The following is a 115343-nucleotide window of genomic DNA, read 5'->3' as shown; positions in this document are numbered from 1 at the left end:
TTGTGGCAAACTTCAGCGGGAATGGCTGCAGAGGGCGTGCGAATCCGTCTCGATTTAACGATGGCACTTGATGCGAAGCAAGCGGATCGTATTGTTATCGTCACGGCGGATGATCAAGAACAGGTGGAGATGGTCGTGCCGAACGGAATATTCGGTGATACCGCAACGGCAGCTATGGCCATTAACACTGCAAAACTGCTTTCATCATCTGTGTCGTCGGGGCTGCTCACGATGGTGGACGTCGGATTATTACGAAATGTCTCTAAAAAAAGAATTTACAAATTACATATATAAAATTGATTTCCAAAATTAAAATATGCTATCATTTTGATATATTATTTTCCAATAATATTAGATTAATGGAGGTAAATGAATGGCAAAACGAAGATCTCTTTTATTCACGTTTGTATTGATTTTGGGGGCAGCCGTCATTGCTTCCGGCTGCAGTGGGGCCGGCAACGGTAAATCTCTAAGCGTTGTAACAGGGGGGACCGGAGGAACATATTATCCGCTTGGTGGCGGCATGGCTAAGCTCATCAGTGATAAGACAGAATACACGGCGACGGCGCAAATTTCCAATGCATCTGCGGAAAATATGAATCTCATCAACACGAAGAAAGCTGATATCGCTTTCACACAGACGGATATTGCAAGCTATGCGGTGGAAGGCCAGCAAATGTTCAAAGAACCTCTCACAAGCATTAAAGGCATTGCAACATTGTATCCGGAAACGGTGCAGATTGTAACTTTAAAAGAAAAAGGTATCAACACGGTTGAAGATCTAAAAGGCAAGGTTGTATCGATTGGTGCACCTGGAAGTGGAACGGAAGCGAGCGCATCTCAGATTTTAGAAATTCACGGCATGACTACAGAAGATATTAAAGCGCAGCATCTGTCATTTGACGAATCGACAGAGGGTATCCAGGATGGCACGATTGATGCCGCATTCGTAACGGCGGGGACACCGACCGGAGCTGTTGACAGCTTGCAGGCGGTTAAAGACGTCAGTATCGTCGGCATGAGCGAAGATAAAATCAAGGAAATGACCGAAAAATACCCGTTCTATGTCGAAGATACGATCAAGGCCGGAACGTATGGTTTGCAGGAGGATGTCAAGACGGTTGCCGTATTGGCGATGCTCGTTGCCCGGGCTGACCTGGATGAGGAGACCGTTTACGAAGCGACAAAAGCGATATTTGACAACGTGGGTGAAATCGGTCATGCCAAAGCTGAATTTATCAATGTTGAAAGCGCTTTAGACGGCATGGACATCGATATTCACCCGGGTGCGGATAAATATTTCAAGGAGAAAGGTTTGAAATAAAGCAATGACTGAAGCGTTGATCGCTTCAGTCTCGCTTATTTATCATGGCTAGAGCTTGCATACAAAGCCGGAAACGTCCAGGCGTTAGGCGAGCTGTCTACGTGGCTGCCGTTATCATATTGCTGTCGGTATGGTTTGTTCCGCTGGTCGATGTACTGGCGATCGAGCGGGAGGATTCGGGAAAGATTATCGCCTATGGCCGCTTGGAAGACGGGGAAACGTTTGAAATTCGCTTTATTCATTCCATTCACAAAACGCCCGTCATTGAGTCTTATCATCTACAAGATGGACAAATCGTACAGGACCGGATTGAATATTCCGAATTTGCCATCGGTATGCCGTCGAATGCAGAGCATGGGGAGACATTTTCGGTAGAAGACGGGTATTATTCGGTATCCGGCATGAACCGTGCTTTAGACCAATTAGACATCCGTATAGCCCAGCTATTTCCTGAGCATGGCTTGACCATTCGAAACCAGTATATTGCATTTTCCTCGGTAGCCAAGCCAAGCTCATGGATACGTCTTAATGCGAGAAAGATCAGTTTATGGCAGATGATGAAAGGGGCGAATCTCCTTGGCAGAAACTAATGTCGCAGATGAACAACTATCTGAAGAACAGACGGAGAAGCTGTTGGAACAGTACGATCCGGAAGCCGGTTATAGAAAATATAAGGGCAGGATGGCGTGGATTGTATCGATCGGTCTGCTGAGCTTTTCGATCTTTCAATTATATTCGTCATTTGTCATATTGCCCGCGCAAATTCAGCGATCGGTGCATTTGGCATTCGCGCTAGGTCTTATCTTTTTGTTGTTTCCAATTTCCAGAAAGAGAAAACTTAAGCGCCGGAGGTTTCAAATACCTTGGTATGACGCTTTGCTCGCGGCGGCAGGCATCTCGGTAGGGCTTTATTGGCCGATTAACTTTGAGGAGCTTGCTTCAAAAGCGGGGATATTGTCAACGCTTGATATTACGGTGGCAGCAGCAGCCGTCCTTCTCGTCTTGGAGGCGGCACGGAGAGTGGTCGGATTCCCGATTTCGCTCGTTGCATTGCTGTTTCTGGTGTATGCCTATTTCGGCCCATATATGCCGAGCTTCCTGAACCATCCAGGCATTGACTTGGAGCGGCTCCTTGGAACGATGTATTTCGGAACGGACGGTATTTTGGGAACACCGCTTAAAGTATCGTCAACGTTTATTTTTCTATTCTTGCTGTTCGGTGCATTTTTGGTAAAGACCGGTGTAGGCCAATATTTCAATGACTTTGCATTGACGATTGCCGGACGACGCATCGGAGGACCAGCGAAGGTCGCCATATTCTCAAGTGCCCTACAAGGCACGATAAGCGGCAGTGCCGTCTCCAATGTTGTGACATCCGGATCGTTTACGATTCCGATGATGAAACGGCTTGGATACAGTAAGGAATTCGCCGGAGCCGTCGAAGCTTCGTCATCGACGGGCGGCCAGTTGATGCCGCCGATCATGGGGGCGGCAGCGTTCCTGATGGTGGAATTCATCGGTGGCGGCACGACTTACTGGGATATTGTGAAGGCGGCTATCATCCCGGCGCTGCTTTATTTTTCGGGAATTTGGATCATGACCCACTTTGAAGCGAAGCGCATCGGTTTGCGGGGACTAACGAAAGAAGAAATGCCGGACCGCAAACGTATTTTAAAAAATCTGTATTTGTTGTTGCCGATTGTTGCGGTCGTTGCTTTGCTGACAACCGGTATGAGCGTAACGAGAGCAGCTCTGTGGTCCATTGCCGTTACGATTGTTGTCGGGATTATCCATAAGCTGTCCCAGAAAGAGAAGCTGCGTTTCATGGACCTGATTGACGCCCTGATTGATGGAGCACGGACAGCGCTTGGCGTGGCGGCGGCCACGGCAGCGGCGGGTATCATTGTCGGAGTAGTCACATTGACGGGCCTTGGCTTAAAGCTGGCGAATGGCCTGGTTGATATGGCTGGCGGCGTCCTGCTGTTGACACTGTTCTTTACAATGGTGGCCTCTCTTGTATTAGGTATGGGGTCGCCTACGACGGCTAACTACATTATTACATCAACGATAGCTGCTCCGGCCGTTATTATGCTCGGCGTACCGGATATCGCTGCGCATCTGTTTGTGTTTTATTTCGGCATTGTAGCAGATATAACACCTCCGGTGGCATTGGCGGCGTTTGCCGCCTCAGGGGTATCGGGCGGAGAGCCGATTAAGACCGGAATCCTCTCCGCAAAGCTGGCGATCGCGGCGTTCATCATTCCTTACATGTTTGTATTATCGCCGGCACTTATTCTGGTCGATACGACGTGGTATGAGGCTTCCTGGTACGTCATGACAGCTCTTGTCGGCATGATAGCAATCAGTACCGGTATTATCGGTCATTGGGTGCGCAAGAGCCATTGGGTTGAGCGGCTGCTAGCGATTGCCGCCGGTTTGATGCTTATTATTCCGGAAGGCTTTACAGACGTTATCGGTCTAGCACTGTTTGTCGTACTGCTGATCGCTCAGTATATGGGCGGCAAAGGTAAACGTCCGAACATTCAACAAAGCGTGTAATAGCCTAGCGTGATTCATTTGGAGGCAGTTGGTAAAAGTACTTGAATTCGAAAAAGGTCGAGTTAGGAGAAGTGAACTGCACCCCAATAGTAGTTAGTTGTGTCTAACTTTATGGGGTCACTTCATTCTCCCGTACTCGACCTTTTGGTTGTTTTATCATTGATATATCATGTCTAACACTATCTTAGCTGCGCAGTATAATGGCAAAAACGAAGGAAATAGCTAGCGAAATCAATGAAACGAAGTGACTGTTGGTTTCTCTGATAAATTTCCCTTCCATGAAAGCGCGGAATCCGAAAGCCAAGCAAGCTAATATAGCGATGTAGCTCAGCAGGTAGCTCATAGCAGTACCTGAATACAGCACAACAGTAAAGAGAACGACAATGATTAATGCAAAAAAGCCCATCACCAAAAGAAAAGTCGTAGTATATATTTTTTCTCGATCGCCTTTTATGATGAATCTCTTTAAAATGAACTCCACCAAAATGATAGCCAGAACATAGAGCAAAAATAATTCAATCCCTTGCATTCGAACCTCCTGATGTGTCTAAACTTCTGTCTTAACTGTACAACAGAATAAAAAAGAGTGTAAATGGATGAAAGAACAAAAGCAAGGGCTTTTCGAAGTTAAAGCCTTCAAAAAGCCCTTTTTTTCAGAGTGAATAAAGCTATTCATCCTCGCGGCAATGCTCTTCGGCAGCAGAGGTGAACTCCTCTTCGTTATCGGAACCAATCTTATCCCCGTATTGATCCAGGCGGTCCGGACTGCTGGAAGGTCCGTCATTTTTTGGCTTGTTATTTCTTCCTGTCATCATCAAGTCCTCCTTCGATGTTTTGTTAGCTTATAGGAAAGCTTCATATTTACGGTGAAATGCCGCATAGCTTATAGTTTATTACTGGCAGAGGCTGACTATACGTTTATCGATGTTTTTATGAAGATGCGAACAAGATTGTCACCGTAAGGCACCCATGTTAAGATAATAGAATTTGAAAGACTTAGAGAAACATTGATTGGAGGATAGGATCGTGAAGTTGGTATCCTGGAATGTCAACGGCCTTAGAGCCTGTGTGAAAAAAGGGTTTCTTGACTATTTTAAACAGGCGGATGCCGATATATTTTGTATTCAAGAAACGAAGCTGCAGGAAGGGCAGATCGAGCTTGATCTGGGTCCTGAATACGAACAATACTGGAATTATGCTATAAAGAAAGGTTATTCCGGCACCGCGGTGTTTACGAAAATACCGCCCTTATCCGTTCGATATGGCATCGAAGAAGATAGCGAGCCGGAAGGAAGAATTATCACTCTGGAATTTGATAGCTTTTATCTCGTGAACGTATATACACCGAATGCTAAGCGTGACCTTAGTCGGTTAGACTACAGGCTTGAATGGGAGGAGAGGTTCCGCCGTTATTTGCTGGAGCTGGATAAGATTAAGCCAGTTATCGTATGCGGCGACTTAAATGTAGCGCATCAGGAGATCGACCTGAAAAATGCGAAATCCAATATGGGCAACTCCGGCTTTACACTGGAGGAGCGAGGAAAGATGACGGAGCTTTTGGCGTCTGGATTTATCGACACTTTTCGCTTTTTGTACCCGGATCGCACCGATGTCTACAGCTGGTGGTCCTATATGCCAAAGGTGAGAGAGCGCAATATCGGCTGGCGTATCGATTATTTCCTCGTATCCGCCCGGGTGGCGGAGAAGGTAATGGAGGCGGAAATCGACTGTCATGTGATGGGCAGTGATCATTGTCCGGTTGCGCTGCATTTAAGTTAAACACATTAAACTCGTCATCCCAGCCGATAAAACCGCCGGGCATTGTCGTACAAGATACGGCGTGCTGCGGGCTGGTCAAGGCCTTGAATCTCGGCCCAGGCTGCTGCGACGTCGGCAGTCATGTGCGGGTGTGTCATCTGACCTTGAAACGGTCCCTCGAACGGCCACGGCCCGTCCGTTTCGGTCATCACCTGTTTGGCCGGATACACTCGTGCCAGCTCCCGGATTTCCTCTTCGTAGATGAGGTCGGGGGTGAATGAGATGTAGTAGCCTGATTCAGCCATTCGCTGAATCGTTTCCGGCGCTCCCTTGAACCAATGGAAGTGAGCGGATGTTACGCCATGCTTCTCTAACAGGTCACAGGCAATATTAGCGTCTTCATAAACTGCATGAAGGATGATGGGCTTGTCATGTTTTTTGGCGATTATGATGAATTGCTCCAGCAGGTCCTCGTAAGGTCGATTGTCCCATTTCTTGCCGCCGGACAGCGCTTCAAGCCGGGAGTAATATGGCAGCCCAACCTCTCCTACGGCAACCATCTCATCAACATGGCTTTCCATGAAGTCGAATAAAGCGTTGATTGCGGCAGGAGACGGTATTTCTTGCTCGGGGTGAAAGCCAAAGGCAGCTTGCACGCGTCCAATGTATTGGCGAGCCAGCTCCAAATTACGCTGACAGGATCCCAAATGCATGGATACGGAAATGATCGTGTCTACTTCGCATCCCGGCAAGCTTTCAAGAATGGAAAGCTGCTGGTCTACAGGATACGAGTCTATATGGATGTGGGTATCGATCAAGGGATTGTTCAAGGAGTCTGTATCTAGTTGGGTATGAACGTAAGCCATTTGGTCATCTCCTTTCATAGATAGAGTGGGCCTGATCGTATAACGCTAGACCTAGCGCGCAAAAAGATGTATACGGTGAAAGCTCACTGCCAAAGCTCCAAAGCTCCAAAGCTCCAAAGCTCCAAAGTTCAACGCTTCTTCAGCTCTTCGCGCAGCATTTCCGAGATGTCATGCTTTAAGGTCAGAAAAGACGGATCTGCCGTAATATGCTCCAGGCGCGGGCGAGGGAAGGGCACTTCGATCTTTTGCAGGATAGAAGCGGGACGGCTCGACATGACGTACACAACATCGGATAGAAGTAGAGCTTCTTCAATATGATGTGTAATCATCAGTACAGAGCGTCGATGCTCTTCCCATATATCGAGCAGCCACCGCTGCATGTCACTGCGTGTCAGTGCGTCAAGCGCACTGAACGGCTCGTCCAGGCACATTACTTCATGCGGACTCATCATCGCACGCAGAAATGCGGCCCGCTGCTGCATGCCGCCGGATAACGTATGGGGATAAGCCTTCTCAAACCCGGTTAGTCCCGCCCGATCAATCCATAGCTGCGTTTCCTCCCGGGCCTGTTCGCCAGACATGCCAGCTAGTTCGCGCGGAAGAAGTACGTTATCTTCAACCGTGCGCCACGGGAAGAGGGCCGGCTGTTGCGGCATATAGGCGATCAAGCCCTTTTGACCGGTTACTTCCCGGCCATCCATCCATATGCTCCCGGCATCGGGCGCAGTCAGTCCGCCGATGATGTGAAACAGCGTGCTTTTTCCGCTTCCGGAAGGGCCGATAATGGAAACAAATTGTCCAGGCTGTACCTTTATAGAAAGATCGTCCAGTACATGAACCTCCTGCTTGCGTTCACGAAATGATTTGCGAATGCCGCGTGCTTCCAGCACAGGCGAAGTGGAGTTGTGTGTTTGGCTATCAGGTTGATTGATTTTGTACTGCTCGTGAGTCAGATCCAATTGATTTTCCATATGAAAGCACCTCCTTGATTGTTAATGAAGCAAGCAATTTACTTATCTTGCTGCGGGTTCCATCGGACCAGCCGTCTCTCCAGCAAGGTAATGAGTGCGACCATTAACAAACTTAATAGGACAACGACAAAAATAGCAACAAACATGCGGTCGGTACGGTATGCCGATTTTTGCAGCATCATGAAATACCCGATCCCTTTGTCCGACCCGATCCACTCCCCGATGACCGCGCCCATGACCGAATAGGTGGCTGCAATCCTGACGCCGGAGAAGATAGAGGGAAGGGCATAGGGCAGCTCCAGTTTGCGGAACGTTTGCCATTTGCTTGCGCCAGCCATTTTCATATAATTCATCATCGTGCGATCCGTACGAGACAAGCCATCCATGGCGGATACCGCTACCGGGAAAAAACATACGAGCGTAATGACAATGATTTTAGGCAAAATTCCAAAACCGAACCAGATCATAAGCAGTGGGGCCAGCGCAATAGTCGGGACATTTTGGCTCATGACAAGAAGCGGATACAGTGCTGTTTTCAGCCAAGGTACCAGATGGAGCAGCAGCGCGATGATCAGCCCGACCGTTGTTCCGATGGCGAAACCAAACAGTGTCAGTTGAAGAGTAGCCAGCGTATGACCAAGCAGATCTTCCGCCCCTGCAGCGGCTTCACGAACGATGTTCGAAGGTGGAGGCAAAATCCAGTCTTCGACATGGAACACGGATACGCCCAGCTGCCACACGAACAAAAACAAGAGGACCGCCACAGCGGGCGGCCACAAACGGTTCCACCAAATCCTCATGGACGATATTTCTCGGTCAGCTGCTCCATGCTGATTCCTTCAGGATATTGGGCGATTTTCACTTGGGATATGATGCTTGGACACCCTGCCTCCAAAAGCGCCTCGTGCATATCATTCACAACCTTCAGCAGCTCCGGCAATTCTCCCTCCAGTGTCGTTTCCAGTGCATTCACTTGATATTTGACGCCGGATTCTTGAATAACCTTGATCGCAGCGTCTACATAAGGGATGCTGTCCCGGCCATCGGGTGTTTTAGGAATAACTTGAATGCTAAGCAGTGTACTTGCCATGATCTTATCTCATCCTTTCCGTTTAATTGTATGTGTGATTTGCAGCTAAAAACTTACGGACTTTCCGGTAAAAAATCATTCGTAAACGCGCTCTTTGCCTCAAGCGGCTCGTCCAGCAGTTTACTTTCATACATCCAATCGGCATAGCCCTTCCATACGCTTTCCTTCTGCTCTCCCCAACGCGGTGCATCATCCTGATAGCGTGGGCTGATCCATTTTTGACTGGCCAGCACCAGCTCTTTATCCAGTTCAGGTACGGCTTTGGAGAGAAGGGCAGCAGCTTCCTCCGGGTTTTCGATCGCATAGTCATAGCCTTTCGCTGTAGCGCGCATGAAGGCTTTGACCAATTCTGGATCATCATCGATCAATTTCTCACTGGTGACAAGGACAGGTGTGTAGTAATCCAGTTCTTCCGCGTAGTCTTTTACATAGATCATATCCAGTTCCTGACCGCGAAGCTCCGCTTCAATACCGGTCCAGGCGTAAAAGATCCAGGCAAAATCAATATCACGCTTCACGGCAGTGAAAAAATCCGCATCGCCCATATTTACTATATTAACCTTGCTTACATCCGCGTTATCCTTCTCCATGATGGATTTCATCACTGCTTCTTCTACAGGTGAGCCCCAGCCGCCGTAGGCTTTACCTTCGAAATCGGCTGCTGTTTTAATATTTCGGTCAACCGGAGCGGCAAATCCGGACGTGTTATGCTGAATGACGGCTGCGATTGAAACGAGCGGAACGCCTTGAGTTCTGGCCAGCGTGACGCTTTCCTGATAGCTGACACCAAAGTCAGCCTTGCCTGATGCGACCAGAGCATCACTGCCGCCAGCGCCCGGTTGTACGATCTTGACGTTCAGGCCTTCCTCTTCGTAATATCCAAGATCTTTTGCCGCATAAAGTCCGGTATGATTCGTGTTGGCTGACCAGTCCAGCATCACCTGAACGTCCCTTAGTTCAGCAGGTTTGTTTGGTTCACCGGCTTCCTCGCTACCCGGTTTTCCATTGTTTCCGCAGCCAGCAGCAACAAGCATCAATACACAAATGATTAACAGTGAGGTCCATTTTTTAACCCTTACCAATGGTTTCTCTCCTTTCGAACATATACTTCATACAATAGAAAGGCTGGGAGAATGGTTTGTCGATTTTAGAAGCAAAGGGCCTTTTTTACCGTATTTCGCAACTACGAAGTCATCCTGTTAACAAGATAACGAGGCCTTTACTGCTCCTAATCACAAAAAAACGCCCCGATAATCGGGGCGCACTAGCGCAAAGTTTGGCGGCGATCAAGAGACCGCTCTCATACACTTTCCTACGCTGGCATTACCCAGATCAGGTTTAAAGGGTCAGTATGTTTAGGCATACACTCTCAGCCGGCCAATCCCAGCACCCCGGTTACTATGAAGTTTGTTCATATACTTTATCATTAATTACATGTATTATAGTCCGGCGTTTCATATCTGTCCAGTAAAGAGATATCGGATGACGACGACTGGCAGATCTATACTTCAGCTTAAAACACGGTTTTATCATAAAAAAATGTGGATAACGACAAAAGTTTTTCCACCTTTTAACCGATAAGAAGTATAGTGAGTCAGCTTGCTGAGGAGGACGAACATGTTTTGCAATAACTGCAGCACCATCGAACCGATTGAGGACCAGGGAATGATCCATTTAAGCCCGGTATTGCCCGAGCTGGTTTTGCTGTTCCGCGAAAAAGGCTGTACAGTAGAGGAGACATCGGAAGGCTGTGCTGTTTATTACAGTAACTGTGACAACTTACTCTCCTTAATGCAGCTTATGCAAGAACTTCCTTTGAGCATCAGGCAACAATTGAAATTCAATGTAATGGGAACAAGCGCAGGAGATTGTCAGCATCCATGGATATCTCTGCAACAATTTGATAAACATATGCAGCAGTATGATGTTGTCAGCATTATTTTGGAGAAGCAGTTTACGAGTTTTATGCAGCCGATTGTAGATTGTTCCAAGCGTGTTGTCGCTTATGAGTTTTTGCTGCGTCCAAGCGAAAAGGGGATACCCTTTCAGCCCTCTGAGCTGTTTGAAGCGGCTCGCAAGACAGGGCTTCATTCTTTCCTGGATCGAGCGGCCAGAATATCTGCTATAGAGACGAGCGCTCATTGGCTGCCAAAGGGCGTGAAGCGTTTTGTAAACTTTTTGCCTTCTTCCATATATAATCCTGAATTTTGTTTAAGTCATACCTTTGAAACGATTGAACGGCTATCGCTTGAACCGACCGATTTTGTGTTTGAGGTAGTGGAGACAGAGCCTATAGATGATGTAAAGCATCTTCAGTCTATTTTTGAAGTGTATCGGCGAAACGGAATCTCCGTAGCGATGGATGATGTCGGAGCCGGATATTCCACGCTTGAACAGATGGTTCGGTTGCAGCCGGATTATGTAAAAATCGACCGCAGTCTTATTGACCACTGTGATGTGAATACAGCATCGCAGAAACAATTGCTGAAAATTGTGAACACCGCTCGTGAATTTGGAGCTAAAGTGCTGGCTGAAGGCATTGAGCGGCTAGAAGAATTCGAGCATTGCTGTGAAATCGGCATTGAATTGGCCCAGGGATATTTATTCGGAAAGCCTGCCAGCCGTCCGGCGAGCGATTGTAAGGAGAGCTTATTACGCTGCTCGTTAGGATCTGCTTAAGTAATCTATTTAATCTATTTTGCAAAAGAATATCAATGAGGAAAGACTCTTTATTTGTCATGCTGTCGAGCTGCTTCATAAGTTCGACAGCTATTTTTATTGGGAAATGAACTGAGTTACGTATAACAACGGGGTATGGGGATTTAGGGTGAAGGACTTTGGAACCTTTTTCATTAATTTGTAAAGTATTAGAATCGGTATAGTACATTATGGAGAGGTTAGTAGTTTATGTCCAGGATTCTTGTTCTTCCCCAGCTGTTGTTCAAAGTGGCAGATCAATTTGAACAAGCATCCATCCAATTAGAGTGGATGGTTGGCTCGTTGAATTCGCAAATTAACACCATGCTGGTATGGGAGGGAACGACCCGGCAGCGGTTCTTTGAGGATTTTCAGAGAGCGAATAAAGAGATGACGTTGACGATTGAACTGATGAATTCCATTAGCGGGGAATTAAAGAACATTGCCGGCAGGTTTTTACTGTTTGACGGAGAGATGCATCCCATCATCCCTGTTAGTTCTAGTGATGAGGAGCCGAAAACATGGCAAGATCACCTTGAAGATTTTGGGGAAGGGATAAAAGCTGGAGCGATAAACTTAGGGGAGTCCATCGTGGATACTGGAAAAGCGCTGTATGAGGATCCGTTAGGAACGTTGGGACAAATGGCCTACAATGCTACAATCGGAACGGTGGAGGAAGTCATCGACACAGGCGTTTGGGGAGCCAAAATGATGGTTGATGACAAAACCCGAGAAGAATTTAATGAGAAAATCAATGAATCCGGCGGTACGGCAAACTATTTGGGAGAGCAGGGGGCCATGCTCGCAGGAGGGTACATTCTCGGTAGGGTTGGAGTCAAGAAGAACGGTGACGGAGATGGGCCTCCTAAGAAGGATGAGGGGGAGGGTGATGGTGTACCAGTAATTAAGAATAATTTCGAGTATGTTGATAACTTTGCCGATCATATGATAAATGCACAAGGGATAGTTAGAAAAGGGAATAAAGGTGTTGTCGGAGGCCATAGTTTAGAAAACTTTGAAAAAATTCTGACGGATCAAGGCTGGAAGCTGGATGATGTCATTGTCTTAAGAACTCCACATCCTACAGTTACTGGGGTTTATGAAATAGAGTATAGACTTCCCGCGCTAGACAGGGAATTGAAGGTAGTGCCTGACCAATATAAAAATATCCCTCAACCAAAAACAGTCTATGATCCTAATGTAATTTCAAATGAACAAATGATCGTATGGGGGAAAGAAGCTATGGAGAATGGTGTGATTAATGGGAGATTAGTGATTGGATATTCATCTAATGGACTTAGATTTACGGGATATCTTGATGATAGTGGGAACATCACAAATTTTCATCCTTCATTTGAGGGAAAGTAGGGAGGCAACCGTATGTCAAATAAAAATATTTCTGAAAATAAGCTAATGGATCTTTATTATTTTGCTATTGGAGATGGGAACTTTATTAAAGCGTTGGAAAAGTATTGTAACGGGCAGGGGTTTGGTAATGAGCATATCTGGTGTTTGTTTGCAGGTGAACTAGAAGAGTGGGAAGAAGGGTACTTCGGAGAAGATGGAGTTTGCTATTTTTTTGACCGTCCAGCAGTTGATGAAGATGTGACCATCGTATTGGACTACCCTGCTTTTTATGTTTATCTCAAAAAAGCAAGTGAAGCATATTTGTTACGGCATTCTGATGATAAGGATATAGTTGAATCTCGATTAGATGAAATTAAACGAAAGTTTAAAATTGTATAAGTAGTAGGGCTGTCCAGTGCCGAATAAACCTTTACTTTATCATTACCAACATAACTTTTGTTCTACTTGTAGGAAGTATTCACTAATTTTGATGTGCGTATAGAACGTCTGGAAAATTAATTTATCGCAAGTAGCATTACGTCGAGCAGGGCGATTATGGTCAGATACCTCCATGATTGACCTGTTTTTTGTTATCTTCGTTTTCTTACGTCTTTTTTAAAATTGAACCGCTACAAAAGGGATGATATTACAATGTTTATATTGTCAGGAGATAGCAGAATACTCTTCATCATTACGGGAAGGTCATGTGTTAAAGGCTAGCCACCGACTCCCTCATCTTTATAATACAACAAGCGGCATCTCTCAACAGAAAAAGGGATGTCTTCACAGGTCAATCGACCTTTGGAGACATCCCTTGGATTATATGCCAGAGTCGTGCAGGAATCAGACTATCTGGCGACTTTTACTTCACCCATACCGTTAATCGTATGATCTTTACCGTTCAGGTTGATCGCAGCCGGGGTATCGGTCTCGTTCAAGACGATAATTTCCTTATCGGTTACGTTAACTTTCAAGCGGGAACCGCGGAACATAACCTTGAAGGAGAAGGCTGTCCAGTGGCCCGGTACGAACGGTTTCAGGTGCAATACGCCATCTTTGACACGCAGACCGCCGAAGCCAAGGACTACAGACATCCAAGTGCCGGCCATGCTTGTTGTATGGCAGCCGTCCTCGGTATCATTGTTGTAGTTATCCAGGTCAAGGCGCGCGGTCCGAAGGTACATTTCATACGCTTTTTCCTGGTATCCCAGTTCGCAAGCGAGGATGGAATGTACACAAGGAGAAAGAGAGGACTCATGCACTGTGAACGGCTCATAGAAATCAAAGTTGCGTTTTTTGGTTTCTAGATCAAAGTGGTCGCTTAGGAAGAACAATCCTTGCAGTACGTCAGCTTGTTTAATATAAACAGAGCGCAAGATCCGATCCCATGACCAGTTTTGGTTGAGTGGAAGGTGCTTTGGATCTAAATCCTTAACCGGGACAAGCTCTTTATCAAGGAAGCCGTCCTGTTGCAGGAAAATGCCGCGTTCTTCATCCATCGGATAGTACATTTTGTTAATAATGTCTTGCCATTTGGCTGGTTCTTCTTCTTGCAGATTCAGCTTGCTCACAAGCTCGGTATACCGTTTAGGCTCGTTCTGCTCCAGATAATTCAGCACATCCATCGTGTATTCCATTGTCCAGCAAGCGATGCGGTTCGTGTACCAGTTGTTGTTTACGTTGTTCTCATATTCATTTGGTCCGGTTACGCCAAGCATCACGTACTGATCTTTAGCAGGGACATAGTTGACGCGCTCTTCCCAGAAACGGGAAATTTCAACGAGCACTTCAAGACCGTATTGGCCAAGATAAGTATAGTCACCGGTGTAATTCACATAGTTGTAGATCGCATATGCAATAGCTCCGTTCCGGTGGATTTCTTCAAACGTAATTTCCCACTCGTTATGGCATTCCTCGCCGTTCATCGTTACCATTGGATACAATGCGCCTTTGGTAAAGCCGAGCTTTTTCGCATTTTCCTTTGCCTTCTCCAAATGCTTGTAACGGTAAATCAGCAGGTTGCGGGCGATGCTGGAGTCGGCCGTGCTCAAGTAGAACGGCAAGCAGTAGGCTTCGGTATCCCAGTAAGTGCTGCCGCCGTATTTTTCGCCTGTGAATCCTTTAGGTCCGATGTTCAGTCGATCATCTTCCCCGCTGTAAGTTTGATTCAGTTGGAAAATATTAAAACGGATCGCTTGCTGTGCCGAGATGTCACCTTCGATAACGATGTCACTCTCTTTCCATTTTTCGCCCCAAGCAGCTGCCTGCTCGCTAAGCAGCTTATCGAATCCCAACTGTACGGCTGTATTCAAAATATCACGGGCCGTTTCAACGAGTCGTTCAGGAGCGTGGTCGCGAGAAGTGACATTTGCAACGTATTTATACAGTGTAACTTCCTCTCCGGTATTGGCTTGAACGGTTACGCGATTTCCTGCGAATTTTTCCCGTTCAATGACTTCAACGTCCAGCTTCACTTTCTCGCCATTTTTTTCGATCTCGTAGAACATGGCAGAGGTAACATGAAAGTCCAGTTTTTTGGTTTTGATCGTCAGTGCTGCTGTCCCTTGGCCCGCTTCCTTGAACACTTCGAGCCAAAACTTCTCATCGTAGTTAGAGTCTTTATTCTTCACATCGCCGTCAAGGTACGGTGTAAAGGTGAGCTGCCCTGAGAAATTAAGCGGGGTTACAGCGTATCGAATGCTTCCAATTTCATGGCGTGCAATGCTGACAAAACGAACGGCTTCGATTTTCAGCTCTTTTCCATCTTCCATAACCGCTGTAAAGCTGCGCGACAGATAGCCTTCTTTCATATTGAGGACACGCTTGAAATTGTTCACTGTACACTTCGCCAAATCCAGTGCAGTACCGTCAACATCAACATCAATACCGATCCAATTGGTGCTGTTCAGTACTTTTGCAAAATAGTCAGGGTATCCGTTCTTCCACCAGCCGACACGTGTTTTGTCAGGATAGTAAACACCGGCCATGTAACTTCCTTGCAGAGAAGGGCCGCTGTACTGTTCCTCAAAGTTAGCGCGCTGCCCCATAAAACCATTGCCTATACTAAAAATACTTTCTGAAATCTCATGGTTGTCCGGATCGAATCCTTCTTCAATAATCGACCATTCATCAAGTTTTAAATATTCTTTCACATCTACCGGCTCCTTTATAAACATAATTCTGGAAAAAATATATAAATTATTCCCTCCGGAACATGAATATATGCATTGACATGCTACAGCTATATTCACATTCTTTCAGGCGGGAAAACAAAAGGGAACAGACGGACATACTGTGCAAACGTTTGAATAGCAATCAAAAAATAAAGGAAGCACATGATATGCTTCTTTTATTTTCAATTTTAGAAAGTACAAGCTTTAGCTACTTTACTTATACTTAGCCTCCCACTTCTGCTCCGTACATCACTTGGATCTGGAATACATAGAAGACTCACGAATCATTAACCGGTGCGGAATGATATAACGATTCGGCAGCACGGTTTCGCCATCATGACGGATGCTCTGAATGAGTGCCTGTGAGGCGGTATACCCCAGATTGTAAATGCCGATATCTACACTGCTAAGCGGCGGTGTTGATAATTCAGTAATTGAAATATTGTTAAAGCTGATGATCGATACATCTTCAGGTACTTTGTAACCTAATTCGTGCAAGCCGCGAAGCACTCCAAACGATACAATATCATCAACAATAACAAGGGCAGTGGGACGTTCCGGCAAATTCATAAAGAAGGACATGGCACGATAACCGCTGTCCTGCAAAAACTCACCTTCCACAATCCATTCCTTGCGCATTTCAAGTCCGGAATCTTTCAGTGCTTTGGCGTATCCTTTCATACGATCTTGCGATACGATCAGATTCGGCGGACCGCTGACAAAACCGATTCGTTCATGCCCTAAGGAAATGAGATGCTTGGTCGCATCGTATGCCGCCTGAACGTTGTCGGTATCTACGGACAACAGGTCGGGATACTTATCGCTTCTACCGACAAGGACGAAAGGGTAATTGTTCGTTTTTAGAAACTCCACCACAGGATCTTCCTGCCGCGAATACAACAAAATTGCTCCGTCAACGCGGCGTCCGTGGAGCAGGCGCGATACCGCTTCTACTTCTTCTTGCTCGTTACCGCCTGAACTGATAAGCACGTCATACCCTGAACGGTTTGCCTGGGTAACAATCCCCCGGATTAACTCCATAAAGAACAGGTTAAGGAATAACTCTTCAGCTGGCTTTGGAAGAATGACACAGATGCTTTCGGTTGTTTTAGAAACAAGACTCTTAGCCATGATATTAGGGTGATATCCTAGTTCTTCCATGATCCGCTTGACTTTGCGTGAAGTTTCACTGCTGATCCTGGGATGATTGGAGATCACCCTGGATACGGTGGAGGGGGATACGCCGGCTTTTTTTGCTACATCTTTTATCGTTACAGACATAAAAACCTCCAGTGGAACCGTTTGCTTTAATTTAGTGATTATAACGAATGTTGTCGAATCAACTATAAGTATCACTGATTAGAAACGTGTTCGTCTTTGTGAAGATGGCCAAGCCGTTTCTTCTTTTTAAAAAATATTAAATCATTGATATTTTCTTAGTAAAAATGTTAAAAACCAGCACCTTTTAAACGGTTTCACACTGATATCTTATCTCTAAAATCAGACCTTGTAAACATATATCGATCACAGCAGAAGCATATATTGCTAAAGCTTTCAAAAAATGCAGACAGCATTAGAAAAACAGAGAAATTCACGGAATATCATTGTATAAAAGCAAAAAATCGCGTTAAATGAACTTGTGCAAACGATTTAACAAAGCGTCGATTCAGATGATAGAAAAACGGATAAGAAAGCGGATACATAAAATTACATTTTCTTGTTTATTACTGGAAATCCAAATTATATTCTTTTTATGTCTTCGTATACAGTTGAAAAGATCAAACGTTTGCATTATGTTGCCTCAATATGTTGAGGATTGCAGTCGAATGATGAGAAATGCAGTTGGCTCGGATAACTAGGATAGAGAAAGAAGCTTGTCTGCCCCAGCTGATGCAGCGAATAGCCGATCATTTGGAGCAGATAAGCTTCTTCATGTGAAGCATTGAACCCCCTGCTGTTTTATGGAGTTGTCGGATTCAAAATGACGGAAAGGGCATAGTGGTCTGAAGGATAGCCGCCGTCGATCTGATTGCGATGTATGCGGACTTCAGTTAGGCTGACATCTTGTGAAGTAAAGATGTAATCGATAGGGTCGCCTTCATTGCCTCCCTTGAAATCATGGAATGTGCTGCCGACCGGCTCGCTTAGAGTCGTGTAAACATCCTGCAGCTGTTGGCGAAGCATATTGATTTCGGGCTGGTCAGGAGAAGCATTGAAATCCCCCATTAAAATGATGGGTATCCGTTTTCCTTGGCGAAATTGATCGATCTGCTTCAGGATCAGCTGAGCACTTTTTTGTCTGGCGATTACTCCGATATGGTCAAAGTGTGTGTTCAACACATAAAATTCAATCTCTGCATGGTTCTTTTTCTGAAACCGGGCCCACGTACAGATGCGGGGAAGGCTGCTGTCCCAGCTTTTGCTTCCAGGCACACTACTCGTTTCGGATAACCAGAATTGCCCCTCTTCTAACAGTGCTAGTTCAGCATGTTTGTAATAGATGGCACAGTGTTCATCACCTGGATGGTTCCCCTCACCTAGACGACCGCTTCCGATGCGCTTATACTCAGGCATCGCTTCATCAAGGTCTTGCAGCATTGCGGAGGTGCCTTCTTGTGTACCCACAATGTCGGGAGAAGAGGCTGTTATAACAGCAGCGGCACGGTGTTTACGATAAGGCCAAGCGTTAACGCCGTCTGCAGGAACATCGACACGCAAGTTGAATGTCATAGCTGTAATACTCATGGTTCATCCCATCCCATCACAAAATTTTATTGGAAATAATAAACATAAAAAATCACATGCTTTCTAAAAGCATATCTCACTTCTTAAGTATACAATTTTTTTCTTGAAGAAGGCTTTTTTCATTCCATGTTACAGATGCTGCGCTGGAGGGGACCTTTACTCTTTCGTGCTATAATGCAAGACATAGAATGAGATGTCATAGAAGGGAAGAGCGGCTATGAGTGCAACTCTGTTATATATCGAGGATGACCGGGAAATTGGGAAATGGGTGAACGACTTTTTGAAGGAAAAAGGGTATGAAGTCATCTGGCTTACGGGGGGAGAAAAGGCAGTGGAGTCGGCGTCAGCCTGTAACTTGGCGATTCTGGACGTGATGCTGCCCGGCCTGGACGGATTTACGGTGGGGCAACGTTTGAAACGGGCATACCCTGGGATGCTTGTCTTGATGCTGTCGGCCCGTACGTCTATTGACGATAAGCTTGAAGGCCTGCAGTTCGCTGATGATTATTTGACAAAACCGTTTCACCCCGACGAATTGGCAGCAAGAGTGGAGGTTCTACTCAGGCGTTCAGCGGTGTATTCCGCGGAGCCGGTCAATCTCAAGCATTTGATCGTATACGAGGATGAGAACCGGATTGTAAACCGGGATACCGAAGAGGAAATTATATTAACAGGCAAGCAGTTTCAAATCTTTATGTATTTGTTCCGGCATCAGGGAAGAGTGATGACGAAGGAACAAATATTTGAAGCTGTTTGGGGAGAGCCTTACATTGAAGGGGATAAGACGCTGATGGTTCATATCCGTTATCTGCGTGAGAAACTGGAGAAAAATCCTGCCTCACCGGAAATCATTGAAACCGTTCGGGGTCTGGGCTACCGGGTGAAAGCATGATGGGGAGAAAAAGGAAAAAGAGCAAACGGGAGAAGGGAAGGTTCCGTAATTCGTTAACTTCAAGGTATTTGCTCATTATCTTAATTGCGATGATTTTTATGCCGATTATTTTTCCACTGGGCACGATATTTTACTGGATTGTGCAGGGGGCCATGTTTAATATGGAAAAGGTTACCCCTGGTAAATATACGAACGGGACGCTATTGGAAACGATGTGGCATGAGCAAGCGGCCAAGCTGGATGGGCAATCCCCTCAGCAGATCAATGAACAACTTCGAGGTATCTGGAATGAGTATCCGGAAACTTCGATCTTTTGGGTGGATGCCAGCAGTCAGACCAGGCTCAAAATTCCTGACGATCAAAAAATACCGGAACATTGGAGTGCAGATTATACAGCACAATTTATGAAGAATTCTCTTAATGCGGACCCTTTCACCACGGTAGCGTTGATCGGTGACACAAAAAACGGCGGTCAAGGATTTATGGTTATGCAGCTGCCACGAAAGTACTTTAGTTACCATGATCAAAAGGCACAAAATGGATATATCTACCTTTTGTTTTTTATTATCACGTCAATCATGTTTATTGTGATATCCTGGTTGTTCTTTGTACGTATTCGCAAACGTCTGCTTCATTTGCGTGATGCTATGACATCACCGGGGGAAACAGGTATTCCTGCGCCGATTCCGATTCGAAAGCCGGATGAAATTGGACAGCTGGAAGAAGCTTATAACCACATGGTGGATCAGCTAAAGAAGGGACGCCAGCGGGAGATGGAAGAAGAACAGCTGCGAAAATCGCTTATCGCCAATCTTTCACATGATTTGCGAACGCCGCTGACGGTAATACGGAGCCATATTTTTTCGATGGGAAATGAGCCGCTCAGTGTTTCTGGCAAAGAGTCATTGGAACTGATCGAGTCCAAGATCGGAGATTTGGGTGCGCTGATTGATAATCTGCTGTCATATAACCTGCTCACAAGCGGACGTGTTCAGTTGAATCCAAAGCCGCATGATATCCTTCGTTTGGTGCGCGAAAGTGCGGCAGGATGGTACCCGATGTGGGAAAAAGAAGGGATTGAAGCAGATATCGACCTTCAGGAGGAGCCTTTGGTTTGGTTGATCGATGCGCTATGGTTCAAGCGGATTTTGGACAATCTGTTTCAAAATGTGGTCCGTCATGCAAAGTCGGGGCAATATATCGGCATTTATACGAAGGAGCTGCCAGGCAAAGGCACAGCTCTCATCGTGTCCGACAAAGGACCTGGCATGGACGGAGCATCGGCTGATAAAGGGGCAGGGATCGGACTGGCTGTAGTGGATTACTTGACTCAACAGATGGAGATTGATGTTCAGATTCACTCCTCAGACAAGGGAACGTCGTTTATACTGTCCCGGAAAATTTAAACTTTTTTTAAACTAAAGGTCGACCTGGATTTAACCTTCGGGGTGTAAAGTGAATCCCGAGGTGATGATACGTGAGTGAATTGGTCATTCAGACAAAGGGATTATACAAAACGTACCGCAATCGTGCGGCTGTTGACAACTTGAATCTTGAAATTGTAAAGGGAGATATTTACGGATTTCTGGGACCCAATGGAGCCGGAAAAACAACAACAATCCGTATGTTGCTCGGGCTTATTAAGCCAACCCGCGGCTCTATTCAGCTGTTCGGCAAAGATTTGAAGAAGGAAAAATTAAATATTTTGCGCCGGACAGGCTCATTGGTGGAATCTCCATCGTATTACGGCCATCTGACGGCTATCGAAAATTTGGAAGCTTTACGGCGTATTATCGGTGGACCGAAATCCCGGATTGCTGAAGTTCTGGATATCGTAGGTTTAACGAAGGAAGCGAAGCGTCCGGTGAAAGGATATTCCCTCGGTATGAAGCAGCGGCTTGGCATAGCGGCTGCCCTCTTGGGAGATCCGGAGCTTTTAATTCTGGATGAACCGACTAATGGACTAGACCCTTCTGGTATTCACGAAATTCGTGAACTGATCAAAGATATGCCCAAGCAATACGGGATTACCGTGCTGGTCTCAAGCCACCTGCTTAGTGAAGTGGAACAAATGGCGTCCAGAGTCGGAATTATAAGGCAGGGACAGCTGGTGTTTCAAGATACGATTCAAAGCCTTGTGTCCCAGTCTTCGAGCGGATTTCGTTTATCGGTGTCCGAGCCGGAGCTTGCTATGGGACTGGCGCTTGAAATGGGATGTGACGGAAAGCTGACAGGCTCCAGGCTGGAACTGGAACCGATGCAGGATGCAAAGATTGCTTTACTTGTGAAAAGGCTTGTCGAGAATCAGCATGCGATTTACCGTGTAGAAGAGAAACGAAAGTCACTGGAGGATATCTTCATGGAAATCGTCGGAAAGGGGGGCCTGTAAATGATAGGCCGCGCACTGTCTGCTGATTTTTTGAAGAATCGCGGTAAAGGGATCTGGCTTCTTGCGATCATTGCTCCCATTGGAATCATTGCTATGCAGGCTATAAATTTCGGCCTCCGTTATGACTATATGATGAAAATATATGTGGCTGACCCCTGGGGCGGACTCATCGAAAATATTTCGTTTTTTGTACCGATTGCTCTTTTTCTAGGAAGCACGCTCGTATGCTCGCTTATGGCGAATGTCGAGAATCAGCTCAGCTCCTGGAAGCAGCTTCTCGCATTGCCAATTAGCAGAACGGCTGTATTCAGCGCGAAGTTTGTAATGGTGCTGCTTGTCTTGTCTTTTTCTTGTGTGTTGCTGAGTGCCGGGACGCCTGTGCTGGGGTATGCTCTAAGAATGGATATGAGCAACATACCGTATGGAGATATGATCCGACTCGGATTCGCCCCGTTGATGGGAGTCATTCCGGTGTTGGCTCTTCAACTGTGGCTGTCGTTAACTTTGAAAAATCAGGGAATCGCTATTAGCTTCGGTGTAACGGTATCTGTTGTTTCGATGTTTAGCCCTTTCTTTCCGGACTGGGTACCGATAACATGGCCTTTCTTGGCATATCACGGTCCTGGTCAGTCTCTAGTGATCGCTCAGGGTCTTGTACTCGGAGCCATCATTACACTGATGGGTCTGATTCATTTCAATCGAAGGGATGTGAATTAACATGGCATCCTACTTTCGAGCGTTATCGTCTGAATGGTTGAAATTGAACGGTCCAATACTTTGGATACAGATTATGCTTAGCCCGGCGTTATCACTTTTGCAGGGACTTTTTCTTTCTAGTGAAAATACGGTAGAACAGATGCCGTGGCATGGCCTGGTCGGCGTGATGAGCACCTCGCATGCTGTGTTGTTTCTTCCGATATTGACCGGGATACTAAGCGCGATGGTATGCCGGTATGAACATGCTGGAGGCGGCTGGAAGCAGCTGCTCGTCATGCCGGTCTCGCGAGGAGCGGTTTATATCGCCAAGTTTACGATGGTTGGAATTGCGCTGGCATGTATACAGTTGTTGTTTCTGGGGGCTGTTTTGATTGCAGGTTGGTATCATGGTATTGAGACCCCACTTCCTTGGGATATGATGACAACAAGTTTGCTTGGCGGATGGGCAGCCTGTTTGCCTCTGGCAGCCCTTCAGCTGGCGGTTTCAACGGCTTGGAGTAGTTTTGCAGCACCGCTTGCCTTAAATGTCATATTTACGATTCCGAATTTGCTGGTAGCCAACTCGGAGACTTATGGTCCTTATTATCCATGGGCTCAGCCAATACTAGCTATGCTTCCGTCGGGGCAGGCTGGATACGGAGCTTTCCTCGTTCCGTTTGAAACGTTGCTATTTGTTGTATTGAGCGGATTCCTGCTCTTCTTTATCTCAGGTCTCTTTTATTTCCAACGCAAGGAAATTTAAAAGTAAAACAATAAGGGAAGTACATATTTGATAACATAATATGTGCTTCCCTTCATGGTTTAAAGTGACTCTACCGGAAGATCATTTAGAAAAAATTGATTTAACTTTTAAATTTGTTGTTGATATTTGAAATCGAGCGTGATAGAGTATAGAAAAATAAATTCTGTTAGTTTTTGGATTTCCCCTTAGGCAATCTGTTCATGCTATACCCACACAACCTTTAAACCTACGCTGCGCTTACAAGCTTGCAATCTGTTACTCTACGATCACCCTTTCGAGTTGAGTAAATAAGGTTTCATCCACCTCTATGATACCTTCAATTAAGTCAAAATATTGGCTTTACAGTAGCAAGCAACTTATGTCCCCAGCAAAAGCGTAACCCAAAATCTCTATGATCCAGGCTTAATTACACAGGAAATCTCCACTTACACCTTTCTCTGAAAGAGCTTATCCATCTTATGTGAACTCATTAATCATATATGTTGTCTTCTCATATTAATTCGCAGTTTTACTATATGAATTATTGTATTTATGAACCGCTAAATAAAATAGAAAAGGTGAGGAAATGGTTACTAGGGGAAAAACGAACGATTCCTGGAGAAGTTTTTTTAAGCTAATCCATCGATCAAAACCTAGTGTAGGCCTCTTTATAACGGCTTGCGTTATAAGCGCTGCAAGTGCAGTAGTTTCCACATTCATACCTAATTTCATGAAAAATATCATTGATTCATATTCCCTCTCAGGCAGCTTAAATGGCGGAATTTTAATTAGATTAGCTGTGTTGTTTATTTTCGTAACCATCACAGGTGTACTATCAAGCTATTTATTAAACAAAGTTGGCTTGAAGATTGTTGCTAATCTGAGAGGAATGACGTGGACCAAAATTGTAAAGCTGCCCATAGAATTTTTTGATAAAAATCAATCAGGTGATATCGCGAGTCGATTAGTCAGTGATACGACAGTAATATTCAATCTGGTTAGTCAGTCATTTTCACAATTTATCAATGCCGTGTTGACCTTATTATTTTGTGGCTTTTGGCTTTTCTACTATAGCTGGGAGTTATCATTAATCATTGTGATCTCTATTCCGGTCTTTCTTCTGTTTTTCATTCCCTTAGGCAGAGTGTTATCCGGTCTTTCCAAGAAGCTCCAGAGATCAACTGCCATGCTGAATGTCAACGCCATTGAAATGATATCTGAAAATAGGTTAATCAAGTCTTTCACAGCTGAAAACTATCAAATTGAAAAAGGTTTAAAAAATATAGATGAACTTCTCCATATCGGCATGAAGCAGGCTAGATGGATGGCCATGGTGAATCCTGTTCTTAATTTAATCATGTTGGTCATTATGATTAGCGTAATCGGATATGGTGGTGTACTGCTAGCCAACGGTCATTTATCGCCAGGGACATTTATCGCGTTTTTAACCCTTATCTTTTATATTATGGCCCCGATGTCAAACTTCGGAATGTTTTTCACTCAACTTCAAAAAACAAAGGGAGCTACAGAACGAATTACACAATTGCTATCTGAAGATGAAGAAAATATTGATCAAGGGAAGATTTTAAATGAAAGCCATGAAAATATAGAAATTAAAGACATAAACTTCAAATATAACACACAGGAGAAGCTGCCATTTTCTTTGGAAAATATCAGCTTAAGCATCAAAAGAGGAAATACGTATGCATTGGTTGGCCCCAGTGGCGGTGGGAAAACAACGCTTATATCTTTATTGGAAAGATTTTATAAGCCAAGCAGCGGCAGTATTTACATCGATGGTGAAAACATCGAAGATTACTCCTTAAACTCTTGGCGTTCACAAATCGGTTATGTATCCCAAGAGCATAGCTTGATCAGTGGAACTATACGAGAGAATTTGGTTTTTGGCATAGAAGAGCCAAGCGAAGAGAAGATCATCGAAGTATGTAAAATGGCCTACGCCTGGGAATTTATAAAGAACTTACCTAAAGGATTAGATACAGACATCGGAGAGCGAGGACTAAATTTATCGGGCGGACAAAGACAGAGAATTGCGATCGCAAGAATGTTTCTTAAAGATCCTAAAATAATCTTGCTGGATGAAGCAACGGCTAGTCTTGATAGTCAATCGGAAGAAAAAGTTCAATCGGCCATGAAGAAAATTACGGAGGGCAGAACAGCCATTGTGATCGCTCATCGATTATCTACAATTATGAACTCCGAAAATATTATTTTTGTGGAAGATGGGAAAGTAACAGGTCAAGGAAAACATGATGAATTACAAAGAACCCACCCATTGTACAGGCAATTTTGTGAGTTGCAATTCAACACACAATTATCTAAAGGAGCATCATAATTATGGATAAAAATCAACTTTATTTAAAGTATTTGACAAAAGACTCCGATTATTATGAAAAGTTGGCAGACAGAAAAAACAGCGTACCCTATATCGTAAATGATGTTCCCGATCATTGTTTCATTCGTACAGAGGAAAACTCACCTTGGAAATTTTATAATTTTAAAAACAAAAGAATAAAAGATCAAGGTTGGAAGATTCATGTGAGTGCAACGATAGATAATTCCCAAGCGATCCTAGAAGCTGTCAGCAGAATACTAATAGAACGTGAAATTGCTTTTAAACATATTATGAATGAAACGCTCCTACATAGCATCAATTCCAAAAACGGCAATCGAGTCAGCTCCGGCAAATTCATTACCATCTATCCTTCCACTGACGAACAATTTCTTGAATTACTCCATCTTTTGTATGAAAAAATTCAGGATCATGAAAATGGTCCGTACATTTTAAGTGATAAATGTTGGAAAAACAGTAATCTTTACTACAGATATGGCGGGTTTAGAAACATCCACAATGAAAATGGTGAGCTTTGTATAAAAGACCCATCTGGAAATTTAATTCCGGATAACCGCACACCATACTATCAGGTGCCTGAGTTTGTGAAAGATTTTGATGAATTTTTAGATGCTAATAACGATTCTCCGGAAGAGAGTGAAGATACATTTAAGTTAAAAGAGTATGAATTCCAAAGTTCTCTTCGGTTTACCAATGGGGGCGGAATTTATTTAGCTGAACGAAAAAAAGATAAGAAAAAGGTAGTGATTAAAGAAGCAAGGCCCAAAGTAGGATTGGATGGTCAAAATAAAGATGCAATAGATCGACTGAACAAGGAATACGAAGCGTTATCGAAACTTGTTGATGTTAAAGGTGTCGTGCAGGTGCTTGATTACTTTAAATCGTGGAAGCACTTATTCCTGGTGGAGGAGTATGTGGAGGGGGTTGATTTGAAAACATGGATCGCTTCTAAATATCCCTTTCATCGCAATAAAGATAAAGAAACGTATATGACTGATGTAAAAAAAATCATCTTGAGTTTATTGGACATCGTGACAGACATGCATCGTCAAGATATTGGAATGGGGGATTTACAACCCTCCAATATTATGATCACTAAAGATGTGAACGTCATTCTCATTGATTTTGAGTCTGCAAACCATAAAGACCACGAAGAAAAAGCAGCCATTCACACCATTGGATTTTCTGATCAAGACAATAAAAATCATAAAGAACGGGACTGGTATGCGGTAAAGAAAACGTTGCGATACTGTGTGCTGCCGATCGGTCCGATCAGCGGTATTGAAGGAAATATATCCTCTTATCAAAATCAGTGGATAGAAGAGGAATTCGGCAAAGATTTCTATTCTTTTGTCAGATACATCGAGGACAGATGTGATGAACATTTATCAAGCACAAAAGAAGAAAAGTATAACACGATAAATCAACCTTATCGTTCTTATGAAAACTTATCAGAGGAACTGAACACGGTAATAGAAGATTTGAGAAAAGGCATCATGGCAAATGTCGTGCCAGAAAAATTGATTCATGGTGACATTAGACAGTACGAAAATTCAGGCGGAAAAATAAACGTACTTACCGGCGGAACGGGTGCTGCGCTGGCCCTTCATAGAACAGGAATTGTTGATGAACAAGTAATCCATTGGATTGAAAATGATCTCATCAACCATATCGATTCCGTTGAACCGCATGGATTGTTTACTGGAAAAGCGGGTATTGCCACAACACTGTACGAGTTAGGTTATAAGGAGGAGTCGGTTACATTATTTAGCGAATTAACGCGTGATTGTAATGATATTTCATTGAGGTCAGGTTTGGCCGGTACAGGTCTTGCTTTAATCAGCTTATATCTTGAGGAAAACAATGATCTGTATTTAAAGAAAGCTGAAAAGATCGCTAGTCATATGAAAGATTTTGTTAGCAACGATAAAAGTTTATCTGTACAAGATTGGGCGGCTGTTCCCGTTGGGCTCATCGATGGCTGGTCTGGTGCTTCGTTATTTTTCGCCGCGATGTACTCCGTTACTAAGGATCAATCCTTTTATCTGATGGCTAAAGATCTTATTGAACTTGAATTAAAAAATACTCAGATCGATCAGGAGTTGAATGTTTTACAAACAGTTGATGACAGGAAGCGCTTGCTGGCTTATCTTTCAGGCGGGTCTATCGGGATTGGAATCGCGATATGGTATTTGAATCATGTAAGTGGTGACAATCTCTATCAAGAGGAATTGGCGTCTATCGTTCATTTAAATCATATAAGATGCACTTTTAGCGGGGGGCTATTTGATGGGGCAGGCGGTTTCTTATTGATCCCTCCGATCGTGGAAAACACGAATAGAATTAAGGAAGAACATATCAAGCTATCTATGGAAAGACTAAATTTGTTTTTTATTCGCAGAGAAAACCAGCTCTTATTTCCAGGAAACTTTTGTTATCGTTTATCCCATGATCTTTATTCGGGAAGCTCAGGGATCATGCTGGGGTTAAAGGGAGTTTTGGAATCGAATCCGTTATACTGGCTGCCGATTATTCATGTTAATCGTTTTATAACAAAAACAGATTACAGAAATAAAACGATTGCTACATTGTAATTGATGTATATTCCATGAAAGGAGGTGATAAATATGAACGAAGTATTGGCGCTGCAACAAATGCCAGGTCAGGAACAAGAGGCATTTCCAATCACAATTACATGGACTGTAACGACGGTAACAGTTGGCTGGTCAACGGCAAGCAATCATTGTTAAGGCAAACATAAGTCATAATTGAATTTACTTACTTCGAATCCGAAAAAAGAGTAAGCTATATTGCAAACAAACGGAAGGGGCGTCCCTTAGGTTAATAAACCTTTGAGACAGCCCCTTCCTTGCCTGTCACTATCTATTCATTTTAGATTTCTTTCGTGAAACGTAAGCTGCTGTACCCGTCATGACGGCAAAGCCGTTTACGCTTATTCGACAGCCTTGAGTATGGCGAAGCCATAAGCCGGCAGCTTAACCGTAAGCTGTCCTTTGACAGTCTGAACAGCTTCATCATTCCAAAGATTAACCCATTTCTGCTCAAGAACTGGCACTGTAATGGACTGAGCGACTTTATCATTGTTCATGAACACAACGATCGTTTCGTTGTCGTCTTCACGTCGATAAGCCACTTTTCCGCCTAAATGCTCTGTGGTTAGGAAATCGAACGTTCCGGTGCGAAGAGCTGGATGGGCTTTGCGCAGTTTGATGATCTTTTGATAGAAGGTGAACAGCTCTTTGTCCTGCTTATCTTCATCCCATACCATACATTTACGGCAGCCTGGGTCATCTCCACCGTCCATGCCGATTTCGTCGCCATAGTAAATGCATGGGGTTCCGGAATAAGTAAACTGGAACAAAGCTGCAAGCTTCATCAGACGCTTGTCGCCGTTGGCCAAAGTGAGCAATCTGGCGGTATCATGGCTATCGAGCAGGTTGAATGCAACCTCACTGGCCTGGCGAGGATATCCTGCCAGCTGCCGTCCGAGCATAAAGGAAAATTTCTCGGCATCCACTTTACGACGAATGAAGAAATCAAGCACTGCGTTCGTGAACGGATAGTTCATGACCGCATCAAATTGATCGCCTTCCAGCCAGATGGATGATTCATGCCATACTTCGCCAAGGATATAAGCATCCGGGTTGGCATTTTTCACGACCTGACGGAATTCCCGCCAGAATTGGTGACCAACTTCGTTCGCTACATCCAGACGCCAACCATCAATACCGATTTCTTTAATCCAGTATTCAGCCGCCTTTAACAAGTATTGTTTCACTTCCGGGTTTTCCGTATTCAGCTTAGGCATCAGAGGTTCAAATGCAAAAGTATCATAGGTTGGTATGCCGTCAACCACTTCAAGCGGGAAAGAACGAACGTAGAACCAATCTTTGTACTTCGATTTTTCGCCATTCTTCTGAACATCTACAAACGGTGCAAAGGTTTTGCCGGAATGATTAAATACCGCATCCATAACGACGCGGATTCCGCGTTCATGGCATAGGTCGACCAGTTTTTTGAGGGTATCTTTATCACCAAACTGCGGATCAATTTCCATGTAATCTTCGGTGTCGTATTTATGGTTCGTCGTTGCAGTAAACAGCGGCGTGAAATAAATCGCATTGATTCCCAGCTCGCTTAGATAGTCAAGATGATCGATGACACCTTGCAAATCTCCGCCGAAAAAGTTCGTTGGTGTCGGCTCTGTGCTGCTCCATGGCAGAGTACCCTTGGGATCGTTGCTTGGATCGCCATTGGCAAATCGTTCAGGGAAGATTTGATAAAACACGGCATCCTTCACCCAATCCGGAGTTGTAAACACATCTTCTGGATTGATAAACGGATATTCAAACAGACGGTCTGGGTTTGCAGGCGGTTCTTCGATGAAACCGTACTCTGTCATCCAGCGTTTTTCCCGGCCATTTTGAAGCAAAAATCCGTATTTCAGGCGACGGTATGGCGGCTTGGCTTCACATTCCCAATAGTCAAACAGCTCGTCAGAAGCGAGCTTTAACATCGGTATGTACTCCATCGTCTGATCCCACAAATATTTATCTCCAGCTAAAGCATAAACTTCTGTGACATCATCTCTTTTTGTACGGATACGCAAATGGATGGTGCGTCCGTCATAAGCATAAGACCAGTTTTGGCGAGGGCGATGATAAACAGCTTCTAAGAACATGTACAAGTCCTCCTTTTAAATTAAAAAAAGGTACACCCAGACTAAGTATAGCCGAGGTTGTACCTTTTCAAAGATAACATTGCCTTTAAGTTTTTATTCTTACTAAAAAATATACCATGGGCTTTGGCAGTAGACAAGGACTTGGTGCACTGACGGTATTAAATCAAGATGATATCAAGCAGGTCTTATTGCTGGAACACAGAAGCATAGGTTTTCCATCCGCCATCCAAATTTTTCACCTTGAAGCCGTTGCCAGTCAGAATACGGGATGCAAGATATCCGCGGAGACCGACCTGACAAGAGACGTACAAGGTTTCATTCTTCGGAAGTTCATCCATACGATGGCGAAGCTCATTCAATGGAATATGGACGGAGCCTTCAATATAACCGACATGTAGTTCGTCGGAATCGCGGACATCGATCAAGGTTGCTCCGCTTTTGATTAGCTCATCGATTTCATGCCACTGAACGGTATCCACACTTCCCTCCATCATATTGGATGCAACATAACCCGCATAGTTCACTGGATCTTTGGCAGATGAGAAAGGAGGGGCGTAGGACAATTCCAGCTCAGTCAGATCAAATACGTCCAAATTCCCTTTAATGGCGGTGGCGATCACATCAATCCGCTTGTCGACACCGTCTTTTCCAACCGCTTGCGCTCCGTAAATCTGGCCATTCTCCGGATTGAAGAGCAGCTTTAAAGAAATAGGGTACGCTCCTGGGTAGTAGCCGGCATGGGAGTTCGGATGAATATGAACAGCCCGATAAGGCAGATCCAGCTGCTTGAGCCGTTTTTCATTGCTGCCTGTCGCCGCTACTGTCAGATCGAACACTTTGGCGATGGAAGTGCCGAGCGTTCCTTTATAAGATACGTTCTTTCCGTAAATATGATCTGCAACCATGCGGCCTTGGCGGTTAGCAGGGCCAGCGAGCGGAATCATTGCCGGATTTTGATGAATATAGTCGACAACCTCAATAGCGTCACCGATGGCATAGATGCTCTCATCACTGGTCTGCATATATTCATTAACTTTAATGCCGCCGCGTTCACCGACTTCCAGCCCGGCATCAATCGCCAGTTGATTTTCCGGACGAACTCCGATGGACAATATGATCATATCGGTGGACACTTTATTGCCGCTGGATAATTCAATCGTTTTGCCTTGGTCAGATATCGCTTTAACACCGTCTTCAAGAATCAGGTTAACCCCTTTTTCTTTCAGATGTGTGTGAACGATGGATGCCATTTCGTAATCTAAAGGCGCCATGACTTGATTAGCCATCTCAATGATGGTGACTTGAATCCCGCGCTCGGCTAAATTTTCTGCCATCTCCAAGCCGATAAATCCGCCGCCGACGACAACGGCTCTTGCCGGCTTCTCTTCATCTACAAACTGTTTGATCCGGTCGGTGTCAGGAATATTGCGAAGCGTAAAGATATCCTTGGCTTCATTAAGTCCTTGAAGGTTCGGAACGATCGGTTTGGCTCCAGGGGACAGGATGAGATGGTCATAGCTTTCACTGCTAACTTCGCCAGTGGTCAGATTTTTAATAGATACGGTTTTCTCATTCCGCTGGATCGATACGACTTCGCTGAGGTTGCGAATGTCAAGATTGAATCTTTTGCTCATCCCTTCAACGGTTTGCACCATCAGTTTACTGCGCTCTTTAATACTTTCTCCGATATAATAAGGAAGGCCGCAATTGGCAAAAGAAATATGCTCTCCGCGCTCAACCATAACAATCGTTGATTCCTCGTCCAATCTGCGCAGTCGGGCTGCGGCAGATGCTCCTCCTGCAACACCGCCGACAATTACGATCTTTTTACTCATCATAAACTCCTCCAATTATGTTTTATGATTTATACCCATGGGGGTATAATAACATATATGACTAAAAAAGAAAGTGACAAATCTTCTAACGCTTAAAAATATTTTTTGAAACATTGGGAAATAGTAGATTATATGCTCTGTTAGATGAACTGAAACTTGACTTAATACCCTCTGGGGTATATATTATAGACAAATGTTATATAATAGAGATAGGAAGGTGGCACTATTAATCGAGTAGATAGGGGGAAAAGGCATTGGATTACAATGATCAAATAAAAAACCGGGTAAAACGTATTGAAGGACAGCTTCGCGGCATTTTGAAGATGATGGAAGAGGATAAGGATTGCAAAGACGTGATCACTCAGCTTTCTGCAGCGCGGACAGCGATTGACCGGACGATCGGTGTCGTTGTCAGCTCTAACCTGGTGGAGTGCGTGCGTACTGCGGAAGAGAACGGATATAAAACCGAGGATCTCGTTCTTGAAGCTGTTAATTTGTTGGTGAAGAGTCGCTAATTGATAAAAGAGAAGGGTTGACACCCTTTTCTGTATCCATTATTATACCCGTAGGGGTAATTAGGAATTATGTTTTTTTATTTTCTAAAGGAGGAATTAATGATGAAAGCAAATAAAGTACTGGATGCTACGGGCTTGTCATGTCCGATGCCGATCGTCAAGACAAAGAAAGCGATGAACGAACTGGAGCCTGGACAGGTGCTTGAAGTTCACAGCACAGATCAAGGGGCGAAAAGCGATTTGACTGCATGGGCTAAATCAAGCGGAAACGAGCTACTGGATCATAAGGAAGATAACGGTCTTCTGAAGTTCTGGATTAAGAAGAACTAATTTTTTTTGATTGATTATATACCCCGTAGGGTAATATAGAAATTGAGGGGAGAGAATAGCGTGACTGAACAGAAGAAAACGACCATCGTGCTGTTTAGCGGGGACTATGATAAGGTCATGGCTGCCTATATTATCGCTAACGGGGCAGCGGCTTTTGATCATGAAGTGACGATTTTCCATACCTTTTGGGGACTGAATGCGCTTCGCAAAGATGAAAACGTACCGGTGAAGAAAGGGTTTATGGAAAAAATGTTTGGGAAAATGATGCCGCGGGGGGCGAACAAGATGGGACTTTCCAAAATGAATTTCGCTGGCATGGGCCCGAAGATGATTAAAGATATTATTAAAAAACACAATGCTGTTCCCCTCCCACAGCTGATCGAGATGGCGCAGGAGCAGGAAGTGAAGCTAGTTGCCTGTACGATGACGATGGATTTGCTTGGACTGCAGAAGGAAGAGCTGCTCGAAGATATCGAGTACGCAGGAGTTGCGGCTTATCTGTCGGATGCCCAGGAGGGTAATGTAAACTTGTTTATTTAATTTTTGGGAGATGGGTTCTCCTTTAAATGGAGAGAGGGATTTCAAAGTTGGAATATCTCAATATCGTTATTATCGCTCTTTTTATTCTGTTTTTAATTTGGCGTATCTTGCCCGGGAAAGGAATAAAGCAGATTACGACATCGGAATTGAAACATGAACTAAAGGATAAAAATAAGCAGTTTATCGATGTCCGGACACCGGGAGAGTTTGGCAGCAACCACATTAAGGGGTTTAAAAATATTCCTTTGCAGCAGCTTGCAGAGAGAAGCGGCAGTCTCTCCAAGGACCGGGAGGTTGTCGTCATTTGTCAAAGCGGAATGCGGAGCAACAAAGCCAGCAAGCAGTTAAAAAGGTTGGGGTTTGCGAAAGTCACCAATGTTAAAGGCGGCATGAGCGCCTGGTCATAGATTAATTAAATGGAGTGGAGGACTTGTTGTTATGAAGGAGATTACACCTGCAGAGGTAGAGAAATTAATGAATGAAGGAAAAAAATTAAACCTCATTGATGTACGTGAAACCGATGAAGTGAAAGAAGGTAAAATTCCAGGTGCTGTTAACATCCCGCTTGGATTGATAGAGTTTCGCAAGCAGGAGCTGGATAAGTCTGAAGAATATATTATGGTATGTCGTTCTGGCGGAAGAAGCGGCCGTGCTGCCGAGTATCTTCAAAGCCAAGGGTATCATGTAATGAACATGACCGGCGGGATGCTGGAATGGGAAGGGAAGACGGAGTAACCTTATCAGAAATAGATATGAGTTTATCGTTTTCAGGGAAAAGATGTACTCATTAACGGTGTGTTCCTGCACCCTTTTTTTTGAACGGAAATATACCCCTGGTGGTATGTCAGTGTGTTAGGAGGTAATCATGATGAAAGCTATTGATTCCGACGTCATGTTGGATGCAAAAGGACTGGCCTGTCCGATGCCGATCGTGCGTACGAAAAAAGCGATGAAGGACCTTGAAGGCGGTCAGGTATTGGAAGTGGAGGCAACGGATAAAGGCTCAAAGGCTGATATCAAAGCATGGGCGGAAAGCGCCGGCCATCAATATCTGGGGACGGTTGAGGAAGGCGATGTGTTAAAGCACTATTTGCGTAAGTCCTCAGAAGAAGAGAAGGCCGAACTGTCTTACCCTCATGTGGCGGATCATCCCCAATTGGAAGAGAAGCTTCAGGCAGGAGAGTCTGTTGTCGTGCTGGATGTGAGAGAATCGGCAGAATATGCGTTCCGTCACATTCCCAATGCGCTTTCCATCCCGTTGGGAGATTTGGATGAGCGTCTTGGAGAGCTGAACCAGCAGGATGAGATTTATGTTATATGCCGTACGGGAAGCCGAAGTGATTTGGCTTGTCAGAAGCTTGCCGCTAGTGGTTTTGAACGGGTATTTAACGTAGTGCCTGGCATGACCGAGTGGAATGGAGCGACGGCGAGTATTCACGACTAATCATTTAAGAGCAAAGGGGGACGACACTGATGTCAGTTATTGAAGTGCAAGCTAGCGAAATAGCCGGGAAGGCGATCCGCAAAGAGAACTTTTTCATATTGGACGTTCGAAATAAGGATGATTTTGATGATTGGAAAATTGAAGGCGAGAATATTGAGTATTTAAACGTTCCGTATTTTGAATTGCTTGATGGCGTAGAGGAGATTCTGGATCAGATTCCGACCGATAAAGAGGTTATTGTCGTATGCGCGAAGGAAGGCTCCTCTGTCATGGTGGCAGAGATGCTGGCTGAGCACGGACGGACGGTTGGATATTTGAAGGGAGGCATGAAGGCTTGGAGTGAGCATCTTGTGCCTGTGAAGGTTGGCGACTTGAACAATGGCGGCGAGTTGTATCAATTCGTTCGGATCGGAAAAGGCTGCTTGTCTTATATGGCGGTCTCAAACGGTGAAGCGGCACTGTTCGATGCGACCCGCATGACGGACGTATTTATTGAATTTGCCGAAAGTAAAGGGGCAACGATCAAGCATGTGTTTGATACACATCTGCACGCAGACCATATTTCAGGCGGACGGCTTATTGCTGAGAAAACGAGCGCCACATACTGGCTCCCTCCGAAAGATGCCGGGGAAGTTGTATTCCAGTATGAACCGCTAGAAGACGGCGACGAAATCGTCATCGGAAGTACCAAAATCAGCATCGAGGCGCTTTATTCCCCTGGACATACGATTGGCTCCACATCGTTTGTGCTTGACGATCAGTACCTGCTTACAGGTGACATCCTGTTTATCGATTCGATTGGACGCCCCGATCTTGCCGGATTAGCGGAGGACTGGGTTGGTGACTTACGGGAAACTTTGTATGCCCGGTATAAGGAGTTGTCTGATGAACTTATCGTATTGCCGGCTCATTTTATGATTATGGAAGAGTTGAATGATGACGGCACTGTGGCCAAAAAGCTGGGCGAGCTGTACGCAAGCAATCATGGCCTCAATATTGCGGATGAAGAAGAATTTAGACAGATGGTCACCAAGAACCTTCCTCCACAGCCGAACGCTTATCAGGAAATTCGATTAACGAATATGGGTAAGCTGAAGCCGGATGAAGATCAGCAACGTGAGATGGAAATTGGTCCGAACCGTTGTGCGGTTCGTTAATATAGATTGATCCACAAAGCTGAAATACAAAGGGAACCGCTTAATGGGTTCCCTTTGCAGCTATATAGGGAGGGGGATCATTGATAATGGATATGAGTTTTGCATTTATAGCAACTATTTTCTTAATCGGGTTTATTGGCTCTTATATTTCAGGCATGGTCGGCATCGGCGGCTCTATTATCAAATATCCGATGCTGCTGTACATTCCGCCGCTGCTTGGATTTACGGCATTTACGGCTCATGAGGTGTCGGGGATCAGTGCTGTGCAGGTGCTCTTTGCAACACTTGGCGGTGTATGGGCTTATCGCAAAGGCGGGTACTTAAACCGAACGCTGATCATCTATATGGGTACGGCTATTCTGATCGGCAGCTTTATCGGCGGATTTGGCTCCCGGTTAATGAGTGAAGGTGGAATCAATATCATTTACGGGATTTTGGCCCTCATTGCCGCTGTGATGATGTTTGTCCCTAAAAAAAACGTTGATGATATTCCACTCGATCAGGTGAAATTCAATAAATGGCTTGCTGCTGTGCTGGCTTTGACCGTCGGTATCGGTGCGGGCATTGTCGGAGCAGCAGGTGCGTTTCTGCTGGTACCGATCATGCTTGTCGTATTAAAAATTCCTACTCGAATGACCATTGCGACTTCACTTGCCATTACATTTATTTCTTCAATCGGCTCCACCGTTGGCAAAGTGACGACCGGGCAAGTTGAGTATTTTCCTGCACTTGTCATGGTCATCGCCAGCTTGATCGCTTCCCCTCTTGGAGCTTCCACCGGTAAAAAGGTCAATACCAAAGTACTTCAAATCATTTTGGCTGTTCTAATCTTGGCGACGGCTATTAAGATTTGGATCGATATTTTATAAAGCAGGTATATAACAGGGCGACCCGGATTTTTTCGGATCGCCCTTTCGATATTTTGCAAAGAAAAACAGTCTTGGTTCAAGGCTATAACATGAGTTCGGGACGGGTAATCTGCTGGTATTGACGGTACATGGCAAAGCGCCAATGGGTAATCATGCCGTAGGCAAGCAGGAAGAACAGCGAAGCTGTCTGGGGAATGGAAATATAGCTTTCAATATATCCATGAAGAAGCAAACGTACCGTTAGCAGGCCAAGCAGAATATATATAAAGCTGCGGGAGCGTTGAATAAAGATCTGGCCGTTCACTTTCTCAAATTTCGTTCCGCGAATTAGCGGATAGGAGAAAATAAACCATCCGACCAGAAACGCTATAACTCCCCATAGAATCGGGATATGAACTTGTGGCTCGATAAACATAATAAATCCTGTCGTCATACCGAGCGGCGGGATAATGATCTTTTTTACTGTGACAGGACGATGGCTTGTTTTCATCCGAATGAAAATAACGGCGAGTGCCATGACCAGCATGCCGACCGTGGAGACGATTTTAAATATCGGGGAATTCAGATCAAACACAACTGATGACCTCTTTCCATAAAAAATATCACATATTCAATGCCTATTTATTATAGCACAGAACGATAAAGGGAGGAATTTGGCATTTTTTCAAAGGAAGCTTGCAGTGAATGCTACTATTTTTACGCTAGCAACTCATAATTTGATTATTCATAAAAAATTTAATATTTTTTCCATAATTTGAATGCAATTTTCATTCATTTGGGTTACCATTATGTTATACATAAGAGAATTTTTAGGATGATGACAGTTAGTTAATAACACAGAAGAAGGTGACCTGGTGGATATGCTTAAACGTACAACTTTATTTTTAATCGTATATGTAATCTCAGTATTTTTATTGTATATAGCGAGTGAATTTACTCCATATTTGCTTCCTGTTATATGGCTTGCAGCTTTTATTTTATTGATATGTGGTTTGGGTTATGTTTTTTACCATCAGCTCTTTCAAATGAAGAGAAAGCGAAGTCGTTAAATGTGATAACTTCATAATAATGTGGCTGACTACTTTTCGAAAACCTTGTGTAACTCCACTTTCTGCAGGCTGTTGAGAAATCCTCGACAGCTTTTTTGTTAGCATGGAAAATAAACAAAAGCTGTTCTCGCTGGAATATGTAGGAATATTGAACTGCGTAGAAAATAACAGCGGAAGATAAGTAGGCAAAGTGAAGGACCTTAGAACCTTTTCCATTTACTGATAAAGCTTTAAAATTCAGCTTAGAAAATAATGGAGAGGTTGACTGATGTCTAGAATTCTTGTTCTTCCTCAGCAGTTGTTCCGTGTGGCGGATGAATTTAAGAACGCTTCTATCCAATTGGAATGGACGATTAATATGTTGAATCGGCAAATTTTCAGCATGATGGCTTGGGAAGGAACGACCCGACAGAGGTTCTTTGAAGACTTTCAGAGAGCCCACAGAGAGATGACGTTGACGATTGAACTAATGAAGTCCATTAGTGAGGAGTTAAGGAACATTGCCGGCAGGTTTATATTGTTTGATGGAGAGTTGGAGCCGATTATTCCCATTAGCCCTAGTCAAGAAGAAAATGGGTCCAAAACATGGCAAGATCATGTCCAAGAGTTTGGTGAAGGTATAAAGTCTGGAGTGATAGGTTTAGGGGAATTCGTCGCTGATACTGGAAAGGCGTTGTTTGAAGACCCCTTAGGAACCGCAGGGCAGATGGCTTATAATGCAACAATCGGAACTGTGAAGGAAGTTATCGACACGGGCGCATGGGGAACCAAAATGCTTTTTGATGTAGATGACACCCGAGAGAAATTTAATGAGAAAATTAATGAATCTGGCGGTGTAGCAAACTATTTGGGAGAACAGGGAGTTATGATTGCTGGAGGGGCCATTCTCGGCAGGGTTGGTGTCAAGAAGGGGCCGGGCCTGAAATATGACTCGGGAGGTGACGGAGGCGGGGCGTCTAAGAAAGATGAGGGGACGAGTGAAGGTAAAAATTTTATTGATACTAAAGGATATAGGAATGACGCACCGCTTACCCAAGAACAGATAGATGAATTGGTCAGTTACGCCGATAAGTTAGGTTTTCCAGAAGATAACATTCACATTGCGGATAGCGTAAACACTACCCCTACAAGCATAATGTATGATACGATTTTGATAATTAATAATGATGTTTTACCATCTACAATATCAACAAAAAACCCAAATTCCTTGATTAGTGGTAAGGGAACTATAGCACATGAAGTAGTTGGACACTATGAGACAGTTACAAAAGGAACTGCTTTTAATCAATATGATTTAATAAACAATGAGATGATTTTAAATCCAAGAAATTATGCTTTGGATGAAGCACAAGCTAGTATTAGGGCGGCACGATTTGCACCAGACTTAAGCCAAGCTGAGAGAATTATGCTTATAAGAGATGGTATTCAAAGACTAAGAAATGCAAATTTGAAGATTAAAGATGTCAGGCATTTACTTGACATTATTGAAAGATAAGGAGAAGTATAAATGGTTTATGAACACATCATGCGGGTGGGGATGACGATTAATGATGAAAAACGAGGATGTATCATTGTAGGAGGAGTTGATCCAACGTTCTCCTCAAACAATACAAAAGTTCCATATCTTGTTGATAAATATATTATGGTTAAAACTACAACAGAAGAGTTGAAATTTAAAGTTAAGAAAATGGATCTTTCAACTTCTATCACAGGAAATCTAAATATTGGATTTACTATTTATGATTCGGATGATTTTATTAAAATAAAATCAGGTGATGAAGTTTTGGCGGTATTGGATTGAGCATAGCATATCTATGATGCACAGCAAGGTGCCGCTCTATGTAGAGATCCAAATTGTATAGAAATTGGACACGGCGATTTTTCTTGCACAATATAGCATGCTTTAATATTTACATGCAGTGACAAATAAATTAATAACCTTCAGATGCCTATTCCAACCTAAATGTTAGGAAGGAATGGGCTTTTTTGTGTCCAAAAATTCAATTATTTCCGGGGAAATTCGTCATTTTGCGATGCTCTAATAAATAGACCCTTTTGCCTAGTCTTATTTTACTATATGATAGGGAGGAAAATATTTCATACAACAAAAATTTTGTTTAGCATGTTTTACTGGGGGAGAGCTAGTTGTATTGTCATGCATGCGGTACAAAAAATTCATCAAGTCAGCTTAAATGTTCATCATGTGGGGAGAAGTTGATTCATACGCGGACGGGCTCCACTGCCTGCCAAGGAGTTGATTCGTCCAAGGCAGCGGCAGGAAGCCGTGAGAAAGCAGGCGGGTCACAGCCTTCTGGTGACAAAAGAAAGCCTGCACGGAAAGGAAGCCCTTTTACATGGCTTATACCGTTAATGCTATTGCTGACAACGGTAATGGTGCTGGTTGTATATTATGTTTACGAAGATAATGTCAATCAAGAGGTTCATCAGCTCCAGATGCAAGCTCAAAAACTGGCGCTGGAGGGGAAATATCAGGAATCCATCCGGCTGCTCGATATGGCTATTGCCAAGAGACCGAATCACAAGGGTCTTTTGCTTGACAGAGAAATTGCGGCTGAGGCTGCTGACTTCGAGAAACAGCTCAATCAGGCTCTTAGCAATATTAAAACTAAAAAAATCTCAGAAGCTGAGAAAATACTTGAGAAATTGAACAAAAAACTGAAATCACGAACAGAACCGCTCTTCAAGCCGCTCAAGCAGGATTTATCCAATTCACAGGTTACGTTGTCTGTTATGAAGGTGAAGGATGAGCTGGATCAGCTGTCGACAGTTCCCGCCCTGACAGAAAAGCTGGAATCCATCAGTAAGCTGGAGGGAAAAGAAGCAGCGGAGCTAAAGAAACAGATCATTTCCAAAATTGTTGAGATCAGTTTGAGTGATTCCACAGAAAAATTGAAATCGAATGATTTCTCAGGGGCAATGCTGGCCGTGGAAGGCGGTCTGGCCTATGCTGGGGAGGATAAACGGCTGCTTGAGCAAAAGGAGCGAGTTGCCCGGGAACAAAAGGCCTTTGAACAGGCAGAGGCGAAGCGGATTCAGATTGCCCGTCAGAAGGCCGCGGAGGAGGATTTGCGTAACCGGACGGCTGCTGTTGAGGTGGTCAATATGAGTGTAGTGCTGGATGATTACGGCGATCTGCGAATAAAAGGACAGGTTAAAAATGTAGCGACAAAGCCGATTTCTTCCGTTCAGCTTGACCTTTCGACTTATACGCTGGATGGCGCTCTACTTGGAAGCGGAACGATCAATGTTTCTCCTTACACGCTGGAACAAGGGCAGTACGGGGAGTTCAGAGCTGTTCTGTATGGGGCTTATACGGAAGGAAAAGCCGTCATCGACAACATCACGTGGTATCTGGAATAGGGGGAACATCTTTATGAACAAAAGGATACTGGCAAGCTACCTGGCCTGCCTTCTTATACTCGGAGCCGGTGCTGTCGGAGCGGTTTGGATTTATGCCAATGTTGCACAGGAAGGGCAGCAAGGACCTATGCTGGCCGTTTCTGAAGATACACAGACTTCTCCTAATAATAAGGACGGAACATCCAAAGAAAGTAACGCCAAGCGTACTTCGGCTCAGCCTGACGACAGTACCGAAAATAAGACCAAGACCGAGGATGCATCTGGCAAGAAGGAACTGACGATAAAGGAGATCATTAAAGAGAGCCAGAAGAAAGTGTTTACCATCAAAACGATGGATGGACTCGGTTCAGGATTTTTGTTTAACCGTCATGGTGACCTGCTCACCAATGCCCATGTTGTTGAGGGATACAGCGATGTGATTGTGACGGGGCTTGATAAAAAGGAATATGCCGGAACCGTAATCGGAATCGGGGCGAGTACAGATGTAGCGGTTATTCGAGTACCGGGATTGGCTGGGAAAGACCCGCTGCCGCTGGAGACCCGGAACAAGGCGGAGATCGGAGATCCTGTGTTGGCATTAGGAAGTCCACATGGTCTTGAGAATACGGTGACGACTGGAATTATCAGTGGGTTAGACCGGGAATTTGTGCTGGATCAATATGTGTATAAAAATTTGTATCAAACCTCTGCACCCATTGCAAAAGGAAACAGCGGCGGTCCCTTGATTAACTCGGACACGGGGAAGGTCATTGGCATTAACTCAGCCATTATGCAGCAGGGAACGATAGGCTTCAGCATTCCAATCACCCAGATTGCATCTATGGTGGAGCAATGGACAGCAAATCCAATCCCCGGGGATCCTAAAAATAACAAATCGACTTTTTCCCGAAATCTGGTTGACATAGAAGAGGCAGAAGAGTTTGTTCAGCAGTTTTATATCAACGTGAGTAAGGGGGATTACGTATCGGCATATGCATCTCTTGGCAGTCGCTGGCAAAGGGAAGTGACCTACGAACAGTTTCGTGAAGGATATTTAAACACGGGGCAGGTGACTGTTGAATTTTTCACCTTTCTTACTAGAGTGGACTTTGTAGAGTTAGAAGTGCTTATTACAGCAGAAGAACGTAAAAACGGCGTTATTTCTTATCAGCAATATGAGGCTATCTATAAAGTTGGTTATGAAAATGGAGTTTTGAAAATGCTGGCGGGATCGATGAAGCCGCGCCTTGGCCCTTCAAATTTTTAGAGCTTAAAAAGGAGCTGGTATCGCTTGGTGAGCGAAGCCAGCTCCTTTGATTTGTGCATTACTTTCTATACGCCGTCGGTGAACTACCATCGGGACTTTTGGCATCAAATAGCTCAATGAGCGTCTTCGGGACGCCGTTGAGGAGTAGCCACTGGCGCAATGTTTCAATGGCCCGGATGTGACCATTGCCTTCATCTCGCCAGGTAAGCAGTTCAATGACTTTGATGATCAGAATCATCAGCTCCATGTTGTCCTGCTCCGTTTTTTCGGCGCGTACCTTCTGATAGACGGCTTCTTTTTTCCAATCAAACAATATTTCTTCTTCGATGGTTGGTTTCATCATAGTATATCCGTGATTACAATGCGGACAATGAATGTTGATCATTCGCTCAGTATCAAATGCTGCCTGAATATTTTGCTGGCATTGTCGGCATCGAAAATGTACATGAATGACTGTTTGAATGTCCATCATAGGCATAGCCTCCTTGAATGTGCAGGTTATGTAAGTAAGGTTACATACTCTTACCCATAACTTCTTCAAGGGACTCATAAATATTTACTCGGTTATGACATAGACACACCGGCAGCCTCCGTTTGCGAAACATTCGGTTCGCTCCACCTTCGCTTGAAGTAAAGAAGAGAACAGTTCCAGCTCGCAGCTACAGGCCTGATTATACCGCTTCGCGATTTGCGAAATCGGACAGTTATGCTCTTTGATGATATATTTTCCATCCTCGATTTGTTCATATTCTGCCATATATCCATTTTCATTTTGGATGTTAGTCAGCATACGTACCCGTTCAACCAGTTCCTTGCTGGAAACACCCGTTTCATATCGTTGCTGCAGTTTGTCGCGGCGGCGTTCAAATAGCCGTGTCACCATGTCTTCACCCGTTTCCTCCGCCAGTTCATCGAGCAGATCCAAGGTAAGCGCGGAGTATTTGTTTGGAAAATGCGACTCTGCACGCGGTGAAAGACGGTATAGAGTAAGTGGGCGACCCATAGCCTGACGAACAAGTTCGGTCTCAATGACGCCTTCCTTTTCGAGGCAGGCAAGATGTCGGCGCACCGCCATATCGGTAACGAGCAGCGTGGAAGCGATCGACTTGGCACTGAGCGGCCCTTGTGTTTTTAACATATGGAGAATGGTATCTCGGGTGGACAGCTGCTGTGTCTGTTCCATCTTGATCACCACCTGATAGATTAATAGGAAAATCGACTCATGTGAAATATTATCCCTTATCCGTGAACAGCTGTCTACCCGAGCCATGGCTTCGGAAATACTTTTCGATTTATGTAAATACTGGATGTATAATAGATTTGCATAAAGTCACGCTGTTTTTTTGTAAATTTGGAACGGGGAGGGGTAAAGGTTACGTTCTGTTTGGGTAATACATTATAACGGAAGCGATCAAGGCGCTTCTTCAGAAATTAAAGGAGTGTGGGACGACGTGATGATGGAGCAGAATGTTTATTTTTACATAGGAACTTACGGTTCTGACAATGACAAAGGCATATATTTGGCTTCCTTGAACCGGGAAAGCGGCGAAATGCAGCTGTTGAGCGGAACATCAGGCATTGAAAATGCAACTTATTTGGATTTTGATGAGCATCATCGTGTATTATATGCGGTCAGTGAAAAAGAAACCAGTGAAGTCGTGGCGTACAGTGCTGATCCCAAGGAAAAGAAACTGACGATACTCAATCGTAAGCCGACTGAATCTTCGGGAGCTTGTCATGTTTCCCGCTCGCGAGACGGAAAGTTTTTGTTCACAACGGGCTACAGCGATGGCCGGATTACAGTGTTTGCGTTGGAGGAAGGAGGAACTGTCGGGGAAATCACCTCCATGATCCGTCACAGTGGACGTGGAATGAGAGTTGACCGTCAGTCCGAGGCGCATCCACACTCCATACTCGAGGACCCTCACCATAAATATGTGGTGGTCAGCGATTTGGGGATGGATGATGTTAACCTTTACCGGCTCGAGGATGGCAAGCTTGTAACTCACCGGGAAATCAGTCTGCCGCCGGGAGCGGGTCCTCGCTTTATCGCTTTTCATCCATCAGGAAAATGGTTATACGGCATCAATGAATTGAACAGCACAGTTACGGTGTATGCTTATGATGCTACTTTTGGAGATTTGAAAATGCTGCAGCATATTTCCACCTTGCCGGAGGATGTCATATTGGATAATACGGGTGCTCATATTATCGTTTCTCCATGCGGCCGTTTTCTATATGCTTCTAACCGGGGGCATGACAGTATTGTTCAGTATGAAATCGATACGGAGACCGGAATGCTGCGCGCGGTAAACTGGACCTCTTCGGGTGGGAAGACGCCGCGCCACTTTAACATTTTGCCAGGAGGATTCCTCCTTTCTGCCAATCAAGACAACGGCTTGATCGCAAGTTATAAAATCGATAAGGACACAGGCAGGCTGGAATCAACCGGATATACGATTGAAGTTCCACGTCCTGTATGTATTTGTCCGGTGGAGAAGGTGTAACTTAAGGAATACACGTAAAGCTTGCGAAAGGATGTCTCAGGGAAATAATCCGGGGCATCCTTTTCTTATCTGCTTAAGAAGTTCCAATTGAGAGATTTAGAAATAGGGAGGCTATCGTTCTGATGGATACCAACAGTAGAATGATTTTTTTAGAAGACCAGATTATAGATAAAATAGCTACGATCAGCACAAGACTGAGATTTAATAAAAAGGTAAGCCTAGAGGAAGAGGATAAGTTATCGGAGTTCTTATTACTCTATAAGAATGAATCATTAGAAACGATGATTTCTAAAAAACTCATGTCAAATTTAGGGGATTATCATTCTAATATTCTCTCTGCAATGGATTATAGCGATACGAAACGAAAAGAAGAGCTATTACAATTGCTATATAGATCTCATTCAGTAATTTTGAATTTTTTTAATAATACTATTGATGAGTCACCTTCTGAAATACCTTGGTTAAAGAATTTAAACTTTTACTGCAATCAAACTTTTGAAGATGTCCGTAATTCAAAGGAATTAAAACAAAGCTTATTAGCTTTGCTACAAGAAATTAGAAAGGGAACTAAACTTCTTGAAAAAATAAACAAAAATTTAGCCTGCAAGCTATTTGAACTTTTGATTAAATATACACGTGAAGCCAAGTTTATTAACTATTCTTTAGAGGGGCTAACACAAAAACATTTTGAAGAAAGAGAACTTTATATCGATATAGTTTGTGGGATTGAAGAGATCTTTATAGCAGAGAGTTTTGGTGTATACGCATAGATACATCCTTTAGAAATGTCGACAACACCGATATCATTTAACAGGATTCTTCCTTGCCATGTAGAAAATGTAATATATAGGTATATGGCATAAAAGGAGGAATGACATGTACAAGGTGCTCATTTTTGACTTCAACGGAACGATCGTCCAGAGCAAATACTTGGTTATTAAGCTGATGAACGATCTCGCGGATAAATACGGCTATGAAAAGATTAGAGATGAAGATGTCGAGCACCTGGCTTCCCTTTCGATCCGGGATAGGTTAAAGGTGATGAAATGTCCGTTTTATAAGCTGCCGATGCTTGTGGCTGATGTAAAGAAGAAATATAAAGATGAAGTGATTGATCTTGACATTGTACCTGGCATCCGTGATGTTCTTTCCGAAGTTAAATCACAAGGGATGACGATGGGAATTTTGTCGTCCAACAGTGAGGAAAACATTCAAAAATTTCTTGGTGCGCATAACAGTCAGATGTTTGATTTTGTATATACGGCAAGCAGCATCTTCGGCAAGGAGAAGGCGCTTCGCAAGCTGTTGAAAGAGCGGGGGATCTCGAAAGATGAGGTGCTTTATATTGGAGATGAGCTTCGGGATGCCGAAGCCTGCCGGAATCTGGGAATTGCCTGTGTCATGGTCACATGGGGGTATGATGCTGAGGAACTGCTTACTGAAGGAAAGCCAACATACATTATCCACGAACCGGAGGAGCTGTTTGGAATCGTAACACCGATGTAAGGAAGGGGAAGCATGTTCTCCGATAACAATTGATTTATACATGAAAAGGCAAGATCCCGGCACTGTGCTTAGAGGATCTTGCCTTTTGTTATACCTGATGATGTCACAGGTTGAGGTTGCCGATTATTTAACAGAGCGATGTTTACTGCCCGTATTGCCGAAGCGGGGCGGCAGAGGGGTGGGAGATTCTTTTGGACGTTTGCTGTTATTGGATTCAGTTTCGGAATGTTCTGTATACATCTTTAGCAATTCAGGATCGCCGGCATAAGGTCTTTCTTTCCTGGAACGAGTAGATGTAAAAGAGAATCCTGCAAGATACAGTAACAGTTGTGTCGCCAGTACATAAGGTGATACTTCAGTCCAGATCAGGTTGAGCGATGCAGCTGCAACAATGAGGAAATGAAGCCCATAGAAGATGACGTTGAGGGGACGGCGCCTTGTGTCCATGAACAGCTGATAGAAGGAAACGGTAGCCATCATCCAGGAGAGCCACAGGGTCCAGACCTCAAGGGTAGTCCATGCCTCCGGGAATTGCAGATTGGAAATAAGATCAAACGTCCAGAATACAGCAGATGCAAGAGCGATCCCGGGTACAGCCGGCTTCAACAGCTGCCAAAGGCCAATTCCCCAGCTGGGGGCTTCAATACGGCGAAGCATATCGGCTCGTTCACAAACGAGCTCGTTCATCTCTCGCTCCAAGGTTCTACTCAGCTGCGGCAGCCTGGATGCATCTTTGTCGCGCAAATATGCGTCGATCTGCCTCAGCAAATCCATCGTCAGCCGATCAGCAGCTTTACACTCTTGTAGGAGGCTGACGAGCTGCTCCTCAGATATGTCTGTTTCGTCAGCATGTTCAATTACAGCAGTCAGCGGTCCAGCCAGCTGTGTGTACAGAGTTAACGACTGCCGTATCCGTTCCAGCGTTTCAGTACGGGCTGCCGAAAGTCGGGTAGCGCTATATATGTACATGCCCAGGAATACGGTCGCTGCCAACAGGACTGTCAGCAGACCTTCCATCGAGCCGAAAAAATCATTCATCCATTCCGCAAGGGACAAGCTGAATCCCTCCTTCAATTTTCTTCTTTCACTATTGCACAAGAAGGATGGGATTTCAAGACAAGCTGTACTCTTTTTGCGGAAGAAACCAAGATGTTTCACGAAACAAACCTACTGTAGAGAAATGGGTAAGTAAAAGACAGAGGAAGGACTTTAACAGGAGGGATGTTTGATGGACTTTGGTATGATCGCGGTTAAAATGGTGATCGGTTTTCTTGGACTATGGCTGCTGACGCGTCTGTTAGGAAGAAAAGAAATATCGAATCTCACCCCCTTTGATTTCATTTCTTCTCTTCTGCTGAGCGATATTGTAGGTGAAACGTTGTATGCAGAGGATATAAGGTATCGTGAGCTTATATTCGCACTGTTGGTATGGTTTACTTTATCTTATGTTTTTGAAAAGCTGATGTTGTATGTAAAAAAGCTCCGTGGTCCCATGGAAGGAACTCCTTCGGTCATCATACGAAATGGTGAAGTGGATTTGAAGGAAATGAAACGAAATAAAATTGATTTCCAGCAGCTGCTTATGATGCTTAGACAGAAGGACGTATTCTCGATGAGAGAAGTTGCTTACGCTATTTTTGAGACGAATGGGGCGTTAAGTGTGGTGAAAAATCCGCAGTATGAAGCTGTAGAGCGTGGTGATTTAAAGCTTTCACAAGAAGGAGCCCAGCTGTCATATTGCCTTGTTGAAGATGGCGAAGTGGATGAAGATACCCTTAAACGGATCGGCAAGGATAAAGCATGGTTGCATGCGCAGCTGCGTGAGCAGGGATGCCATGATCCGAAGGAGCTGGCTTATGCTGAGTGGATGGAGGGAAAAGGTTTGTTCCTAATGCGGGCGGGGGAACAGGCGAAGGACAAGGGAAGGAATAATCGAAGATCGTAAGCAAAATCGATGAAGCGAACAACAGAAAAAATGTAAAGGAGCCAAAAATGTTATTTCTTGCTGTAAGGAAACAATTTTAGTTGTGGTCAAAAATAAGGTCTGAGAATATACTGAGTTATATAAACCTGGAGGACGTAAAACTTTACTAGCTAGTTAAGGAGGATGACGGAATGCACACCGATGTACAGATGGATAAAGGTCCTGTAACTCGTGCCAAATTCACGCTAGGGTACGTGATTCTGCTTCTGTTGACAGTATGATGGAGGTGAGCCAGGGTATAAGGCTGCCGAAAACGGCAGCCTTTCAATTTTATTTGTCCTGGCTCTCTAGAACCTTCCAAGATCTGTATTCGTGAATGGCGAGACCGTTATAAGCATCGTGCTCGGATGCCATGTTATGAACAAGGCGCAGCTGCTCATTCATGAAAGTGGGGCCTTCTTCGTAAAACGTAATAAAATTACCCTCAGCGCTTGCTTTTGTTTCGACAGCAATGATCGCCTTTTTCCCAAGCTCGGCAGCTTCGTTCATTTCTGGAAGAGCCAGGTCATAAATGTTTGCTGCTTGATCGCGGTAAGCCATGATGACGACAGCATCTACTTTGGACATAAGCCAGCGGCTCATGGACATGGAGTCATCCGGCAGCTTGTACGTATACAACCAAAACGGGATATCGGCCGTAATCGGCAGGTTCAAAGCATGAGCTCCATCAGCGAGAAAACGGATATTGCTTTGCCATTGCTTGATCAGAGAGGAACGGTTCGTCATCCATTCATCAAGTACATGTGGCTCGAGATCGATATGCACTCCGGTGAATCGCTCCTCAGGCGCAGCGGATGCTTGATAAGAAGCCGTCCAATCCAAAAAGGTTTCGAGGCGGTGACGTTCCGATTCTAGCGCCCAGCTTGGCGACCCGCCAAGAATGTGAACTTCAATACCCTTTTCCGTAGCTTGACGAATAAAGCTTTTATAGTATGTTGAACGGACGTCTTGGTTCATCTGCAAATAAATCGTATTGACGCCGTTAGCGGATGCGAAAGATAAAATTTCCTCGGTTGAATCCTTGATCTTGGGCGTGTCCCAAAACCAGGTTGCTTTTTGCTTCGACTGAGCATGGGCAGGGCTGGGGGGCGGGAAAACAAGAATGCCAAGGATGAACAGGCAGCAGGCAAGCAGAGAGTAAGCGAGGTGGTTCATTGGAATTTTCATAAGAGCTGGTCTCCTTGCAGAAAGTTATAATCCATAAATAAGGGGCTAAGGGGCATGACCGCGAGTGAGGGGATGGTTGCCCGGTTCACCATTATTCGACAAAACATAAAGAAATATATAGTCATCTTCAAAGATGAAAGATGGTATTTTCGTAATTATGCATGTCTAACCTATACTATCAGTGAAAACTAACTGGAATAATATAGGCCAAAAGTATTGTTTTTGTATAAGATAAATTGGTCTATACATACTGAGGAATTCAATTGTTTCGGTTCTGTGAAATTGTCCTCGTACAGAGGACTTTTCCGCGAGAAAACGTTCAAATCACATTCTCAAACCTGGCGTGATATGCTAAAATGAAAGCGTGAACAAAAATGATTCAAATCATTAAATACCCGCGGCTGAGATCTTGCCGGCCCCTGAAAGCAAGGGAGCACTTTCCTCTCGGCAGGATAAAGGCTGCCGGTCATTATCCAGGGAGGTCGAGCAAACATGTTCGAAGGTTTCTCAGAAATGCAAAATGTGGTTCATCGGATTCATACTCGTCCAGACATAAACCACGAGGACGAGTATTACCGTCTGGAGTTCGGCTGCAATCGGTTTAAGCACATTTCTGATCTAGCTGAAGACGAGCGGCTCACCGTGAAAGAGGAGCCATCCTTACTTCGAAAATGGTGGAGACATTAATAAGAAATAACAGGTTGCCCAGCCCGGAGAAATCCGGGCTTTTCTTATGTTTGCCAAGCTATAACACACGCTTTTACAGGTTGTGAGTTCAGCCTCCTGTCTTTGTCTCTGTACAGTGGACAAAATTCTGTTTTTGGGCGCTGAAGCAGGCTGATTTATGTCAATGCAGATGTCCAAAGGGAAGTGTAGCAAAGGATCATTTTAGTGTGTGAATAGGTTATGCCATGAAAAATAAACATGCTTAATAAAAAGTGGAATACAGCCGTGACAAGTAGGAGCTAGAGAAGAGATGATGCATGGCATAAGGCTTCACAAGATTGACAAATACAGTAACAGATTGATAACATGTTACTAAATCTGATGAATTACCTATGAATTAGTCTCAAATATAGGTTGCAGCCGAACCATCGGAGGACTTTACATGAACCTTGTGAAGTCTTTTTTTCTGGATGGATTTAAGAATGCGATCACAAGATACAACAGGGGGGATAAGTCATGGCTAAAGCCGTCATAATTAATGGTAGTCCTACGGCAGGCTCTCGTTTGACTGCGATTATGGATTATGCAGAGCGGAGCTTGACTGCTGCTCATTTTGAAGTGAACCGGATTGATGTAGCACAGCTGCCGCCGGAGGATTTGATACGTACCAGGTTTGAAAGTGAGCATATTGTAAAGGCTAACGGACTTGTAGCTGAAGCCGATGCGGTGATTATCGCCAGTCCGGTTTATAAAGCTTCTTATACCGGTGTGCTGAAAACCTTTTTGGATCTCATTCCGGAAAAGGGCTTGGCGGGCAAAATTATTTTACCGCTATTTATCGGTGGAAGCCTTGCTCATCTGTTATCCATGGACTATGCTTTAAAGCCGGTATTATCGTCCATTGGCGCTCGTTATATATTGGGGGGCGTGTACACCGTGGATGCTCAAGTGGCTCGCAGGGAGGATGGCGGATTTGATATCACAGAGGTGCTTCAGGAGCGCCTAGATTCCTCCATTGAAGAGCTGGTGGAGGAAACACAGCTGAGAATGCAGCGTATCTAAGGATCATCCATCCTCTTGGTCAGACTATATTTCCTATAAGGGAGAGAACTAAAGCATGCAGAAGCTAGTGTTTTTTGTTGGTGTTGCCGGAACAGGAAAAACAACGGTAGCGAAGAAGCTTGCAGCTCGCATTCCGGCAGCATTTCTGGACCGTGATACGGTTGGCGGACGTTTTGTTGAAAAGTTTTTGGAAGCTAACGGGCTGGACCCGAACGATCGGGATTCCGATTTTTATAAGGAAAACCTGCGTGATTTAGAGTATGATACGACGAAGGATATCTGTATCGAAAACTTGAGTGCGGGGCAGAACGTATTTATGATCTCTCCGTTTACGGCAGAGCTGAAAAATCGGGAATGGATCGAAGAGGTGATTTCAGCGGCAGGCCGGACGAAAAATGAGGTTAATGTTAAGGTTATCGTAGTTACGCTTCAGGATATGGAACTGCAGAAAAAGCGCATCATTGGCAGACAGACCGAGCGTGATGAGTGGAAGCTGGAGCATTGGGATACATTTAAAGAACGCGTTGACTTTGTTCCGGAGATCAACTGGGATATCCCACCATCATCGATCAAAGTGTTCGATAACAGCGGGGCATTAACTGATGAGAAGATCGAAGATTTATACAAATTTCTGATCAACGACTAAAGATGATTAATCATAGCAGCGGATATGTGGCATAGGGCGGCAATCCGTTGTTTTTTTGGTTTAAGGCCGTTATAAGCTATAATGGATATAATCTCAATCGGGCTTGTATTCACCTATACTCATGGCTTATCCGGCTGCAAGGATATACAGACTGATCGAGAGCGGTATTGAGCAGTACAGTCTTGAAGAGACGGACCATTTTATTATCATGAAAGAGTTTGTTAACAACCGGGAAATTATGCTGCGGGGGCTGTTTACCACGGAATAATGAAAGGCAATATGATGATAAAACATATTTAACTGCAATCAATTCATAGTCCAAGCTTTCTCTGATGGTCAGCAGAGGGGCTTTTTTATTGTAGCCTGGATGTCTTATGGAGCTCGATATAAGATTTAGACGGCATGTTTGATAGGGTCTAGTTACTCAATGATTAAATTGGCATTTGGAGGCAGCTTTGTGAACACACAAAAATCATCTTCTTTTTGGCTTATTATGAGTGCGATTTTCTTTGGCAACTTTTTGGCCGGACTTAGTATTACAACCATTAATGTAGCCCTGCCAGTAGTTATGAACATATTTGATACGAGCTTTAATACCGTGCAGTGGCTAATGGCTGGTTACTTGCTGGCGACGGGAATTATCGCTCCTATTGTAGGGTATTTGGGCGATCAGCTTAGCTATAAATGGCTGTATGTTATTTCACTGATCGGTTTTATTTTGTTCTCATTTCTATGTGTTATCGCATGGGACATCTATGTGTTGATTGTATTTAGAATCATTCAAGGTATATTCGGTGGTATGATCATCCCGATTACGATGACGATTATTTACCAGGTGTTTGATCGTGATCAGCAGGCTTATGCCATGGGCTGGTGGAGTCTGGCATCCATGCTGGCTCCCGTCATTGGTCCAACGCTCGGAGGAAGCCTAATTCAATATTTCGGTTGGAAGTCGATCTTTCTGATCAATGTACCGATTGGAATGTTGGCCTTGTTCATCATCATTAAATTTATTCCATTTTATAAATTGAGCAAAAAGAAGTCTTTTGATAGTCTAGGATTTTTATCTGTTGTGATCAGCAGCACCCTCCTTCTATTGACCTTTAGTAATGGAAGCGTTTGGGGATGGGGGTCAGTCAAGACATTGTCCTTATTGGGAGCAGGGCTTGTGTTGCTTGCATTTTTCATTGTGTGGGAATTGAAAAGAGAGGCTCCGCTTCTTCAGCTGAAAGTGTTTCGCTTTCCCCAGTTCCGGTACAGTCTGATTCTGAACTGTATCAATACGATTTCCATGTATGCCGGCGCGCTTTTGGTTCCGCTCTTTTTACAAACGGTTCTGCAGCTTACGCCTATGGAAACCGGAATCATTATGCTGCCGGGTGCTCTAATTATGGCGGTGACGGCTCCGGTTATCGGCAAGTACTATGACCGAATCGGTCCGTTTAAACTGGTGATGGCTGGGATGCTGATCATCGTAGCAGCTACAGCCGTGTTCAGTAAATTTTCGACAAGCACGTCTGTTTATATGTTTGCCGGGGTGCTGGTCATCCGCAATTTCGGTATATCTCTGTGCAATATGCCGCTGACCAATTCAACGATGAGTGCGGTGTCCAGTGAATATTCCGGTCATGCATCCTCTATTACGAACTGGGCTCGTCAAGGATTGGCATCCCTGTCGATCGGCATTTTCAGTGCACTGGTTGTATCAAGAGCGACCGTTTATCACAACGCAGGGATTACTGAACAACCGGTAGCCACCTCCATGGGCATTAACGATGTGTTTCTCGTCAGTACGATTATTGCGCTTATAGGGGTTCCTCTAACCTTTACATTACGGAAAAAAAAGGGGAAAGAAGGCGAACAATTGCCTGCTTAAGACAGATATAAGTTTTCAGAATTGTCATGTATTGCGTGGACAAATTCTCGAAGAATGCTCTTCACAGGATGTGAAGGGCATTTTTCTTTTGCATTTTACAAGTACTAATGATTGCCAAAATAGTTACTGAATTGTGCTTTCTTTCGCTGCCCGGCTTGTGTTACTTTGAGCTATGATGAGCGATGTACCTTCTGGTTCATGCTTGAAGCAAGATCATCTTATGAAATTGTTATTCTTATTAAACAGGAGGACGTATGGCATTTATTCGTAAACTTTGGGCGTTCGGCATTCAGCAGGCGCTGTCTTGTATTTTTCCGGTTATAATATTCGCTACGCTGGCGGTAACTAAAGTCGTGGAAGTACCGGGCATTCATCGGTATGATCTCATTCTAATCATATGTTTGCTGGCTCAGATCGGGATGGTTGTCTTCAAACTGGAGACATGGGATGAGCTAAAAGTCATTTGTGTATTCCACCTGATCGGACTCATGCTGGAACTGTACAAGGTGCATATGGGTTCCTGGTCATATCCTGAAGAAGGTTGGAGCAAAATTGGCGGAGTTCCTCTCTATAGCGGCTTTATGTATGCGAGTGTGGCAAGTTATATCTGTCAGGCATGGCGGCGGATGAACCTGCGCATTACAGGCTGGCCAATGCCAATGCTGACGGTTTTGATCAGCGCTGCAATCTATGCCAATTTCTTCACCCATCATTATGTGTGGGATGCCCGCTGGCTGTTAACTGGACTGCTTTTTCTGGTATTTTTCAGAACGATCGTTCATTTTGATGTGCAGGGGACAACCTACCGGATGCCGCTCACGCTATCTTTTCTGCTCATTGGCTTCTTTATATGGATCGCAGAGAACATATCCACATTCCTTGGTGCTTGGACGTATCCAGGGCAGGAAAAGGAGTGGACACTGGTGCACATCGGCAAAATCAGCTCTTGGTTCCTCCTCGTTGTCATTAGTGTCATTATCGTGGCGCAGCTGAAGCATCTGAAGCAGGGTTTGGGCGAGACAAAGGACGTACCCAAAGGTACGGTGATGTAAGTGGCAGATATATGGATATATCCGTCAGAACGCTGTATTCCGTAATTCACAAAATTCATTGAAATGAATAAAGATTACTTTAGGGTGAAGACGCTAGCCCGGCGACTTTCATTCTGGCTAACATGGACACCACAGGATTTACTGTGGTGTTTTTTTTGATTATACAAGAAGAGGATTCTAGATTTTATAAAAAAGGGTATTGCCAAAAAGAATGTAAAAGCGAACAGCCCCATGATTTTTCCTTGATTACCCAAATGAAAATAGGTAAAAGTTACCTGATTTACAGGTGGGGATTACTGTATTTTTAATCCTAACATTTGCATCCGTTTCATTTTTTAGATAGGTGTAGTTCATATGTAATAATCCGGTTCTTTATTATGTTTTTTTACTTTTATATATTTTTATCTAGGAATAATTATTCAATTTTCTGCTTATTAAGTCTTATTTATCGAAAAAGGTCTTAATTTTTATCTCGTTTTGTCAGATAAATATAGTAACGGGGCTTGCCAAAAGCTTACAAGCAATTCCGTAAAATCTATCATGTCGAAAATGTTCGAAAATAGGAGGGAGAGACAACACTGTACTGACCGACTGTGGATTTTACGGCAACTGCGTCTCAACAATTATCCACATAAAAAGGATGATCTCATCATGAAAAAACTGATAAGCACTTTATTGGGACTATTGTTGTTTTTTGGAAGTATAGCACCGGCCGGGTGGATGGATCAGGTTCATGCGGCTGAAGCTCAGTTTACGGGGATCACCGCCCCAATAGGAGTTAACGTCCGTACCGGTCCGAGTACCTCGTCACCGGCCTTGTTTGTGGTGCGCGGGAATACCACCGTTCAATTTGACGGTTGGGAGACGGGGGAAACGCTGAAGGGTTATTGGACAGGAATAGAAGACAATCGCTGGTTTTATTATGTATACAACGGCCGCAAGTATTATATGGCTTCGGCTTTTGTATATGGAGATCCGCCGGCTAGTCAACCTAATGAACCGAGCGAACCTAACCAACCTGACGATCCTGGCGAAACCAGCCACTCTGATCTAATCTCGAAAGTTGTCAAGCTGCCCAGCGGTTATTATGATGTGGCAGAAGCTAATAAAATAATGGCCAATATTCAGAAGTTTGGCGATCATATTTTGCAGCGGATGTACAACAACGGGGTGGAGGTCCACCTGGTAAACGGCCCGATTACAGATCATCCTTCGATGAGACATCTTCGAGGTGTCACGCCTCGCGGATGGGAAGGAACAGGAAATACATGGGACGATGTTCCGGGCTCGGGCGGCAATCCAGTTATCGTAAGAATCGGATACAGCGATACCGGCATGGGTCACGGCTCGGTCAATCTGGAACTTCATGAGACGGCACATGCCATTGATATGTATGTGCTTAACCGATACAGCAGCACGTATCAATTCAGAAATGTGTTTTACTCCGAAGCTCATCGGTTGTTCGGTAATGACGGATACAATAGCTTGTATCCGGAGGAATATTTTGCGGAAAGCTCCGCCCTGTATTTCCTTAACTCCACGACAAGGGCACGTTTAAAGCAGTATGCACCTCAAACGTATTATTACATTCAAAGTATTTATGGCGCATAAGGACCGCGTATCCGTTTAAATCGGCGTTCATTGTCGATCTAAGTGGTACGGCTTTGCTTAGATAGCAAGGAAAGGTGCGCCTAAGCAAGTTGAAATCTATTAATCCATCAAATGGAGAAATGCATTTACAGGAGGAAAAAGGATGACACAAACAACTTTTTTGAACAAGCTGCGAATTAAAGCATCGCCTCTGTTCATCGTTTTTGGTTTTATGATGCTCGGTTTGGCCGGGTCCATGATTTTTGCGGATAGCGCTTCAGCACACGGATATATCGAGTCCCCAGCCAGCCGTGCCGTATTGTGTAAGCAAGGGCTGAACCAAAATTGCGGGCAAGTACAGTATGAGCCTCAAAGTGTAGAAGGAAAAGGATCGTTCCCGCAATCTGGACCGGCTGATGGCCAAATCGCTGGCGGCGGTGTTTTTGCGGAACTGAACGAGCAGTCGTCTGATCGTTGGCATAAAGTGACGCTGAAAGGCGGAAAGAACACGTTCAAGTGGAATTTGACTGCGCCTCATGCGACTTCTGAATGGAAATATTACATTACTAAAAAAGGATGGGACCCGAACCAACCGTTGAGCCGGGATGTTCTTGAACCGATCCACACCGTAAATGATGGAGGCAAAAGACCGCCGAATAGCGTAACGCATGAGTTCAACTTGCCGACCGACCGTAGCGGTTATCATCTTATTCTCGGCGTATGGGAAATCGCCGACACAGGTAATGCATTTTATCAAGTCATTGACGTGAACCTTGTGAACGACGGAACAGAGACTGGCGGCGAGGAGCAGCCGACTGCGCCGACTGCGCCGGGCAACCTGGCTTCTGCGGCTCAGACACAAAATTCGATCAAGCTGAACTGGTCTGCTGCAACGGCACCAGCCGGAATTAAAGCCTATGAATTATACCGTAACAATGATCTCATCGCTACGATTTCTCAGACTGCATATGAAGATAGCGGATTGACATCTGACACCGCTTATACTTACAAGGTTCGCGGTATTGATGGAGCAGGTAATTCAACACCATTCTCCGCTCCTCTGACAGTTCGTACATTGAAAGACGATAACAACAATGGTGAAATCCCTACATTACCGAACGTTCCTGCATGGGAAGCGAGCAAAGTGTATTTAAAAGGGGATCGTGTAGAATATAACGGTCTGGAATTTGAAGCGTTGTATTGGACACAGAACAACCAGCCTGATGTTTCTGATGCATGGAAGCTGATCACGAGCAACGTTGCTTTGGATTGGAATCCAACCAAGGCTTACGTGGGCGGTGACCAAGTCAAGCATAACGGCGTTGTTTACGAAGCTAGCTGGTGGACAAGAGGCGAAGAGCCAGGTCAAGCCGGCGTGTGGAAAGTCGTACAATAATACGTAACGAACAGAGCCTGTCCTAAGTGGTTTCTTGGGACAGGCTCTTATTCATGCTGTTTTTTTAAAGATAGTAAAGACGTTTTTCTTAAAGAACAAATATTTTTACAGATCGTCAAAACCGTTGTCGTCGCCCACTTTACCGTAGTTACGGGACTTGGCTTCGAAGAAATCCGTTTTTGTTGCATTCAATGCTTCGTCCGAGAAAGGCTTGATCCAAGGCATGCAGTTCACATCCACGCCTTGATAGGCTTTTTCAAGTCCCATCATTTTCAGGCGGCGGTTCGCGATGTATTTGATATAGTCAGACAACTCGTTTAGATCAATTCCCCGAACGTTCGTTAATGTGTAATGGGCCCAGTTCGTTTCAAGCTCAACGGCACCATCAATGGTTCGATATACATAATCCATGTTCTCCTTGGTGTTAAGCTCTGGAAAGTCCTTTAACAGCTGTTTGAACACTTCACCGAAAAAGTAACAATGCTGGTTCTCGTCACGTTGAATGTAGGAGATCATCTGGCTTGTCGCCATCATCTTCTGATCCCGCGCCAGATTGTAGAAAAAGGCAAAGGTGCTGTAGAAGAAAATCCCTTCCAAGATCAGGTCAGCGACCATCGATTTAAAGAACGTCTGTGGTGATGGGTTTTCACGGAAAGATTGATAGATATCTGCGATGAAGCGGTTGCGGTCCAACAGTACCGGATCATGCTTCCAGTATTCGAATATCTCTTTCTGTTCCTGTTCCGTTACGATAGAAGACAGGACGTAAGAGTAGGATTGGTTGTGGACAACTTCTTGCTGAGCGATAATCGCCGAGATCGCTTCAAGAGAGGAGTCTGTGAAGTAGCGTTTTACATCCCCTACAAACATCGTCTGCATGGAATCCAGTACAGCGAGCAGAGAGATATTGATCTTGAATGTGCGCTGTTCTTCCGGATCAAGCAGCGGGAATTGCTGTGCATCTTTGGACATCGGTATCTCATCCGCAATCCAGTGATTCAGCAGGAGCACCTTGTACAGTTTATACATATGGGGCATCCGAATATCATTCCAGTTCAGAACACCTGAACATTGACCTTCAATGATGCGTGTCGATTGGTTAGGAGCTTCCGTATTAAATATTTTTTGAACTTGCATGTTTAATTCCTCCTTGGTGGGACGTGTATTTTTTGTAGCTATGTTTATCTCATGTGAGCGAATTCCGAAGGGAGAGCGCTCCTACAGGAAGTAGCGCAAAAGAACAGCAAAAGTAACTCCATATCATTGCTCTAAAAAGAGAAGCAAATCCCGAAGGGAGAGCGCTCCTAGCAGGAAGTAACGCAAAAGAACATCAAAAGTAACTCCATATCATTGCTCCAAAAGAGAAGCGAATCCCGAAGGGAGAGTGCTCCTAGCAGGAAGTAATGCAAAAGAACATCAAAAGCAACTCCATATCATTGCACCAAAGAAAAGCGAACCCCAAAGGGAGAGCGCTCCTAGCAGGAAGTAACGCAAAAGAACAGCAAAGTAACTCCTATCATTGCTCCAAAAGAGAAGCGAACCCCAAAGGGAGAGCGCTCCTAGCAGGAAGTAACGCAAAAGAACACCAAAAGCAACTCCATATCATTGCTCTAAAAGAGAAGCGAATCCCGAAGTGGAGAGCGTTCCTAGCAGGAAGTGACGCAAAAGAACACCAAAAGTAACTCCATATCATTGCTCTAAAAGAGAAGCGAATCCCGAAGTGGAGAGCGTTCCTAGCAGGAAGTAACGCAAAAGAACACCAAAGCAACTCCTTATCCCTGCTCCCAAGCCAAGCGTTCCCGAAGGGAGAAAGCGATCTTAGCACCCAAGTAACTGTTCAAGCGCCTCACAAATGTGTCTCGAAGTCTTGCGGGTGTCCAGAGGGCAGAGCCCTTGGGGCCCTCCCTTGGAAGGGAGGGTTTGGGAGGGTTCGAAAAATCAACTTGCACACGATTCACATTCCTCAATCGTAAGCGCACGGCTTCGCACATAATAGGTAGACTTCAAGCCTGCCTTCCAGGCATGAAGGTGCAGATCCAGAAACTCCGAGGCCCGGATGTCCGGACGCACATACAGGTTGAAGCTTTGTGCCTGATCCACATGGCGCTGACGGGCAGCTGCCATTTTAATAGACCAGTGCTGATCGATCAGGAAAGCCGTTTTGTAGTACCAGATTGTTTTCTCGGATAAGTCTGGAGCCGGGTTAGCGACTTTATACGTAGTTTTTTCCTCATACGAGAGAAGCTCATACAGCGGATCGATGCTGGCAGTTGAGCCGGCAATAATCGAAGTGGAGCCATTTGGGGCGATGGCAAAGAGCCAGGCGTTACGGACACCGTTTTGCTTTACCTCTTGCTGCAATTCACGCCACTGTTCAGTCGTTACATATTTGCCCTCATGGCCGCCGTCGATGTAGCCGCGATATGCAAAGTATTCGCCGCTCTCCCAATCGGAGCCTTTGAATTTCGGGTAATGCCCTTTCTCTTTAGCCAACTCCATGCTGGATTTGATCAGCAGGTAATTGATTTTTTCATACAGATTGTTGTTATACTCAACGGCCTCATCCGATTCCCAGCGGATTTCTTCCAGGGCAAGCAGATGATGCAGGCCGAAAGTTCCGAGGCCAACGGCACGGTATTGGCTGTTGGTGTATTGCGCTTGCAGCACTTCGATGTTGTTAATGTCAATGACGTTATCCAGCATACGCACTTGGATCGGGATGAGACGCTCCAGAACATTGGCCGGAACCGCACGTGCGAGGTGAATGGAATTCAGATTGCAGACAACAAAATCGCCAGGCACTTTGGAAATGACAATGCGAGTCTGTCCATCTTTCGTTACAAGCTCTTCTTGCTCAATAACTGTGGATGATTGGTTTTGCATAATTTCAGTACACAGGTTGGAAGAGTAGACCATACCATGTGCAGAGTTCGGATTCGCACGGTTAACCGTATCACGGTAGAACATATAAGGTGTGCCGGTTTCGAGCTGTGATTTCATAATCCGCTTCATGATGTCAATCGCCTGAACCGTAATGCGGGAGAGCAGCGGATGTGCGACGGCTTCAGCATATTTTTCACGGAACGTACCTTGGCCCAGCTTCTCATCGTAGAAGTCTTCCAGACCGAGCGGACGGCCGTTCTCGTCTTTCCAACCCATCACTTTTTTCACTTCATGCGGGCAAAAGAGGCTCCATTCATCACGGGCTTCCACAGCTTCCATGAACAGATCGGGCAAGCATACGCCGTGAAACACGTCATGCGCTCTCATACGCTCGTCACCATTGTTCAGCTTGAGGTCCAGGAAGGCGAGAATATCTTTATGAAAAACATCCAGGTAAACGGCGATGGCTCCTTTACGTGTACCGAGCTGATCGACGCTGACGGCGGTGTTATTCAATTGACGAATCCAAGGAATAACGCCGGAGCTGGTGTTTTTATGTCCACGGATGTCGGAGCCGCGGGCACGAACCTTGCCGAGGTAAACCCCGATGCCGCCGCCCATTTTACTGAGACGTGCCACGTCGGTATTGGAGTCAAAAATTCCTTCAAGCGAGTCATCCACCGTGTCAATAAAGCAGCTGGACAGCTGACCGGCTACCTTTTTCCCCGCATTGGACAATGTCGGTGTAGCAGGCGTCATGTAGATGTTGCTCATCGCCCAATAGGCTTCTTTTACAAGTTCGATACGTTTTTCAGCGGGCTCTTTATGCATGAGATACATCGCAATGATCATGTAGCGTTCCTGCGGAAGCTCCATCACACGGCCATCAAAATCAGTTGCCAGATAACGCTCGGAAAGTGTCAGCAGTCCTATGTAATCGAACAGCAGGTCGCGGGTATGATCAATCGTTTCTCCCAGCTCCTCAATCTGTGCCTTGGTGTAGCATTCCATCAGTTCTTCACGGTAAATTCCTTTCTGAACAAGCTCTGAGACGAGTTGGAAAAAAGATCCGTACGGCTCTTCCGGATACGCTTTGTAACGGCGGTGATTGGCCGCTTTTTTGTAAAGAGAGGTCAAAAGTGAGCGTGCCGCTGCAAACTTCCAGTTCGGCTCCTCTTTGCTTACCAGTTCAAGTGCCGACATGGTGAATGCGCTGCTGATTTCTTCACCAGTTATTTTCTCGTTGCGAAGTTTGGAGCGAACGCCGCGAAGCAGCTGTTCCTTGTTCAGCGTGTCCAATCCGTTCAAGATGCGATCGGCATACACAGAGAGGCGGTTTTCGTCAAAAGCAAGCTGGCGATTGTTCGGTTTAACTACAAGTTGGGGCATGGGGAATTCCTCGCTTTCTACTAAAAAATAAAGAAAAAGAGCATAAAAAAAACATTTTCCAAACCCGTAAGGCAAGAAAATGTTCGTATGCGCTGTGAATGATATGCTCATAGCAGATGAAGCCGCTTTATAGGGCATCAGGCTTGAACAGACGCAAAAAAGTGAACACTTTCCTAAGTTCCCGTAGGATCGGTGTTGTATTTGCATACAGGCAGGTCTCCTGACTTGGGGCGAATCTGGCGCCTTCCCAAAGGTCGAAATTAAACCTTCAGTGGCATAAAAACCAGGATTCGTCTTCGAATCGCATAAGATGCGATCCGGGTAAGCCCTTTACAGTGGCGGGACCGTGATGGATTTGCACCATACTTCCCTATTAAGTCTGACGAATAATTCAGTCGTCAAACACCTGTGTGCACTATATTTTGTTGCTGATAACTAATTTAACCCAATATATTGTGTTTGTAAACTATAATCTTAAAATTTGACGCAATTCGAATTATAGCAAATGACCTCATAATCCGCTAATCTGCAAAGTGCCAATAGGGATGTGATATTTCGCATAAACAGACGAATGATAGGGGTTTATTCGGCGATTTAGACCCTTATAAATTATTATTTTTGCGGAAAAAATAGGTGATTGGTAGTGGGGTAATTTTGAAATATGGCTGCTGGCTGATACAATATAAATATTCATTTGGTTGAGGAGGGTGAAGCAAGATGGCCATTGCAGAAGTTACCGTTATCCCGATTGGAACGGCGACGACCAGTTTGAGTAAGTATGTTGCCGAGATGCAGCGGGTACTGGAAAGGCAGGAAGGAATCTCTTACGAGCTAACCTCGATGAGCACGATTATAGAAGGGGAACTTTCCTCTGTATGGCGGGCTATTGCTGCTTTGCATGAAGCGCCTTTTCTGTCTGGCGCTCAGCGGGTATCGACATCCGTCAAAATCGATGACCGCCGTGATCAAGTCTCTTCGAGCAAGCAAAAACTTCAATCCGTACGGAAAAAACTAGGAAATTAACAGATAACCTCCGTCTTTTCCATATAAAAAGGGTTGAAATTTTATTTGAGCGAGTTATAATATTTTTTGTCGTTTTATTACGACATTTTATTTGCTGGTGTAGCTCAGGGGTAGAGCAACGCACTCGTAATGCGTAGGTCGGGGGTTCAATTCCCTTCACCAGCATCCTTAGAAAGTCAATGACGGCGCGGTTTTCCGAGTTTTCGGAATCGCGCCGTAATTGTTAAATAACCTATACTTCTACCATTTTTCCACCCTTTATTCGAGTAAAGTGGGTTTTCGTCCTCGATTTGGTTCCTAAGATCGAGTCACCAATTGTATTTAGGAACAGCTTGCATTTATACAGTGTTAGCAAACAAAGCAATTGATCGAATGCTGCTATCATTTTTTGTATCATGTTGATCTTGGGCTGCTATATCTAAGAAGATTTTCAGTTGCTGTTCATTCCACACTTCAAACTTTGCCTTTTTTCCTTACAATAAATTAATCCTACTTGAATGGACTGGAGAAATTGAAAAATCCTTTAAAGATTGTTCTAATTATTTCTATCTTCTTGAATGTATTATTGTCTGTTGTTTATTATAATCAATATGTAAATGACAAAGACAATTATGGAACCGGAGATAGTAGCTCTTATAGAGTATTTATTCATGGTCTTGATTATTTCAGTAAATTTATAAATGAAATAGAAGAAGGAAATGAAAAAAAAGAGAATATGCATCTATTAGTTAATGCAGACGAAAGACTTAACATGGCAATTAATTCATTTATTCGATTTAAGAACTCTATGACATCGACAAACATGAATCCTCATATCATAGAACAGGTATTGGAAAATGTAGACGAGGCAATGTTTGCAGGGATGTCTGACTTTGCTTTAGAAAAAGAAAATAGTATAAGTGAATTTAAGGATTTGAAAAATGAAATAGACAAACTACTTAGCCTTTTGCCCGATTCTTACACCCCTCAAAATAAAGAGGAATTTATTGAAACATTAAATAATATACTTATGTAGATTTTAAAAACGGTAGAATCAGTTTTTTTGATTTTACCGTTTTATTATATTAATTGAAGTAATATCATATTTGATCCGTAAACAAGCTAGGATCTAAGAAAGCCATGAGGGTACATGATTTATAACCTGTTATGGCTGTTTTAATATGTGGGAGTTGTATTTTTTTCTGATATTTGTATTGTGGAAATAAGGCGAGAATGACACGCACGAGTCGCATGAATGCGGCAATTGTAACCGGGGCGTACCTCTTCTCGCTTTTTTTGCATAAATGCTGCGTGGTTTTTGAATTATTTTAAATATTTTAAGAAAAAAGAGTAACTACTTCCTTAAATTGAGTGTTGTATCCATAGGTGCCTAAATTTGGAGTGGGGGAGGCGTTGTAAGATTGAAGCAGGCCCTTAATACACCTAGTCAATGGAGGGAAAAAGTTGAAAAAATCTAAATGGCTCTTATCGGTATTACTTGCATTTGTCTTAACGATTCAATTATTGCCAGGTTTCTCTAATGCTTCATCAGCTTCGGTTGAAGAAAGTTCAATTAGTGTTCAGTATTTAGGGGTTAACGAGAGTGAAATTGGGACTGAAATTCCGTTAGAATTTGTTAAACAATTTGGGGAATACGATAACCCAAATGAAATAACAGAAAGATACTACTTTATGTCATTTAACGAAGACGGTACAACTACTACAAATGAAATTGATGAAAGTCAACTTAATACTCTTTCTGTTTCACCTACTGCTGTGAATGGTGTAACTGTTTCCACTAGGATTGATCCAGTGCCTGGTAAATCTCAGATGACTATGAAATCTACGATTCGAAGTATTACAGGGAAAAAGCCAAATAAATTAGATTTTAAGCTTCAGTTAGGAAAAGCAGCAACTAGATCCAATTCAACGTCGGTAATATCTTCTGTTACTTATACTCTGCAGGGGGTTCTTGGTATAAAGGTCGGCGCTGAAGTCAAGCATACTTTTAACATAAGTGGAACTGGTTTTTATACAGGTGTGTTAGATTTGACAGCGAAAAATTTGCTTGGCGGAGTTGTAGGGACGGATAGAGCAAACACTGATACTCTTTTGGTAAATAAAATAGGTGACCTATATCCGGTTTATACTGACCCTGCGTCAAAAAAAGTTATGAAGGAACCTGCAAGGGCTGATTGGGCTCGTGTCCCTTCGGTTAAATGGACAACACATGACCGTAATAAGTATATACAATGGTATAATAAAAAATATCCAAATGTATATGATTGGAATAAAAATCACGTTCATCATATGCGGCCTAGAAACCTAGGGGGAACTAATGATTATAGTAATCTTATTCCGCTGCCAAAGACTTTTCATACTGGTACCGTAAGTCCGTGGTTTACTAGATATTAGTTATAAAAGGTGAGGACGAATATTGTGAATAACTTAGAAGCATTAAACAAAGGATTTAAACATTTGGTTAGTAAAAATAAAGACCCAGTAGTTATTCAGAATATTAATGGATATGAAGAAGAAGTGATTTTACATTTGAATGCTCCGGCCAGGGATGAAGATCTGTCAATTCTTTTAGAAAAAATAAGTTATAAGTTACCAAAAGATTATGAAGATTTTCTAAGAATCACAAATGGTTGTATGCTCTTTGGGGAAGAAAATGAATTATATAACGTTGATACCGTTATAGAGCAGAAGGACATCATTGATTTGACCTATGAAAAATCCGAGTTGTTAAATGTGGCTTATATTTTGCAAGATTACATTATTATTAATTTAGAAGAAGCTGCACAAGGAAAATCGGAGTATGTGTACGTGATTGATTCATACTCTCCAATTGAATACCTTAGAAGTTTGAAATGTGATTTTCAAACCTGGTTAGATCGCTTTATTGTGAGTCAAGGAAATAAATACTGGGATTGGATATAAAAATGTAAACGAATTATTCCAATTTGGTCGCTGATACTTCAGCGGCCTTTTTTACACATAATGAAAAAATCAAAAATCATTATAGAATTCATCACATAGATTCGAATTAGTGAGGAAATGCTTGGGTTTGTTATGAGTTTTCGTGTAAATACTGAATATTTTGAAAAATGTGATTTTGACACAGATTTTCGTTTCTCAGTAAAATGGTTTTGTTCTTCCTCTCTAGTTACTAAGTACAGATGCTTTTAATAGCAAGGAGCGTAGCGTTTTTGCTGCGGCCGGTACGGTCGCCGTTCTTTCAGAAGCGGTGCCAGATACACTATACGATATTGCTTTAATATCGCTTGCTACAGGCTTCACTATCTATTTTCTTATATGCTAATCAGGCAATTTAAACAGGACAGAAAAATACAGGAGGTGAAACATGGCTAGGATAGCTAAACTCATCCAGAAAATGAAGAACCGCCAAGTGGTATCCAATATGATGAAGTCGCAAAGGTTCTCCGGCATTACGGATACATATTAGTGCCAACGAGAGGTTCACACCACCATTTCCGAAATGAATCCGGCGACCTAATCACCATCAAGAAGGAAACACCACTAAAGGCGGTCTACATCAAAGACGTATTGGATAGGATAGGGGAGTGACGGCTCCCCTATCCTAATACAAATAATATCCTAGTCAAAAAACAATGGCAAATAAGGATTTAGCGTATTACATGGCGCTCCCGTATACAATTCAGATACGACATATTAAAGATGAAAGCGGAAGTTACTTTTACGCCTCTGTCGCTGAATTGGACGGTTGCCAAAGCAACGGTAACACGTTGGAAGAGGCTTACGAAAGCATCCGGGAGGCCATGGAAGGTTATCTTGAAGTTAAGCTTGAATATGGCGATCCGATTTCAGAACCAAATACGGAAGATGCCTACAGTGGTAAATTTAACTTGCGAGTGCCTAAGAGTTTGCACAAACACCTTGCGGAACGAGCTGCAGCCGAGAATGTTTCATTAAATCAATATTGCTTGTATAAATTGAGCCGCTAAATAGTTCGGCTCAATTTAATGTTACAGTATTCAAAAATCTGTTGCTAAAGGGTTCCTATTTTTATAATCTGTGTTATTATTTTAGGGAGAATTACCCAAAATGATAAACAGGTGGTCTATATGACGGATATATTTGAAGAAGAAAGTGTTAATGATTCCGTATCCTCTTACAAAAAGTTATTAACATCGACGATATCTGAAGGGTACCCAAAGTATATGCAAGACAGCTTACTGAAAAAAATGGAGAAGGGGGAGGTTTTGCTTTTAAAAAGGGGGAAGAAGACACCTCGAAGCAAAGACATCCTTGATCTATCAGAGGTAGAAAGTACGATTGAGCAACTTTCACTGGCAATTGACCGTGAACAGAAAGCAGTAATGCATATTGAACGGAACGAATTTTATAAATCGTATAAATACGCTGCAGTATTTCATGTAGACCAAATAAATGAAGATCTAATTAAGGACTTACAAGATAAAGGGGAAATTAACAACTTTTTAAGTCCTAGTTACAATCATGATTTCTCTACGAATATATTACAAGGTGTTTCCAAACCAACCAGTTTGATGATTGGTAATGTCTTTATGTTTAAGTTTAGTAAAGTTCTGAGTGGTCATATTCCCGGATCGGGAGAGAAAAAACAAATTAAATACCCTATTCTGGGTATTTATTTTAAGCACATGAATATCCTTGAAGTCCGATTAGATAGCACAAGTGCGATTTTTAGACCATCTGATTTATTCTATGAATCGCAAATTGACTCTATTCTAGATTGGTTTGAAAAAAAACTTCAGTGTTCTTTTAGACCAGTTAATTTCCCTCCGGTTATTGAATACATTAAAAAAAGTAAACAGGCAGAAGTTGTAGTAGATGCTCAATCAATGAGTTTCCAAAAAGGCGGAAAAGCTATACTTGAAAATGGAATCAATGAAAATTACGTTCTTCCTTTACTCGGTGAATTGAAGGAATTAATAAGAGCTAATCAAGAACTTTTTGATAAAAGTCCAGAAATAAAAAAGTTGCTTGAAACCTTCGTCACCGAAACCGAAACTCTCGCGGACTTACCATGGATTACTTTGGTTTGGAAAAGCGACAAGACCAAAGTAAAGTTCAAGTTCGGTGTCACAGATGAAGATTATACAATATTACAGTATTACGGTCGTCATTCTGAGATGGAGAAGATGAATTATGTCACCGAGTATATTATTAAAAATCAAAGAGAGCTTAGAACATTCGGAAAAGATAACGCCGAGCAAACTAGAGACCTTACTCTCGATAATCAGTTCGTATAAAAAAGGAAATTATATCTACCCAGGTTCATTAATTAGACATCTTGATATCCCGATGAGTGAAGCATATGGCATTCTAGAAACTATAAAGGATCTGGGGATAATAAGACCGCATTACGAGTTATACTGTAGAAATTGTAGGAGATTTACAGGGATCGGATACGAAACGATTAATCAACTGCCACAATATGTTGAGTGTGAAGAATGTATGACTGAATTAGATCCAATTAATGACAGCATAGTTATTTACAAGGTGGTTTCTGATGAGTGACGTAGGGCTTACAGCTAAAGAATATATCTTAAGTCAATTTGCTGATGAGAAGAAGAGGTTTAGAGAAATTACCAGACTTGATGAAAAAGACGAACATGAATATAAAGTTCTTCTTGAAAAGCTAATCACCCTACATGAAGGGTCAGGTAAAGCATCTACAGCGGATAAGGGAAGAGCCCTAGAGAACTTGGTGACATTTCTTCTTGAAAAATCCAGTATTTTTGACGTGTATGATAATATAAGGAACACCACCAATGAAATTGACCAACTTCTCGAGTTAAATCATATTGGAAAGAGACTAAAGGATTTTATTACACTTCCTGGGGAAATGTTTCTCTCGGAATGTAAGAACTATAATAAAAAAATCAGTGTAACATGGGTAGGAAAGTTTTATACACTTCTTGCTTCAAATCAATCCAAGATTGGTCTTCTTTTTTCTTACTATGGTCTTTCGGGGAGTAACTGGAGTTCAGCAACGGGGTTAACAAGGAAGATTTTCTTACTTAAGGAGAAACTAGAGGATCGTACATATATTATCGATATCAATATCAATGATTTCAAAGCAATAGAGCAAGGTGAGAGCTTACTGGAGATTATTGATTTAAAAATGAAAGCACTAAGAATCCAGACAAATTTTGATAAATTCCTTAAGGAAAAACACCCTGCTTTATTAGAAAATTGGGATGATGACGCTGACTAGTCGCCTTTTAAAGGCGACTTTTTTTAGCGTGCGAAACATTAAACCACCCGCTATGAACTGCACTCCAATAGTTAGACACCATCTAACACTGGAGGTGCAGTTTTTTATGGCTAAGTTTAGTTCAGACGAAAAATTACAAGTAGTAATACGTTATCAAAATGGATCGGAAAGCTTGAAATCAATTGCTAAGTCCATGGACTCCATCACTCCGTCCTAGACTATTTGAGCATCATGGTGAAGGAGTTTTTAAAAAGCGCTATACACCATATTCCGTACAGGATAAACTAGACATACTTAATCATATGAATGAATATGGGTTGTCTGTTAGAGAAACGGCTGCGGTATTTAATATTGCGAGTCATAGTACCATTTTAAGCTGGCAAAGAAGCTTAGAATTACGAGGAATAGACGCCCTACAACCAAAGGAAAAGGGGCGTCCCTCCATGAAAAAGGATTCAAAAGAACAGAAGAATCAAACGTTAGCAGAAGGGTCCGTTGAGGCTTTACAAGCAGAGGTAGAGCGTTTGCGTATGGAGAATGCGTATTTAAAAAAGTTGAATGCCTTAGTTCAAAACAAGGAAAAATCACCAAAAAAGACAAAGCCCAAGTCGTCTATGAACTAAGGAACGAATTCTCGGTGAAAGCACTCCTACAGTTAGCGGATATCCCTCGAAGCACGTATTATTACATGGTAAAAACGTTCAGTATGCCTGACAAAGATGCTAAGTTAAAAGACGTTATTCAAGCGATTTACAAGGAGCACCAAGGGCGCTACGGTTATCGTCGTATTCGAGATGAGCTAGTGAATCGTGGACACCATGTTAATCATAAGAAAGTGCAGCGCTTGATGAAGGTATTGGGGTTAAAGTGCCTGATACGTATGAAGAAATATCGTTCGTATAAAGGCGAGGTTGGCAAGATTGCACCAAACATTTTAGAACGCGATTTTAACGCTGAAAAGCCAAATGAGAAATGGGTTACAGATATAACAGAGTTTAAATTGTTTGGAGAAAAACTATATTTATCTCCCATGCTAGATCTATATAATGGCGAAATTATTACGTATACAATTGGTTCAAGACCTGTCTATTCCCTTGTTTCCAAGATGTTAGATCAAGCATTCAAGCATCTAACGGATAAAGATGAGCTATTGATTCATTCTGACCAAGGCTGGCATTATCAGATGAAACAGTATCGTCATGCCCTTGAAAAACGTGGCATCAAACAAAATATGTCCCGCAAAGGTATTGCTACGATAATGCCGTCATTGAAAGCTTCTTTGGCATTATGAAATCTGAATTTCTCTATGTAAATGAATTTGAAAATATCGCGCATTTTAAACAAGAGCTATCAAAATACATCAATTATTATAATCACAAGCGAATTAAGGCGAAACTAAAAGGCATGAGTCCGGTACAGTACCGAACTCATGCACAACAAGTCGCCTAAAGAATTAACCTGTCTAACTTTATGGGGTCACTTCATTAGCGGGTGGAGGGATCGAGGGTTTGACCAATAAGACCACCCCGATAAAATTGAGATGTTCAGGCTCAATTGAAAGGAATGGTCTTAGATGGCAAACAAGAGCTATAGTCTAGCTCACACCAAGTGGATGTGCAAATACCACATAGTGTTCACCCCGAAGTATAGACGGAAAGAGATCTATAATCAAGTGAGGAAAGACTTGATCGAAATCATCAAACGTTTATGTAAATATAAGGGGGGAGATGATAGAAGGTCACATGATGCCCGATCATGTACATATGTTAGTAGCGATTCCCCCAAAATCTCGGTATCATCATTTATGGGATATCTGAAGGGAAAAAGCGCCCTAATGATATTCGAGAAGTATGCCAATTTGAAGTATAAATACGGAAATCGGAAATTTTGGGCGGAGGGATACTACGTTAGCACAGTGGGCTTAAGTGAAGCAACCGTCGCTAAATATATTCGTGAACGAGAAGCACATGACCAAGCAGTCGATAAACTGAGTGTGAAAGAGTACGAAGATCCATTCAGCGGAAACCGTAGCAAGAGAAAGTAAACCAGTTTAACTGGTAAGTGAAAGTGACAAATTACACTGAGCCTGAACAATTTTAAGGTCAAGCTAGCGTCTTTAGGCGCAGTTTGGCAACAGGGGGTTGGGGGTGGCGATGGTGTAGTATGGCTAGAGCACGCGATCCTAACCGTGATCGGCCTATAAAATTTGGCGTGAGCACGAAAGGAATATAACGAATCGTCAATTTGCCGAGCAGTTGGACGTGATGAAAAGAATCTTGTTGTTTGGAAACAACGCAGGCATAAATGGAATGTTGTACAACAATCTTCAGGTAGTGTTGTACAACAAAAAAAGAGGGGAGCGGCAAGAGGGAATAAGAATGACGCTGGGAATCGTGGTGGTGCTCCGCTGGGTAATCAAAATGCAAGGGTAATAAGGGTGATCCGGGAGGACCTTATCGAAACAAGAAGGCGTTAAAGCATGGCATGTACGAGACGATCTTCATGGATGCCTTGGAGCCGGATCAGCAGGAAATACTTGATCAGATCGACACGTCTTCTGAAGCTGCGCCATTGTTGTTAGAAAACCTGAACTGCTAACAATTTGCAACCTTTAGTCTGGTAAAGTGAGTTTTACGGCTTCAGTTTCTATGACACCCCTGTAAGGAGCACGGTGTGGGATAGAGCCGTTTATTTACAGTGTCGATGGCTTGACCTTAGATGTGTTCTTCTGCTAGCAGTACAAGCTGTTGCGAAGCAGTGGCTGCTAGATCGTCGTACGAAAGCCCACAAGCTCCAAGGATTGAAATTTGTTAACTTAGAAAAGATTATGTAAGTGATGGAGATTTGAGGACTATCGGAATTGATTGAATATAAGAAAGCATCTGATGGAATATGAGCAGCAGTCCTACCAGCTAATCGGTAGGCTTTTTTTTCTTTAAATATAATAAGCGGTTCACTTTTTTTATATTACGTCCAAACATGGAACATCCAAAAAAGAAGGGCTAGAAATTGTCTGAGTACAGAAAAGAAAAAAAATACAGTTTGATTGACATTCAGTGGAAAATATAATAATCTATATATGAATACATGATCATATATTAGCAAAATGTGTTTTAACGGGGTGAAAAATATGAGTGAAGAGAGCAGAAACATGAAGATATGTTTAATGAAGGTTGAGCATACTGCACATTATTAATTTAGAGGAGGGAGCTTAAAATGGGACACGATCATGGGCACGACCATACACATGGTGCAAATAAAAAGACATTATTGATCAGTTTTATTATTATTACAGGTTATATGATTGTTGAAGCAGTTGGAGGATTCCTTACCAACAGCCTTGCGTTATTATCGGATGCAGGACATATGTTGAGTGACTCCATATCACTCGGAATTGCGTTATTGGCCTTTACACTTGGGGAAAAAGCCGCTAACTACAGTAAAACATATGGATATAAACGATTTGAAATATTAGCAGCAGTTCTTAATGGGGCGACACTCGTATTTATTGCCATATATATTTTTTATGAAGCATTTCAGCGTTTTCAAAATCCACCCGAAGTTGCTTCAACTGGAATGTTAATCATCGCTTCAATTGGCTTGCTAGTCAATATTTTTGTTGCATGGATTATGATGCGCGGCGGGGATGTGAAAGAGAACTTGAATTTGCGCGGAGCATACTTGCATGTCATTAGCGATATGCTTGGTTCCATTGGCGCTATTATTGCTGCCCTGCTTATGATGTTCTTCGGTTGGGGTTGGGCAGATCCACTCGCAAGTGTCATTGTTGCCGCACTCGTATTACGCAGCGGTTATTATGTTATGAAATCGGGGCTCCATGTCCTGATGGAAGGGGCACCACAAAATGTAGATATGGACGCTGTGATTCAAACAATTCAAAATGCAAAAGGTATTCAAAGCGTTCACGACTTGCATGTCTGGTCGATTACAAGCGGGTTAAATGCACTTTCCTGCCATGCAGTTGTAGATAATCAAATGTCCATTTCTGATAGTGAACGATTGCTCCATCAAATCGAACATGATCTTGAACACCTAAATATTCACCATATGACGATTCAATTAGAAACGTCTGCCCATCAGCATGACAATACGATTTTGTGTAAAATGAAAGCCGAATCATCTGGACACCACCATCATCACCATCACTGATTAGGTTCGATCAACTTTAAAACCCAATTACATTCCGATAAACCCAGAAAAACCCTCCCGGCTAAATGCCGGCAGGGGATCTCTTCAGTTTATTAAATGAATGCGCAAGAACTTAAGATAATAACCAGCAAGATGAACAATACCAGAATAAATCCTATTCCGCCACCAAATCTACAGCATCCTACGCCGAATCCACCTACTACACCACTCATTGATGATACCTCCTTGGTTTATAAACTACACATTATATTATGTTGATTAAGTTAGGTGGTCAGGGCTTTTAGGTAATAAACGAGCCTAATTAAAGGCAGTAGCATAGATGTTGGGCATTATTATTAATCCCTAAGTGTTTGTAAATATCAAAGACCCTGCCAGTGAAGGGGTCTTTTTTAACAAGTCCTTTTCTGCTCCGTGGTATAATTTCGGGAAAAGGAGAGTGGCTGTTTTCGCTCGAAAGTGTAGAGAAAATGAAAGACCTGTAGGAGATAATGATTGGGTTATAGCCCCGGCGTTACACAACACAGAATGTTAGTTAATGTCCAGCATTTGGTCTCAAAATGGCACACAAGAATTAACTAGATTAAACTTGATCTCCTTCTATGAAGCCAGTACATCGCTCAAACAAAAGTATTAAAATCAATATAGGGCAGGATACTAGCTTTAACTTGATGAATAATATATATGATGATTTTATGCTTATGAGGGGGCAACTATGGATCATAACAAAACGATATGTCCGAAATGTGGCAGTAGAGAAACATCAAAAGGCGTTCAGTATAATCAAGGAAATGTATACCCAGTGAAAAAAACAGTATTTATGGGTTTTGGATCAGAAGTGCTGCATATATTTTGCTCTAAATGTGGTTTTATTAAAGAAAGTTTTGTTAAAAACCCTGAAAAATTTAAGGACAAAGATGATTGAATTGACGGGGAACTATAGATTAGAATCAACAGCCTAACCGCCTGATATGGCGGTTTTTCTTATATATTGATATCTCTATCCTGGATCTACTCCCTGTTTTCTTTAGTTAATTCTATTAAGTAATCAATTGTTACATCAATTGATATGGTTTTTTTGAAGAGAATCAGGGAATAGAAAATGGCAGACTATGATGGGTAGCCACGTAGTCTGCCATTTTTTTTATTACATTAACGTTTTCCGTTACTTTATTAGTTAAAGCGTTATTTGCGAGCGGAGAAAATGAACTTTTCCAGTGCTGCTGTATTCGTAATACTCTGATTACATACTTGATTATCTAAACATACGTAATGACCGATAGCAGCATAATTGTCCGCTGAAGGGACCGATGGCTTGGTCTTGACTGAAAAAAATGCAAGTTCATGGTGCCGATTGCAGAACAAGCAATACCCTTTCTTGTTCGTCGGCGTAATTCTCCCCTCGATGCCGATAAATTTTCCTTCAAACGGATATACAATGAACAGTTTATTCGTGGCAATATCCATCCAGCTGAGATACGTCACAAATCGGAAATTGATGGATTGCAGATTAGGCACTTTCAGTTTCTTGGTTTTTGGGAAAAGCTTCTCAATCTGCTTGGGTGTAATCGGTGGGTATGGCTCCAGGTATTGTTCTAATTCGCTGAGATATCTTTGGAAATCATATGCCGTTTCGAAAGTTGATACTTGTTCCAGCATCTTCCGCTGATCTTCGCTCAAGTTAGGAAACACTTCAAAAATGTTCAATACAGAGCGATATCTTACTGTTTCCAAGACACTCCGATCCGCTACACTCCGCAATGTTTTCAGGATAAACTCCGCTTGTTTTTTAATGACGTTATATTGATGGTTTTTAATAAATGGTGTACTCATAGCTCTTCAGCCCCTTATTTTTATTAAAAGTTCATAAGGTGCAAAGCCCGCTATAAGAAACGATAAAATTAAGTTTGGGCGATAAAATCAAGCAACATCCTATCGCACCTCACGCAAAGTATCGCCCTGAAATCAGGCTTTGCATGAGGACTTCCTAGCTAATGAGCAATTCAGCATCGCCACCAGTAAAACCCCCAATCACATTTTGTAAGAAAAGTATAGCAAATAACTGCTTTCGGGAGCAATGATGTCTGGTATATTCATATGCCTTTATGTGAGCCGGTTCTTTCGTTTTGGGGATGTGTCTCTTTATGCAGCTTCAAGTTGGGTACTTGGTTCAGGCTAAAGCTTTCACCAAAAATGCTAGTTTGGAGTATTTTGATATTATACTTGTCCTTGCTGTTCACGCAGTAGTTGAGCAGGTAAGAAAGGGGCGATCTGTGATGAGAATCGTTAGATTAGGTGTTGATGCTGGGCATGGTGGAAAAGATTCTGGAGCCGCGCAGAATTCTTTAATGGAAAAGACGATTGCTCTTAACATCTGTTTGGGGATAAAAACGCAGGTAGAAAGAGAGTATGAGGGTATCGAGGTTTTTCTTACTCGAAGTACGGACGTATTTTTAGAACTCGAAGAACGTACCGATATGATGAATAAGCTTGGTGTTGATGCGCTTGTTTCTGTCCATTGTAACGCAGGCGGGGGAATGGGAGGTTTCGAAAGCTACCGTTATACAAAGGCGAGCGCAAACGCCGTTAAACTTCAAGATTCTATTCATAAGGAATTGATGGTTCAGCTAAGTCCATTTGGTGTCAGAGATCGAGGACAAAAGACGAAAAATCTTCATATGGTGCGAGAAAGTAAAATGCCCGCTGCTTTAACGGAAAATCTATTTATTGATGTATTGGCAGATTCAGAACGCTTAAAGCGCCCCGATATCATTCAGGCTATCGTGGATGGACATGTGATGGGAATAGGGAAGTATTTTGAACTCAAGAAAAAGGAGGGAAAGGAAAATATGGACACGGTAAATGTAATCGCTTACGGGAAGAAGATAAAAGAAGGATTCCTGATGGATGGTACGGTATATGTTCCCCTGCGAGCGCTGGCTGAAGCATCTGGCGATATCGTGACTTGGGATAATACAACAAAGACAGCTACAGTTACGAAAAAGGATTGATGTATGAGTAGAACAGATCTCTAAAATTCATGCTCTCGCAATGAGTAGAGCGTGGTAAACACAGAGCCTCCTAAGATAAAAAGTGGGAGGCTTTTGGACATTCATTTCGTTATTTTATCCATAATGATCGCGGATAGGATCAGAGACAAGAGACCTGCAATAGTAAAGTAAATGATCTCGAATACATTCTGATAAAAAGTATTGTCCAGATATAAAATCTCAAAGATTACAAATCTCCCCGCCATGTAAAAAAGAACAATTAGTGCAAATAAGATAAGCGTCCTTGCAGCAAATTGCATAGTTGCATCACACCTTGTTAATGGAGTACTTACTTAACGGTTTTACTGTGATATTCGTGTCTTTAATTAATAATTAACCACTTGAATTGAATTTTCAAACGGATTATTTAATTAACTTGTATAGATTAGATACTTCCATTCCCACCAGCACCACTGGATAGTCCAGAATTTAGTACAGTCTCTATAGACTATCTATCATACAATAGTTGGCTTTGATCGACAGTACATGTAGAAAATTGTGTCAATTTGTCAACTCACTATTACCCTAATCACGGCGAAAAGTGGACATATAGGAGGATTATACAACAAAAATCGAAACGCTGATTATATCATAAAACCTAAATTTTCTCATAGGTTCACCTTTTTGATTTTAAAGTGTTTATATATTAAAAATGGTTTATATTGACTAATATATAGGTCTAATATACTATTAATTGAATACATATTTTAGGAGGTAAAAATGATACCGCATAACAAGATTGTTAACCAAATTAACCAGAACAAAAGCCAAGTGGCAAGTACTATAAGTAACAGTTCAAAAAATCTTGCCAATACAAGTAAAAATCTCGGGAAGGCAATGGCTAATACAGCAAATACAGTAGTTAAGACTACTGTAAATACTGTTAAAGATTCCGCCAAAGGCTGGTCAAGTTCGTATGTAAAGGCTGTTAATGATACAAATTCAGGTATAAGTGCACATTCGGGTATAGCGGGTGGGGCTGTAGCAATAGCACAAAAAGCCAAGCCAGGACCAACTGTAGTAGCAACAACTGCTCAATATCTAGCTGAAATTGGTAGTAGAACAGCAACAAATGCATATAACTATTTTATAAAAGGTCAAAAGTAAAGGTTCATAATAGTAGAACTTTCTAGGTTCTACTATTTTTATTGTTGTGTGATAGGAGAGATAAAGATTATTAATTTTTCATATACCTCACCTTTTTTTATTAGAAGCGTTTTTATTGTTTATGTAGTAGACAACCAAGAGTATGTAGATGTTATGTCTACTACTGATGGAATGAATTGGACTTTAGTATTAGATATTCATACTTCAGATCTAATATATGGATTTTTAATTAATGATTTATATTGGATGCCAGATGACGATACTGAATTAGTCACCTATCGGGATATTTTATTTTCGGTGTACAATTCAAAAGTAAAACCAACATATAACATTGAACTTATAACTGGGGAGTTATGTAAAGATTTTTCAGCAGATTTTAAGGCCCCTCTAGATATAAGCTATATTTTCACAAGTATTGATCGATATATTTGTTTATGGATTAAATATGATAATCTGTTAGAAGAGAGTCTTATTAAGATAGAATTAGCGAATCCACAAAGACAGGTTCATATTACTGATTATCAGATTCTGGATAATTCCAAGAAAGAAGGAATTTTCTATTGTGCTATTCCAATAAATCACACCATGTCTTCTGGAAAATGGTTGATTTATGTTTCATTTAGTGGAGCAGTCATTTTTGAAAGAGAGTTTGAATACAGAGTTTTAAATAATTCATACATAAAAGGAAATAGTTCTATGTACCATACAAATCTGCGATTTGATTTGAAAGGGTAGGGGGAAGCAAGTGTCTAATAAACTAATGAAATCATTAGCTGGTTTATCTTTATTGTTTGTGGTATGGTCACCGTTCTTGTTTTTTATTCCCATATTATTAATACTAAAAAATGAAAAATTAATAAAAGATATTGTTATTAAATCGATAATTGTGTTGTTGTTTAGTGTTCTATCATATATGTTTCCTATTAATATTCCGCAAAAGATATATGCAACAGTGTTTGGAGCACTTTTGATTATATGTTGGAATCCACTAAATAGTTGGCTGAATCAAGTCAATGATCGTAAAAATAGGTTATAAAAGCTTAAGAAAACGTGGCACCTAAACTCTTTTAGGGTCACGTTTCTTTTTGTTCTCTATAACACGGTAATATCTGAATCATAAATTTTACTATCGGAACATTTTTTGAGATTCAGAATAGTATAATAGTAAACAAGATATCCAATTTAATACATTTTTTCATCTGGGCAGCAGGCATATTTATCTCTTACGTTGTGATTATAATAGGGAGGACGTGAACCATATGGAATGGAATATTATTTTTGAATTGATCGATCCGAGGTTGTTTCTTGTAGTGGCTGTTTGCTGGGTCATTGGTTACATTTTAAAAAGAACGCCAAGAGTGCCGGACTGGAGCATTGTATACATTGTCGTTTTATTTGCTGTTATTTTTGCTGTCGGCTTGATCGGATGGAGTACGGAAGCGATTATTCAAGGAATATTGACGGGAGCTTTTGCTGTATTCGGACATCAGGCAGTGAAACAAGCTAGGGAAGGGATGCGTGAATAAGTAGGAGCCTTCCAGCAATCAACTTTTCCGTTCATTTCAAAAAAATGATTATGCTCCCCGATCGTCCTCCAGGAATGTCACTCAAGCATTTTGAGACCATAATGTACAAAAAGATCATTATGTTCAAATCCTTCTTCAGAAATGATAGCGCTTTATAATGTGAATTGTACAAATATGAAGGGGGGAATAAAGGGAGATGAACGGTCAAGTTTTTACGACATTTTGGAAGAGCTTATGGCTACAACATTCCAAAGTAAAGCATATCTTAACCTTTTCATTCACCAATGAAAGTCAAATACGGGAGCAAGCACAACGACAGATAGAAAACAAAAGTGTAAAACCACCTGCATTTAAAAAGCCCCAACTCATCGGTTTGTTTTTAGGACCTGCACTGTTTACTCTTATCATGCTTTTTCTTTCTCCAGAAGGAATGAGCCCTGAGGCGAAAAGCGTATTAGCTAGTACGGTTTGGATTGCAACCTGGTGGATTACAGAAGCGATTCCCATCCCGGCAACGTCATTATTGCCAATCATCCTTTTTCCATTGACAGGTGCTTTAGGAACAGCAGAGGTAACCGCGTCGTATGGAGGTACAACGATCTATTTATTTTTGGGCGGATTCTTAATTGCGCTCGCAATGGAACGATGGAATTTGCATAAGCGAATTGCCTTAACGATTATTTCAGTCATTGGAACGAGTACACAACGAATTATTTTAGGATTTATGGTTGCAACTGGTTTTTTATCCATGTGGATCTCCAATACTGCAACAGCCTTGATGATGGTACCAATTGGTTCTGCGATTATTTATCAAATGTCACAATCGATGGATAATCAGAAACAAGCAATGATTCAAGAAGATGAAAATTTTAGTAAGGCGATGATGCTTGGGATTGCTTATTCGGCATCAATCGGTGGCCTTGCTACGATTATTGGTACACCTCCCAATGCAATTTTAGTAGGGGTGATTAAAGAAATTTATGGAGTAAACATTTCTTTTGTATCGTGGATGATGTTTGGTGTGCCACTCACAGTCCTTTTATTAGGATTAACTTGGTTCTATCTAATGAAAGCGCTTCCCTTTAAAGTGAAGGAGATTGCTGGTGGGAAAGAGATTATACAGGAGCAAAAAAATTCATTAGGGAAGGCCAGCTTTGAAGAAAAGGCAGTTTTAGCTGTTTTTCTTTTAACCGCTTCACTATGGGTGTTTTATCCGTTTGTGCCTAGCAGTTGGGGATGGATTGAGCTTGATGATACGATGATTGCCATTTTTGCCGGTGTGCTACTTTTTATCATTCCATCGTCAAACAAACGCGGGACAGGTCTTTTAGATTGGGAAACAGCCAAAAACGTACCTTGGGGAATTTTGCTGCTCTTTGGTGCAGGTTTGGCCATTGCAGCAGGATTTAATAAAACGGGGCTTGCAGAATGGATCGGCAACCAACTAACGATTGTACAAGGTGTTCAGTTTATTTTCGTCATTGTCATTGTGACGACGATTGTCATTTTTTTAACAGAAATTACGTCAAACACTGCGACAGCTACCATGATTCTGCCCATTATGGCATCTTTGGCTTTAGCGATTAACGTTCACCCTTATGCATTAATGATTCCTGCTGCAGTAGCTGCATCCTGTGCATTTATGCTGCCTGTTGCGACACCGCCTAATGCCGTTGTATTTGCCTCTGGGAAAATTAGAATCGTAGATATGGCTAGAGTAGGGTTTGGGATTAATATCATTGCAATCTTCATGATTGTCGCTTTAGTCTACTTGTTGCTTCCTATCATATGGGGCATTGATCTGCGAGTATTCCCGGAAGCGTTTAAAAAGTAAATATCAACCGATAAAATAACGAATACACTCATGATGCTGGTTTGAAGATCATGAGTGTATTCGTTCATTTTTTCCAGGTGGATGTTTCCTATCTATCTGCTTGTAATTTTCTGACCTCTCCCATAATCTCTTCACCAATAATCGGCTCATATTTATCATATATTGGTTTCATCGCTTCTTTCCAAAGATCTCGTTCATTCTCCGTAAGGTAATGAATCTCTAAACTTCCGCTGTCCTCGGCTTCTTCCAGCATATCTTTATTGTGTTCTTTCGCATACTTTCTTAGCCATGTGGCCACTTCGTCCAAGGCTTCCATCAAGCTGTTCTGATGTTGAACAGGAAGGGAATCCCATACTTCTCTATCCATCAAAACGGCATAGCCGAGGTAATTATGATTACTTACCGTCATATATTTTTGTTGTTGATATAACCCCTTCGAATAAATATTGGACAGTGTGTTTTCAATTCCGTCTATGTGCTCATTTCTTAATGCTTCATAGATTTCATTAAATGAAAAGCTTTGTGGCTGGGCTCCCAAGATCTGATACATATCCAACAACAAGGGGCTTGGCATGGTGCGAACAGATAAGCCTTGCATATCGACAGGCTCTTGTACAGGACGAATATTATTCGTAAATTGTTTAAAACTGTTCTCCCAAAATGCAAGGCCTTTATAATCGTATTTTTCAATACTTTTAAACAACAATTCTCCCAAGCGGCCATCAAATGCTTGTTCTACCATTTCTTCATTTTCAAACACAAAAGGCAAATCCATCACAGTCCATTTCGGATCATGAACTGTAATTTCTGAAATTGCAGGAGCAATCATTTGCACTTTATTTTTTTTTAATGCTTCGAATTCACCTTGCGCATCGGTCAGTACTCCATTCGGAAACACTTGCACTTCTACCCAGCCATTTGTTTTTTCCTTCACCAATTGTGCAAACATAGAAGCAGCGATTCCTTTTGGTGTATTCTCGGCAACGACGTGACTAAACTTTATCGTGTATTTTTCATTTAAACCTTGCAATTCATGATCGATAGCGGTCGGTTCGGGTGAAAATGAATTTCCAAAACCAATGAAGATAGCTGTTGCGACTCCAACGAGTAGAAATGAAACGATTGTAATGATTCCTTTCAATGTCTTCACCTGCTATCTTTTTAATCTGTACAGTTGAATCGGACGTCCGATCGTCCCGTATGTTAATTCCATTTCAACCTTGCCAATCGTTTCTAAATAACTTAAGTACCTTCGGACAGTAACGCGGGCAAGCCCAACTTCCGTTCCAATCGTCTCTGCTGATTTTGCCTCGTCCATGTTCTGTAAATAGTTAAAAATCTGATTTAATGTATGTTCATGGACCCCTTTTGGAAGACTCTCCTTTTTTTGATGCTTGTTTTTCGACATCACTTCATCCAGCTTTTCCTGAGAAACTTCCTTTACTTGATGGAACTGATGGTAGACATTTTTATACTGGGTTAATGCTTTTTGCAGTCGTTCAAACGTAAACGGCTTAATGACGTAATCCGTCACTCCGTTACGTAATAATGTTTTGATCGTATGAATATCGTTTGCAGCTGTGACAGCAATAATATCAACATCAATCTGATCCTGTCGCAATTGGCGTATTAAATCTAATCCATTTTTTTTCGGTATATAGATATCCAATAAGACTAAATCCGGCTCAAGCTCTTTCAACTTCTCAAGTCCTTCTTCATCGGTTGAAGCGATACCTGTTACCGTAAATCCATCTACTTTATCAACGAACGCGCGATTCACTTCTTGTACCATTGGATCATCTTCGATTAATACTACTTCAATTTTCTTCATCTCTTGGACTCATCCCCCTTTGCATCGGCAAGAAAATTGAGATAGTTGTTCCTTCATTTTCTTCGCTATCGATATTGATGCTGCCCTCAACGCGGTCAACAATAGATTGAACAAGGAACAATCCAATACCCCTTCCTTCTTTTTCCTTCGTTGAAAATCCCCTCGTAAACATTCGTTTTTGAACAGCAGGTGGAATTCCAGGCCCCGTATCACTTACCTGGAGGAACAACGCTTCTTCTTCCTCTTTAACCACCAAATAAACATTCTTTTCATCGCCATTTATCGTAGATAGTGCGTCAAAGCTGTTATCGATTAAATTTCCTAAAATGACAACGATGTCATGGATCGTAATTCCTTCAGGGTAATGCATAAAGGCACTTGTTTTGTTCACTTTCAATGAAATGCCGAGCTCTTTTCCTCTACTGATCTTTCCCAGTATTAATCCAATAAGACTTTCATCTCTAAATTGTTGCATCAACTCCTGGGAAAGTCCACTTTGTTCCTCCGTCCATTCAAAAATATAATGGAGTGCTTTCTCGTTTTGATTAAGTTGGATAAGTCCAGCAATCGTATGTAACGTATTGGAATATTCGTGATTGCGCACTCGCAATGCATCGACAAATGCCTGAACGCCAGTGAGTTCTTGGGCTAGCCTGTTTACGTCCGATTTATCTTGAAAAATAGCGACAGCTCCTATCGTTTTTCCGCCATCGATAATCGGAATTCTATTGCTTAATATAGGGCGGTTTTGAATATAAAATTCCCGTTGCATGAGTGGTTCTCTCAACTGAAGAATTTCTGGCAGTCTCGTATCGGGAATCACATTCCGGATTTTTTTTCCTACTGCCGGTTCTTTTACGTTTAGCATTTCTTTCGCGGCTTTATTAATAACTGTAATTCTTTCTTGATCGTCGATGGCAATAACACCTTCATGAATCGCATTAAAGGCTGCTGTTCGTTCAACAAGCAAACGGGCAAGCTCGTCGGGTTCCATTTCAAAGGTTTGGCGCTTGATATGGTTGGCTAATAACCAGGCTCCCCAGAAGCCAAATAAAGTAGTAATCAAAGTCATGACCAGAGCCGAATGCCGGAATTCGTAGATGAGATCAGATAAATGGGGGAGTACATTACCTACAACTACGACTCCAATTTGTTCGCGATTTTCATTAAGAATGGGTACAAAGGCGCGGACAGTCTGGGCATTTCCTGCACTTGCTTTAGATATGTAAATATGTTGAGAAAAAGCAGCATCTTCATCTCCACCTTCAAACTTTGTATGCAGCCGTTCTGGAATGGGGTGGGTAAGCCGTTCTCGATTCATATTGAGGATGACGATATAATCATTGCTATTAACCATCCGTACGCGTTCAACCAAAGGCTGTAATATTTCCGATGCATTTTCCAATTCAATGCTCATTTGCACCGTTTTATTTTGAGCAATGAGTTGGCCAGTAAGCATCGCTTTTTGTGAAAATTCTCTTTCTTTTACCTCTTTCATATAACCTAACAGGATGATTCCGATAATTACCAATGAAAAAGCGACAATACCAAAAGCTAAACCTGTTATTTTCCATCGAATCGGTAAATGTATGATTGTTTTCACTATGAATCTCCATTTCTGTTTACTCTACTATAAAAAATGAAAGCGATTATTTCTAATTATATAACTGTACTTGCCGATATTTGCTGTAATTGAATTATTGAGACGATGCTCCTCTCTGATGATACTGTCTATCCATTTGCTATTATAAAAAAAAGAAAAAATAAGTATACTAAATTTTGAGAAATACACCATGTAATAATTTGTAATATAATATATAATAATAGCAATCAGTACTAGCTATGTAGCCGGGGCCTGGTGGACAATTACGATCTTCTACAATATGTTAGAGGAAGAGGGCGGGGAGACGTTGTTCACCTATAATGTATCTAGATTTTACTATGGTGCTTTCAGAGCAGTGATATTTTATGTCATCTACCTTATTTTAGTGTTTGTGGGCTTTCATTTCACAGTTCGTTATAGCAGTTACGAGCAATTCATTGCGTTTTTTGTTCAGATTGCTGTTCAGACCTTCTTTTTTTGCGGATTAGGCTTTATCTCCATGGTGCTGATTCGTCAAATGGGATGGGCTTTATTTGTTGTTATCGGGTATGCTTTTTTACAGATATTAACCGGAGGCAAGCTTTTTCCTTATCTCAATGTGTATTATTTCAGAGGAGAATTGCCAGCAGAATTCATGGTGGACTCTAAAATGCTGCTAACTTTCCTGGCAGGTGTGATGCTGTGGACTTTGGCTCAGTCGATATTAAATAAGACACAGCGATATGTATAAAAGGGGGCTTATAGCCCCCTTTGTTGATCAATGAGATGGACCGATAGCAATCCATGATAAAAATCCGTAGCTTGAATTACAATTAGGCTGACGGGAAACTTCCAGAACCGTAACATCGCTTCTTTGAAGTTTGAGTGAAACCTGAAATCCCGGATGGTTGCTCATGGCAACAATGACGTAATTGACAGATGCAAACGACTCTTCGAATTTGACGATTACCTCGACTGTCTGCTCATCTGCTTGAAGTGCGAACGGGGTTAAACCATACTGCTGAACGGCAGGTTGCTTATCGGTGCTTCGGATCGGTGTAAAGGACAGATGTTGTGGAAACACGGATGCCGGCGCCAGATGATCTTCTGTGATGGCTTGATCAGCCAGATGCTGACTAGTAATACTGCCCTCTTTAATCTTTTCACCAGTAATGCTGTCATCTTGCACAGCGAGCATATCGATGGTTTCTTCGGACAGATGGCGATAATCGATCGAAGCGTCCTTAATTTTGTTACCTGTAATGCTGTCATCCTGCACAGCGAGCGTATCGATGGCATTCTCCGTCAGATGGCGGAAGTCGATTGAAGCGTCTTTAATCTTTTCACCAGTAATGCTGTCGTCTTGCACAGCGAGCATATCGATGGTTTCTTCGGACAGATGGCGGAAGTTGATTGAAGCGTCCTTAATTTTGTTACCTGTAATACTGTCATCTTGCACAGCGAGCGTATCGATGGCATTCTCCGTCAGATGGCGGAAGTCGATTGAAGCGTCTTTAATCTTTTCACCAGTAATGCTGTCGTCTTGCACAGCGAGCATATCGATGGTTTCTTCGGACAGATGACGGAAGTCGATTGAAGCGTCCTTAATTTTGTTACCTGTAATACTGTCGTCTTGCACAGCGAGCGTATCGATGGCATTCTCCGTCAGATGGCGGAAGTCGATTGAAGCGTCTTTAATCTTTTCACCAGTAATGCTGTCGTCTTGCACAGCGAGCATATCGATGGTTTCTTCGGACAGATGGCGATAATCGATCGAAGCGTCCTTAATTTTGTTACCTGTAATGCTGTCATCTTGCACAGCGAGCGTATCGATGGCATTCTCCGTCAGATGGCGGAAGTCGATTGAAGCGTCTTTAATCTTTTCACCAGTAATGCTGTCGTCTTGCACAGCGAGCATATCGATGGTTTCTTCGGACAGATGACGGAAGTCGATTGAAGCATCCTTAATTTTGTTACCTGTAATACTGTCGTCTTGCACAGCGAGCGTATCGATGGCATTCTCCGTCAGATGGCGGAAGTCGATTGAAGCGTCTTTAATCTTTTCACCAGTAATGCTGTCGTCTTGCACAGCGAGCATATCGATGGTTTCTTCGGACAGATGGCGATAATCGATCGAAGCGTCCTTAATTTTGTTACCAGTAATACTGTCATCTTGCACAGCGAGCGTATCGATGGCATTCTCCGTCAGATGACGGAAGTCGATCGAAGCGTCTTTGATCTTGTCACCCGTGATACTGTCGTCTTGCACAGCGAGCGTATCAATGGCATTCTCCGTTAGATGACGGAAGTCGATCGAAGCGTCTTTAATCTTTTCACCAGTAATGCTGTCATCCTGCACAGCGAGCGTATCGATGGCATTCTCCGTCAGATGTCTAAAGTCAATCGAAGCATCTTTAATTTTGTTCCCCGTAATACTGTCATCTTGCACGGCAAGCGTATTGATGGCGTCCTCGGACAGATGACGATAGTCGATCGAAGCGTCTTTGATCTTGTCACCCGTGATACTGTCATCTTGCACAGCGAGCATATCGATGGTTTCTTCGGACAGATGACGATAGTCGATCGAAGCGTCTTTGATTTTGTCACCCGTAATACTGTCATCTTGCACGGCAAGCGTATCGATGGCATTCTCCGTCAGATGACGGAAGTCGATCGAAGCATCTTTGATTTTGTCACCCGAAATGCTGTCGTCTTGTACAGCAAGCGTATTGATGGCGTCCTCGGACAGATGACGATAATCGATCGAAGCGTCTTTGATCTTGTCACCCGTGATACTGTCATCTTGCACGGCAAGCGTATTGATAGCATCTTCGGACAGATGACGATAATCGATCGAAGCGTCTTTAATCTTTTCACCTGTAATGCTGTCGTCTTGTACAGCAAGCGTATTGATGGCGTTCTCGGACAGATGACGATAGTCGATCGAAGCGTCCTTAATTTTGTCGCCTGTAATACTGTCATCCTGCACGGCAAGCGTATGGATGGCATCCTCAGACAGATGGCGATAATCGATGGAACCTTCCACAAGATGTTTGCCTGATAGGGAGCCTGAGGCGATTTTATTGCCATGTATACTGTGAGCCGCAAATTTCTCACCCGTCAGGCTGCCTTTCTGCAGCAGGTCAGACGTGATAGAACCTTTTTCGATATGCATTGCACCAATACTCCGCTCCTGCAAATGGTGAGGGAGAACGGTGCCTTCAGCCAAGTGCCGCGATTGTACGCTTCCGGGCTGTAGATGCTCGGAGCCTACACTCTCATCCTGCAGATGATGGTGGGTTACTGACTGCATTTGTAAATGAGCAGAAGTGATTGAATCGTCTGCAATATGATGATGTTGGATGGCAGAATCATCGATATGCCTCGAATATATACTGCCTTCAGCGATGTGCGAACGATGCACAGCCTCCAACTGAATATGAGATGGACGGACAGCTCCTTCACTGATATGACTGGATGTAACGACCCCATCATGCAAATGATCCTGAGTTATCGATTTTGGAGCGATATGGTTTTCACTAATCACACCGTCTTCGAGATGTTGGGACTGGATAACCTTGTCGCTGAGATGTCCAGGCTGGATAATGTTGGACTGCAAATGATCTGCGGAGATCGAAGCGTTCCGGATTTTATCGCCGCTGATTGCGTTATTTTGGATTGCAGATTCAGATACAGCAAACGGACTGAGATGATCTTTATTAATAAGCCCTGGTTGAAGCTTGCTGCCAGGTATGCTTTCATCCGCAAATAATTCAGCAGAACGTACTTCATCAGACAGATGATTCAGCGTAATAATGTTTCTTTTGAGATGATATCCATAGATCGATTCCTGGGTCAGATGCTTGCCTGAAATGGATTCTAGTCCAAGATGTTGACTGGTAATGGAGCTCGGAGCGATTTTTTCACCTGTCACTGCGTTTTTTTGCAGGGCATCTGCTGATACCGATTCATTGCATAAATGAACGTCCTGGATCGTATTTTCTTTAATTTTGGAAGAGTTTATACATCCTTCCGCCAGTTTGGCCGTGGTGACCGCCAGGTCCGTAAGTTTGTCGGTTGATACACTCTCCGGCGAGAGCTTGAGCGACGTAACTGCATGATCTGACAGATGTTGCGGCAGTATAGCTCCTGGAGCAATTAGGGAATCGGTTATAGCTCCCTGTGCAAGTTTATCAGCCGTTATTGAGCCGCTTGCGATGGCGTCCGATTCAACAGAAAAGGGGGACAGATGCTTGCTTGTAATCGTTCCGAAAGCGATATGATCCTGGGCGACAGCGCCGCTTTGAAGAGCGGCGGAACCAACACTTCCAGCTCCAAGATGTATCGGACGTATCGCTCCTTTGGCGATATTTGAGGAGTTTACGCCTTCTTTTGCTATGATAGAACTGTTGACAGAACCCGCTGCCAGCTTGCTGCTGGTTACACTTTCAGACGCAAGCTTATCTTCAGTTACCGCTTCAGTTTGAAGGTGAAATGAAGCAACGGATTCACCGGACAAATGCCGCTCTGTAATGGATTGAGATGCGATGGCAGCTGTATTAATGGCGTTATTGTCGAAGTGGTGGGATTTTAGGCTGCCTTCATGGATATGCTCACTTTGTATTGCGCTATTAGCGATATGCTGGGATTTAACCGCTTTGGTAGCGACCTGCTCTGAATCAACAGACCCTTTGCTTAAATGACGGGTATGGATGGCTTCATCGGAAATTTTGCTGGACAAAATACTTTGGTCTGCAATCTTCGAAGCAGTGACAGATTGTTCAATCAGCTTGGCCGTGCTGACTGACTGGTCAGACAGCTTCGTATTCGTAACACTGAAGTCACTCAGGTGACGCGACTGAATTTCTTTGCTTCCGATCTGCTCCTTGCCGATGGATGAAGCCCGGATTTGTTCCGGTCCAATTGCACCTTCCGCCAGGTGATTGGTCGTAATCGAGCCGTTTTGAATATGCTGGCTGTTAACTACATTGTTCGCCAACTGCTCTGATCCGATGACCTCAGGCTCCAAATGTTTTCGGGCAATGATGCCATCCGCCAGATGAACGGCGTTAATCGTATAATTTTGGATATGGGACCCGTCAATCGCTCCAGGCTCAATCTTTCGGGCTGTAACAGCGCCTTCTCGTAGCTTGGAGGAAGTAACCGATTGATCTGCCAGCTTGGAGGTGTGTACCGATTCGTTGGCGAGATGACGTGTTTCTACAGCACTTGAAGCAATCTTGTTACTGGTTACAGCAGCATCATCAAGCAAGTCACCCGGAAGGCTTAAACCGCTGAGATGGCGGGAGAGCACCGCTCCGTTTGCCAGTTTGTCGGAAGTGATGCTGCGATCCGCCAGCTTTTGTGAGGTTAGGCTGGCATCCTTGATTTTATCCCCGCTGATTGTACCAACGACAATCTTTCGGTCTGTAATGGAACCGTCAGCCAGATGCTCGCTGGTCACTACCGAATTTCCAAGCTTGGAAGCGGTAATACTACCGTCTGCAATTTGCAGACCGGTGATAGCGTAATCCTGCAGCGCTTCACTTCCGACTGCTCCAGTAGCCAGTTTGGAGGCGGTAATGGCACGGGAGGCGATCCGGCTTTCGGTGACAGCACCTTCGCTAATATCTTCAGTATAGATAAAAGGCCCCTTAAGGCCGGGCATTTGTTTATCAGCTAGCAGGTGCTCCCGACTGTCTGAGATGTTGAACGATTCCTTTGTGTCGTCCGCCAGAGGAGGGTCTGGCTCTTGTAAGTTTCCGGCTGTGTTTTCTTCCAGGTAATCCGCGTCTGGCATTGTCTGAGAAGTGGTGGATTCTTTTGTCTCACGGATAATTTCATCTTCTAGAGTAGATGAAAGAATCCGGGCCTCCCTATCTGCTGCTCGGTTTTTTCCTTCGTTACGTCTTGCCCAATCAAGCTCTCTTGTATTAGGGTCCACTACATAGCGCTGAGTTGAATTTCTACCCGCTGTATGTTTCCCTCGTTTTTTCAAGACTGCACGCTCCTTCCGAAAAATGGTTCGTCTTCGGCATCATATGCAGTACAATGGGCTGTCGTCACTGTTTTAGTTGACTTTATGGAAGAGAAAGTTGATTGCATTAAATGTGAGGAGAACGGAGCCAGAGGGAAAAGGGCTGTCGATGGACAGCCCTAAGATTACTTTGATGGTAAGAGGTATTGCATATCTATGATTAAGTTACTCTTACGGTTACTGTAATGTTACGCGTAACTTGTTTGCCAACGAAAATGAGGATAAGCAAGTTCTTCATGATTAGCTATATTTGATATCTACAATAGTTACTTTGGTAATTTGCCCGGGAGTTACGATCGTAATCTGGCTGTCTTTGACAGCCATGAGAAGTTGGGAGCCGAGCGGTGAAATCATGGAAATGCAGCTGGTATCCGGATCAGACTCCTCCGGCAGACATAGGGTATAAGATTCAAGGTGATTGGTGTCTTCATACTGTACGGTTACGGTACTCCCCAGAAACACAAAATCCGGGCATGGGATATCCTCATCAAGGGTGTGATGTTTCAAATGCTGTTCCAGCTTGAACATATAACGCTCGATAAACGCTTTCATATTTTTGCGTTCCCGTACGATCCGGACATCATCAGAGGCGGGGAGGTAACGATCAAGAAACATAGTAAGCTCTTCATCAAAAAAAGTTAACTGTGAAACAAGCGTCTCCCTTAGTTTGGTTTTATATATATTCATCGTTATTATATCTCCTCTCATACTATGGCTCATAATAGATGGAGCTGTAAACCCAATGCATTCTGTTGCAATTTCGGATTCTTTTCATATATAAACCTCCTTTTATCATTGCTTATTTCAACGTTCTGAACATGACACCCAAAATAATTTCAACGATGATGAACAGGAGAATGGCGGTTAAGATGCAGGAGATCGCAAACATGAGAATACCTTTTTGTTTTTTCGGGCTCTTCCTTTGCTTGGTTTTTGGAATATTCATATAAACATCCTCCGCTTCCCGATTCTTGTATGAAAGAACGTTTACTGAAGATGTGAACCGATAGCCTCAACCTCCTTGGTAAGCAGCCAATGAAAAGAAGGTTAACATATAATGTAAAAAATACACTGATTAAACAGGAAGGCATCCCGTTTATAACAAACGAAATGCCTTCCATTGGCCACTGATCTATGCATCCATTATGCCATAAAGGCAGGTAATAGACAACATAAATGGTATGATATGTATTTTAAAGGTTGGTATAACATTTAATTACTTTTATGGATAGACGCACCCTGCAGATTTTTCTGCAGGGTGCTTTTGTGAGCGCTGAAGCGCTATATGATTTAACCCCTGACAGCCAAATAAGCTGTACAGCCGGTTCCTGGTGTTTGAAGTTCAATATCTTGGATGATTACTTCTAAAACAACAAAAGCCCTGCCTCTCTTTCGTCCTTGCGGCTCCGATGACCGCTCCAGTGTGAATCAGAAAAACAATATCCGTAAACTCTTACTTTTGGGTTAGAAAATAGGAATTTGAATTTATAACTTCATCTTAGATGAAAAATATAAATGATGAGGAACTTACGGGGTTAAATTTCCTTTAACAATTAATTATCATATCATAAACGATGGATTTATACAAATGAAAGATGAGATCCTTCTGAAAAAAACATCGCCGCCCTTTAAAAAAGGGCGACGGATGTAAATTTGGTGAGTACTATTCGTTCATTAACGTGTAGTCGTCATTGGTCATTTCTAACACTTCAGACATACCTGAAGTAATGTACACTTTTTTGTCTTTGGTGATGAATAAGGCTTCGGTTTGATCTAGCTGCTCAGCGAACTCAAGACCTTTTTCTAATCCCATGGAAAAGATTGAGGTGGACAGCGCATCTGCATCCACAGAGCTGTTTGTCAGAATGGTAACACTGCTCAGGTTGTTGTCGACAGGATATCCGGTATCGGAGTCGAGAATATGATGATACACTTTTCCATCCTGTTCAAAGAAGCGCTCATAAACACCAGATGTAACAACGGTCTGGTTTTCCACCTTCAGGTTGCCGATCGGATTGCCCCGCGAAAGGTCAGGGTCCTGAATGCCGATGGTCCATTTATGACCGCCAGGCTTCTGGCCCAAGGCGAGCACGTTGCCGCCCAAGTCGATAATGGCGCTGTTGAATCCATTGTCTGTTAAATATTTGGCAATGACGTCTGCCGCATAACCTTTGGCGATTCCCCCAAGGTCGAGAACCATGCCTTTCTCTTTCAAATAGACTTCACGGGTGTCGGGATTTAGTTCAATCTGATCATACTGGCTCAGCGGAATCAGCTTATCGATTTCCGATTGATCAGGGACATGTGCGTTTTCATCTCCAATATTCCACAATGAGACAAGAGGCCCGACCGCCAGGTTGAAACGTCCTTTTGTTTTCTCGGAGTATTCATATGCTTTTTGGATAACGTAAAAGGTTTGCTCGGACACTTTGACAGGTTTGATCCCGGCATTGTCATTGATCTTGTGTAGTTCACTGGATTCATTCGTGCGGCTCATTTCAGCGTCGATGGTTTGAAGCAGCTGATCTATTTCATCAAAATGGCGGTTCGTGATTCGGCTGTCATATACCTTTACCTGTACGATGGTATCAAATATATAATAAGATTTCTTGATTGGATCGGTAATTGCTGTATTTGAAGCGGAGTCCGCTGTCTGTTTATCCGGTTCGGCCAAAGTTTCGCTGGAGTTCGTACAGCCCCCGATGATCATTAAGACGGACAGAAGCAGCAGAAGCGGTGAAAGCTTGTTTAATTTCATGTTTGTTTCCTCATTTCCACCAGGTTTCGACTGGATTATAACAGAGCCTGTTCAAGTGTCGATGTGAGACTTCTCATAATTTATTTTAATTTTTGAATAAAATTTTGGATTTAGTGATGATTTTGTGAAAATATTCTCAAATGGGCCGAATTGAGTGTTTGCTTATTGAAGGATAGGTTAAGAGCCGTTATAATGAGGACGTCTAAGATTTATATAATCAAAAAATAAGGAAGATGCTCATGAAACGCGGAGACCTCGTGCTGATCTCAGTTGTGCTGGTAGCAGCACTAATATTTCTTGTTCCACGATGGGTGGAAGGGAATAATGGAAACGATAGTGAAAAAAATCACAAAAGCCCCTTGGTTGCAACCATCACAGTGGATGGTCAAGTATATAAGACCGTGGAGTTAACGAAAGAAGAACAAATCATAGAGATTAAGACCGATCATGGAGTGAATGTGCTTAAGGTGCATGATTACGGGATCGAAATGATGGAGGCGGATTGTCCCGATCAAGTGTGCCTCAGCTTCGGATTTATTGATAAGCATAATCAGAGCATCGTTTGCCTGCCTAACAAAGTGTTGGTAGAGCTAGAGGGCTCTACGGGAGGAGAGAATCAGGATGAAGTCGACGCCATTGTCAACTAGCGAATCTGCGCTGCTGCTGAAAAGAACGGTCATTATTTCTATTTTTGCAGCGGTTGCCGTTGTACTTAGCATTGTTGAATCCCTTATTCCCGTAAATATGTCGGTACCCGGGGCCAAACTGGGGCTGGCCAATATTATGGTACTGACTTGTCTATATTTTTTGCGTGGAAGAGACGCTTTGACATTAATCGTTTTAAAAACGGTTCTGACTGCGATGATCTTCGGAACCTTTTCGAGCTTTTTGTTCAGCCTGTTTGGGGCTGTGTTCAGTTTTGTTGTTATGTACGGTTTGCTGAAGATCAGTGGAAAAAGACTCAGCCTGATCGGGATCAGCATCGCCGGTGGGGTAGCTCACAATATTGGCCAGCTGACTGCGGCTTCGATTATATTTAAAACCTCTTCCATCTTTTATTATTTGCCGGCACTTCTTTTGACCGGTATTGTGACCGGTATTCTTGTCGGTATAGCTGTAAAATATTTGGTATCGTCGCTTTCCAAGCTATCGTTGTTTGCTGGCTTTACAGATTAAGAGGCAGTTTTGGCTTCGGTCTTCCAGCGGCAGATTTCGAAACCAGTTGGAAAGATGAAAAGAAGGGAGTCATCTGTATGGACAGAGCGGAGATGCACAACAAGTTTGGATTTCTTGAGTCAGACCGACACCTGTCTCAAGAAGAGCAACAGATCCCGGCGCTAACCTTTAAGGAGGTTAGCTTTTCATATCATGGGCAGTTAAGCAATATCCAGTCTGTCAGCTTTACGGTTCCCCAAGGACAATGGGTAACGATTGTCGGAAGCAACGGAAGCGGGAAATCAACACTTGCGAGATTGTTTAACGGGCTGCTCATGCCGGATGAAGGACTGATTGTAACGGCAGGCATGGAACTAAAGCCGGATTATCTGCCTGCGATTCGCCGCAAGGTAGGAATGGTGTTTCAGAATCCGGACAATCAATTTGTCGGCAGTACAGTAGAAGAGGACATTGCTTTTGGACTGGAGGGGATGTGTTTACCTGCCCAAGAAATCCGAAAGAAAGTTGATCTTTATGCTGAACAGTTTGGTGTCAGCCATCTGCTGAAAAGACATCCTTCTGAACTGTCCGGCGGACAGAAGCAGAGGGTAGCATTAGCCTCGGTGCTTGCCATGGAGCCAGAAATTTTGGTGCTTGATGAAGCTTCTTCAATGCTGGATGAACAGGCCCGGCGCGATTTGACCGAAACCCTTCAAGAAATGCACTGTGAAGGGCGATACACGATTCTATCCATAACGCATGATGCGGATGAAATTATGGCTTCTGAGAGGGTGCTCGCCTTGCGGGAAGGGGCTATCATCGGAGATGTGTCGCCTGATGAGCTATTTAGGGATGAGGAGCTGCTGTCGCGGTGCAGCTTGGAAGCGCCTTTTGCTCGAAAGCTTGTACAAGAACTAGAAGCCCGTGGTCTTACAAAAGGTCAAGTTCGGGATGAACAGGAGCTGATGGATTTCTTATGGTCATTCAACTAGACAAAGTAAGCTTCGATTATGATGCCCGAACTCCGTGGGCGAATGCCGCACTTCGCCATATCGATCTTGGAATCAGTGCAGGGGAATTCATCGGTGTTGCTGGCACAACTGGTTCGGGGAAATCCACGCTGCTGCAGCTGTTCAACGGTATTATAAAACCGACGGCTGGTACGGTAGCTGTGCTGGATGTCGTGATCAATGCGGGGCAGAAAACACCTAAAATGCGTGAGATTCGGCGTCGAGTCGGGCTCGTTTTTCAGTTCCCCGAACAGCAGATGTTCGAGGAAACGGTAGAGAAGGATATTTGCTTCGGACCGATGAATTTTGGTGCAAGCCAGGAGGAAGCCAAGCAGAAGGCTTTGCAGGCTGTCCTCAAAATGGGGCTGGACCCGGCTCTGCTCGAACGCAGTCCGTTTCAACTAAGCGGAGGGCAGATGCGAAAGGCGGCTATCGCCTCGGTGCTTGCCATGGAGCCGGACATTCTTGTTCTGGATGAACCAACGGCTACATTGGACCCTGTTAGCAGACAGGAGTTAATCCGGCTGCTGCACACCCTCTGCCGTGAGGAAGGCAGAACGATCATTATGGTTACACACCGCATGGATGAGCTGCTGGAAGCGGCAGATCGCTGGGTGCTACTCCATAAAGGAGAATGTGCTTTTCAAGGTACAGCGCGTGAGCTGGCAGGCCGCCTGGACATTATGGAGCAGTGCGGTATGGCAGTGCCGCTTCCGCTTGCCTGCTGGAGCATATTATCACAGCGCTTTAATCTGGGTCTGGAAGAGCCTTGTTTAACACCAGAATCATTGGCAGAGCGTATAGCAGCCCTAGGGTTCACAAAGACCGAGGGGAAGGCGGAAGATACACCGGAGAGGAATGAGGAAGGACTATGCGCGACAAGCTAATTATCGGAAGGAGTATCGATACCGGATCATGGATTCATGACCTGGACCCACGGGCGAAGCTGTCGGCCATGCTTCTTTACGTTGTGGTCATTATTATGGTTTCCTCATGGACCGGTATGGCGCTGACAGCGCTTTTTTCCATTTTAGTCATGTACAGTACGCGAATTTCGTTTCGGTATTATCTCAAAGCGATGAAGCCGCTGCGATTTCTGATGCTGTTTATATTTATTGTTCAGGCGCTTACGATTAAAGGGGGAAAGGCTTTGCTTACCCTGGGTTCGTTTACTCTATACAGCGATGGCGTAGAGACGGGAATGTTCAGTGTCGCAAGGATGGCTCTCCTCGTTTCGTTTACGGCGATCCTGACGTTTACAACGACACCAGGCAAGCTGAATCTGGGCCTTGAAGGGGTGCTGAAGCCGTTTAAAAAGGTCGGAATGCATCCGGAGCGCCTGACCCTGATGATCAGCATTGCACTGCGGTTTATCCCGACGATTCTTGATGAAACCTATAAAATAATGAAAGCCCAGTCCTCCCGTGGAGCAGATCTAAAGGAGCTGCCATGGAAAGAAAAAGGCAGAATGCTTGTTTCTCTGCTTGTACCCGTGACGGTCAATGCTTTTCGCCGTGCACAGGATCTCATTCATTCTATGGAATCAAGGGGGTTCGTGATCAACGAGCCGAGAACAAGCTTGCACAGTCTGACGTGGGCGCGGAGAGATACAGGTTTTCTGTTGCTCTTTGTAATGCTCGGTGCAGCTGTTATTGTCGTTTAGGAATTGGATAGCTTCTGTAGAGCCTGTTACGCATCAATGTTTCATACGTGAAAGTATTCTAATAAATAGAGCAAAAAAAGGTGTCTCGCTGGTCAAGTTGACCTTGGAGACACCTTTTTTGTTGAATGATACAACAGCATGAGTCAGGCTGCTGAGAAGTATTGAAGAAGAACGTTCAAATCTTTATGAGCCGGGAAATTTGACAGCTGCTTGATAAGCGCTTCGGCACGCTCCAGGTACGAGCGGCTGAACTTTGCTGCCTTCTCAAGTGCTTCGCTCTGGCGGATTGCCTTCAGCACTTGCTCGATTTCCGCATCAGATGAATTCGGGCCTATGGAGCGTATCATGTCGGAGAGCGCCGGGTCTTGCAAAGCGAACAATACGGGAAGAGTGACCTGACCGTTACGAAGATCACTTCCCGCTGGCTTGCCAAGTGCTGCAGCATCCTGCGTAAAATCCATCAGGTCATCCTGGATTTGAAAATGCATACCCAGGCATTCGCCAAATTCATAGAGCAGCTCGGCTGTCTGTGGTTCACAACCTGAAGAAAGAGCACCTGTTCTCAAACAGGTAGCCATCAGTATGGCTGTTTTGTTGAATGTCTTTTCCAAATATTGCTCAACGGTTTGATCATAATCGAAAGCATGAGCCATCTGCTGATATTCCCCAATACATAGCTGCGTACTTGCGATCGTTGATAAATCATGCACATATCGTTCCTGATCGGATGCGTACTGCGACAGCAGCTCGATAATTCGCAGTGACATATAACTGCCGATATGAACGGCCTGGCTGACACCTGTCTTCAAATGCATGGCAGGCTGTCCCCGGCGCAGGTCTGAACGGTCGATCACATCGTCATGAACGAGAGAAGCGGCGTGAATAAATTCCGCTGCCGCTGCAAGTTGCCACTGCTTACGTCCGAGCGGCTTTGGTCCAAATCGAGAGCCTACCAGCACCATTATAGGACGCAGTCGCTTTCCCCCGGAGCGGATCAACTCAAGCACACTTTTGGCTACGATTGATGAACGGGAGAGATCAGGATCATGCTTAACGATTTGTTCAATCTCCCGGTTTACACGGTTGATGTCTACATTTAGTGCTTCATGAAGCTTCATCCATGAATCCCCCCCGATTACATCGCTTTTCCAGCCTGTTTATGCTTATATTCATTACATAGAAACGTATCGAAATGTACCGTAAGATCTTCATCGATCATACGCCCTTCAGCTAGAGCGATTTTTTGCCGTTTCAGCACCGGAGCAAGATAGCTTACCAGATCTGTTTCTTCATACTTCACGGCCACCTGCAAATAAAGGCTGTAAAGATAGTCGCCGTCCAAAATGTTTCGAGTCAGATCGGGATCATGGAACGAGCAGTCCCGGTGACGCTCCTGCGCCATGTAGAGCAGGCTATAGAGCGCCAGCAAAACCGTCTGGCGTTTAGGCTCCAACTGATGAGGACCCAGCACGCGAATCAACCGGTTCAAATCGTGGCAGGGAACATCCATTACGATTCCGGCAATCGGGGACCATTCTTCATGCAGTAAACGGAAGGTATCGTTCATCAGTCGAGTATTCATTAAGCCCACTCCTTCAGGACGTTTTGCGGACAATCTTCCTCAAAACGAGTTCATATTAAGAGGAGTCATACGCGTACGTAAGTACGCATATGCCTCCTTAGTTAGTAGTCGTCATTCAAATGATTAATCGGTATAAATATACCAACGTTTAACGAGAGGAACCTTCTTCCAATGCTTTTTCAGCCAAGGCAGTACATAGTAGTCGAGGCCGAATGTGCTTCCGGAGCCGCCGATTGTAGCGATAGCAGCTGTAATGAACCACAGCATTTCATATGGAGCCATACCCGATGTCCAGATCATAACGCCCATCGCAATTGTACCGATGGAAGCAACCGCTGTGAACAGACCCGCAATAAGCATGAGACCAAATACGATTTCTGCTGCCACCATACCGATTTGGAAGACGGAAGCTAGAGCAGTATAGCCGCCATCCGCGGTGTAGAAGAACATATCCATAAAGCCGCTGACCATGCTGCTGATGAAATCAGGTACCGGAAGAGCTTGGACAGCATCCTTCGCGGTGGATACGGCAGAAGCAGCGGTTTGCGCATCAACCGTTTGGGAAACTTCGTTAACCGCCTGGGTAGCCGCTGTCACTCCATCAGGAGTCGGGGCAGGAGGGATCAGGAAGATCCGATTCGGATCATCTATAATTTTGAGCATCTTATCCCATCCTTCGGACAACCACATAAAGCCCAAATATATGCGAAGCGGAACGAGCCAGAAATTCGGGGAGCGTTTTGAGAAATGTCCTCCGACGAAGCTTCTGCGATTATTCACATGGAAAAATTCATTCATCATATAAGACCATACTTTGTTGAATCCAGCAACGGTGAACAGGTAGAACATGTTCATGAAATGTTTAGCCAGCATGGCGAAAAATCCAGTCAGCATAAACATCTTATTTGGCAGCCCCACATTAGCTACGCCGTATCTACTTCCAATACAGACCATCGTACCGTGGAACGTTGGTTTATACGACTTCTTCGTTCCGCCTGTAATGTCTGCATGAAGGTTATGCGCAGCTACCTGTGCCGCCTGTTCAGCGTTTTCTACCATTTGAGGTACTGGACGCGTTTCGCCTTCTGGAATATAGAAGATGTTGTCTCCGATAACATATACATTTTCATGATCGACGCTTTGCAGTTTATCGTTTGTTACGATCCGCTTGCGTCCTTCTTGTTTAACATCAAGGTTTCCAACCAGATCAGAGCCTTCGACTCCAGCAGTCCATACGATTGTGTTAGCGATGATTTCTTTGCCTTCTCCAAGGATGACACGGTCTTCGCCGACTCCGGTAATTTTGGCGCTGGTGATAATTTCAACTCCGACTTTACGAAGGTATTTTTCCGATTTAGCGATCAATTTATCCGGCAGGATTGGCAGGATTTTTGGTGCCATATCCGCTACAACGAGGCGTACCTCGGATTTATCAATGTAAAACTCTTTACATAGCTCATCGCGGAATTCAGCCATTTCACCGATCAATTCAACACCGGTGAATCCAGCACCGACGACAACGAAGGAGAGTTTTGCCTTGCGCACAGCCGGGTCGTTCTCTTTAGCTGCTTCGCGGAAGCTGTGGCGGATTTGCTCTTTCAAACGAACTGCATCTTCAAACGACCAGAGAGTGAACGCATTTTCCTCCGCGCCCGGAATACCGAAGAAGGTTGGTTTACAGCCGGTACCGATGACCAGATAGTCATACTCATAGACAGCAGTGTCCGAATTCAGCTTTTTGCCGTCAAAGTCGATACTCTTAATATCATCAAGCACAACGTCAACATTTTTTCCGGCAAATATTTTTTGCAGATCAATTTTGACAGCATCCTCTGCCGTCCGATTAGCCGCTACTTCGTGCAGCTCAGTCAACAGGGTATGGTACGGATTGCGGTCAATCAGAGTGATTTGTACATCTTGGCTCTTTTTGAACTTCTTGGCTAGCTTTTTGGCTGCATGAACACCGCCGTAACCACCGCCCAGTAAAACAATCTTTTTCATAAAGCTCACCTCATAGGTCTCTATTAGTGTTGTCAAAAGCAGAAACGGGAGTAAACTCCCGGTTTTCTGCTTACTGTGTTAATTTCATCTGTATCTGCTTACTTGGCTCCCTCAAGTGCTTTTTCAGCAAGTTGGAAATATTCTTGTACGCTGACGGACACACCGGTAAGTGCATCTGTTTTACCTTCTTCGTTAAAGGTCAAGCTGCCAGCACCTTGGTTTTCCAAGTAGAATTCTTGAGCTTTGATCATTTGCTCGTGCCATTCAGCTTGAGCGCCGCCTTTTTCTTTCATGCCGTACTTACCTTCTTTGGCGAAATCTTGCTTGTCTTCACCATTCTCGTTTACGCCGCTGAAGTAAACTGCGACAACGTTACCGTTAGCAACGGTCAGATCAACAGTGGACTTCCATCCGCTCTTAGCATCCATTTCACCTTCAGCATGGTATCCGCCGTCTTTATATGGACCCGCTTCAACAGGACCCGCTTGCAGTGCTTTTTGAGCGATATCTACAAAGTCGTTTACATGGATCGATACACCGCTCACGGCATCAGTAACACCATTATCGTCATAAGTGATCGCTGCAAGATCTTGTTTCTCAACGAGGAACTCTTCAACTTTCTCAGCTTGTTCATGCCACTCGGCTTGAGCGCCGCCTTTTTCTACCATGCCGTACTCACCGGACTCGGAGAGAGTTTTCTTGTCAGGGCCGGCTTTAATGTTAGAACCGTTCCAGTTTGCGTCCGTGATCTTTCCGCCTTCAACCTTAAGAGTTACATTGTACTGCCAGCCGGAGTCAGCATTCATTTCGCCTTGAGCGAAGTAAACTCCGTCAGTGTATTCCCCAGCTTTTACTTCTGTAGCAGGTGTTTCAGCAGACGTCTCAGCTGCTGGTGTTTCTGTTTTCGCAGGTTCTTCTGCTTTTTCTCCTCCGCAGCCTGCAAGTAGTCCTCCAAGAATCAGAGTACTGGACAAAATGATGGACAATTTCTTTTTCATGCCAATGACCTCCACTTTTGTTCAAAATTTGATAAAAAATATGGTATTAAAATGTTGAAACATTTTAACAACAGAAGATATTGTCGGAATGTAGCGATGATTCTTGCTACATTTCATACAAATGGCCTAATTATGCGGCTTTTTACCTTGCTAAAAGCTTGGGAAAGGTAAGTCACAATGACTACCATTCGATGGAATCTTAGCATATGTAGAATCAGTTTTATGTGAAAATAATCACTAATTATTTAAAACTTGATTTTTTATATAAAATTTTATTATTGCGTGTTGGTTTATGTAGAAATATGTAATTTTTGTAAAGGTAAAAGGGTTCAGATTTTGCTTCCATGGGTAATCGTAAAGTACAGAGCCGTTCTAAGTTAATCGTTTGATTTTTACTAATTATGTGAGGAGTGATTGAAGAATGGATAACAACGTATTTAAAGGGAAGTGGAATCAGCTTAAGGGTGAGGCCAAAGTTCAATGGGGTAAATTAACGGACGATGATTTGGACGTCATTAACGGCGAAAAGGATAAGCTCGTGGGCAAGCTACAGGAGCGTTACGGACATACAAAGGATGCAGCGGAGCGCGAATACAGGGAATGGAGCGCACGGTTTAAAGATTAGAGCGCAGTTGTCTAAAAGTTGTGGAATGATAAAAGAGCATCATTTAAATATGACGGGTATCGCTTATGTGAGCGGTATCCGTCTTTTAAATATGGTTGATATTTCTTTGACAAATACAAGAGGAAATCATATATATTCTAACGAAGTAAGTAATTCATGTTCTGGGAGAAGAGCCCGTTTCAATGACTACATAAGACATAAAATTGTCTAAAGAGAGGAGAGTACCTATGACCAAACATATGATATCTACTACAAAAGCTCCGGGAGCCATCGGCCCCTACAGTCAGGGGGTAGAAGTCGGAGGATTCGTATATACTTCCGGCCAGCTTGGGATCAATCCGGAGACCGGGCAATTTGGACAAGATGTTGCTGAACAGACACATTACTCCCTGAGCAATGTAAAGGCGATTCTGGAAGCAGCAGGCACAACGCTTGATAAGGTTGTGAAGACGACGGTTTTTCTGAAGGATATGAATGATTTTGCTGTGATGAATGAAGTGTATGGAAGCTTCTTTTCGGAACCGTACCCGGCGCGCAGTGCGGTTGAAGTCGCCCGGCTACCGAAGGATGGACTTGTAGAAATCGAGGTTATTGCGATTAAGGAATAAGAAGTGGTTGCAAGAAAAAAAGCTGTCCTGTTGCAGGCCGATAAGGGGCTGAAACAACAGGATAGCTTTTCTCATTTACGGCGGATAAAGAAGAGCCAGATCGCATATATGAACAAAATGGCAGCGAGAACAAAGGATGAGAGCAGTATTTGATCCACATCTTTATGTTCGGTAGAAATCGCTATATAAGCCCAGACGAACACTAACGGAAGCATATAATCGCGGTAAGGATAGCTGATCAGAATAGCAAGGACAGCTCCGGTGCACAAAAGAGCTGTGCTCCAACCAATCTCGGTTAACCCGAAGATGGACCATCCGTTTTTGTGAATGACGATTCCAATGTTGACCAGAAAAGCGGAGCATACCCAGCCCAGGTAAATACTAAACGGCAGCTTTACGAACAGCTTTTCTCCGGTAGTTGGATAATGGATGCTGCGCGTTTTATAGTATATAACTCCAACGGATAACACCAAAAGAAGCATCATGCCAACTGACCATTCAATGTATAGGTAATGCCAAAGAATGAGCCAAGAGATATTAAAAATACAACTGAGGATGAACCATATGCCAATGGATCGAACCGAATCCCGAATTCCGGTATCTCTGCGCCATTGATAGATGAGAAAACCGGCCAGAAGTACATAGATCAAGGACCAGATCATAAAAGCATAACTGGCAGGCGTTATGTAAATATAGTATTGGTCTGAAATTTGCTTTATTGTTCGGCCACCGAGCGGCAGCGTACTCGACAAAATATTGACAGCGATAACAGCAGCGAAAGCGACTATATTCCACCAACGAAAAGAATTGGTTCGATACATGGATGACTCCTCCTAATACAGATTCGAATTGAATGAGGTGATTGATAAATCCGTAACATATGAGAATAGAACACTCATCATTATATGAATATACCCCAATTTAGTTGAAATCAAGCCTGCATCCCTTTTCTTTTCTGTAATCATTGGGCGTCAGCCCTTCAAGCTTTTTGAATACTTTACTGAAGTATTTTTCATCCTGATACCCGACCATTTCAGCGATTTGGGCAATTCGAAGCTGGGGATTTAACAGCAGTATCTTTGCTTTGTCAATCCGGAGTCGCCCTAGAAAATCAGATAATGTCACACCGAATTCCTGTTTGAATTTACGGGATATATATTCCCGGCTTAAAAAGAAGCGGGATGCAATGTCCTGCAATGATATTTCCTCATGATACGAATGCTCCAAGTACCGGGCTATATCATGAATAATATGGTTCTCTCTGGAATGGAGCTGCGACATGACTCTTGAAGCGGACTGTAATCGACCGATCATCTCGATCTTCCACGTGTCCCAAGAGATCTGTCCCTCATCGTCCAGTGGAAGCGGAGAAGGCAGGCCCTGCAAAATCTCCGCATCCTCTTCGGGTAAGGCTCCGCCTTCGATCGCCTCCGGCTCGGTCCAATGCCGCTGAAGCCAATCCCATTCCAGATTCCAGCGGCGCAGATGCTCCGGGGTTATCACCCCTCGCTCTCGCACTTCTTTCAGCCATTGATCGATTATATATTCCATCTGTTTTATGTTTGCGCTCAGTGCAGCCAGCCGAAATTTTTCTTCGTAGGAGACAAGCATAAATGGCCTGGAACCGCTGCTGTCAACCCAAAGGCTGGAATGAATGTAGCCGTGATCTCCTAACAGATGACGATTCCATAGTGCTTGTTCAGCATCTTGAAATCCTCTTGACAGTTCTTCAGGAAACCTGGATCGATTGCTCACACCGAAATGGGCACGGCGGTGAATTGCAGCATGTATACCATCGTTAATCTGATGAAGGATGGAGGAGAAGGGGACGACTTCTTCCCAGTACAGAATGATGATCACGCCCGGCATGTCCATATGCCGGAAAGCTAGGCCTTTCAGGTTCAGCACCTCGTTGCAAATATTGATCAATGTAAAGGCAAGGAGATCGCGCCTGTTGCGATATTTGGCTAAAAGTCCCTTGTCAAAATGCATATCACTAGTTGCTGCGATGAAGCATGAATCAACATGATCGGGAAGCGATCCCCAGTTTTTAATCTGTTCGATCAGTTGGTCTTTGTTTCCACTGCCGATCATTAGATCCGTCCAAAGCCGGTCCATATAAATCGATTTCATTTGGTTGACTTCAATTCCCCGAATCGCTTTTAGGCGTCGTTTTTCTTCATCCTGATGCCAGGCTTTCGCCGCTTGGTCCAGCGCTTCATTTAAAGCCGCGGGATCAACGGGTTTGAGAATATAATCGATACCGCCATAACGGAGCGTATGGCGAACATATTCGAAGTTATCGTATCCGCTGATAACGAGTACTTTAATGTCAGGCATATCCTTATACAGCCAGGTTAGCAGCTCCGTGCCGTTCTTGCGCGGCATACGCATATCTGTCAACACGATCTGCGGTTGATGCTCGCGGATTAACGCGACAGCCTCCTCGCCATCCTCGGCTTGAAGGATTTCTGTGATACCGTGCTTCTCCCAATCTGCCAACAGTTCAATGGCTTCTCTAACATGCTTTTCATCGTCTACAATGATTGCTTTCATTTCTCATTACACTCCCCATGCGTTCATTTCCAAAGTGACTGCAACGCCGTGCGGCTCCACATTCTCGATGTGAAGACGTGCGGAATTGTCGGAATACAGGTTTAGTCTCATCAGTACGTTGCTGAGTCCGATAGAATAGCCGTTATTTAACGCTTCATTTTCGGCGGCATGCTGGAGCATGTTCTGAAGGTTTAATAGTTCGCCCTTATCTATTGAAGTTCCCGTATTTTCGATTCGAATGTTTATACGATGCTCTTCTGTCAATCTGGAGGATATGGACATTCGTCCGGTGTTCGCCCGGTTATCCATGCCATGCTTGAAATAGTTTTCAACGATTGGTTGCAGGATCATCTTGGGAACAGGCACGCTGAGTGTGTCCGGATCAATATCCCATATCACTTCCAGCTTGTCTTCGAATCTTTGTTTTTGAAGATCAAGGTATAACTCAAGGTAGTTCAGCTCATCTTTCAGTTTAACAAGTGCCTCACCGTTGCGCATGTTATATCTCATAATATTAGCAAGTGAAGAGAGCAGGGAGTAGATTCGCGGAACGTTATTTTGCAGGGCCAGTGTACCGATCGATTGCAAGGAATTGTACAGGAAATGAGGATCGATCTGAGCTTGAAGCACCTTGAGCTGATTCGTTTTATTGGCAAGCTCAAGCTTATATTCCCTAAGAATCAAGTTGTTGATCGTATCCATCATCTGACGGAATTGACGAGCTAGCAGACCGATTTCGTCGGGGCTGTTTATATTGATTTCAACGTCCAATCTGCCGATCTGTACCTGATTCATATAAGCGGCAAGTTGTTTAATTGGTTTTGTAATACGAATGGAAATCCACAGTGTCCCGAAAATAACGACCAGAAGTGCCAGTACAGCAATGATCAGATTAATGCTTGTCAGCTCTATCGAATTTTTGTACAAGGATTGGTGCGGAATTTGTTTCACGAGCGTCCATGGGGCAAAGGTTAAATCCAGTTTTTCATAGATGCTCATTGCGTTGCTGCCGTCAAAATATCCTCGATCCTTGCCCGAAATTTCATTCAGCAGAGCCATATCTTTAAATGTTGATCCCACTTCATCCGAATTTCGGCTGTACAAAACAACACCTTTGTCATCCAGCAAATAGAGGTGTTCTTCATCAGGATTATAGAGCTGTTCGCAAATGGTTGTTATACCGTCGAGCTTCACATCGATAGCCATCAATGCCAGCTGCTTTGTAGATGGAATATCTGTAATCGAACGATAGAACGTAATGACCGGTCGGCTGGCAAGATCAGCCGGTCGATATGAGAAACCATAATTATGGCTCATGTGAACAGGCTCGATGGCAATATCACCGTCACCGAACTGCTCCAGTCTTCGAAAAGGCTCTGAACGAAACTCTCTTCTGGGAACGCCGCTTGTAATTTGAGTGGATTGGCCGTTCAGATTGTTATGCAGGTAAATCTGATGAATATCCGGGTTTGTGTTCAAGATGGATTGCAGTGTTGCATAAATGTCTGCCACTACCCGATAGTTGTCTGGATCAAGAGCCAGATTAAGAAGAAAGTTAGGATCGTGGTAGATGGATAGAGAATCCTGGTTAATATTGCTTAAATAGTTGGTCAGATTTGTTGTTCCCTGATAAATCAATCGTACGTTTTCATTCACGGTCTGTTCTTTTACGGATTCCCGGGTATGAGCCCATGTAATTATTAAGGACAGAAGCAGCGGAATGGTAGTTACGACGAGCATGAATTGAATAAGTCGGGAACGGATACTCCGGACTTTCATAATTGTCACCTCAAACTTTGCTGCGAGACAAATCAGGTCAATATATTACTCCTATCGGTTCATGATCCTCTGTTTTCATTGTTTCTTTGCTATCGCATAATGGCACTACATACAAAAAGAAAAGGAGGATATCAGGATGAAACGGAAAAAAACATCAGACTGGATTCAACAGTTCATTTTCGTGGGACCTTCTACATTTTTTTTCATCCTTATCATCATCATTCCTTTCCTGCTCGGTTTATACTACTCTTTCACGAACTGGAACGGGGCATCCGATCAGGTTGAATGGGTCGGAATCGATAATTTCATCACCATTTTTACGAATGATCCGAAATTTCTTGACGCTTTCTGGTTTACCATCCGTTTTACTGTGCTGGGTGTTATATTTACGAACCTGCTTGGGTTCTTCCTAGCTTACTTACTTACAAAGCCTTTAAAGACGCGTAACGTGCTGCGGACGATCTTTTTTATGCCGAACGTTATCGGCGGTTTGCTGCTCGGTTTTATCTGGCAATTTATATTTGTGAAAGGGTTTGCAGCAATCGGCAACTTAACCGACATTTCCTTTTTCACACTCCCGTGGCTCGGAACGAAAGGAACGGCTTTCTGGGCGATTGTCATCGTGTTCGTATGGCAGACAGCCGGCTACCTGATGGTGATTTATATTTCATCACTCAACAATGTACCGAAGGATGTTTTGGAAGCTGCTGAAATCGACGGTGCGAGCCGTGGACAGATGCTGCGGACGATCATTTTTCCGCTAGTGATGCCAGCTGTTACAGTCTGCTTGTTTCTGGCCATTTCATGGTCCTTTAAAATGTTCGACCTGAACCTGTCCTTGACGAAGGGCGGTCCATTCGGTTCGACAGAATCAGTCGCTTTGAATATTTACAACGAAGCCTTTGCGAACAATCGTCTTGGACTTGGTACGGCTAAAGCCGTTATCTTCTTCCTGGCCGTTGCCATTATAACCAGTCTGCAGGTTCGATTTACGAAAAGCAAGGAGGTCGAAGCCTGATGGAAAATATTAATAAGTACCGCACGGGTACCTTTGTTATAGAAGTCATCATGATTTTAATCGGCTTGCTCTTTCTGGTTCCGTTCTATTTCCTTTTCGTAAACTCGGTTAAAACGTTCGGCGAACTGCTGACGGATTCTGCGGGGCTGCCGACGACGATTGAATGGAGTAACTACTCCAGAGCGTGGTCTATTACTAACTTTCCGTCTGCATTCTGGAACTCGCTCGTCGTTACCGTTGTCAGCAACTTACTGTTGGCTCTGCTCAGCGCGATGACGGCTTATCAGATGGTACGCCGAAATACCCGGTTTAATCGATCGCTTTTTGCAATGTTTGTGGCGGCGATGGTCATTCCGTTTCAATCGATTATGATTCCGCTTGTAAAAGTAACATCTACGATTGGGCTGGGGAACAGCTTGTACGGGCTTATCATTTGCTACCTTGGATTCGGAGTGCCCCTAAGTGTATTTTTGTTCCATGGCTTTGTAAAATCAATACCGTTTGAGATTGAAGAAGCGGCGAGAGTTGATGGTTCAAGTCCGTATGGTGTGTTCTTCCGGATCGTGCTTCCGCTGATCAAACCGATGTTTGTGACGGTGATCATTCTAAACACGCTCTGGATCTGGAATGATTATTTACTGCCGTCTCTTATTCTGACTTCTCCAGAACTAAGGACGATTCCGATTGCAACCTATGCTTTCTTCGGGCAGTACACGAAGCAATGGGATTTGGCTCTGCCAGCTCTCGTGCTCGGAATTACGCCGATCATCATCTTTTTCCTGGCTATGCAGAAATATATCATAGAAGGAATAACTGCGGGCGCCGTTAAGGGGTAACTTTTTGAACTGGTCAATTCCATCCCCCTGAAATATCAATATCGTACCTAACGTCTAGGGAAATAGGCTGATTATACTAAAAGAAGGAAGAGAGAGATAGTGGGTTATCCATTGTATCCATCATAAAAGGGAGGACGAAGCGATGAAGAAATATAGCAAACTGGCACTCGTCATGGTATTGGCATTTTCTGTTCTTCTGGCTGGTTGCGGCTCCAAGGATAATACTCAGGGAGCAGAGGGAGAACAGGGTGAAACGAAAACGCTTAAAATATTTCAATTTAAAGTGGAAATCGCTGAAGCCATGAACCGCTTGAAGGCTGAGTATGAGAAAGAGCATCCAGGGATCAAGCTGGATATTCAAACCGTTGGCGGTGGCTCAGACTATGGCGCTGCATTAAAAGCAAGGTTTGCATCGAATGACCATCCGGACATTTTTAATGTTGCTGGTTACCGGGATTTTGACACCTGGTTTGAGAAGTTGGAGGATTTGTCAGATCAGCCATGGGTAAGTGATGTTGTGGATGTTGCGAAGGAGCCTATGACGAAGGACGGCAAGCTTTACGGTCAGCCGATGGGAATTGAAGGCTACGGATTTATTTATAACAAAGACCTGTTTGCCCAAGCAGGAATAACGGAGCTTCCTAAAACTTTAAGCGAGCTGGAAGCTGCGGCTCAGAAATTGCAGGCTGCTGGAATTACACCGTTTGTTAACGGATATCAGGAAACATGGATTTTGGCCAACCATCTGCTTAATATCGGTTTTGCCCATCAGGAAGATCCGGATGCCTTTGTTAAAGGCATGAATGAGGGCACAGAAAAAATAGCAGGCAACCCTGTATTTGACGAGTGGATTAAACTGTTTGATCTAACATTGAAATATGGTCAGAAGAATCCGCTGACAACCGACTACAATACGGAAATTACGATGTTCGCCAGCGGTGAAGCCGCTATGACCCAGAACGGGAACTGGACGCAAGTTCAGATTGATGGAATTAATCCGGAACTGAATATTGGTTTCTTGCCGATGCCGATCAATGATGATCCGGAGCAGAATGATAAGCTTCCTATTGGTGTACCTAACTACTGGGTCATTAACAAAGAGTCCAAGATGAAAGAGGAAGCCAAGCAATTCCTGAACTGGCTTGCCACTTCAGAGACAGGTAAAAAATATATGACGGAAGATTTTAAATTTATTCCGGCTTTCAAATCGATGGAGGGAAGCCCCGAATTGGTGGGTGATCTGGGAACAGATGTGATGAACTACAGCAAGGAAGGCAAAACGCTCACTTGGGAATTCAATAAATTCCCTGACGGCGGTATGAATGAATTCGGCAGCCAGATGCAGGGCTATGTCGCGGGTAATGTAGATAAAACTCAATTATTCGAGGCATTGGAGCAGTCCTGGGCAAGTCTGAAAGCGAAGTAAATCATGAAAATCAAATAACAAGACGGTTTATAAGCTGTCAACTATGGAAAGAGGTGTCGGACTCCCTATTGGGGGGCAACGGACACCTCTTTTTTATATTTAAGAAGTCCACGTTACGGGAAGGTCTTGTTATCGCTCGCGTTTTAGGAAATATACAATTAATCGAAATATGTTAACATTAATTTAACTTTACTATCGAAGAATGAATTGATTGTAGATCCAATTAAAGTTGAACCATACTCTAAATAGAGGAAGGTGGGGGAATGAAATATTATCTCTTTACTTTTATTGTATTAGGTGTGTTTCAAATTATTTTGGATATGAAAATACGCAAAAAATTAGATTATGGTTACGGTGGATATATGTCAGAGACAAATGGATTTAGATCATATGTTTTGACTTTATGTATGTTTGTAGCTGTGTTAATTATTAGTCTCTTCTCGTTATCTCAATTCCACCCTTTGATTGGTATATTACTTATGGTCTTATTCGGTATTCGAGCTGCATTTGAATGGAAATACATTCGAGATACAAACAGACATGTTGTTTCACTTTGGTTGGTGGCAATATCATTCGTTGTGACAGTCTTATACTTTATTCTCTGGAAAGTATATTTTCAATAAATCAAAAAGAACCGAACTTCGTGCGGTTCTTTTTGATTTGAGAAAAGGCTTTTAATTTTTGAACTGTATCCGCCAAGTAGAAGTACCAAAAGGATCATGAATTTCTTTAAAGCATTGTACTTTTTTAAGGAGTCCACGTTTGTTATCAATCACGTATCAGGAAATATACAATGATGCCAACGATGGGGAAGAATAAGAGTAATACAAGAACGATCAGAGCATATTCTGAGCTTTTTCCTCTTCGTTTGGCATCACGGTAACCCCAGACGCAGATGCCTATATGGAGAATAAGGAACAAGAGGGGGAGAACGAGTGCAGCCATCGCAAACATACCGAAAGTAGCCAAGGAGATCAGCCTCTCTAAAATAGTTTATAATAAATTATTACGTAATACATAGTAAAAGGTGTCACATAAATGGAAAATCCATGAATTTGCGATACTGCTTTTGTACAGGATAAACGTTTGAAATTACTTCTCGATCGTATAAGATAGAAATAATATCTGTAAAGCAGTAAAAAGACAGGAGACAACGATGAATCAACCGCTGTATGGCGTATGGTTAGGAGATGCGTTTTTTTGTTTTTCCGGTGAAATGTCGGAGCCCAGAGTGGACGCATGGAGCAGGGTCATCAGAAAGCTGAAGCTTGAGGACGGGACACATCCATTTTCGAATGCTTCGCTCCGGTTGGCAGAATTGAGATATCCGGTTCAATCGGCAGGTACACGGCGTACAGAACGAAAGACACTCGGAGGGAGAACGATGGAGGGGCTTGCCCTCACTCCTGGAGATACGTTCTCAATGCTCCTATCTCTGGATGCCACGCTGTATGAAAAACAGGGGCTTGTATTGGGAGAAGAAATGGAGTACTGGTCCATTGCTGCCAGGTTTGCGCTGGAATTGCTGCTTCGCGGCAGGGTCGCGCCAGGAACTGCGGAGGCTCCTTCGACCGGGCGACGGCGGAGTATAACCACACATATGGTCAAAGCGGTATGGAAGCCTCAGCTTACAGGAGAAGATGCGGAACGATTTTTGAAGCTGGCGGCTAATATACCGCCGTTATGTATAGGTGTACCTAAAGTATTGGAAGGAAAGGACCCGGCGACCCGGGAAGAAGCGGGCGCTGTTGTACTTTATTCATTTCTTTGCTCCATGATCGATACTGAGATGAGGGAAGCTGTGCGGGGGATGGAAGGGAAGCTTTCTTCTTATTTGCATAATTATCGGCGTGGACGCTCGCCGCTTACCGAGCTATGGTGGAACAGTCTGCTTACTGTAAGTCGTGAAATCCCAGTTCAGGGAGCGGCCGAGGAAGTTCAAGATCTAACCCGTGATGTGGAGCTTGCTGGTCATACAGCACTCCCTTATATAGAAGGGGAAGAGTTGCCCCCGGAAAATGGAAATATCCGGCTTGTTCTCAGACTCGAACCTCCTCTGGAAGAGGGGCAGACGGATTGGTTTGTATCCTTTTGGGCGGAAGGTCGGGAGGATGAGGGGCTATGGCTGCCCGCCAGCAGCATTTGGAGAAGCAAAGATAAGGATCTTTTGATTCGCGGACGCATGTACTTAGCCATTCAGAAGCAGCTGCTTCTGGCGATCGGGGAAGCGGCTGAGCAGTCCGAGGAACTAACGCATGGCTTGAATGGACCGGCTCCGGAAGGGGTTGTTCTGCCGTTGGAGAAGCTCTCGTCCTTTATGAAGCAATCTGTTCCTCAGCTTAAACAGATCGGTGTGACCGTCCAGATGCCGTCCAGGTGGAGCCGGGAAGGGCGCCGCAAAGTTGGACTGACATTAAGAATGAAGCAGGATGCAGCATCAAACGGCACGGCAGAACATCGCCTGCCCTCCCTGGGCATGGACCATCTTGTATCATTTGAAGTTTCGGCTGCCGTTGGGGGGCAGCATCTGACCCGTGAAGAGCTGAAGGCACTGGCGGAAACCAATATGCCGTATGTACAGTTTCGAGGCGAGTGGATTGAGATAAATCTGAAAGAAATCAATCAGGTGCTCAGGTTCATGATGCGTCACGAGCAGAGTGAAATGAAGCTGTCCGAATGGATTCATCTGACGGCTGAGATGGATGAAGATCGGATGTGGAAAGGGTTCTTCATTGAAGAGGTGGAGACGGCAGGAATGTTGTCTACGCTGCTAAATGAAGAAGAGCGGTACAGAATTCAAGAGCGTCAGGTTCCATCTTCGCTTCACGGTCAGCTGAGACCTTATCAGGTTCGCGGTTACCAATGGCTGAGCGTTATGCGCGATTTGGGGTTTGGCGTCTGTCTTGCTGATGATATGGGGCTGGGCAAGACGGTTCAGGTCATTACCTGTCTGCTCGATCGGAGAAAAGAAGAGCAAAATGGCCCTGTTCTGATCGTGTGCCCAACTTCTCTGCTAGGAAACTGGCAGAGGGAGCTTCAGCGTTTTGCGCCAGGGCTGACGCTTTATATCCATCATGGCGTTCAGCGTTTGCGGGGTGAGGCGTTTCAAAAAGAAGCGCTCAAGCATGATATCGTGCTAACGACATATCATTTGGCTGGACGCGATGGCACTGATTTATCGTCTATTCGCTGGTCCAGTGTTGTGCTGGATGAAGCTCAATATATTAAAAATTATAGAACCAAGGCGGCCCAAAGCGTCATGAAACTGTCTGCACCGCACCGGATTGCTATGACAGGAACCCCGGTCGAGAATCGGCTGGGAGAGCTGTGGTCGATCTTTCATTTTTTGAATCCGGGGTACTTGGGTTCGTTTCATGCTTTCCGTCAGCGTTATGTCCTGGGGGAAGACCAGAGGGAAAGGCTTCAGGAACTGCACCGGCTGGTATCACCGTTTATGCTTCGCCGGCTTAAGAGTGACCCGGATATTCGCAAGGATCTGCCTGAGAAGCTGGAGATGAAATCATATTGTACGTTGACTGAAATTCAAGGTGCGATGTATCAGGCTGTTGTTGATGAAATGCTGGAACAGATCGGAGATCGTAAGGGCATGGAGCGAAAGGGTCTGGTGCTCTCATCCCTAACCAAGCTGAAGCAGATTTGCAACCATCCGCAGCTGCTGCGGGGGGACGATGGACGTACATTGAAGGCAGAGGCATCGGGTAAAATGCAGCGTCTGCTTGAAATTTTGGACAGCATAGCCGAAATGGAGGAGTCAGCGCTTATTTTTACTCAATATGTGAGCATGGGCGAAATGCTGGTGAAGTTGTTGACCAAGCGCTATGGCAAAAAGCCTCCGTTTCTGCATGGCGGCGTGACCAAGCAGGAGAGGGATGATATGGTTCGTGTCTTTCAAGAGGGAAAAGGTACAGGTTTTTTTGTGCTTTCCTTGAAGGCAGGGGGAGTCGGGCTAAACCTGACACGTGCGAACCATGTGCTCCATTATGATCGCTGGTGGAATCCGGCTGTTGAGAATCAGGCGACAGACCGGGTGTTTCGGATCGGCCAGGCGAAGAACGTTCAGGTTCACAAGCTGATCAGTCAGGGAACGCTGGAAGAGCGAATCGACGAACTGATTGAGCAGAAAAAGGCTCTGTCCGAGCAGGTGATTGGGTCCGGGGAGACTTGGCTGACAGAAATGTCGGATCGGGAACTTCGTCAATTGATCGAACTGCAGGGGCAGGATTGGATGTAACGTGAATTTTTATAGGCAGACAAGTAAAATTCATTGGCCGGAAGGGAAGGTACGATGTGTGATGTCAACACCGGAAAAGCAGAACAAAATCATGCTGGAGTTCGCGCCGGGACAGCTGCGCGGAACGGTCGCTGGCGAGCCGTCGGTAACGGTCGATGTTACGGTTCACGTGCTTGAACCTGCCGCTAAAGACGGCTTGCTCCGCCGTTTAAACGGCGATCCACAGGCGCTGTATGGCCTGCTTAAGGGCCGTCCAGCTCCATGGCTGGACGAGTGGA

At 43.6% G+C, this 115343-nt stretch carries 106 protein-coding genes, 1 tRNA gene, 2 pseudogenes and 2 riboswitches (1 of these 111 only partly in view); of the genes and pseudogenes, 74 read left to right on the top strand and 35 right to left on the bottom strand.

What is annotated here, in order from left to right; genetic code table 11:
• The 4 genes from C8268_RS19155 to C8268_RS19140 all read left to right on the top strand — a co-directional run.
• Positions 1 to 294, top strand: the final stretch of a protein-coding gene (locus tag C8268_RS19155) for a hypothetical protein (RefSeq protein WP_106769142.1). Its footprint begins 750 nt before the window's first position; the window shows 294 of its 1044 coding nt (coding positions 751-1044); its start codon lies off the left edge, out of view; it ends in the stop codon at positions 292 to 294.
• Between the two features lie 79 nt (positions 295 to 373).
• Complete coding sequence (locus C8268_RS19150) at positions 374 to 1324, top strand: TAXI family TRAP transporter solute-binding subunit (RefSeq protein ID WP_106769141.1); 951 nt, start codon at positions 374 to 376, stop codon at positions 1322 to 1324.
• A 101-nt stretch (positions 1325 to 1425) separates the two neighbouring features.
• The gene (locus C8268_RS19145) at positions 1426 to 1914 is read left to right on the top strand and encodes a DUF1850 domain-containing protein (RefSeq protein ID WP_158702782.1); all 489 of its coding nucleotides are present in this window, start codon (positions 1426 to 1428) and stop codon (positions 1912 to 1914) included.
• Positions 1901 to 3883 carry a TRAP transporter permease gene (locus C8268_RS19140; RefSeq protein WP_234032902.1) on the top strand — a complete coding sequence of 661 codons (1983 nt, stop codon included), beginning with the start codon at positions 1901 to 1903 and terminating at the stop codon, positions 3881 to 3883. The genes C8268_RS19145 and C8268_RS19140 overlap by 14 nt, the downstream gene beginning before the upstream one ends.
• 184 nt (positions 3884 to 4067) lie before the next feature.
• Here the strand turns inward: C8268_RS19140 and C8268_RS19135 are convergent, their stop codons facing one another.
• Positions 4068 to 4412, bottom strand: a complete 345-nt coding sequence (locus C8268_RS19135; RefSeq protein ID WP_106769139.1) for a DUF4181 domain-containing protein — start codon at positions 4410 to 4412, stop codon at positions 4068 to 4070.
• A gap of 139 nt (positions 4413 to 4551) precedes the next feature.
• Entirely contained in the window at positions 4552 to 4698 is a 147-nt protein-coding gene (locus C8268_RS22790) for a hypothetical protein (protein ID WP_158702781.1), read from the bottom strand.
• 211 nt (positions 4699 to 4909) lie between these two features.
• On the opposite strand from C8268_RS22790, the gene C8268_RS19130 reads away from it, so the two are divergent.
• Positions 4910 to 5662 carry an exodeoxyribonuclease III gene (locus tag C8268_RS19130; protein ID WP_106769138.1) on the top strand — a complete coding sequence of 251 codons (753 nt, stop codon included), beginning with the start codon at positions 4910 to 4912 and terminating at the stop codon, positions 5660 to 5662.
• 14 nt (positions 5663 to 5676) lie between these two features.
• On the opposite strand, the gene C8268_RS19125 is transcribed toward C8268_RS19130, so the two are convergent.
• The 5 genes from C8268_RS19125 to C8268_RS19105 all read right to left on the bottom strand — a co-directional run bounded on the left by C8268_RS19125 (position 5677) and on the right by C8268_RS19105 (position 9602).
• Positions 5677 to 6507: a TatD family hydrolase gene (locus tag C8268_RS19125; protein WP_106769137.1), complete on the bottom strand. Its 831-nt coding sequence runs from the start codon at positions 6505 to 6507 to the stop codon at positions 5677 to 5679.
• Between the two features lie 128 nt (positions 6508 to 6635).
• Positions 6636 to 7478, bottom strand: a complete 843-nt coding sequence (locus C8268_RS19120; protein ID WP_106769136.1) for an ABC transporter ATP-binding protein — start codon at positions 7476 to 7478, stop codon at positions 6636 to 6638.
• Positions 7479 to 7516: 38 nt separating this feature from the next.
• Positions 7517 to 8278 (bottom strand): ABC transporter permease, encoded by a 762-nt coding sequence (locus C8268_RS19115; protein ID WP_106769135.1) that lies wholly within the window; start codon positions 8276 to 8278, stop codon positions 7517 to 7519.
• Positions 8275 to 8568: an MTH1187 family thiamine-binding protein gene (locus C8268_RS19110; RefSeq protein ID WP_106769134.1), complete on the bottom strand. Its 294-nt coding sequence runs from the start codon at positions 8566 to 8568 to the stop codon at positions 8275 to 8277. Before C8268_RS19110 ends, C8268_RS19115 begins: the two co-directional genes overlap by 4 nt.
• 53 nt (positions 8569 to 8621) lie before the next feature.
• Positions 8622 to 9602: an ABC transporter substrate-binding protein gene (locus C8268_RS19105; RefSeq protein WP_106770032.1), complete on the bottom strand. Its 981-nt coding sequence runs from the start codon at positions 9600 to 9602 to the stop codon at positions 8622 to 8624.
• A 258-nt stretch (positions 9603 to 9860) separates the two neighbouring features.
• Positions 9861 to 9972, bottom strand: a riboswitch (TPP riboswitch).
• Between the two features lie 213 nt (positions 9973 to 10185).
• On the opposite strand from C8268_RS19105, the gene C8268_RS19100 reads away from it, so the two are divergent.
• The 3 genes from C8268_RS19100 (at position 10186) to cdiI (ending at position 13011) form a co-directional block, all read left to right on the top strand.
• A complete protein-coding gene (locus C8268_RS19100) occupies positions 10186 to 11247 on the top strand; it encodes an EAL domain-containing protein (RefSeq protein WP_106769133.1) in 1062 nt (353 codons plus the stop codon).
• Between the two features lie 228 nt (positions 11248 to 11475).
• Positions 11476 to 12633 carry an EndoU domain-containing protein gene (locus C8268_RS19095; protein WP_106769132.1) on the top strand — a complete coding sequence of 386 codons (1158 nt, stop codon included), beginning with the start codon at positions 11476 to 11478 and terminating at the stop codon, positions 12631 to 12633.
• 12 nt (positions 12634 to 12645) lie between these two features.
• Positions 12646 to 13011 (top strand): ribonuclease toxin immunity protein CdiI, encoded by a 366-nt coding sequence (gene cdiI, locus C8268_RS19090; RefSeq protein ID WP_106769131.1) that lies wholly within the window; start codon positions 12646 to 12648, stop codon positions 13009 to 13011.
• Positions 13012 to 13460: 449 nt separating this feature from the next.
• Here cdiI and C8268_RS19085 read toward each other — a convergent pair whose 3' ends face one another.
• The 3 genes from C8268_RS19085 to C8268_RS19075 form a co-directional block, all read right to left on the bottom strand.
• Entirely contained in the window at positions 13461 to 15764 is a 2304-nt protein-coding gene (locus tag C8268_RS19085) for a glycoside hydrolase family 65 protein (RefSeq protein WP_106770031.1), read from the bottom strand.
• A 270-nt stretch (positions 15765 to 16034) separates the two neighbouring features.
• Positions 16035 to 17066 carry a LacI family DNA-binding transcriptional regulator gene (locus C8268_RS19080; protein WP_106769130.1) on the bottom strand — a complete coding sequence of 344 codons (1032 nt, stop codon included), beginning with the start codon at positions 17064 to 17066 and terminating at the stop codon, positions 16035 to 16037.
• Between the two features lie 678 nt (positions 17067 to 17744).
• Positions 17745 to 18530, bottom strand: a complete 786-nt coding sequence (locus tag C8268_RS19075; protein WP_106769129.1) for an endonuclease/exonuclease/phosphatase family protein — start codon at positions 18528 to 18530, stop codon at positions 17745 to 17747.
• Between the two features lie 217 nt (positions 18531 to 18747).
• Between C8268_RS19075 and C8268_RS19070 the strand changes: the two genes are divergently transcribed.
• The 8 genes from C8268_RS19070 (at position 18748) to C8268_RS22995 (ending at position 28373) form a co-directional block, all read left to right on the top strand.
• Positions 18748 to 19422, top strand: a complete 675-nt coding sequence (locus C8268_RS19070; protein ID WP_106769128.1) for a response regulator transcription factor — start codon at positions 18748 to 18750, stop codon at positions 19420 to 19422.
• Positions 19419 to 20828, top strand: a complete 1410-nt coding sequence (locus C8268_RS19065; RefSeq protein ID WP_106769127.1) for a sensor histidine kinase — start codon at positions 19419 to 19421, stop codon at positions 20826 to 20828. Before C8268_RS19070 ends, C8268_RS19065 begins: the two co-directional genes overlap by 4 nt.
• Positions 20829 to 20899: 71 nt before the next feature.
• Positions 20900 to 21811, top strand: a complete 912-nt coding sequence (locus C8268_RS19060; protein WP_106769126.1) for an ABC transporter ATP-binding protein — start codon at positions 20900 to 20902, stop codon at positions 21809 to 21811.
• Positions 21812 to 22528, top strand: a complete 717-nt coding sequence (locus C8268_RS19055; protein ID WP_106769125.1) for an ABC transporter permease — start codon at positions 21812 to 21814, stop codon at positions 22526 to 22528. It abuts the gene before it with no gap.
• A 1-nt stretch (position 22529) separates the two neighbouring features.
• A complete protein-coding gene (locus tag C8268_RS19050; RefSeq protein ID WP_106769124.1) occupies positions 22530 to 23270 on the top strand; it encodes an ABC transporter permease in 741 nt (246 codons plus the stop codon).
• 565 nt (positions 23271 to 23835) lie between these two features.
• Complete coding sequence (locus C8268_RS19045; RefSeq protein ID WP_106769123.1) at positions 23836 to 25605, top strand: ABC transporter ATP-binding protein; 1770 nt, start codon at positions 23836 to 23838, stop codon at positions 25603 to 25605.
• Between the two features lie 2 nt (positions 25606 to 25607).
• Positions 25608 to 28217: a class III lanthionine synthetase LanKC gene (gene lanKC / locus C8268_RS19040; protein ID WP_106769122.1), complete on the top strand. Its 2610-nt coding sequence runs from the start codon at positions 25608 to 25610 to the stop codon at positions 28215 to 28217.
• A 33-nt stretch (positions 28218 to 28250) separates the two neighbouring features.
• The gene (locus C8268_RS22995; protein ID WP_199794869.1) at positions 28251 to 28373 is read left to right on the top strand and encodes a class III lanthipeptide; all 123 of its coding nucleotides are present in this window, start codon (positions 28251 to 28253) and stop codon (positions 28371 to 28373) included.
• 203 nt (positions 28374 to 28576) lie between these two features.
• Here C8268_RS22995 and C8268_RS19035 read toward each other — a convergent pair whose 3' ends face one another.
• Together C8268_RS19035 and C8268_RS19030 are read right to left on the bottom strand one after the other, a co-directional pair.
• Positions 28577 to 30325, bottom strand: coding sequence for an alpha-glycosidase (locus tag C8268_RS19035; RefSeq protein ID WP_106769121.1), 1749 nt, complete (start codon positions 30323 to 30325; stop codon positions 28577 to 28579).
• Between the two features lie 185 nt (positions 30326 to 30510).
• Positions 30511 to 32160 (bottom strand): CoA-disulfide reductase, encoded by a 1650-nt coding sequence (locus C8268_RS19030; RefSeq protein ID WP_199794984.1) that lies wholly within the window; start codon positions 32158 to 32160, stop codon positions 30511 to 30513.
• Between the two features lie 254 nt (positions 32161 to 32414).
• On the opposite strand from C8268_RS19030, the gene C8268_RS19025 reads away from it, so the two are divergent.
• The 8 genes from C8268_RS19025 to C8268_RS18990 all read left to right on the top strand — a co-directional run bounded on the left by C8268_RS19025 (position 32415) and on the right by C8268_RS18990 (position 37015).
• A complete protein-coding gene (locus C8268_RS19025) occupies positions 32415 to 32675 on the top strand; it encodes a metal-sensitive transcriptional regulator (RefSeq protein ID WP_106769119.1) in 261 nt (86 codons plus the stop codon).
• A 102-nt stretch (positions 32676 to 32777) separates the two neighbouring features.
• Complete coding sequence (locus C8268_RS19020; RefSeq protein WP_106769118.1) at positions 32778 to 33005, top strand: sulfurtransferase TusA family protein; 228 nt, start codon at positions 32778 to 32780, stop codon at positions 33003 to 33005.
• Positions 33006 to 33065: 60 nt separating this feature from the next.
• A complete protein-coding gene (locus C8268_RS19015) occupies positions 33066 to 33545 on the top strand; it encodes a DsrE/DsrF/DrsH-like family protein (protein WP_106769117.1) in 480 nt (159 codons plus the stop codon).
• A gap of 47 nt (positions 33546 to 33592) precedes the next feature.
• Entirely contained in the window at positions 33593 to 33952 is a 360-nt protein-coding gene (locus C8268_RS19010; RefSeq protein WP_106770030.1) for a rhodanese-like domain-containing protein, read from the top strand.
• Positions 33953 to 33983: 31 nt separating this feature from the next.
• Positions 33984 to 34280, top strand: a complete 297-nt coding sequence (locus C8268_RS19005; protein ID WP_106769116.1) for a rhodanese-like domain-containing protein — start codon at positions 33984 to 33986, stop codon at positions 34278 to 34280.
• A gap of 133 nt (positions 34281 to 34413) precedes the next feature.
• Entirely contained in the window at positions 34414 to 34989 is a 576-nt protein-coding gene (locus C8268_RS19000; protein WP_106769115.1) for a sulfurtransferase TusA family protein, read from the top strand.
• Between the two features lie 29 nt (positions 34990 to 35018).
• Entirely contained in the window at positions 35019 to 36146 is a 1128-nt protein-coding gene (locus tag C8268_RS18995) for an MBL fold metallo-hydrolase (RefSeq protein WP_106769114.1), read from the top strand.
• A gap of 92 nt (positions 36147 to 36238) precedes the next feature.
• Positions 36239 to 37015, top strand: a complete 777-nt coding sequence (locus C8268_RS18990) for a sulfite exporter TauE/SafE family protein (protein WP_106770029.1) — start codon at positions 36239 to 36241, stop codon at positions 37013 to 37015.
• Between the two features lie 82 nt (positions 37016 to 37097).
• Here C8268_RS18990 and C8268_RS18985 read toward each other — a convergent pair whose 3' ends face one another.
• Complete coding sequence (locus C8268_RS18985; RefSeq protein WP_106769113.1) at positions 37098 to 37589, bottom strand: CcdC family protein; 492 nt, start codon at positions 37587 to 37589, stop codon at positions 37098 to 37100.
• 743 nt (positions 37590 to 38332) lie between these two features.
• Between C8268_RS18985 and C8268_RS18975 the strand changes: the two genes are divergently transcribed.
• The 4 genes from C8268_RS18975 to C8268_RS18965 all read left to right on the top strand — a co-directional run bounded on the left by C8268_RS18975 (position 38333) and on the right by C8268_RS18965 (position 42691).
• Positions 38333 to 39559, top strand: a complete 1227-nt coding sequence (locus C8268_RS18975) for a WXG100 family type VII secretion target (RefSeq protein ID WP_106769111.1) — start codon at positions 38333 to 38335, stop codon at positions 39557 to 39559.
• A gap of 12 nt (positions 39560 to 39571) precedes the next feature.
• On the top strand, positions 39572 to 39865 hold the full coding sequence (locus C8268_RS18970) for a hypothetical protein (protein WP_106769110.1): 294 nt from the start codon (positions 39572 to 39574) through the stop codon (positions 39863 to 39865).
• A 413-nt stretch (positions 39866 to 40278) separates the two neighbouring features.
• On the top strand, positions 40279 to 41445 hold the full coding sequence (locus C8268_RS22785; protein WP_158702780.1) for an FxLYD domain-containing protein: 1167 nt from the start codon (positions 40279 to 40281) through the stop codon (positions 41443 to 41445).
• Positions 41446 to 41458: 13 nt separating this feature from the next.
• On the top strand, positions 41459 to 42691 hold the full coding sequence (locus C8268_RS18965; RefSeq protein ID WP_158702779.1) for a S1C family serine protease: 1233 nt from the start codon (positions 41459 to 41461) through the stop codon (positions 42689 to 42691).
• A gap of 58 nt (positions 42692 to 42749) precedes the next feature.
• On the opposite strand, the gene C8268_RS18960 is transcribed toward C8268_RS18965, so the two are convergent.
• Complete coding sequence (locus C8268_RS18960; RefSeq protein WP_234032900.1) at positions 42750 to 43163, bottom strand: SIR2 family protein; 414 nt, start codon at positions 43161 to 43163, stop codon at positions 42750 to 42752.
• Positions 43164 to 43247: 84 nt separating this feature from the next.
• Entirely contained in the window at positions 43248 to 43874 is a 627-nt protein-coding gene (locus C8268_RS18955; RefSeq protein WP_106769108.1) for a helix-turn-helix transcriptional regulator, read from the bottom strand.
• Between the two features lie 271 nt (positions 43875 to 44145).
• Between C8268_RS18955 and C8268_RS18950 the strand changes: the two genes are divergently transcribed.
• The 3 genes from C8268_RS18950 (at position 44146) to C8268_RS18940 (ending at position 46704) form a co-directional block, all read left to right on the top strand.
• A complete protein-coding gene (locus C8268_RS18950) occupies positions 44146 to 45198 on the top strand; it encodes a lactonase family protein (RefSeq protein WP_234032899.1) in 1053 nt (350 codons plus the stop codon).
• A 122-nt stretch (positions 45199 to 45320) separates the two neighbouring features.
• On the top strand, positions 45321 to 45968 hold the full coding sequence (locus tag C8268_RS18945; protein WP_106769106.1) for a hypothetical protein: 648 nt from the start codon (positions 45321 to 45323) through the stop codon (positions 45966 to 45968).
• 106 nt (positions 45969 to 46074) lie between these two features.
• Positions 46075 to 46704 carry an HAD-IA family hydrolase gene (locus C8268_RS18940; protein WP_106769105.1) on the top strand — a complete coding sequence of 210 codons (630 nt, stop codon included), beginning with the start codon at positions 46075 to 46077 and terminating at the stop codon, positions 46702 to 46704.
• 123 nt (positions 46705 to 46827) lie between these two features.
• On the opposite strand, the gene C8268_RS18935 is transcribed toward C8268_RS18940, so the two are convergent.
• Positions 46828 to 47760: a hypothetical protein gene (locus tag C8268_RS18935; RefSeq protein ID WP_106769104.1), complete on the bottom strand. Its 933-nt coding sequence runs from the start codon at positions 47758 to 47760 to the stop codon at positions 46828 to 46830.
• A 172-nt stretch (positions 47761 to 47932) separates the two neighbouring features.
• Between C8268_RS18935 and C8268_RS18930 the strand changes: the two genes are divergently transcribed.
• Positions 47933 to 48649 carry a YetF domain-containing protein gene (locus C8268_RS18930; RefSeq protein WP_106769103.1) on the top strand — a complete coding sequence of 239 codons (717 nt, stop codon included), beginning with the start codon at positions 47933 to 47935 and terminating at the stop codon, positions 48647 to 48649.
• 309 nt (positions 48650 to 48958) lie between these two features.
• Here C8268_RS18930 and C8268_RS18925 read toward each other — a convergent pair whose 3' ends face one another.
• Positions 48959 to 49855 carry a hypothetical protein gene (locus tag C8268_RS18925; protein WP_106769102.1) on the bottom strand — a complete coding sequence of 299 codons (897 nt, stop codon included), beginning with the start codon at positions 49853 to 49855 and terminating at the stop codon, positions 48959 to 48961.
• Positions 49856 to 50347: 492 nt separating this feature from the next.
• On the opposite strand from C8268_RS18925, the gene C8268_RS18920 reads away from it, so the two are divergent.
• The 8 genes from C8268_RS18920 (at position 50348) to C8268_RS18890 (ending at position 58143) form a co-directional block, all read left to right on the top strand.
• Positions 50348 to 50542 (top strand): hypothetical protein, encoded by a 195-nt coding sequence (locus C8268_RS18920; RefSeq protein WP_106769101.1) that lies wholly within the window; start codon positions 50348 to 50350, stop codon positions 50540 to 50542.
• Between the two features lie 495 nt (positions 50543 to 51037).
• Complete coding sequence (ssuE, locus tag C8268_RS18915; protein ID WP_106769100.1) at positions 51038 to 51583, top strand: NADPH-dependent FMN reductase; 546 nt, start codon at positions 51038 to 51040, stop codon at positions 51581 to 51583.
• A 55-nt stretch (positions 51584 to 51638) separates the two neighbouring features.
• Positions 51639 to 52229 carry a P-loop nucleotide/nucleoside kinase family protein gene (locus C8268_RS18910; protein ID WP_106769099.1) on the top strand — a complete coding sequence of 197 codons (591 nt, stop codon included), beginning with the start codon at positions 51639 to 51641 and terminating at the stop codon, positions 52227 to 52229.
• A 103-nt stretch (positions 52230 to 52332) separates the two neighbouring features.
• Positions 52333 to 52497, top strand: a complete 165-nt coding sequence (locus C8268_RS22780) for a hypothetical protein (protein WP_158702778.1) — start codon at positions 52333 to 52335, stop codon at positions 52495 to 52497.
• 189 nt (positions 52498 to 52686) lie between these two features.
• On the top strand, positions 52687 to 54105 hold the full coding sequence (locus C8268_RS18905) for an MDR family MFS transporter (protein ID WP_106769098.1): 1419 nt from the start codon (positions 52687 to 52689) through the stop codon (positions 54103 to 54105).
• Positions 54106 to 54359: 254 nt separating this feature from the next.
• Positions 54360 to 55157, top strand: coding sequence for a DUF817 domain-containing protein (locus C8268_RS18900; protein ID WP_106769097.1), 798 nt, complete (start codon positions 54360 to 54362; stop codon positions 55155 to 55157).
• Between the two features lie 651 nt (positions 55158 to 55808).
• Positions 55809 to 56768 carry an anthrax toxin lethal factor-related metalloendopeptidase gene (locus C8268_RS18895; RefSeq protein WP_106769096.1) on the top strand — a complete coding sequence of 320 codons (960 nt, stop codon included), beginning with the start codon at positions 55809 to 55811 and terminating at the stop codon, positions 56766 to 56768.
• 142 nt (positions 56769 to 56910) lie between these two features.
• Positions 56911 to 58143, top strand: a complete 1233-nt coding sequence (locus tag C8268_RS18890) for a lytic polysaccharide monooxygenase (protein ID WP_106769095.1) — start codon at positions 56911 to 56913, stop codon at positions 58141 to 58143.
• 105 nt (positions 58144 to 58248) lie between these two features.
• Here the strand turns inward: C8268_RS18890 and C8268_RS18885 are convergent, their stop codons facing one another.
• A complete protein-coding gene (locus C8268_RS18885) occupies positions 58249 to 59280 on the bottom strand; it encodes a ribonucleotide-diphosphate reductase subunit beta (RefSeq protein ID WP_106769094.1) in 1032 nt (343 codons plus the stop codon).
• Positions 59281 to 60081: 801 nt separating this feature from the next.
• Positions 60082 to 62415: a ribonucleoside-diphosphate reductase subunit alpha gene (locus tag C8268_RS18875; protein WP_106770027.1), complete on the bottom strand. Its 2334-nt coding sequence runs from the start codon at positions 62413 to 62415 to the stop codon at positions 60082 to 60084.
• Positions 62416 to 62608: 193 nt separating this feature from the next.
• Positions 62609 to 62840, bottom strand: a riboswitch (cobalamin riboswitch).
• A 292-nt stretch (positions 62841 to 63132) separates the two neighbouring features.
• Between C8268_RS18875 and C8268_RS18870 the strand changes: the two genes are divergently transcribed.
• The 14 genes and pseudogenes from C8268_RS18870 (at position 63133) to C8268_RS18800 (ending at position 74756) form a co-directional block, all read left to right on the top strand.
• On the top strand, positions 63133 to 63438 hold the full coding sequence (locus C8268_RS18870; RefSeq protein ID WP_106769092.1) for an MTH1187 family thiamine-binding protein: 306 nt from the start codon (positions 63133 to 63135) through the stop codon (positions 63436 to 63438).
• A gap of 93 nt (positions 63439 to 63531) precedes the next feature.
• A tRNA-Thr gene (locus C8268_RS18865) sits at positions 63532 to 63603 on the top strand.
• A gap of 346 nt (positions 63604 to 63949) precedes the next feature.
• The gene (locus tag C8268_RS18860) at positions 63950 to 64453 is read left to right on the top strand and encodes a hypothetical protein (RefSeq protein WP_106769091.1); all 504 of its coding nucleotides are present in this window, start codon (positions 63950 to 63952) and stop codon (positions 64451 to 64453) included.
• A gap of 428 nt (positions 64454 to 64881) precedes the next feature.
• Positions 64882 to 65832, top strand: coding sequence for an HNH endonuclease (locus C8268_RS18855; protein ID WP_106769090.1), 951 nt, complete (start codon positions 64882 to 64884; stop codon positions 65830 to 65832).
• A gap of 24 nt (positions 65833 to 65856) precedes the next feature.
• Entirely contained in the window at positions 65857 to 66360 is a 504-nt protein-coding gene (locus C8268_RS18850; protein ID WP_158702777.1) for an SMI1/KNR4 family protein, read from the top strand.
• A gap of 525 nt (positions 66361 to 66885) precedes the next feature.
• Positions 66886 to 67008, top strand: a complete 123-nt coding sequence (locus C8268_RS23250; protein WP_234032896.1) for a hypothetical protein — start codon at positions 66886 to 66888, stop codon at positions 67006 to 67008.
• Positions 67009 to 67079: 71 nt separating this feature from the next.
• The gene (locus C8268_RS18840; RefSeq protein WP_234032895.1) at positions 67080 to 67406 is read left to right on the top strand and encodes a type II toxin-antitoxin system HicB family antitoxin; all 327 of its coding nucleotides are present in this window, start codon (positions 67080 to 67082) and stop codon (positions 67404 to 67406) included.
• Positions 67407 to 67526: 120 nt separating this feature from the next.
• Complete coding sequence (locus tag C8268_RS18835) at positions 67527 to 68696, top strand: hypothetical protein (protein WP_106769087.1); 1170 nt, start codon at positions 67527 to 67529, stop codon at positions 68694 to 68696.
• 260 nt (positions 68697 to 68956) lie between these two features.
• Complete coding sequence (locus C8268_RS18825; protein ID WP_106769085.1) at positions 68957 to 69664, top strand: acetylglutamate semialdehyde dehydrogenase; 708 nt, start codon at positions 68957 to 68959, stop codon at positions 69662 to 69664.
• Positions 69665 to 69770: 106 nt separating this feature from the next.
• Positions 69771 to 71113 (top strand): annotated as a pseudogene (locus tag C8268_RS18820) (IS3 family transposase).
• A 124-nt stretch (positions 71114 to 71237) separates the two neighbouring features.
• Positions 71238 to 71708 carry an IS200/IS605 family transposase gene (gene tnpA / locus C8268_RS18815; protein WP_106769084.1) on the top strand — a complete coding sequence of 157 codons (471 nt, stop codon included), beginning with the start codon at positions 71238 to 71240 and terminating at the stop codon, positions 71706 to 71708.
• 220 nt (positions 71709 to 71928) lie between these two features.
• On the top strand, positions 71929 to 72096 hold the full coding sequence (locus tag C8268_RS22775) for a hypothetical protein (RefSeq protein ID WP_158702776.1): 168 nt from the start codon (positions 71929 to 71931) through the stop codon (positions 72094 to 72096).
• A gap of 784 nt (positions 72097 to 72880) precedes the next feature.
• Positions 72881 to 73834: a cation diffusion facilitator family transporter gene (locus C8268_RS18810; RefSeq protein ID WP_106769083.1), complete on the top strand. Its 954-nt coding sequence runs from the start codon at positions 72881 to 72883 to the stop codon at positions 73832 to 73834.
• A gap of 712 nt (positions 73835 to 74546) precedes the next feature.
• Complete coding sequence (locus C8268_RS18800) at positions 74547 to 74756, top strand: transcription initiation factor TFIIIB (RefSeq protein ID WP_106769081.1); 210 nt, start codon at positions 74547 to 74549, stop codon at positions 74754 to 74756.
• A gap of 260 nt (positions 74757 to 75016) precedes the next feature.
• Here C8268_RS18800 and C8268_RS18795 read toward each other — a convergent pair whose 3' ends face one another.
• Complete coding sequence (locus C8268_RS18795; protein WP_106769080.1) at positions 75017 to 75664, bottom strand: FusB/FusC family EF-G-binding protein; 648 nt, start codon at positions 75662 to 75664, stop codon at positions 75017 to 75019.
• A 332-nt stretch (positions 75665 to 75996) separates the two neighbouring features.
• On the opposite strand from C8268_RS18795, the gene C8268_RS18790 reads away from it, so the two are divergent.
• From C8268_RS18790 to C8268_RS18760, 6 genes are all read left to right on the top strand, one after another.
• Positions 75997 to 76842: an N-acetylmuramoyl-L-alanine amidase gene (locus C8268_RS18790; RefSeq protein ID WP_234032893.1), complete on the top strand. Its 846-nt coding sequence runs from the start codon at positions 75997 to 75999 to the stop codon at positions 76840 to 76842.
• A gap of 759 nt (positions 76843 to 77601) precedes the next feature.
• Positions 77602 to 77988, top strand: coding sequence for a hypothetical protein (locus C8268_RS18780; protein ID WP_106769078.1), 387 nt, complete (start codon positions 77602 to 77604; stop codon positions 77986 to 77988).
• A gap of 153 nt (positions 77989 to 78141) precedes the next feature.
• The gene (locus tag C8268_RS18775) at positions 78142 to 78723 is read left to right on the top strand and encodes a hypothetical protein (protein ID WP_106769077.1); all 582 of its coding nucleotides are present in this window, start codon (positions 78142 to 78144) and stop codon (positions 78721 to 78723) included.
• A 10-nt stretch (positions 78724 to 78733) separates the two neighbouring features.
• Positions 78734 to 79024: a hypothetical protein gene (locus tag C8268_RS18770; RefSeq protein WP_106769076.1), complete on the top strand. Its 291-nt coding sequence runs from the start codon at positions 78734 to 78736 to the stop codon at positions 79022 to 79024.
• A 223-nt stretch (positions 79025 to 79247) separates the two neighbouring features.
• Complete coding sequence (locus tag C8268_RS18765) at positions 79248 to 79514, top strand: phage holin family protein (protein WP_106769075.1); 267 nt, start codon at positions 79248 to 79250, stop codon at positions 79512 to 79514.
• 196 nt (positions 79515 to 79710) lie between these two features.
• On the top strand, positions 79711 to 81348 hold the full coding sequence (locus C8268_RS18760) for an SLC13 family permease (protein ID WP_106769074.1): 1638 nt from the start codon (positions 79711 to 79713) through the stop codon (positions 81346 to 81348).
• A gap of 88 nt (positions 81349 to 81436) precedes the next feature.
• Here the strand turns inward: C8268_RS18760 and C8268_RS18755 are convergent, their stop codons facing one another.
• The 3 genes from C8268_RS18755 to C8268_RS18745 are packed head-to-tail and all read right to left on the bottom strand — an operon-like array spanning position 81437 to position 84782.
• Positions 81437 to 82498 (bottom strand): DctP family TRAP transporter solute-binding subunit, encoded by a 1062-nt coding sequence (locus C8268_RS18755; RefSeq protein WP_420094253.1) that lies wholly within the window; start codon positions 82496 to 82498, stop codon positions 81437 to 81439.
• Between the two features lie 3 nt (positions 82499 to 82501).
• A complete protein-coding gene (locus tag C8268_RS18750; protein WP_106769072.1) occupies positions 82502 to 83179 on the bottom strand; it encodes a response regulator in 678 nt (225 codons plus the stop codon).
• Complete coding sequence (locus tag C8268_RS18745; protein ID WP_234032891.1) at positions 83166 to 84782, bottom strand: ATP-binding protein; 1617 nt, start codon at positions 84780 to 84782, stop codon at positions 83166 to 83168. Before C8268_RS18745 ends, C8268_RS18750 begins: the two co-directional genes overlap by 14 nt.
• A gap of 280 nt (positions 84783 to 85062) precedes the next feature.
• Here C8268_RS18745 and C8268_RS18740 point away from each other — a divergent pair, with 280 nt between their 5' ends.
• Positions 85063 to 85512, top strand: a complete 450-nt coding sequence (locus C8268_RS18740; RefSeq protein WP_106769071.1) for a hypothetical protein — start codon at positions 85063 to 85065, stop codon at positions 85510 to 85512.
• Between the two features lie 27 nt (positions 85513 to 85539).
• Here the strand turns inward: C8268_RS18740 and C8268_RS18735 are convergent, their stop codons facing one another.
• The 4 genes from C8268_RS18735 to C8268_RS18725 all read right to left on the bottom strand — a co-directional run bounded on the left by C8268_RS18735 (position 85540) and on the right by C8268_RS18725 (position 93556).
• A complete protein-coding gene (locus tag C8268_RS18735; RefSeq protein ID WP_106769070.1) occupies positions 85540 to 90759 on the bottom strand; it encodes a WIAG-tail domain in 5220 nt (1739 codons plus the stop codon).
• A gap of 279 nt (positions 90760 to 91038) precedes the next feature.
• Positions 91039 to 91485: a GreA/GreB family elongation factor gene (locus C8268_RS18730; protein WP_158702775.1), complete on the bottom strand. Its 447-nt coding sequence runs from the start codon at positions 91483 to 91485 to the stop codon at positions 91039 to 91041.
• A gap of 112 nt (positions 91486 to 91597) precedes the next feature.
• Complete coding sequence (locus C8268_RS22770) at positions 91598 to 91744, bottom strand: hypothetical protein (protein ID WP_158702774.1); 147 nt, start codon at positions 91742 to 91744, stop codon at positions 91598 to 91600.
• Between the two features lie 717 nt (positions 91745 to 92461).
• Entirely contained in the window at positions 92462 to 93556 is a 1095-nt protein-coding gene (locus C8268_RS18725) for an FAD:protein FMN transferase (RefSeq protein WP_106769068.1), read from the bottom strand.
• Between the two features lie 239 nt (positions 93557 to 93795).
• Here C8268_RS18725 and C8268_RS18720 point away from each other — a divergent pair, with 239 nt between their 5' ends.
• The 5 genes from C8268_RS18720 to C8268_RS18700 all read left to right on the top strand — a co-directional run bounded on the left by C8268_RS18720 (position 93796) and on the right by C8268_RS18700 (position 97384).
• Positions 93796 to 94203: a NusG domain II-containing protein gene (locus tag C8268_RS18720; protein ID WP_106769067.1), complete on the top strand. Its 408-nt coding sequence runs from the start codon at positions 93796 to 93798 to the stop codon at positions 94201 to 94203.
• Positions 94178 to 94732 carry a Gx transporter family protein gene (locus C8268_RS18715; protein ID WP_106769066.1) on the top strand — a complete coding sequence of 185 codons (555 nt, stop codon included), beginning with the start codon at positions 94178 to 94180 and terminating at the stop codon, positions 94730 to 94732. The genes C8268_RS18720 and C8268_RS18715 overlap by 26 nt, the downstream gene beginning before the upstream one ends.
• 77 nt (positions 94733 to 94809) lie before the next feature.
• A complete protein-coding gene (locus C8268_RS18710; RefSeq protein WP_234032889.1) occupies positions 94810 to 95703 on the top strand; it encodes an energy-coupling factor transporter ATPase in 894 nt (297 codons plus the stop codon).
• The gene (locus tag C8268_RS18705) at positions 95688 to 96608 is read left to right on the top strand and encodes an energy-coupling factor transporter ATPase (RefSeq protein WP_106769065.1); all 921 of its coding nucleotides are present in this window, start codon (positions 95688 to 95690) and stop codon (positions 96606 to 96608) included. The genes C8268_RS18710 and C8268_RS18705 overlap by 16 nt, the downstream gene beginning before the upstream one ends.
• Positions 96593 to 97384, top strand: a complete 792-nt coding sequence (locus tag C8268_RS18700; protein WP_106769064.1) for an energy-coupling factor transporter transmembrane component T family protein — start codon at positions 96593 to 96595, stop codon at positions 97382 to 97384. The genes C8268_RS18705 and C8268_RS18700 overlap by 16 nt, the downstream gene beginning before the upstream one ends.
• A 143-nt stretch (positions 97385 to 97527) precedes the next feature.
• Here the strand turns inward: C8268_RS18700 and C8268_RS18695 are convergent, their stop codons facing one another.
• The 4 genes from C8268_RS18695 to C8268_RS18680 all read right to left on the bottom strand — a co-directional run bounded on the left by C8268_RS18695 (position 97528) and on the right by C8268_RS18680 (position 101965).
• On the bottom strand, positions 97528 to 98502 hold the full coding sequence (locus C8268_RS18695; protein ID WP_106769063.1) for a polyprenyl synthetase family protein: 975 nt from the start codon (positions 98500 to 98502) through the stop codon (positions 97528 to 97530).
• A 17-nt stretch (positions 98503 to 98519) separates the two neighbouring features.
• Positions 98520 to 98966 carry a hypothetical protein gene (locus C8268_RS18690; protein ID WP_106769062.1) on the bottom strand — a complete coding sequence of 149 codons (447 nt, stop codon included), beginning with the start codon at positions 98964 to 98966 and terminating at the stop codon, positions 98520 to 98522.
• 123 nt (positions 98967 to 99089) lie between these two features.
• Positions 99090 to 100967 carry an FAD-dependent oxidoreductase gene (locus tag C8268_RS18685; RefSeq protein WP_106769061.1) on the bottom strand — a complete coding sequence of 626 codons (1878 nt, stop codon included), beginning with the start codon at positions 100965 to 100967 and terminating at the stop codon, positions 99090 to 99092.
• A gap of 98 nt (positions 100968 to 101065) precedes the next feature.
• A complete protein-coding gene (locus tag C8268_RS18680; RefSeq protein ID WP_106769060.1) occupies positions 101066 to 101965 on the bottom strand; it encodes an FMN-binding protein in 900 nt (299 codons plus the stop codon).
• A 421-nt stretch (positions 101966 to 102386) separates the two neighbouring features.
• Between C8268_RS18680 and C8268_RS18675 the strand changes: the two genes are divergently transcribed.
• Both C8268_RS18675 and C8268_RS18670 read left to right on the top strand, forming a co-directional pair.
• A complete protein-coding gene (locus C8268_RS18675; protein WP_106769059.1) occupies positions 102387 to 102590 on the top strand; it encodes a CsbD family protein in 204 nt (67 codons plus the stop codon).
• 227 nt (positions 102591 to 102817) lie between these two features.
• Entirely contained in the window at positions 102818 to 103198 is a 381-nt protein-coding gene (locus tag C8268_RS18670) for a RidA family protein (protein ID WP_106769058.1), read from the top strand.
• A 71-nt stretch (positions 103199 to 103269) separates the two neighbouring features.
• Here the strand turns inward: C8268_RS18670 and C8268_RS18665 are convergent, their stop codons facing one another.
• The 3 genes from C8268_RS18665 to C8268_RS18655 form a co-directional block, all read right to left on the bottom strand.
• A complete protein-coding gene (locus tag C8268_RS18665; protein WP_106769057.1) occupies positions 103270 to 104019 on the bottom strand; it encodes a tryptophan-rich sensory protein in 750 nt (249 codons plus the stop codon).
• Between the two features lie 100 nt (positions 104020 to 104119).
• Positions 104120 to 105754 carry a response regulator transcription factor gene (locus C8268_RS18660; protein WP_106769056.1) on the bottom strand — a complete coding sequence of 545 codons (1635 nt, stop codon included), beginning with the start codon at positions 105752 to 105754 and terminating at the stop codon, positions 104120 to 104122.
• Positions 105755 to 105760: 6 nt separating this feature from the next.
• The gene (locus C8268_RS18655) at positions 105761 to 107533 is read right to left on the bottom strand and encodes a cache domain-containing sensor histidine kinase (protein ID WP_106769055.1); all 1773 of its coding nucleotides are present in this window, start codon (positions 107531 to 107533) and stop codon (positions 105761 to 105763) included.
• Positions 107534 to 107669: 136 nt separating this feature from the next.
• On the opposite strand from C8268_RS18655, the gene C8268_RS18650 reads away from it, so the two are divergent.
• The 4 genes from C8268_RS18650 (at position 107670) to C8268_RS23565 (ending at position 111436) form a co-directional block, all read left to right on the top strand.
• Positions 107670 to 108551: a carbohydrate ABC transporter permease gene (locus C8268_RS18650; protein WP_106769054.1), complete on the top strand. Its 882-nt coding sequence runs from the start codon at positions 107670 to 107672 to the stop codon at positions 108549 to 108551.
• Positions 108551 to 109387, top strand: a complete 837-nt coding sequence (locus tag C8268_RS18645; protein ID WP_106769053.1) for a carbohydrate ABC transporter permease — start codon at positions 108551 to 108553, stop codon at positions 109385 to 109387. The genes C8268_RS18650 and C8268_RS18645 overlap by 1 nt, the downstream gene beginning before the upstream one ends.
• A gap of 142 nt (positions 109388 to 109529) precedes the next feature.
• Complete coding sequence (locus C8268_RS18640; protein ID WP_106769052.1) at positions 109530 to 110813, top strand: ABC transporter substrate-binding protein; 1284 nt, start codon at positions 109530 to 109532, stop codon at positions 110811 to 110813.
• 263 nt (positions 110814 to 111076) lie between these two features.
• On the top strand, positions 111077 to 111436 hold the full coding sequence (locus tag C8268_RS23565) for a DUF4181 domain-containing protein (protein WP_106769051.1): 360 nt from the start codon (positions 111077 to 111079) through the stop codon (positions 111434 to 111436).
• Positions 111437 to 111581: 145 nt separating this feature from the next.
• On the opposite strand, the gene C8268_RS18630 is transcribed toward C8268_RS23565, so the two are convergent.
• Positions 111582 to 111767, bottom strand: a complete 186-nt coding sequence (locus C8268_RS18630) for a PLDc N-terminal domain-containing protein (RefSeq protein ID WP_106770023.1) — start codon at positions 111765 to 111767, stop codon at positions 111582 to 111584.
• Between the two features lie 202 nt (positions 111768 to 111969).
• On the opposite strand from C8268_RS18630, the gene C8268_RS18625 reads away from it, so the two are divergent.
• Positions 111970 to 115065, top strand: coding sequence for a DEAD/DEAH box helicase (locus C8268_RS18625; RefSeq protein ID WP_106769050.1), 3096 nt, complete (start codon positions 111970 to 111972; stop codon positions 115063 to 115065).
• A gap of 61 nt (positions 115066 to 115126) precedes the next feature.
• Positions 115127 to 115343, top strand: a pseudogene (locus tag C8268_RS18620) (hypothetical protein); the annotation flags it as partial.

The organism is Paenibacillus faecalis (assembly GCF_900289175.1).
GTDB classification, from domain to species: domain Bacteria; phylum Bacillota; class Bacilli; order Paenibacillales; family Paenibacillaceae; genus Paenibacillus_AQ; species Paenibacillus_AQ faecalis.
Note: the sequence above shows the minus strand (reverse complement) of the source record. Positions and strands in the feature narration are given on the sequence as shown.

Coding starts and splice junctions, on each gene's coding strand:
- C8268_RS18835 (WP_106769087.1), top strand. CDS start 67,527: ATGACGGATATATTTGAAGAAGAAAGTGTTAATGATTCCGTATCCTCT.
- C8268_RS18680 (WP_106769060.1), bottom strand. CDS start 101,965: ATGAAAAAGAAATTGTCCATCATTTTGTCCAGTACTCTGATTCTTGGA.
- C8268_RS18660 (WP_106769056.1), bottom strand. CDS start 105,754: ATGAAAGCAATCATTGTAGACGATGAAAAGCATGTTAGAGAAGCCATT.
- C8268_RS18840 (WP_234032895.1), top strand. CDS start 67,080: ATGGCGCTCCCGTATACAATTCAGATACGACATATTAAAGATGAAAGC.
- C8268_RS18640 (WP_106769052.1), top strand. CDS start 109,530: ATGAAGAAATATAGCAAACTGGCACTCGTCATGGTATTGGCATTTTCT.
- C8268_RS19100 (WP_106769133.1), top strand. CDS start 10,186: ATGTTTTGCAATAACTGCAGCACCATCGAACCGATTGAGGACCAGGGA.
- C8268_RS19050 (WP_106769124.1), top strand. CDS start 22,530: ATGGCATCCTACTTTCGAGCGTTATCGTCTGAATGGTTGAAATTGAAC.
- C8268_RS19000 (WP_106769115.1), top strand. CDS start 34,414: ATGAAAGCTATTGATTCCGACGTCATGTTGGATGCAAAAGGACTGGCC.
- C8268_RS22775 (WP_158702776.1), top strand. CDS start 71,929: ATGAAAAGAATCTTGTTGTTTGGAAACAACGCAGGCATAAATGGAATG.
- C8268_RS19105 (WP_106770032.1), bottom strand. CDS start 9,602: ATGCTTGTTGCTGCTGGCTGCGGAAACAATGGAAAACCGGGTAGCGAG.
- C8268_RS19030 (WP_199794984.1), bottom strand. CDS start 32,160: ATGAGTAAAAAGATCGTAATTGTCGGCGGTGTTGCAGGAGGAGCATCT.
- C8268_RS18945 (WP_106769106.1), top strand. CDS start 45,321: ATGGATACCAACAGTAGAATGATTTTTTTAGAAGACCAGATTATAGAT.
- C8268_RS18795 (WP_106769080.1), bottom strand. CDS start 75,664: ATGAGTACACCATTTATTAAAAACCATCAATATAACGTCATTAAAAAA.
- lanKC (WP_106769122.1), top strand. CDS start 25,608: ATGGATAAAAATCAACTTTATTTAAAGTATTTGACAAAAGACTCCGAT.
- C8268_RS18925 (WP_106769102.1), bottom strand. CDS start 49,855: ATGAAAATTCCAATGAACCACCTCGCTTACTCTCTGCTTGCCTGCTGC.
- C8268_RS18825 (WP_106769085.1), top strand. CDS start 68,957: ATGAGTGACGTAGGGCTTACAGCTAAAGAATATATCTTAAGTCAATTT.
- C8268_RS18645 (WP_106769053.1), top strand. CDS start 108,551: ATGGAAAATATTAATAAGTACCGCACGGGTACCTTTGTTATAGAAGTC.
- C8268_RS18930 (WP_106769103.1), top strand. CDS start 47,933: ATGGACTTTGGTATGATCGCGGTTAAAATGGTGATCGGTTTTCTTGGA.
- C8268_RS18990 (WP_106770029.1), top strand. CDS start 36,239: ATGAGTTTTGCATTTATAGCAACTATTTTCTTAATCGGGTTTATTGGC.
- C8268_RS18630 (WP_106770023.1), bottom strand. CDS start 111,767: ATGTTTGCGATGGCTGCACTCGTTCTCCCCCTCTTGTTCCTTATTCTC.
- C8268_RS18710 (WP_234032889.1), top strand. CDS start 94,810: ATGGACAGAGCGGAGATGCACAACAAGTTTGGATTTCTTGAGTCAGAC.
- C8268_RS18725 (WP_106769068.1), bottom strand. CDS start 93,556: ATGAAATTAAACAAGCTTTCACCGCTTCTGCTGCTTCTGTCCGTCTTA.
- C8268_RS18955 (WP_106769108.1), bottom strand. CDS start 43,874: ATGGAACAGACACAGCAGCTGTCCACCCGAGATACCATTCTCCATATG.
- C8268_RS18890 (WP_106769095.1), top strand. CDS start 56,911: ATGACACAAACAACTTTTTTGAACAAGCTGCGAATTAAAGCATCGCCT.
- C8268_RS19095 (WP_106769132.1), top strand. CDS start 11,476: ATGTCCAGGATTCTTGTTCTTCCCCAGCTGTTGTTCAAAGTGGCAGAT.
- C8268_RS18900 (WP_106769097.1), top strand. CDS start 54,360: ATGGCATTTATTCGTAAACTTTGGGCGTTCGGCATTCAGCAGGCGCTG.
- C8268_RS18810 (WP_106769083.1), top strand. CDS start 72,881: ATGGGACACGATCATGGGCACGACCATACACATGGTGCAAATAAAAAG.
- C8268_RS18920 (WP_106769101.1), top strand. CDS start 50,348: ATGTTCGAAGGTTTCTCAGAAATGCAAAATGTGGTTCATCGGATTCAT.
- C8268_RS18910 (WP_106769099.1), top strand. CDS start 51,639: ATGCAGAAGCTAGTGTTTTTTGTTGGTGTTGCCGGAACAGGAAAAACA.
- C8268_RS18975 (WP_106769111.1), top strand. CDS start 38,333: ATGTCTAGAATTCTTGTTCTTCCTCAGCAGTTGTTCCGTGTGGCGGAT.
- C8268_RS19070 (WP_106769128.1), top strand. CDS start 18,748: ATGAGTGCAACTCTGTTATATATCGAGGATGACCGGGAAATTGGGAAA.
- C8268_RS18625 (WP_106769050.1), top strand. CDS start 111,970: ATGAATCAACCGCTGTATGGCGTATGGTTAGGAGATGCGTTTTTTTGT.
- C8268_RS18690 (WP_106769062.1), bottom strand. CDS start 98,966: ATGAATACTCGACTGATGAACGATACCTTCCGTTTACTGCATGAAGAA.
- C8268_RS19115 (WP_106769135.1), bottom strand. CDS start 8,278: ATGAGGATTTGGTGGAACCGTTTGTGGCCGCCCGCTGTGGCGGTCCTC.
- C8268_RS18875 (WP_106770027.1), bottom strand. CDS start 62,415: ATGCCCCAACTTGTAGTTAAACCGAACAATCGCCAGCTTGCTTTTGAC.
- C8268_RS19150 (WP_106769141.1), top strand. CDS start 374: ATGGCAAAACGAAGATCTCTTTTATTCACGTTTGTATTGATTTTGGGG.
- C8268_RS18870 (WP_106769092.1), top strand. CDS start 63,133: ATGGCCATTGCAGAAGTTACCGTTATCCCGATTGGAACGGCGACGACC.
- C8268_RS19080 (WP_106769130.1), bottom strand. CDS start 17,066: ATGTCTGTAACGATAAAAGATGTAGCAAAAAAAGCCGGCGTATCCCCC.
- C8268_RS18720 (WP_106769067.1), top strand. CDS start 93,796: ATGAAACGCGGAGACCTCGTGCTGATCTCAGTTGTGCTGGTAGCAGCA.
- C8268_RS19035 (WP_106769121.1), bottom strand. CDS start 30,325: ATGTTCTTAGAAGCTGTTTATCATCGCCCTCGCCAAAACTGGTCTTAT.
- C8268_RS19045 (WP_106769123.1), top strand. CDS start 23,836: ATGGTTACTAGGGGAAAAACGAACGATTCCTGGAGAAGTTTTTTTAAG.
- C8268_RS18760 (WP_106769074.1), top strand. CDS start 79,711: ATGAACGGTCAAGTTTTTACGACATTTTGGAAGAGCTTATGGCTACAA.
- ssuE (WP_106769100.1), top strand. CDS start 51,038: ATGGCTAAAGCCGTCATAATTAATGGTAGTCCTACGGCAGGCTCTCGT.
- tnpA (WP_106769084.1), top strand. CDS start 71,238: ATGGCAAACAAGAGCTATAGTCTAGCTCACACCAAGTGGATGTGCAAA.
- C8268_RS19075 (WP_106769129.1), bottom strand. CDS start 18,530: ATGAGTATTACAGCTATGACATTCAACTTGCGTGTCGATGTTCCTGCA.
- C8268_RS19055 (WP_106769125.1), top strand. CDS start 21,812: ATGATAGGCCGCGCACTGTCTGCTGATTTTTTGAAGAATCGCGGTAAA.
- C8268_RS18740 (WP_106769071.1), top strand. CDS start 85,063: ATGTTAGAGGAAGAGGGCGGGGAGACGTTGTTCACCTATAATGTATCT.
- C8268_RS19135 (WP_106769139.1), bottom strand. CDS start 4,412: ATGCAAGGGATTGAATTATTTTTGCTCTATGTTCTGGCTATCATTTTG.
- C8268_RS18750 (WP_106769072.1), bottom strand. CDS start 83,179: ATGAAGAAAATTGAAGTAGTATTAATCGAAGATGATCCAATGGTACAA.
- C8268_RS22770 (WP_158702774.1), bottom strand. CDS start 91,744: ATGAATATTCCAAAAACCAAGCAAAGGAAGAGCCCGAAAAAACAAAAA.
- C8268_RS19125 (WP_106769137.1), bottom strand. CDS start 6,507: ATGGCTTACGTTCATACCCAACTAGATACAGACTCCTTGAACAATCCC.
- C8268_RS18775 (WP_106769077.1), top strand. CDS start 78,142: ATGTCTACTACTGATGGAATGAATTGGACTTTAGTATTAGATATTCAT.
- C8268_RS19065 (WP_106769127.1), top strand. CDS start 19,419: ATGATGGGGAGAAAAAGGAAAAAGAGCAAACGGGAGAAGGGAAGGTTC.
- C8268_RS19005 (WP_106769116.1), top strand. CDS start 33,984: ATGAAGGAGATTACACCTGCAGAGGTAGAGAAATTAATGAATGAAGGA.
- C8268_RS18895 (WP_106769096.1), top strand. CDS start 55,809: ATGAAAAAACTGATAAGCACTTTATTGGGACTATTGTTGTTTTTTGGA.
- C8268_RS18665 (WP_106769057.1), bottom strand. CDS start 104,019: ATGTATCGAACCAATTCTTTTCGTTGGTGGAATATAGTCGCTTTCGCT.
- C8268_RS18950 (WP_234032899.1), top strand. CDS start 44,146: ATGATGGAGCAGAATGTTTATTTTTACATAGGAACTTACGGTTCTGAC.
- C8268_RS18650 (WP_106769054.1), top strand. CDS start 107,670: ATGAAACGGAAAAAAACATCAGACTGGATTCAACAGTTCATTTTCGTG.
- C8268_RS19020 (WP_106769118.1), top strand. CDS start 32,778: ATGAAAGCAAATAAAGTACTGGATGCTACGGGCTTGTCATGTCCGATG.
- C8268_RS18780 (WP_106769078.1), top strand. CDS start 77,602: ATGATACCGCATAACAAGATTGTTAACCAAATTAACCAGAACAAAAGC.
- C8268_RS23565 (WP_106769051.1), top strand. CDS start 111,077: ATGAAATATTATCTCTTTACTTTTATTGTATTAGGTGTGTTTCAAATT.
- C8268_RS18675 (WP_106769059.1), top strand. CDS start 102,387: ATGGATAACAACGTATTTAAAGGGAAGTGGAATCAGCTTAAGGGTGAG.
- C8268_RS18695 (WP_106769063.1), bottom strand. CDS start 98,502: ATGAAGCTTCATGAAGCACTAAATGTAGACATCAACCGTGTAAACCGG.
- C8268_RS18700 (WP_106769064.1), top strand. CDS start 96,593: ATGCGCGACAAGCTAATTATCGGAAGGAGTATCGATACCGGATCATGG.
- C8268_RS19120 (WP_106769136.1), bottom strand. CDS start 7,478: ATGGAAAATCAATTGGATCTGACTCACGAGCAGTACAAAATCAATCAA.
- C8268_RS18940 (WP_106769105.1), top strand. CDS start 46,075: ATGTACAAGGTGCTCATTTTTGACTTCAACGGAACGATCGTCCAGAGC.
- C8268_RS18995 (WP_106769114.1), top strand. CDS start 35,019: ATGTCAGTTATTGAAGTGCAAGCTAGCGAAATAGCCGGGAAGGCGATC.
- C8268_RS18970 (WP_106769110.1), top strand. CDS start 39,572: ATGGTTTATGAACACATCATGCGGGTGGGGATGACGATTAATGATGAA.
- C8268_RS18965 (WP_158702779.1), top strand. CDS start 41,459: ATGAACAAAAGGATACTGGCAAGCTACCTGGCCTGCCTTCTTATACTC.
- C8268_RS22790 (WP_158702781.1), bottom strand. CDS start 4,698: ATGATGACAGGAAGAAATAACAAGCCAAAAAATGACGGACCTTCCAGC.
- C8268_RS18655 (WP_106769055.1), bottom strand. CDS start 107,533: ATGAAAGTCCGGAGTATCCGTTCCCGACTTATTCAATTCATGCTCGTC.
- C8268_RS22995 (WP_199794869.1), top strand. CDS start 28,251: ATGAACGAAGTATTGGCGCTGCAACAAATGCCAGGTCAGGAACAAGAG.
- C8268_RS18685 (WP_106769061.1), bottom strand. CDS start 100,967: ATGAAAAAGATTGTTTTACTGGGCGGTGGTTACGGCGGTGTTCATGCA.
- C8268_RS18670 (WP_106769058.1), top strand. CDS start 102,818: ATGACCAAACATATGATATCTACTACAAAAGCTCCGGGAGCCATCGGC.
- C8268_RS18960 (WP_234032900.1), bottom strand. CDS start 43,163: ATGATGGACATTCAAACAGTCATTCATGTACATTTTCGATGCCGACAA.
- C8268_RS18730 (WP_158702775.1), bottom strand. CDS start 91,485: ATGAATATATATAAAACCAAACTAAGGGAGACGCTTGTTTCACAGTTA.
- C8268_RS18715 (WP_106769066.1), top strand. CDS start 94,178: ATGAAGTCGACGCCATTGTCAACTAGCGAATCTGCGCTGCTGCTGAAA.
- C8268_RS19110 (WP_106769134.1), bottom strand. CDS start 8,568: ATGGCAAGTACACTGCTTAGCATTCAAGTTATTCCTAAAACACCCGAT.
- C8268_RS18705 (WP_106769065.1), top strand. CDS start 95,688: ATGGTCATTCAACTAGACAAAGTAAGCTTCGATTATGATGCCCGAACT.
- C8268_RS18885 (WP_106769094.1), bottom strand. CDS start 59,280: ATGCAAGTTCAAAAAATATTTAATACGGAAGCTCCTAACCAATCGACA.
- C8268_RS18800 (WP_106769081.1), top strand. CDS start 74,547: ATGGATCATAACAAAACGATATGTCCGAAATGTGGCAGTAGAGAAACA.
- cdiI (WP_106769131.1), top strand. CDS start 12,646: ATGTCAAATAAAAATATTTCTGAAAATAAGCTAATGGATCTTTATTAT.
- C8268_RS18765 (WP_106769075.1), top strand. CDS start 79,248: ATGGAATGGAATATTATTTTTGAATTGATCGATCCGAGGTTGTTTCTT.